Raw genomic sequence first — 115343 nt, 5'->3', positions numbered from 1 at the left:
CTCGACGACCTCGCGGCGCAGGTCGAGAGCGCCTGGGAGGCGGACCCGTCCACCGCCGGGACGCCGATCACGTCGCTGGTGCTCGACTCCTCCCTCTACTCGGGCGAGACCTGGCAGCCGAGCTGGAACCGCAAGGAGCAGGTCGACGGCTACATGCCCGAGATCACGGCGCTCCAGGTGGACGGCGATCGCGAGGACCCCACGGCCTCGACCTCCGAGCGCGGCACGGATCCGGTCGGCCGGGCCGGAGAGGCGTTCGCCGACGAGCTGGACGGCTCGCCCGTGGTCTCCACCGGGACGGCTCCCGCGGGCGCGGCGGTTCTCGGCACGGTGGAGTCGGCCCCGGTCGGCACGCTCGTGCAGCAGATGCTGCTCGTCTCCGACAATGCGATCGCCGAGATGCTCGCGCGACTCGTCGCGATCCGCACCGGCGCGGGCAGCGACTTCGCTGCCGAGCAGGCCGGTGTGCTGCAGGGGCTCGCCGGTTACGGCGTCGACACGTCCGGGATCGCGATCGTCGACGGCTCCGGCCTGAGCGACGACAACGCGGTCGCGCCGGCGTACTTCACCGAGCTGCTCCGGAAGGTGCAGGCCCGCGAGGGGCAGCTGGGGATCCTCCTGGACGGCCTGCCGGTGTCGGGCCGGACGGGCTCGCTCTCCTACTCCGACCGCTTCGCCGGCGACAACGCCGCGGCCGACGGCGCGGTGCGCGCGAAGACGGGCTGGATCGACACCGGCTACACCCTGGCCGGCGTGGTCACCGCGGCGGACGGCACCGAGCTGACCTTCGCGGTCTACGCTCTCGGCGACGTCTCCGACTCGGCGAAGACCGCGATCGACACCCTCGTGACGGGCGTCTACCGCTGCGGATCCTCGCTCTCCGACTCCTGACCCGGACGGGTCGACCTCCCGCTCCTCCTCTCCACCTCCTCCCGGAAGGCCCACGATGACCACCGCACTCCTGATCGTCGACGTGCAGAACGACTTCACCGAGGGCGGCGCGCTCGCCGTCACAGGCGGCGCGGCCGTCGCCCAGGGCATCACCGCGCATCTGGCGGCGCACGCCGACCGGTACTCCGCGGTGCTGGCCTCCCGCGACTGGCACGAGGGCGACTCCGACAACGGCGGCCACTTCGCGGTGGAGCCGGACTTCGTCGACAGCTGGCCCGTCCACTGCGTCGCCGGCACGGACGGCGCGCGGTTCCACCCGGCCCTGGACACCGCTCGGATCGACGTGGAGATCCTCAAGGGGCAGGGCCGCCCCTCCTACTCGGCCTTCGAGGGCACGACGGAGGCGGGCGAGGAGCTCGGCGCCGTGCTCGCGGAGCGGGGCGTCACCGCGCTCGACGTCGTGGGACTCGCGACCGACCACTGTGTGCGCGCCTCGGCACTCGACGCGCGACGGGCGGGGCTCGAGGTCCGCGTGCTCGAGGACCTGGTCGCGGGCGTCTCCGAGGAGGCGAGTGCCGCGGCGTTGCGCGAGCTCACGGAGGCGGGAATCCGCGTCGAGCGGTCCGTCTGAGGGCTCGTCCCTCCACAGGGCTCAGGGAGGCGCAGGTCCTCGCGGCTCCCGGCGACACCGCCCCCGGAGCGATCGACCGTCCTACACTGGGAGGACGAGAAGCTCCTCCTGGCGCGGTCTGCGCGCTCCGATCCGAAGAAGTGGTTCCCTCCTGTGACTGATTCCGTCGCGTCCCGCGCCGCCGAGACCGCTCTGCTCGCCCGCATCCCCACGCAGCTGCTGATCGGCGGTGAGTGGGTGGACGCCTCAGGCGGCGGCTCGATCGACGTCGAGGACCCGGCCACCGGAGCGGTCCTGGTCTCGATCGCCGACGCGACTCCGGAGGACGGGGTCCGGGCGCTCGACGCCGCCGTCGCCGCCGGTCCGTCGTGGGCCGCGACGGCGCCGCGGAAGCGGGGCGAGATCCTCCGGCGGGCGTTCGACCTCCTGCAGGAGCGCACCGAGGAGTTCGCGCTCCTGATGGCGCTCGAGATGGGCAAGCCGGTCGCGGAGGCGAGGGGCGAGGTCGTGTACGGCGGCGAATTCCTCCGCTGGTTCAGCGAGGAGGCGGTGCGCATCAGCGGACGCTACGGAGTCTCGCCCGAGGGCAGCGGCCGGATGATCGTCTCGCAGCACCCGGTGGGCACCTGCTACCTCATCACGCCCTGGAACTTCCCGCTCGCGATGGCGACGCGGAAGATCGCTCCGGCGCTGGCGGCGGGCTGCACCGTCGTCGTGAAGCCGGCCGAGCTCACTCCGCTCACCACGCTCGCCTTCGCGGCGCTGCTCGCCGAGGCGGGGCTCCCCGACGGCGTGCTCAACGTGGTCACCACGTCCTCGGCGGGAGCCGTGTCGGCTCCGATCCTGTCGGATCCCCGCCTGCGGAAGGTGTCCTTCACCGGCTCCACGCCCGTCGGGCGCACGCTGCTGAAGCAGGCCTCCGAGAACGTGCTGCGGACCTCGATGGAGCTGGGCGGCAACGCGCCCTTCGTCGTGTTCGAGGACGCCGACCTCGACCGGGCGGTCGAGGGCGCGATGCTCGCGAAGTTCCGCAACATCGGCCAGGCCTGCACGGCCGCCAACCGCTTCTTCGTGCACGAGTCGATCGCCGAGGAGTTCGCGGCGCGGATCGTGGGGCGCGTGCGCGCTCTGCGCGTCGGCCGCGGCACCGAGGACGGAGTGACCATCGGCCCGCTGATCGACGAGCGCGCGGTCGAGAAGGCGTCCGCGCTGGTGGAGGACGCCGTCTCCCGCGGCGCGCGCCTGCTCACCGGCGGCGATCGGATCGAGGGGGCCGGCCACTTCTACCGGCCGACCGTGCTCGCGGGGGTCGACCGGGAGAGCGAGATCCTGCGCACCGAGATCTTCGGTCCGGTCCTCGCGATCGTGCCGTTCACCGACGAGGACGACGCCGTCGCGCTCGCCAACGACACCGAGTACGGACTGGTGTCCTACGTCTTCACTCGCGACCTCGCCCGCGGTCAGCGGATGATCGAGCGGCTCGCCACCGGGATGATGGGCCTCAACGTCGGCGTGGTGTCGAACGCGGCGGCGCCCTTCGGCGGGGTGAAGCAGTCGGGCCTCGGCCGCGAGGGCGGACTCGAGGGGATCCACGAGTACCTCAGCACCAAGTACACGCTCACCCCCGACCCCTTCGCCTGATCCGGTGGAGCGGATCGAGGTCGCCGCGCTCGACGATCCGCGGCTGCGCGACTACGCGCACGCGACCGACGTCGCGCTGAAGAACGCCCGCGGCCCGCACGGCCTGTACATCGCGGAGTCGGCGCTCGTGCTCGAGCGCGCGATCGCCGCCGGGCACCGGCCGCGCTCGGTGCTCGCCCTCGGCGGGTCGGCGGCGGAGGCCGAGCGCCTGGTCGGCCGCTTCGACGTCCCCGTCTTCACAGGCCCGGGTGAGCTCCTGGCCGAGCTCACCGGCTACACCCTGCACCGCGGCCTGATCGCGGCGATGGACCGGCCCGTGCTGCCCGACCCGGCCGGCCTGCTCGCGGGAGCGCGCCGCGTCGTCGTGCTCGAGGGCGTGGTCGACCCGACGAACGTCGGCGCGATCTTCCGCTCGGTCGGGGCCATCGGAGCCGATGCCGTGCTGGTGACGCCGCGCTGCTCCGATCCGTACTACCGCCGCGCCATCCGCGTGAGCATGGGAACGGTCCTCCAGGTGCCCTGGACGCGCGTCGGCGACTGGCCGTCGACGCAGCGGCTCCTGCACGGAGCGGGCTTCACGATCGCGGCGATGGCTCTGACCCCGGAGGCGGTGCCCCTGCGGAACTTCGCCGCCCGCGCTCCGGAGCGCGTCGCCCTCGTGCTCGGCACCGAGGGGCCGGGTCTCACCGCCGACGCGCTCGCCGCCGCCGATGTCGCCGTCCAGATCCCGATGCGGCACGGGATCGACTCGCTCAACGTCGCTGCGGCGTCGGCGGTCGCGATGTGGGCGCTCGCCGAGCCCTCCTGACAGGCGCGCCTGTGCCCCGTTGGGGGTGCCACTGGGGCGTGAGAGCGCGCCCAGCGCTCGCCGGAAGCATCGACTGCGCTACCGTGGCCGCACTCCTGCCCGCAGCCGTCACGAACGAGGTCGTCCATGCTCCTGCGCACGACGCTCCGCCCGCCCGTCGCGCTGCTCGTCGGAGTCGCGCTCGCACTGAGCCTCACCGCCTGCTCCGGTCCCGCCGCGGAGGTGCCGGACGGGTCCGTGCGCGACTCGGGCTCCGTCGCGACCGCCGCCCCGGCGCCCACCGGCACAGCCGATCCCGAGAGCGGCGCGCGCATGACCCGCCTGATCAGCGACTGCCTCGCCCGCTACGGCCTGAGCGACCGGCCGCCGCTCGCGAGCCCGCTCGCGGAGGAGGAGGTCCGCCTGGCGGCGCAGCGCGCCCGGGACGCCTACGACGCCACCCTGACCGACTGCTCGGCGCAGGCGCTCGCGTCCGGAGAGCCGAGCAGCGATCGGACGGGAGAGCCCGGCGGCGAGCCGACCGACGAGCCCGACGCCGACTCCACCCCCGCTCCGGCGGGCTGAACGTGCGACTCGAGGGGACGTCCGCGCTGATCGCGGGGGGAGCATCCGGACTGGGAGCCGCGACGGCGACGGCGCTCGACGCCGCAGGAGCGCACGTGGTCGTGCTCGACCTGCCGCACGCGGTGGAGGCCGCGCGTCTGCCCGCCTCCGTGCAGCTGATCGCCGGGGACGTCCTCGATCCGGACGCCGTCTCGCGCGCCGTGGCGGCGGCGGGGGAGCTGCGCGTCGCCGTGAGCTGTGCGGGCGTGGCCACACCCGGGCGGCTGCTCGGACGCGACGGGCCGCTGCCGATCGAGCAGTTCGACCGGGTGCTGCGGATCAACACGACCGGGACGCTCAACGTGCTGCGCCTCGCCGCGGCGTCGATCGCCGAGCGGGAGCCGATCGATGGGGAGCGGGGAGTCCTGGTCACGACCGCCTCCGTCGCCGCCTTCGAGGGGCAGATCGGACAGGCGGCCTACGCCGCGTCGAAGGGAGCCGTGGCGGCGATGACCCTGCCGCTCGCGCGCGAGCTCGCGGCCCGGCTCGTGCGCGTGGTGTCGATCGCACCGGGCACGTTCGACACGCCCCTGCTCGCCGGGCTGCCGGACAGGGCCCGCGAGGCGCTCGGCTCGGCGACGCCGCATCCGGCTCGCCTCGGACGCCCCGAGGAGTTCGCGGCCCTGGTGCGGCACATCGTCGAGAACCCCATGATCAACGGCGAGACCATCCGGCTCGACGGGGCTCTGCGGCTGCCGCCGCGCTGAGGGACGAGCGGGCGCAGGCTGCCGGTCGAGACGTGCGGGCGTCTCGACACGCCGCTGCGCGGCTGGTCGACCGGCATGAGGCGGCGGCGGTCGCGAGACGCCGCTGCGGCGTCCGTCAGACGAGCAGCTGGTGCTTGGCGAGGTCCCGGTAGAGCGGCGTCGATTCGACGAGCTCGGAGTGGGTGCCGACTCCCACGACCTCGCCCTTCTGCAGCACGACGATGCGGTCGGAATCGACCACCGTCGACAGGCGGTGCGCGATCACCAGCAGGGTCCGGTTCTCGGCGACCGCGTCGATCGCCAGGCGCAGGCGCTGCTCGTTGAGTCCGTCGAGGCTCGACGTGGACTCGTCCAGCAGCAGGATCGGCGGGGCCGCCAGGAGCGCGCGGCCGATCGCAAGGCGCTGACGCTCACCGCCCGAGAGCATCACTCCGCTCTCGCCCACCGGCGCGTGCAGGCCGAGCGGGTTGCGCTCGAGCACGTCGGTCAGGTTCACCGCCTCGAGCACCCGGAGGCAGTCGGCGTCGTCGGCGTCGGGGCGGCCGAGGACGAGGTTCTCGCGGATGGTGCCGGCCAGGACCGGGGCGTCCTGCTCGACGTAGCCGATCTGCGCGCGGAGCGCGTCGCGGTCGATGGCCGTGAGGTCGACACCGCCGAGTCGGACGACGCCGGCCTCCGGGTCGTAGAACCGCTCGATGAGGGCGAGGATCGTGCTCTTGCCCGCTCCCGACGGCCCGACCAGGGCGGTGCGCTTGCCGCGCGGCACGGTGAAGGAGACGCCGCGCAGGACGGTGCGGTCGCGCTCGTCCGCTACGGCCGCCGCGTCGGGCACGGCGCCCTCCTCGTAGGAGAACACCACGTCCTCGAAGGAGATGGCCTCCTCCGCCACGCCGGCGCCGAGGCCGCCCGCGGAGGCGTCGCCGTCGCCCTCGATCGGCAGGTCGATGATCTCCTGGATGCGGCCGAGGGCGCCCAGCGCCGAGTTCACCGAGGTGATGGCGCCGATGAAGTTGCCGAGCGGCATCACCATCATGAAGAGGAAGAGGATGAACGAGACCAGCTGGGCGATGTCGATCGCGCCGGACGCGACGCGGTAGCCGCCGACGCCGAGGACGGCGAGGAAGGCGACCTGCATGGCGATCCCCGCCACCGGCACCACGAGGGCCGAGACGTGCGCGACGCGGATCCCGAGGCGGTACGCCTCCGTCGCGTGCTGGTCGACGACCGCGATCTCGCGATCGGTGGCTCCGGCGGCACGGATCGTCCGGACGGCGCTGATGGCGCGCTCGACGGCCGCGGCCAGATCGCCGACCTTCTCCTGCGCCTTGCGGCTGGCGGTGCGGATGCCGCGGCCGAGGGTCAGCGCGAGCCCGAGGGCCACCGCCACCACCGCCACGATGATCAGCAGCAGCACCCAGTCGATGACGGCCATCGCGATGATCGCGCCGACGAAAACGAGGGAGCCCGCGATCGAGTCGACGAGCCCCTGGGTCAGCACCGCGCGCAGGAGCGTGGAGTCGGAGCCGACGCGCGAGACGAGGTCGCCGGTGCGGCGCGCGTCGAACTCCCGGATGGGGAGGCGCAGCAGCCGTGCGACGAGGCGGCGGCGGCTCGAGAGCACGATCCCCTCGCCGGTGCGCTGGAGCAGGTAGTGCGCGAAGCCCGAGATGAGCCCGGAGGCCACGACCAGGCCGACGAGGGCCCACACGAGCGGGCCGAGATCGAGACCGGACTGGACCCGGGTGATGACCTGGCCGACGAGCAGGGGCTGGCCGAGGCTCGCCGCCGCTCCGAACAGACTGAGGACCACGACGACCGAGAGGATGGCGCGGTGCTCGAGCAGGTAGGGCACGAGCTGCGAGAAGGAGGCGCGGGGTCCGTCGTCGCGGGAGGGTCGTCGTCCGCCGCGCCGGGAGGTGGTGGTGCTCATCGCCGTCCATTCTGCCCCGTCGTCGCTGCGAGCAGGCCGCCAGAGGGCGGGCCCGGTGCTCAGGGAGGGAGCGGAGACGCGGACGGCCCGCCGGGGGATCCCGTCGGGCCGTCCTCTGCAGGGAGTCCTACGAGACGTTGTCGTGGTACGACGCGTTCTTCGTCTCCTTGGAGAGCAGGAGCGCGATCAGCGTCAGCACGGCCGCGGCGCTGAGGTAGAGGCCGACCAGCACGGTGCTGCCGCCCGCCGCCCTCCACAGCGCGACCGCGATGATCGGCGCGAGGGCCGCTCCGAGGATCGATGCGAGGTTGTACGCCATCGCCGAGCCGGTGTAGCGGACGTTGGTCGGGAACAGCTCGGGGAGGACGGCGCCCATCGGGCCGAAGGTCAGGCCCATCAGCGTGAAGCCGAGGATCAGGACCGCCATGACGCCCGCGAAGCCGGCGCTGAACAGGGGCACGAAGAGCAGGCCGAAGACGAGGATCGCCGCGGTCACCACGAGCAGCGTGCGCCGGCGGCCGAAGCGCTCCGCGAGCGGGCCGGAGACGAGCGTGAAGATCCCGAAGAACACGACGCCGACGATCAGCATGACGAGGAAGTCGTTGCGCGTGTAGCCGAGGCCCGGAACCGCGCCGTCGACGGGCGAGGTGCCGTAGGTCAGCGTGAACGTGGTCATGAGGTAGAAGAGCACGTAGGTCGCCAGCATGATGAAGGTGCCCAGGATGAGCGGGCGCCAGCTGGTGACGAAGACGCGGGCGAGGGGCAGCTTGGCGACCTCGCCCTTCTCGACGACCTTCTGGAACGCGGGCGTCTCGACGAGCTTGAACCGCACGTAGAGCCCGATGATCACGAGCACGGCGCTCGCCAGGAACGGCACGCGCCAGCCCCAGGCCGCGAACGTCTCGTCGCTCATCGTGCTCGCGAGCACCAGGAACAGGACGTTGGCGACGATGAAGCCGATCGGTGCGCCCAGCTGCGGGAAGGTGCCGTAGATGGCGCGCTTGCCGGCCGGTGCGTTCTCGGTCGCGAGCAGCGCGGCTCCGGACCACTCGCCGCCGAGGCCGAGGCCCTGGCAGAAGCGCATCACGACGAGCAGGAACGGAGCGAGGAACTCCCAGCCGGGCGTGAGCGCGGTGGGCAGGCAGCCGATCAGGAAGGTCGCGACGCCCATGGTGAGCAGCGAGGCGACGAGGGTGCCCTTGCGGCCGACGCGGTCGCCGAAGTGGCCGAAGATGATCGACCCGATCGGGCGCGCGATGAACGCGACGCCGAAGACGGCGAAGGAGGCGAGGAGGGCCGTGGCCGGGTCCTCGTTGACGAAGAAGAGCGACGGGAAGACCAGGACGGCGGCGGTCGCGTAGGCGTAGAAGTCGTAGAACTCGATCGAGGTGCCGATGAGGCTGGCGAGGATGACGCGGCCGCGGGAGTTCTGCGGGGCGGCTGCTGGCGCGTCGGAGACGGCGGGAGAGGACATGAGGGAGGGGCTCCGTGTGGACGGCGACTCCCCCTGAGCCGGCGGGGCGGGGCGTCGATCGGGCGTCGCGGACCGCTGGGGCGAGGGGGAGGAGAGAGGGGTCGCTCGTGACGACCCGACCACTTTACTCCGTGTTCTCCCAGGTTCGTGTGCGGGCGGCCCCAGGACGGGGGCCGCCCGCAGTGGTTCAGCTGCGCAGCGAGCGGAGGAGCAGAGCGGTCGAGACCGCCGCCTCGGCCGCCTCGCGCCCCTTGTCCTCCTTCGAGCCGGGAAGGCCCGCGCGATCGATGCCCTGCTGCTCGGTGTCGAGGGTGAGCACGCCGAAGCCGACCGGCTTGCCCGTCAGGATCGAGACGGTGGTGAGCCCGGAGGTGGCGGCGTCCGAGACGTACTCGAAGTGCGGGGTGCCGCCGCGGATGATCACGCCGAGGGCGACGACCGCGTCGGCCCCCGCCTCCAGGGCCGCCTTCGAGGCGACGGGCAGCTCGAACGAGCCGGGCACGCGCACGAGCGACCAGGACGCTCCGGCCTCGTCGAGGGCTCGGCCCGCTCCGGCGATCAGACCGTCGCTGATCTGCTCGTGCCAGGTCCCCGCGATGACGACGACGCGCAGTCCCGCGCCGTCGAGAGGGGAGGTGGTGGGGGCGCCGCTACCGGCCATTGCTACTCCTTCGTGGTGGCGCCGGCGATCCCGGCGTCGAGGGCGAGGCCGGAGATCCCGGCGTCGAGGGGGTCGTGGTCGAGGACGCTGTCGAGGGTGTGGCCCATGCGGTCGCGCTTGGTCTCGAGGTAGCCCTCGTTGAAGGCGCCGACTCCGACGACGAGCGGCACGCGCTCGGCGACGACGATGCCGCGGTCGGTGAGCTGGCGGACCTTCTCGGGGTTGTTGGTGAGCAGGCGCACCTCGGTGAGGCCGAGGTCCTCGAGGATCCCGACCGCCGCTCCGTAGTCCCGCGCGTCGGCGGGGAGCCCGAGGGCGAGGTTCGCGTCGAGGGTGTCGAGTCCGTCCTCCTGCAGGCGGTAAGCGCGCAGCTTGTTGATCAGGCCGATGCCCCGGCCCTCGTGCCCGCGGAGGTAGACGACGACGCCGCCGTCCCGCTGGATCGTGTCGAGGGCGGCGTCGAGCTGGGGTCCGCACTCGCACTTCAGCGAGCCGAACGCCTCGCCGGTCAGGCACTCGGAGTGCACGCGCACCAGTGCGGGCCGCCCCGCGGCGACCTCTCCCGCGAGGATCGCGACGTGATCCGCTCCGGTCTGCCGGTCGCGGTAGGCGCGGATCCGGAACGGGCCGTGGGTGGTCGGCACCGTGGTCTCGACCTCGAAGCTCACCCGCGCGCTCTCCGGGACCGCGACCGTGACGGGCACCTCCGCGTCGCAGTGGAACTCCTGCAGGTACGCGATGAGGGCCGCGACCGTGGTCACCGGCACGCCCTCGCGCTCGCCGAGAGCGATCAGCCCGGGCAGCCGCATCATCTCGCCGTCCTCGGCGACGATCTCGGAGATCGCGCCCACGGGGTACAGGCCGGCGAGCTTCATCAGGTCGACCGCCGCCTCCGTGTGCCCGTCGCGCTCGCGCACGCCGCCGTCGACGGCGCGCAGCGGCAGGATGTGGCCGGGGCGGTTCAGGCGGGAGGGGGTCGCCTCGGGGTCGGCCAGCACGCGGAGGGTGTGCGCGCGGTCGGAGGCGCTGATGCCGGTGGAGAGCCGGTCGGCCGCGTCGACGGACAGCGTGTAGGCGGTGCCGCGCGGGTCCTCGTTCTCGACCACCATCAGCGGCAGGGCGAGGCGGTCGGCGATCTCGTTGGTCATCGGCGCGCAGATGAACCCGGAGGAGTGGCGGACCATCCAGGCGATCGTCTCCTGGCTGGCGAGCTGGGCCGAGACGATGACGTCGCCCTCGTTCTCGCGGCCCTCGTCGTCCGCGACGATGATCGGGCGCCCGGCGCGCAGCGCCTCGACGGCCTCGGGGATGGTGGCGAGGCTCATGAGCGGGCCTCCGCGATCGAGCGCAGTGCGAGCATCCGCTCGACGTGGCGGGCCAGGACGTCGGTCTCGATGTTGACCCGATCGCCGATCGCGCGCGCGCCCAGCGTGGTGACGGCGAGCGTCTCGGGGATCAGCGAGACCTCGAACCACTGCTCCGGCTCGGCGGCGGGGCTGATCGCCGAGACGGTCAGCGAGACGCCGTCGACCGCGATCGAGCCCTTGTCGACGACGAGCGGAGCGATCTCCGCCGGCAGCGAGAACCGCAGCACCCGCCAGGCCTCGCCCGGTGCGATCGCGAGCAGCGTCGCCGTGCCGTCGATGTGGCCCTGGACGATGTGGCCGCCGAGCCGGTCGCCGACCAGCGCGGCGCGCTCGAGGTTCACGGGGTCGCCGACGCCCACGGTGTCGAGGGTCGACATCCGCAGGGTCTGCGCCATGACGTCGGCGGTGAAGCCCTGGTCGGTGTGCTCGACCACGGTGAGGCAGACGCCCGAGACCGCGATCGAGTCGCCGTGCCGCACGCCCTCGACGGCGAGGGGCCCGCGGATGCTGAGGCGGATCGCGTCGGCGCCCGCCTCGACAGCGGTCACGACGCCCTTCTCCTCGATGATTCCGGTGAACATCAGTGGGTCTCCATCTGCAGGGCGTGGGGGAGGCGGGCCGGGGTGCCGGCACCGCCCGCGGGGAGGACGTCGGGGCGCGCGGTCACGAAGAGGTCGTCGCCGAGGATCTCGACCGAGCGGAGGGAGAGGCGCCGGGCCCCGCCGATGCTCTCCACGCCGAGGTCGCCGAGCGCGAGGCGGGGGCCGCCGAGGAGCGCGGGCGCGAGGAACACGAGGTACTCGTCGACCAGTCCGGCGGCGACGAGCGCGGAGGCGAGGGTCGGTCCGGCCTCGACGTAGACGCTGCGGATCTCGGCGGAGTAGAGGTGCGCGAGGACCGCGGCGAGGTCGCGGGTGCGCTCGACCACGACGGCGCGGGGGTGCTCGTGCAGGCGGGCGCCCGGCGGCACGGGGCGCGTGCCGACGACGACGGGCACCGGCTGGTGGGCGAGGAGTTCGCCTCCGTCGCCGCGGGCGGTGAGGGCGGGATCGTCGGCGAGGACGGTCCCGGTGCCGACGAGGATCGCGTCGTGCGCGGCACGCTGCTCGTGCACGCGCTGACGGGCCGCCGCTCCGGTGATCCAGCGGCTGCTGCCGTCCGCCGCCGCGGTGCGGCCGTCGAGGGTCGAGGCCCACTTGAGCGTGACGAAGGGGCGGTGCAGGCGGGTCGCGGTGAGCCACGGGTGGAGGAACTGCTCTCCCTCCTCGGCGAGCACGCCCTCGATCACCTCGACGCCGGCCTCGCGGAGGGTGCGACCGCCGCCGGCCGAGCGCTCGCCCGGGTCCGGCACGGCGTAGACGACGCGGGAGACGCCCGCCTCGATCAGGGCGCGGCTGCAGGGACCCGTGCGCCCGGTGTGGTCGCACGGCTCGAGCGAGACGACGGCCGTCGCGCCCTCGGCGGCGCCCGGCGCGACGTGCGACAGGGCGTCGACCTCGGCGTGCGCGGTGCCGGCTCCGTGGTGCCAGCCCTCGCCGAGGACGGTGCCGTCGGGCGCGAGGATCACGCAGCCCACGCGCGGGTTGGGTCCGCGGGCGGGCCCGCGCTCGGCGAGCGCCAGCGCCCGGCGCATCGCGTGCTCGTAGTCGATCGTCATTCCCGGTTCTTCCGTTCGTCGCCGAACTCCGGGGTCTCGATCGACGGTGCGCGGGCACCGTCGCTCAGCATCGCGCGGTGATGCGCGACGCTCGTGCTGCCTCTCCTCCGGACTTTCACCGTCGGTCCTGGAGTTCCACCAGGTCAACCGCCGCCCCTCTCGAGGGGCTGCGGCTCGCGGACTGTGACCGCCGGTTCGGAATTCCCACCGACCCCGGAGCACGTGCTGTCCGGTCAGCCTACCCACCCGCCGCCCGGCGGGAGCCTCCGCGCGTCACACTCCCGGCGCACGGTCGGCTGGCGCGGGGCGGGCGGCGCTCGGACGCAGGGGCCGGGTCGCGCTCGTCGAGTCCCGCGCGGCAAAGGACGCCCGGCTCAGTGCCGGTGCTCGTCCACCCAGCGCGGGAAGGGGTCCGCGTACTCCGCCCAGGCGGCGGGGCCGGCCAGCAGCTCCTCGGGGGTGAGCAGGCAGCTCTGCAGGACGGCGGTCAGCCTCCCGGTGTCCAGGCCCGTCCCGAAGAAGGCGAGCTCCTGGCCGAGAGGCGCGTCCTCGTCCCAGCTGAGCAGGCTGGTCGGGTCCAGCGTCAGCACGTCGCCGGCGACCGACCACGAGCCGACCCGGTCGGCGCGCGTCGCCAGGCGCACCAGGCCGCGGGAGCGGAGGATGCGGCCCACCTTCTCCGCCACCAGCTCCCCGTGGACCGCCGTGCTCAGGCGGCCGGGGTGGAAGGGCAGCGGATCGCGGAACACGAACTCCTCGACGGTCGTGCCCGAGGCGCGGCGCCGCGAGGTCCCGTTGAGGGCGCACTGCCAGCCCATCGAGGAGGCGATCGCGTGCGCGCGCCGGGGGTGGAGCCTCCGTGGCGCCGCCGGGAGCTCACCGGCGGGGAGGAGATCGGCGGTGGGGGCGAGTGCTCGCAGGAGGTCGCGGACGAGTGCGGTCCGCTCGGGGTCGCTCTCGGAGAGGGGCTCGGCGAGGGCGATGAGGCTCGAGAACTCCAGGCGGGCGGCGAGGCGCTCCGCCGAGTCGAAGGAGGGGCCCGCGCCGCCGCAGAGCACGCGCAGGATCTCCTCCGTCGACGTCACGGCGACCACGTCGAGGATCGCGATGCGGGTGTCGGCGGGATGCCGCTGCGCGCAGAGGTGCTCGAGCACGAGTCCGATCTCGAGCGGGTCGGCCTGGCCATCGAGGGCGACGACCGTGTGACCGCGGTGGCCGTCGTCGGCGTCGGCCGCGAGGCGCCGGTGGAGCTCCTCGGCGAGAGCGGGACCGTCGGCGCCGGGCGGATCGACCTCGAAGGCGATCCGGGACTCGGGCCTGCCGGCGAGGAGCGCGGCGGTCCGCCCGGCGTCCTGGGGGTCGGTCGCGCTGACGAGGGTGACGGCGAGGACGGGGGGTGCGGGGTGGTGGGGCTCCATGGACCGCTACTCTATCGATAACAGTTCTCATTAACGACAGGAGCATCCGTGAAGGTCCGCAACTCCCTCAGGTCGATGAAGGCGCAGCCCGGCTCGCAGGTGGTCCGCCGCCGGGGCCGCGTCTTCGTGATCAACAAGCTGAACCCGCGCTTCAAGGCCCGTCAGGGCTGAGCGCCGACGGGAGGGTGCGAGCCCTCCCGTCGCGCACGGCCTCAGTGCTCGTCGTAGTGGCCGGCGTGAGCGGCGTGCTTGTGGCCGTCGTGGACGAAGTCCACGTGGTCGTCGTGCTGCACGGTCTCGTGGCCGCAGGCGTCGCCGTGCTCGTGGTCGGCGGTCGAGTGCTCGGCCTCCGACTCGTGCTCGTCGTAGTGGTCGCCGTGCAGGGCGTGGTGGTGCGTGCCGTGGACGTAGTCGACGTGGTCCTCGTGCTGCACGGCCGGGTGGCCGCAGCCCTCGCCGTGCTCGTGCTCGGTGACGGGGTGCTCGGCGTGGAGATCGGTGGTGCTCATGGTGCTGCCTTTCCGGATGCGGGGGCCGCGGACGCGACGGGCTCCAGTCGACCAGATCCATAAACGCATTGCAATGGATGCGCCTAATCGAGAGCGATCATCGTTCCCGACAGGGACGGAGGTCACCCCTCCAGGGCGTGCCGGACAGCGTCGTCGACGATGTGCGTGACGTGGGTGTCGGCGACGGAGTAGTGCGCCTCGCGGCCCACGCGCTCGACCGCGACCAGCCCGGCGGTGCGGAGCATCCGCAGGTGCTGCGAGACCAGCGGCTGCGAGAGCCCGGTCACCTCGGCCAGCCGCCCGACCGTCGACGTCTCCTCGGCGAGGGCCCGGAGCAGGCGCAGCCGGGAGGAGGAGGACAGCACCTTGAAGAGCTCGGCGGCGCGTTCGAGGTCCTCGGTCATCTGCTCATGTAAGCAGAGGTGCATGCGCCGTGTCCGCGCGGCGCCCCGCGCGCCTCCGGCTACCCTCGGTGCGATGGACGAGGACAGGTACGGGCAGGACGTGCTCGCCGGCGACTGGCGCGCCCGCGGCAGGGTCGAGGTGGCGGTGGTCGAGGCCGAGCGCGATCTGGTGGTCGAGGAGGTCGCCTCCGGCTTCGTGGGTGCCGTGCTCGGCGTGGAGCTGCGGATGGTGCGGCTGGAGGACCGGTTCGGCAAGGTCCGCGTGTTCCCGCTGGGGCCCGGGTTCCTCCTCGAGGGGAAGCCCGTGTCGCTCAAGGCGCCCGGGCTGAAGCGCGACGCCGGCCTCGGTCGCGCGCGCTCCGCCTCCGGCTCCTTCCACGTCGCCGACGCGAAGGCGCGGGTCGCCCTGCCCAGCCGCATCTACGTCGAGGGCCGGCACGACGCCGAGCTGGTCGAGAAGGTCTGGGGCCACGACCTGCGGGTCGAGGGCGTCGTCGTCGAGTACATCGAGGGCGTCGACAACCTCGACGAGCTGGTGCGCGAGTTCCGGCCCGGTCCGGGGCGCCGCATCGGCGTGCTCGTCGACCACCTGGTGCGCGGCTCGAAGGAGTCGCGGATCGCCGAGCAGGTCGCCGCCGGTCCGCACGGCGCCCACGTCCTCGTCATCGGCCACCCCTACATCGACGTCTGGCAGGCCGTGAAGCCCGGCCGGATCGGCCTGGAGCGCTGGCCCGAGATCCCTCGCGGAACCGAGTGGAAGCACGGGATCTGCGAGGCGCTCGGCTGGCCGCACGAGGAGCAGGCCGACATCGCGCGCGCCTGGCAGCGCATCCTCGGCCGGGTGCGCACCTTCCAGGACCTGGAGCCGGCGCTGCTGGGCCGGGTCGAGCAGCTCATCGACTTCGTGACGGAGCCCGCATGACCCGGCACGCGGGGCTCGGCCTCGGCCTCGACGCCGTGCTCGTCCTGGTCTTCGTGCTGATCGGCCGCGGGAGCCACGACGAGGGGTCGGCGCCGATCGGCCTGCTCACCACGCTCTGGCCGTTCCTGGCGGCGCTCCTGCTCGGCTGGGTCGTCACGCGCTCGTGGCGCTCCCCGGACCGGATCGTGCCCGCCGGGCTCGTCGTCTGGGCGGTGACCGTCGCGGGCGGGATGCTCCTGCGGATCGCCTCCGGGCAGGGCGTGCAGTGGAGCTTCGTGATCGTGACGGCCGTCGTGCTGGCCGTGTTCCTCCTCGGCCGCCGCGCTCTGACGCGGCTGATCGCCCGCCGGCGCTAGGCGGACCGGCGGCTCAGCCCACCCGCACCCCGAAGTGCTCCGCGAACAGCGGCAGCAGGAGGCTGAGCTGCAGCTCGGAGAGGGTGGCGCCGCGGAGGCCGTCCAGCCCGGTGAGCACGTGCAGCTCGGCGCCGCGCAGATCGAGGTGCTCGATCCGGGCCCGGGAGAGATCGAGGGAGCGGACGTCGCAGTCGACCAGGCGCAGCCGCGTGCCGGTCGCACCCGCCAGGTCGAGCTCGTCGATCGTGCAGCGCTCGAGCAGCACGTCGCGCACCGCGGCTCCGCGGAGGTTCAGGTAGCCGAGCTTGCAGTCGGCCACGCGCACCTGCTCCCAGGTGCTCTCGTAGAGCTCGGCCGAGCCCAGCCGCGAGGCGAGCAGCTCGACGGACCGGAGCCGGCTCCGCGGCGCCGAGAGCCCGGGGACGTCCAGCCGCTCGAGCCGCGACTCCGCGATCGACGCGGCCCGCAGCTGGGCGCCGTCCAGGACCACTCCCTCCAGCACGCACTCGCTGAAGGAGGCCGCGGTGAGATCGGCGCCGGTGAGGTCGGTGCCGGCGAAGCGCAGTCCTTCGGCGTGCTCCCGGGCGCCCGTGTCCCCGGCGTACCCCTCGGCGAGGCCGTCGAGGAGGAGGGGGTCGAGCCGGGGAGGAGCGGTCGCGTCGCGCACGCGGCGAGCCTAGTGCTGGCACCATGGCGGCATGCCCCGCCTGCTCGCCGTGTGCCGCGTCGCCCGCCTCCTGCCCGACTCCGGCACGGTCGGCGTGACCGCGATCGACAAGCGGCCGGTCGAGGGTCCCGTCGGAGTGCGCGACCTGGGCCTCTACGGCGACGTGCAGGCCGATCGCGCGCACCACGGCGGCCCCGACAAGGCGCTCTACGCCTACTCCGACGAGGACGCGGTCTGGTGGGCGGAGCGCCTGGGGCGGCCGGTGGCCGCGGGGATGTTCGGCGAGAACCTGCGGATCGCGGGCCTCGACGTGAGCGGAGCCGTGATCGGCGAGCGCTGGCGGATCGGCGAGGCGGTCGAGGTCGAGGTGACGATGCCGCGGACGCCGTGTGCGACGTTCCAGCGGGCCCTCGGAGAGCCCCAGTGGGTGAAGCGCTTCGCCGACGAGGGGCGTACCGGCGCGTACCTGCGGGTGCTGCACCGCGGATCGGTGGAGGCGGGCGACGCCGTCGAGGTGCTGAGCCGGCCCGGGCACGGCGTCCCGGTCGACCGCTGGTACCGCGAGCACAGCCCGGCGGACGCGCAGGCGCTCCTCGAAGCGGAGGAGGCGGGTGCGCTCCGGCCGGCTCCGGCGCTGCGGGCGTCGATCGAGCGGGCGCTCGCCTGACCCGGTCTACTCCCCGCGCGCCTCGCGCTTGAGGCGGCGCTTGACCGCTCGCTCCGTCAGCACCGTCAGGTAGTCCTGCACGGGCCGGTCCTGCAGGTCCGCGAGCTCCTCGCGCACGAGCGGCGCGACCTGCTCCTCGGAGTGGTCGGGGAACTTCTTGCGCACGTTCGCGGTCACGTCGCGCACCACCTGGTCGAGATCGAAGTCGGTCGTCATGCGGAGATCCTGGCCCCTCCAGGTGAACAGGAGGGGCGCGGAGCCCACGGCCCCGCGCCCCTCGTCCGTGCCGATGGTCAGCTCGCGGCGACGGCGATCTCGTTCGGCGTGACGTCGAGCTCGCCGGTGGCGAGGACCTCTCCCGTGGTGAGGTCGACGGCGTGGATGCTGTCGGCGGCAGGGTCGGTCACGTAGGCGATGTCCCCGGCGACCGTGATCGCGGGGTGCGGGTCCTGCCACTCGACCGGGCTCTCCCAGGCGTCGACGACGGGGTAGGAGGCGGTCAGCTCGCCGGTCTCGGGGTCGAGGACGTGGATCGCGCCGTCCGAGGCGATCATGTACGCCAGGTCGTCGGGGCCGCGGGCGACGCCGCGGAAGGTGTACTCGACGCCCTCGGGCAGGTCGACGACGTCGAGGGACTTCGCCTCGGTGTCGATCAGCGCCACGCGGTGCAGGAGGTAGCCCTCGGCGTCGCGGTCGTCCTTGTAGTCGCCGACGATGATCGGGCTGGTCTCGCTGACCCAGGCGTTGCCCATGCGGCCGTACGGCTGGTCCGGCGCCTCGAGCTTCGTGATCTCGCCGCCGTCGTAGACCAGGGCGCCGTTCTCGCAGCCGAAGACGACGACCTCGTTCTCGGCCGTGCCCTCTCCGTGGACACCGGGGCACTGGTCGTTCGTGGCCGTCACGGCGCCGGAGGCGTCGCGCACCTCGATGCCCTTGCGCCCGTCGGCGTCACCGACCGTGGTGAGGAAGGTGCCGTCCTCGAGGACGATCGAGACGCCGTGGTGCGCCTCGACGCCCGGGATGGTCTCGGTCTCGGGCATCCCGTCCGAGGACGCCAGGTCGGCGGTCTCGAGGACGGTCGTGTCGCTCGTGCCGTCGGCGTAGAGGACGGTCTTCCCGGCGTGCCGGACGACGTGGCCCGGGGTGTCCGCGGGGAAGACGATGTCCGTCAGCTCCGGCTCGCCGCTGGTGCCGGCGGCGGTGTCGAGGAGCTGGAACCCCTCGCTCATGGTGACCATGACGTGGCGGTCGTCGCCGGCGGGGTTGAGGCGGGTGAACTCCTCGGAGTCCATGTCCGCGACGGTCTCGAGGGTCTCGCCGTCGAGGACGAGGATGCCGCCCTCGTAGGCGACGGCGACGCGGGCGCCGGCGGCCGCCGGCGCCTCGGTGGCCGGTGCGGTGGACGCCGAGGACTCGGCGGCCGGGGTCGAGCTCGACGAGCAGGCCGCGAGGACCGTGATCGAGCAGGCGGCGATCAGGCCGAGGCCCGCCCGCCGGACGTGGGGATTCTGCATGGGTGCTTCTTCTTCCTGGTGGTGGATCGGAGGGCTCACGGGGAGAGCCCGGTGGCGATGCGCTGTGTGTTGACGCGCATCATGGCGAGGTAGTCGGGAGCGCCGCCCTCGGGCCCCGTCAGGGACTCCGTGAACAGCTCGGCCACCTCCACGCGGATGTCGGCCTCGCTCGCCAGCGCCTGGACCAGGCGGTCGGGAGACGAGGACTCCGCGAAGATCGTGGGGACGCCGGTCTGCTCGACCGCGTCGACGAGATCGGCGAGGTCGGAGGCGGACGGCGCCGCGAGGGTCGTGCCTCCCGGGATGACGGCGCCGACGACGTCGAAGTCGAAGCGGTCGGCGAGGTACCCGAAGACGTGATGGTTGGTGACGAGGGCGCGGCGCTCGGCCGGGATCGCGGCGAACGCCGCGGCCATCTCGGAGTCGAGCCGCTCGAGCTCGGCGCGGTAGCCGTCCGTCCGGTCCCGGACCGCGGTCGGATCGACGCCGTCGAGCGCGGCGAGCACGGGCCCGAGGGAGTCGACGACGTCGATCATCCGGCCGGGGTCCGTCCAGAAGTGCGAGTCCGGGCTCCCCTCCGCGTCGCCCTCGCTGTAGTCGAGGACGTCGACGGCGTCGCCGGCGACGAACGCGGGGACGTCCTCAGCGGAGGCCTCGTCGAGGTGCTGCTGCAGGCCCTCCTCGAGTCCGAGCCCGTTCGAGACGACGAGGTCGGCGGAGCGCAGGCGCGCCGCCTCCTGTGCCGAGATCTCGAAGGAGTGCGGGTCGGCGTCGGGCTTCATCAGCGTGACGACCTGCGCCTCGTCGCCGACGAGCTCGCCCACGACGTCGCCGAGGATGTTGGTGGAGACGATGACGAGGGGCCTCTCGTCCTCCTCCGCCAACGTGCAGCCCGACAGGAGCAGGACCGCCGCGGCCGACGCGAGGGCCCACCGGCGCCTCATCGGCCCGTCTCCGCCGTGAAGGCCGGCTCGGTGGCGGTCTCGAAGGTGCGGGCGAGGCGCGCGCCGTCCGCGTAGTCGATCTCGTGCAGCTTCCGCTCGGCGGGCGCGCTGAGGTAGGCCCGCTGCTGGTCGGCGATCAGGACGGGCCGCGAGCCGTCCGCGGTCATGTCCGCGACGAGGGGCGCGGTCTCGGCGAGGACCGCACCGTCGGAGCCGTCGAGCACCAGCACGCGGCCGTCGGCGGCGAGGGCGAGGACGGTCTCGTCCGCGTCGTCCACCGCGGTGACCTGCGCCAGCGGGGCGGGAGAGGGGAGGAGGCTCCAGGAGCGCTCCCGGGTGTCGAGGAGCCAGATGCACGCGTCCCCGGCGAGGCCGGCGACCGTGGGGCGGCCCTCGCGGTTGTCGAAGGAGGCGGCGGGTGGCGCGGTGGTGCCGGCGGGGTAGGGGATCCGCTGGACGATGAGCTCCTCGTCCTCGATCGACGCCAGGAGTGCGCCGTCGGAGCAGCCGATGACGGCGCCGACGCGGGTGGTGATCGTCCCGGCGGGGTCGGGGCAGGCCTCGCGGAGGCCCGTCGGCTCGCCGTCCGAGTCGTAGCCGGCGACGGCCGCTCCGGATCCGGACCCCTCGGTCACCAGAGCGGACGAGCCGACGGGCACGACCATCCCGGGTCCGGGCTCGACGTCCTTCCGGAACCGCTCGACGATCGCCCCCTTCGACAGCGCCTCGGTGTCGAGGAGGACCGCCTCGCCGGAGTCGGGGAAGAAGAGTCCGGTTCCGCCGGTGGTCGAGAGGTTCGTCGTGGCGACGACGGCCGTCCCGGAGCCCTCGACCGTGCCGATCAGGCGGGGGTCCGCGCGGTAGTAGTGGAAGTGGTCCACGTGGTCCCAGGTCCACACGCCGCTGTCGACGATCTCGACGCCCGCATCGGTCTGGGCGAAGAGGTAGCGGCCGTCGGTCGTCATCGCGCTCGGTGCGCCGATGGTGCCGAGGCCGGTGACCGTCTCGTCGAGGAGGTCGAGGTGCGACACGGCGCCCGACGGGTCGATCGACGTCAGCCCCAGGCGCGGCTCGGCGAGCTCGGCGGCGTTCGCGACGGCGCCGTGGCCGGAGCCCGTGTCGTCCGCGGCCGGCGCGGAGGCATCGGTCGAGCAGGCGGCCAGGCCCAGCGCGAGAGCGCCCAGGAGGACGGTGGAGGCGGTGGTTCGGGAGTGCACGGAGTCCTTTCGAGGGTGAGCGGGGGAGGAGCGGTGCCGGCAGGGCCTCATGCGGCGACCGGCTGAGGGCCCGACCGGGACGCGAGGGCCGACGCGGCCGAGCGGACCGCCCAGGACACCGCGGCGACCGCGATGGCCGTGCCGGCGACCGAGGCGCCCGCGGCCGTGGCCGCGTGCCAGGAGACGAGCAGGCCGACGAGCACGGAGGCCGCGCCGAGGATCGACGCGAGCAGCATCCGGGTCGGGATGCGCGTGGTCCAGTGACCGGCGGCCACCGCGGGAGCCAGCAGGAGCCCGACGACGAGGAGCGAGCCGACCGCCTGGTAGGAGGCGACGACGGCGAGGGTCACCAGGCCGACCAGCGCGGCCTGAGCCGAGCGCGGACCGAGGCCGAGCACCGCGGCGATGCGCGGATCCAGCGCCAGGGCGACGAGCGGGCGGTGGAAGGCCGCTGCGACGAGGAGGCCGACTCCGGCGGCGGCGGCGAGCAGCCCGATGTCGACGGGAGTGATCGCGAGAATGTCGCCGAAGAGGATCGAGGTCGCGTCCGTGGCGAAGCTGCCCGAGTGCGAGATCACGATGACCCCCAGCGCCAGCATGGCGACGAAGAGCAGGCCGATGCTGGTGTCGTAGGACAGTCGTCCGCGCCGCTGCAGGGCCGCGATGCCGAGGCTCATCAGCACCGCGCTGGCTGCGCCGCCCACGAGGACGGGCGCGCCGAGCACCGTCGCGAGGGCGACGCCGGGGAGCATCCCGTGGGCGAGCGCCTCGCCGAGGAAGGCCATCCCGCGGAGGACCACCCAGGTGCCGACGACGCCGCAGAGGACCGCGACGAGGACGCCGCCGAGGAGGGCGCGCTGGAGGAAGTCGAGAGCGAACGGCTCGAGGATTCCGGCGAGGAGGCTGAGCATGGTGCCCGACCGTACACGATAATGAGAACAGTTATCACTGCTGTACGCTCGTCGGGATGGACGTCTCACCCCCGCCCGAGCCCCCGGTCCGCCTCCGAGGCGCTCACGTCGACTTCGGCTCCCGCCGCGCTCTCGCGGGGGTCGATCTCGACGTCGCCGCGCGCTCGCTGACCGTGATCGCCGGGCCGAACGGCGCCGGCAAGTCGACGCTCCTGGAGGTGATCGCGGGAGTGCGTCCACTGACGTCCGGCACGCGGGACGTCACCGGAGCGATCGCCTTCGTGCCGCAGCGGGCGTCGATCCCGGACCGCCTCCCGGTGACGGTGCGCGACGTGGTCGCGGTGGGCACCTGGGGTCGGCTCGGCCGCCTCCGCCGCAGCGACGCGCGCGCGGCGGACGCGATCGCCACCGCGCTCGAGCGGATGGAGATCGCCGCGCTCGCCCGGGAGCCCTTCGCGGTGCTCTCCGGCGGTCAGCGGCAGCGGGCGCTCCTCGCCCAGGGGCTCGCCCGCGGGGCCGGCCTGCTGCTCCTGGACGAGCCCACCACCGGCCTCGACTCGGCGAGTGCGGAGCGGATCCGGTCGGTCCTGCGCGCGGAGGCGGACCGCGGCGCGACGGTGGTCTGCGTCTCGCACGACCCCGCCGTGCGGGCCGACGCCGACCGCGTCGTCGGACTCGTCGACGGGGCCCTCGCTCCGGCGGACCGATCCGTCACCCGCGGCCCGTGAGGCGGGGGCGCACGGGCCGTCCGTGACGGATCGCACCCGAGCGACGGGCCGCGGGCTGGGAGGATGGGGGGATGACCTCGACGCTGCTCGACCGCATGCCGACGCCCGACGCGGACGGGCGCGTCGACGACGACGCGGTCTACCTGGCCTTCACCGAGTGGGCGGAGTCGCGCGGCCTCCCGCTCTACCCGGCGCAGGACGAGTCCATGCTCGAGATCGCCTCCGGCTCCAACCTGATCCTCTCGACGCCCACCGGCACCGGGAAGTCGCTCGTCGCGATCGGCGCGCACGCCGCGGCGCTCGCCTCCGGACGCCGCAGCTTCTACACGGCGCCGATCAAGGCGCTCGTCTCCGAGAAGTTCTTCGCGCTGGTCGACGTCTTCGGCGCCTCCAACGTCGGGATGGTCACCGGCGACTCCTCGGTGAACGCCGACGCGCCGATCATCTGCTGCACGGCCGAGATCCTCGCGAACCTCGCGCTCCGGCACGGCGAGGACACCCCGGTCGACCAGGTCGTGATGGACGAGTTCCACTTCTACGCGGACCCGGCGCGCGGCTGGGCCTGGCAGGTGCCGCTGCTCACCCTCCCGCACGTGCAGTTCGTGCTGATGTCGGCCACCCTCGGCGACGTGACGGCGCTCGCCGCCGACCTCAGCCGCCGTACGGGCCGGGAGACCGCCCGGGTCACCGGCGTGGAGCGCCCGGTGCCGCTGCACTACTTCTACGAGATCGCGCCGATCCACGACTCCATCGAGGAGCTGCTCTCGACGAACCAGTCGCCGGTCTACGTCGTGCACTTCTCGCAGGCGGCCGCTCTCGAGCGCGCGCAGGCGCTCACCAGCGCGAACATCGCCACCCGCGAGCACCGCGACCGCATCGCCGAGGTGATCGGCGGCTTCCGCTTCACCACCGCGTTCGGCAAGACCCTCTCCCGGCTGCTCCGGCTGGGGATCGGCGTCCACCACGCGGGCATGCTGCCGAAGTACCGCCGCCTGGTCGAGCAGCTCGCCCAGCAGGGCATGCTGCGCGTGATCTGCGGCACGGACACCCTCGGCGTCGGCATCAACGTCCCCATCCGCACCGTGCTGCTCACCGCGCTGACCAAGTACGACGGCACCCGGACCCGCCAGCTCTCGGCCCGCGAGTTCCACCAGATCGCCGGCCGCGCCGGTCGCGCGGGGTACGACACCGCCGGGACCGTGGTCGTGCAGGCCCCCGAGCACGAGTCCGAGAACCGGAAGGCTCTCGACAAGATGGGCGACGACCCGAAGAAGCGGAGGAAGTGGGTCGCCAAGCGCGCGCCGCAGGGCTTCGTCAGCTGGGGCGAGCCGAGCTTCCGCAAGCTCGTCGACGCCGAGCCCGAGACGCTGACCTCGCACATGACGATCACCTCGGCGATGCTGCTGAACGTGATCGCCCGCGGCGGCGACGCCTACGCGAACGTGCACGCCCTGATCTTCGACAACCACGAGCCGTGGAAGCGGCAGCTGCAGCTCGCCCGCCGGGCGCTCGGTATCTACCGGACGCTGCGGGAGGCAGGAGTGGTCGAGCAGAGCGTCGGCGCCGACGGCGTGACCCGCATCCGCCTGACCGTCGATCTGCAGCCGAACTTCGCGCTCAACCAGCCGCTCTCGCCGTTCGCGCTGGCCGTGTTCGACGTTCTCGACCCGGAGTCGCCGAGCTTCGCGCTCGACGTGATCTCGGTGCTCGAGGCGACCCTCGACGACCCGCGCCCGATCCTGGGGGCCCAGCAGTTCCAGGCCCGCGGCGAGGCCGTCGCCGCGATGAAGGCCGAGGGGATCGAGTACGAGGAGCGGATGGAGCTGCTCGAGTCCGTCACGCACCCCAAGCCGCTCGAGGAGCTCCTCGAGGCGACCTTCGAGACCTACACCGCGGCGCAGCCGTGGGTGAAGGACTTCGAGCTCTCGCCGAAGTCGGTCGTGCGCGACATGTACGAGCGGGCGATGTCCTTCGGCGAGTACACCGCCTTCTACAAGCTCTCCCGCTCGGAGGGACTGGTGCTGCGCTACCTGTCCGACGCGTTCCGCGCGGCCCGGCAGACCATCCCCGACGAGCTGAAGAACGAGGAGCTGCACGACCTGATCGAGTGGCTGGGCGAGCTCGTGCGCCAGGTCGACTCCTCGCTGGTCGACGAGTGGGAGGAGCTGGTCAATCCGGCGCTCCACGCGGCGGACCAGATGATCGTGCCGCCCGCTCCGCGCCGCCTCACCGCGAACCACCGCGCCTTCCGCGTGCTGGTGCGCAACGAGATGTTCCGCCGGGTGACCCTCGCCGCCCTCGACGACCACGAGGCGCTCGGCGAGCTCGACGCCGCCGCCGGCTTCGACGCCGACGCGTGGGGCGCCGCGCTGGACGACTACTACGACGAGCACGACAGCATCGGCATCGGGCCCGACGCCCGGGGGCCGAAGATGCTGCTCGTCACGGAGGAGCCGACGCAGTGGCTCGTGCGGCAGATCCTCGACGATCCGGCCGGCGACCACGACTGGGGGATCTCGGCGACCGTCGACCTCGCCGAGTCGGACGAGCAGGGTGCGGCCGTCGTCCGCGTCACCTCGGTCGGCCGCCTGGACTGATCAGCGGCCGCGCTTCTCCCGGCGCTGCATTTCGGCGGCGATGTCCGCCTCGGTGATCTCCTTGCGGGCGGGACCCCAGATCGACGCGGCCTGGCCGACGACGCCGATCCCGATCCCGATCATCGGCCAGATCGGCCAGAAGTAGCCGTCGGCCCCTGTGCCGACCCAGACGGCGGTCGTGATCGCCGAGACGCTCGCCCATCCGCCGAGCGATCCCAGGAAGTCGCGGCGCCGCTTGACCTCGCGCACGGCGAGCGCGCGCTCGGCGTCCTCGACGCGGGCGGTCTCCACCTCCTCGCCGGAGGCGGCCGCCGGGACGACCTCCGCGGACCGGTCTCGCCGGGCGGACGGATCCGGAGTTCCCCACTCGTTCGTCATGCGGCCAGCCTACGCACGGGCCGTCGGCAGCGGTACGCGGGCTTCAGGCGGCGGTCGCCTGCTCCGGCTGGCAGTGCGGGCACCACCAGGTGCGGCGCTGCTCGGGGTCGTCGCGGACCTCGTCGCGGACGAGCACCGTCGTGCCGCAGCGCAGGCACGGGCGCCCGGCGCGCCCCGCGACCCAGTGCCGCTCGCCGCGGCGGGTGTCACCGGTGGTGGTCTGGAACATCCCCGGGATCGTGACGGAGGCGCGGAGGCCTCTCGCCGCGGTCGTCACGAGGGCGCGGACGTCGAGGGAGCCGATCGGCCGCCAGGGCCAGACCCCGCGGAGGAAGCAGACCTCGTTGGCCCAGAGGTTGCCGAGACCCGCGAGGCAGCGCTGGTCGAGGAGTGCGGCGACGACGGGCCGGTCCGGGAGGCGGGAGAGGCGCCGGACGGCCTCGTCGGCGTCCCAGTCCGCGCGGAGCGGGTCGGGCCCGAGGTGCCCGACGGCGCGCGGCTCGTCGCGGGTGGCGAGGAGCTCGACGACCGGGAGGTCGATGCCCCACACGGTCGAGTCGTCGTCGAGGCGGAGGCGGACGCGGACGTCCTTCTGCACCGAGCGGGGGACCGCTCGGCCGGGAGCGGTCACGGTCCAGGAGCCCTGCATCCGCAGGTGGGTGTGCAGGGTCGTTCCGCCGGAGAAGCGGGTGAGGAGGTGCTTGCCGTGGGTGTCGTGCTCGAGGATCCTCAGCCCGGCGAGGGAAGTGCCGGCCGCGTCCCCGGAGCGCAGCTCGCCCTCGAGGACGGTGCGACCGTCCGCCGCCCGCCTGAGGCGGGCGGCGAGACGGTGCACACTGTCTCCCTCGGGCATCCCCGAACTCTAGGAGCCGGAGCTCGCCGAGATCAGGGGTCGCGCGGGATCAGGCGCCGCGGTACGCCTGCTTGTAGACGCGCTCGGTGCCGTCGGGCGCGGTGACCTCGATGGTCGCCGTGCCGGCCTTGATGGGCTTGAAGACGGTCACGGTCTTCACCGTGAACGACTGGCCGGGCTTGACCGTCTTCTTCGTCTTGCTGCCGTACGCCGTCGTGATCTCGATCGAGACCGTCTCGTCGCCGTTGTTCACCGCCGACACCGTCAGCGTCCGCACGACGGCGAGGCGCTTGGTGGAGGCGGTGGTCGCGACGTCGATGACCGTGACGGGCTCGGGCTCCGGGTCCGTCTGGGTCTCGGGCAGGTCGAGGCCGACGACGACCGGGTCGTGGTCGCTGGAGCGGTACGCCGAGGTGTCGTAGAAGATCGTCGCGTTGTAGTCGTAGCGGCTGTACTCCAGTGCCACGGACTCGCCGCTGTTGATGTTCCAGGTGTCGACCCCGGTGACCGTCCTGTCGGCCGCGGGCGAGGCGAAGACGTGGTCCAGCGAGCCGACCGCGCCGTCGAACGAGTACGAGTACTTGCCGTCCTTCGCACCCTGGTCGGTGTAGCCGGCGTCGGTGATCACCTTCACCGGGTCCTCCTTCGAGTAGGCGTTGAAGTCGCCCAGCAGGTAGACGAGCTCGGTGGCCTTCTCGGTGCGGAGGCGGTCGGCGAAGGCGACGAGGGCGGTCGCCTGCTTCACGCGCGAGGCGTTCGAGGCGCCCTGGCCGTCGCCCTGGTCGGCGTCGGCGCCGGATCCGGAGCCCTTCGACTTGAAGTGGTTCACGATCGCGACGAACTCGCTGGCGCTGTCGCCGAGGAGGCGGAACTCCTGGGCGAGGGGCTTGCGGGCGTTCGAGAAGTTCACCGTGTCGTTGAGCACGACGGACTCGCCGACCGGCTCGATGACTGCCTTCTTGTAGATGAAGGCGGTGCGGATGACGTCCTCGTCCGCGAGCGCGGGGAGCGCTGCGGGGGAGGGGACGTAGGCCCAGACCTCGGAGCCGGCCGCCGTGTTCAGCGCGGCGGTCAGGGTGGCGAGGGCCTCGTCGCGCGGCTTGCCGAACTTGGCCGAGTTCTCGATCTCCTCGAGCGAGACGACGCCCGCGCCGAGGGTGTTGATCGCGGTCACGATCTTGGCCTGCTGGCGCTCGAGGTCGTCGGCGTTCGCCGCTCCGCGGGCGTCGCAGCCGCTGTTGACCGTGACCGGGTCGCCGTCGCGGTCGGTGTAGAAGGTGCAGCCGGTGATCGAGTCGCCGGTGGTGGAGAAGTAGTTGAGCACGTTGAAGGACGCGATCGACAGGTCGCCGCCGACGGCCTCGGGCTTCGCGGTCCGGGTGTTCGCGAAGGTCGCGGGCTGCACGTCGCCGGCGTTCTCGACGGTCAGCTGCGTGGTGGGCTGGAAGGCCCAGCCGCCGTTGCGGTAGTCGAGGACGACGGGGCGGGTGAAGGTCGCCGGAGCACCCACGCGGATCGGCGCGGTCAGGGTGAGGTAGGGCAGCGGGATCGCCTTGTTCGCGGCGGCGCCGAGGAAGTTGATCGAGGCGCCGTCGTCGAGCACGATCGCGCGCGCGGCGTTGTCGGCGACGACCGCGGCCAGCTCCGGCGTTCCAGGGCGGGCGACCTCGGTCGGGGTCAGCAGCGGCGAGTCGCCGGCGGTGAGGCCGACGGAGCCGAAGCTGTTGAGGTCGAAGGTGTCGGTCACGGTGAACGCGCCCTGCGGGGCGATCAGCATGCTCTCGAGCGTCTCGCGCTCCTCGACGGTGCGGGGGAGGCCGACGGCGGCCGCGATCGGCGCGACGGCCGGGGTGCCGAGCTTCTCGACGGTCGCGGCCGAGGTCGGGGTGAGCTCGGTGAGGCCGTTGAACTCGCTGACGGCGCCGGTGATGCGCAGGTTGTCGCCGATCGCGACCGCGCCGACCGAGGCGGAGGAGTAGACGAAGACGGCGTCGGAGGCGGTGCGGCCGGTGGTCTGCGCGCCGGTGCCGGCGGTCTGGATCACGTAGCCGTTGTAGCCGCCGGTGGCGTAGCGCGCGGTGACGACGCCGGTGGTGGTGACGGTCTGCCCGACGAGCGGGGACGCGGCTCCGGTGCCCTGGATCTCGGCGATCGAGACGGTCGGCGCGGTGGTCGGCGGGGCGGTCGGGGTCGCCGTGGGGGTCGCCGTCCCGGTCGGCGCCGGCGTCGGCTCCGGGGTGCTGCCGCCGGCGGACTCGGGGGTCATCGCGCCGACGGTGAAGTCGGCGGCGTTGGAGTCGGTATCGCCGGTCGCGGAGTCGGCGCGCGCGATCGACTCGGTCAGCGTCGGCGCGGTGGCGGCCGCCGACTCGAAGGTGTTGGAGGTGCCGTAGCCGAGCAGGTCGAGGACCGCGTCGGGCTGCTCGGCGGTGCCGGTCGGCGGGGCGACGAGGGTCGCGGTGCCCTCGACCAGGAAGAGCGTGCCGCCGGCGGCCGCGATGTTGAGGCCGTTCGCGGTCTGGTCGGCGGCGGGGAGCGGCGCGCCGTTGCTGCCGTTGCTCGCACCGGCGATCAGGAAGTGGCCCTCGGCGGGGACGGTGCCGGTGAGCGCGACGGTCGTCGTCGGGTTCGCCGTGCCGGTGGCCGAGCGGTACTGCAGCGAGAGGCCCGAGAGCGCGACGTCGGCGCCGGTCGGGTTGTAGAGCTCGACGAAGCGGTTGCTGTAGGTCGCGCCGGCCGAGCCGCCGCGGGCGAAGATCTCGCTGATGACCAGCTCGTCACCGCTCGGAGCCGCGGTGGCGGGGGTCGCGACCAGCGGCGTGGCGACCAGGGCGAGACCGGCGAGGGCCGCGAGGGCGAGGCGCCTCCTCGGTGTGCGGGCGCGAGGCCTGTCCGCGAGGGGTGCGGGGGAGTCGGGCATGGTGGTCCTCTCGATCGCCTCTCCGGAGAGCGGTGGTGCGTCACCGCACGGCGACGGCGACCCTTCGCCCCTGAAAGGGGCACAGTGAGCCACGCTATGCAGTGCGGGTGCCCGGCCTGTGAACCGGACGTTTCATGAACGTAAACTCACCCACCGACATCGGGGCCGCGGTCCCGTCTTCGCGGCCTCCGTCCGGGAACGCGGGCCATGATCGGGAGATGATCTCCTTCGAATTGGCCAGGGCGCTGCGGACCGCGGGTCTGCGCTGGGCACCGGTCACCGGCGACCGCTTCCGCATCGAGCGCGAGGGGTTCGACGGCGACGTCTTCACCGTGAGCGACATGACGATCGAAGCGCACGAGTACGAGACCGGCACGGTGCTCGGCTTCAACGGCACGACCGAGTGGGCGCTCGACTCCGTGGCGCTCGACGACTCGCTCTGGCTGCCGCGCGAGGACCAGCTGCGCGAGCTGCTCCGCGGTACGTTCCGCTCGCTGCGCCGCGTCGCGGCCGGCGGGCCGGTGCGCTTCGCCGTGACCGTCGAGCTCGCCGGCGAGCAGCGCGACTTCGAGGACGAGATCGCCGAGAACGCCTACGCGGAGGCGCTGCTCGCGCTGGTCAGCTCGGTCGCGGTCGACCTCGACGACGTGGACGAGCTCGCCTGAGCCGACGGGCACCTCTGCCCGTGGGGAGACGTCCCCATTCTTCGCGGCCCGCCCGCTCTCCACGATCGGTCTCGTCGGAACAGACGCTTCCGAGTCGAGGAGAACCCCATGCGAGACCTGCAGCAGCGACCGTCGTCCGGCACCACCGGGCGGACCACCGGACTGATCGCCTCGGGCGGCGTCCCCGTCCCAGGGGCCGAGGAGGCCTACCGCCGCTTCCTCGAGCTGCGGCGCGAGATCTACGTCGACGAGGCCGGCTTCCTCTCCGCCGAGCACGGGAGCGACGGCCGGGAGACCGACGAGGACGATGCTCGCTCGCTCGCCTTCGCGGTCGTCGAGGAGTGTGCGGGCGAGCTGCGGATCCGCGCCGCTCTCCGCCTGATCGTCAAGGGTCGCGCGACCCGCGCGGTGACCGACGACCGCCTCCCCGTCGAGCGGTACTGGCCGGAGGTCTTCGGCTCGAGCCCCGCACCGGAGCCCTCCGTCGAGGTCTCGCGCCTCGTCGCGCGGCACGAGAACCGGGCCGCGCAGCACGCGTGCGTGCTGGAGCTGTACGCCGCAGTCCTCGCCTTCCTCGACGAGGCCGGGATGCGCTCCGCCTACGGGCTGATCGATCCGGTGCTCGAGCGGTTGCTGCGCCTCTCGCTCACCGCCACGAGGATCGGCGAGCGGCGGTGGATCGGCGCGTACCGGAGTCACAACGTCGCGATCGCGATCGAGGTGCCGCCGATCAGGCGGCTCAGCCGCTGGCTGCCCGGCCGCCTCCTCACGGCGCGCGACATCCTGGTCGGGATCGACGACGAGCAGGAGCTGGCGGCGTGAGCACCGACGTGACGGCCCCCCGGTTCGCCAGGAACCTCGGCTTCTGGAGCGAGGCGGAGCAGGAGGCGCTGTGCTCGGCGCGGATCGCGCTCGCGGGCGTCGGCGGGGACGGGTTCCAGCTCGGGCTGAAGCTCGCGCAGATGGGCGTGCGCTCGTTCGCGGTCGCCGACCCGGAGGTCTTCGAGCCGGAGAACGCGAACCGGGTGCCCGGGGCGACGCTGGCGGCGGTGGGCCGGAACAAGGCCGAGGTGTTCCGCGAGTCGGTGCTCGCGCTCGACGCCGACGCGACGGTCGACGTCTTCCCCGCTGGTGTGCTCCCGGAGACGGCGCTCGGCTTCGCGCGCGGCGCGGACCTGGTCGTCGACGAGACGGAGGTGACGACCCCGGAGGTGGGCGTGCTGCTGGCGCGGACCGCCCGCGCGCTCGATCTGCCGGTGCTCTGGGTGATGAACGTCGGCTGGGCCGCGCAGGCGACGTCGTTCCACCCGAGGTCGCGGCACACCGTGGAGCGCATGCTCGGCTTCACGGAGGATCTGCCGCTCGAGGAGATCGCGCGGCGCCCGGCGGTGCTGGGAAGGACGCTGCCCGTGATCCCGCCCTACACCGACCTCCGGGTGCTGCGGGCCGTCACGTCGGCCGCTCCGGCGCCGCTGCCCTCGATCGCCCCGGGGGTCGACGCGGCCTCGGCGCTCGGCTCCGCACAGGCGTTCCTGCATCTCACGGCCACCATCGGCAACCGCCGGCCCCGCCCGACCTGGGCGCCGGCGTTCGCGCACGTCGACGTCTACGGGCGCACCGCCGGCACGGTCCGCAGGCCCCGGCTTTCGGCGGCGATCACCCTCGCGCGCGCGGCGGCCCGGGACGCGCTCGCGCTCAACCCGCGGGTGCAGTACTCGGACGAGGACCGCGAGCGGCGTGCCGCCTAGCGGACCTCGAGGTGCAGGCCCGGCTCGGTATCGGCGACGACGGTCGCGACCGCGCCCCGGCCGGGCGGCAGCAGCCTCACGGTGACGCGCCCGAAGCCGATCTGCTCGAAGGCGCGCGCGGCGGTCGCGGCCACGCGGTCGAGGGTGGACTCGTCGAGGTCGCCGTCGGAGTCGTCGAGGAGCACCACCTGGACCCCGCGCAGCCGCGCGGCGCGGACGCTCGCGACCAGCGGGTCGCGCACGAGGCCGAAGGCGCGGAGCCCGTCGCGGATGCCGGCCTCGACGTTGGCCGCGTCTCGTGCGAGGGCGGGGGAGTAGGGCTCGCCGGCGGCCGCTCGCGCGAGGAGCGGCTCCGCGAGGTCCGCGACCAGCCGCACGCGCTTCTCCCGCTCGGCGAAGCGGCCGTCGGCCTCCGCCGTCTCGGTGGCGAGGCGCTCGCGCTCGGCCCGCACCTCGCCCATCCGGCCGATGGCGTAGCGCAGGCCGAGGCGGAACAGGACGCCGCAGACGAGCAGGATCGCGTAGCGCGACATCGCCTCGAGGGCGAAGAGCGCGCTGTGGCCGCTGCCGAGGAGGCAGGCGAGCGTCACGGCTCCGACCGCGAGGTGGCCCGCGACCGCCGCGAGGATCCGCCCGCGGAGGCAGAGGGCGAAGAGCGGGAACGCGGTGCCGCCGAGGAACCAGGTGGCGAAGCTCCCCTCCCAGCCGGTGGGCTCGAGGGCCCACCAGCCCAGGGCCGAGGCGACCGGTGCGCCGGCCGCGACCAGGAGGGTGCCGGGGAGCGGGAGCGGATCGCGGGGGCGCCGGACGACCAGGGCGACGAGGAGGGCGACGATCAGCACCGACGCCGCCGTGAGCGCGGGGCGGCGGGACCAGTCGAGGTTCAGCGTTGCGAGGAGGACGTTGGCGCCGACGAAGAGGAGCCCGATCACCCGGACGTGGCCGCCGCCGAAGCCGAGCAGGTCGGAGACGTCGGCGCTCTGCTCGAGACGGCGCGGGCGGGTCACCGGCGCCACTCCAACCGCACCACGGTGCCCGCCTCGGAGGCGATCTGCGCGGTCGCCCCGGCGATCTGGGTCACCCGGCCGAGGATGCTCGTGGTCAGTCCCATCCGGTTCTGCGGCACGGCGGCGGCGACGAACCCGCCGCCGTCGTCGCCGACCTCGATCGAGAGCCCGCGCTCGTCGACGGCGAGGGACGCGCGGACGGCGGCGGGGGCGCCGTCCGTCGAGCGGGCGTGCTGCACGGCGTTCCGCGCGGCCTGCACGGTCGCGTCGATGAGCGCGTCGGCGACGGGGGAGGGGACGGCCACGGCGCCCGCCGCGATCCGGGTGCTGAGGACGGCGAGCGGCGCGGCCTCGGTGATCCGGACGGAGGCGGCGCGCACGAACTCGCCCGCGGTCAGCATCGCCCGGCTCGGGGTCGGGCCCGTCGGATCCGTCCGCCGGAGCTCCGCGAGGTGCGCGAGGGCGATCCGCGCCGCGGCTCGGGAGCGCTCGGCGGAGTGGCTGATCTGCTCCACGTTGAGCAGGAAGGAGAGGATCTCGTCGTGCACGAGCGCGCCGACCCGGATGCGCTCGCTCCGCCGCCCCGCTCGGCCGGCGGCACGGGCGGCCGCGAGCACCGACTCGCGCGTCGCGCGCTCGAGCGACCGGCCGGCGCCGAGGACCGCCTGGGCGAGCCCCGCGAAGACCGTGCCGATCATCGCCATGTCGACCGCCTCCTCGATCGCCACGACGGGCGATCCCGAGGTGGCGGCGCGGACGGCGAAGAGCAGGAGGCAGACGCCGGCCACGGCGAGCGGCACGAGGCGCGCGGGGAAGGCGACGGCCGCGGCGGTCATCGCCACGGGCACGGCGTCGATCAGCCAGGAGGTGGCGGCGGGGCCGCTCCCGGGCGGCACGGCCGGGATCAGCGCGAGAGCGAGGACGGCGAACAGGACGACGTGCGCGCGGAGCACGGTCCGCACCGCGTCGAGGCTGCCGCGCATCGCGACGAGCAGGGTGACCAGCGGGGCGGGCAGCACCAGAACGGATGCGGCGACGGCCCAGAGCGGGGAGATCCCGAGAGCGGTGGCCGCATAGCCGAGCGCCGCGACGGCGTGGAACGCGATGCCGCCGATGCTGAATGCGACGACGAAGATCCGCTCGAACCGGTCGCCGATGCCGAAGCTCGGCTCCTCCGCCGCCGCGGCTCCGGATCTCACATCGGGCCTTCGAGCAGGCCGTCCTCGATCGCGCGGATGTAGAGCTCGACCTTGGTCCCCGCATGGCGGCCGACCCGCGCGTACTTGGCGCGGATCCGCCCGACGTAGTGGGTGACGGTGTCGCGGGACAGACCGGTGAGGGAGGCGACGCGCTGCGCCTTCTCGCCCGCGGCGTAGAGTGCCAGCACCTCGCGCTCGCGGGCGCTGAGTCCGGCGTCGGCGAGCTCGACGTCCGCGTCGAGGGCCGCGGCCCAGTCGGTCGAGGCGACCGCGACGCCGTGCGCCGCCGAGCGGATCGTCTCGAGGAGCACGGAGTCCTCCTCGGACTTGCGCACCATGCCGAGCGCGCCGGCCCTGGCCGCAGCGCGGACGGAGTCGGGGTCGTCGCCGGCCGAGAAGATCAGGACGCGGGTGCCGCGGCGCATCAGCCGGGAGACGTTCTCGCCGGCGTCGCTGCCGTCGCCGAGTCGCAGATCGAGGATGACGAGGTCGAAGTCCGCGGCGTCCTCCTCGATCTCGGCGACGGTGGCGGCGACGGCGTCGGCACGCAGGTCGTCGGTCCCGCGCAGCAGCTCGGCGATGCCGGACCGGACGATGGCGTGGTCGTCGATCACGCAGATCGAGCGCACGGGGTCGACGGCGAGGGGAGCGGCCGGCTCGAGGGGAGCGAGGGGCTCGGGAGAAGCGAGGGGCTCGAGGGGAGGTGCTGACTCGAGGGGTCGGGAAAGGGTGCTCACGGCGGCGGGCATCGGCGTCCTGGATCGTCAGGGGAGAGGCGAGCCGTCGGGTGGTCGGCATCGATGGCTGAAGTGTGCGATGCGCGCCGGGACGTCGCAAGGCGAAGCGACACCGCGTCCCAATCCGTGGTCTCGCGGTCCTGGAGTGCTAAGGATCGGCGCGATTCCGCGGGACCCGGCCCGGCGGTGCCGTCGGCGGACGCTCGCCACCGGTCCTCGGCGGGCACCCGCCGTGACCCCCGGACGGGTGCCGCGACAACTGACGGCTGGTGGCCGGAGTGGACGGCGGACACGATGGGCACGTTCCGCCGGACGGCCCGCCGTCGACCGGACGACCCCGCCCCCCACTCCCGAGAGGAACGGTCCGAGCGTGTTCTCACGGCTGTCCCGCCGCACCCGTTCCGCCGCCTCCGTCGCGTCGGTGACCGCCGCCGCGCTCGTCGTCTCGACGATGGCCGTGCTCTACCAGGGGGTGACCACCCAGGACGTGGATCTCAACGACGCCGGGGTCTGGGTGACCAAGCCGACCGCGCTGCTCGCGGGCCGGCTCAACTATCCCTCCGAGGTCCTCGACGCGGCCCTGCGCACCCAGGGGACGAGCTTCGACGTCGCGCAGGAGGCGGGCGCCGTCGTCGTCCACGACCAGAGCAACGCGACCGTCTCGCTCGTGGACACCTCGTCGGTCGCGCTCGGCGAGGCGGTCGCCGTGCCCGCCGACTCCTCGGTCGTGCTCGGCGGCGGCGTGCTGGCGATCCTCGACGCCGCCACCGGCGCGCTCTGGGTGCGGGCCGTCGACGCGCTCGCCTCGTTCAGCGTCGAGGCCGACGAGCCCACGGCCGAGCTCGGCGCGGATGCGGCGGCCACCGTCGCGGCCGACGGCACGGTCTTCGCCTACTCGCCCGGCGAGCAGGAGCTCGTCACGGTCCGCACCGGCGGCGCCCCCTCGACCTCCGCCGTCTCCGGCTTCGCCGAGGGAGCGACGCCGGCGATCACCGCCGTCGGCTCCACCCCGGTCCTCCTCGACGCGGGGAGCGGCGCGGTGTCGATCGACGGGGACGACCCGGTGCAGCTCGGAGTCGCGGACGAGCTGACGCTGCAGCAGCCGAGCACGGGCGGCGAGGACGTCGCGATCTCGACCGGTGCCGCCCTGCTCCTGCAGCCGCTGGACGGCTCGGCCGCACGGACGGTGGACTCCGGCGGGACCGGAACCGCCGTCGCGCCGGTCCGGGTCAACGGCTGCACCTACGCCGCCTGGTCCGGCTCGGGGCGGTACCTGCGCGACTGCGGCGGAACCGCGGACGACGTCGCGAAGGAGGTGCCGGACCTCGGCGCCGACCGGCAGGCGGTCTTCCGCGTCAATCGCAGCGCGGTCGTGCTGAACGAGCTGACCGTGGGCTCCGTCTGGCTGGTGAACCAGGACATGAAGGAGGTCTCCGACTGGGAGGACGTCACGCCGCCGGAGGACGACGCCACCAAGGACGACGACAACACCAGCACCCAGCAGCAGGTGCAGGACACGATCCCGGAGCGGTCGGAGGAGAACACTCCGCCGGTCGCCGTGGACGACGAGTTCGGCGTGCGCGCCGGGCGCAGCGTCATCCTGCCGGTGCTCGACAACGACAGCGACCCGGACGGGGACGTGCTCACCGCGTCCGTGACCGGGGCGCAGCCCGCACTGGGCGCGGTGTCGCCGATCTACGGCGGCAGCGCCCTGCAGATCACCCTGCCCCCGGAGGCGAGCGGGTCTGCGACGTTCGCGTACACCGCCGACGACGGACGCGGGCAGACCGCGGACGCCGTCGTCATGCTGACCGTGACGCCGGCGGGCAGCAACACGCCTCCCGAGCAGAAGCGCGAGGGGCGGATCCTCCTGGAGCAGGGCGCCTCGGTCTCCTACAACGTGCTGCCGGACTGGATCGACCCGGACGGCGACGAGCTCTTCCTCCTCGCTGCGACGTCGACCAGCGACGACCAGGTGCGCTCGACCGCCGATGGACTCGTCACCTTCGACGCGATCGGCGCCGAGCTCGGCCGGAAGGATGTCGACCTGCTCGTCTCGGACGGCACCGACGAGATCGCGGGGGTGCTGCACGTGGACGTCCGCGCGCCCGGCTCGACCGTCCCCGTGACCAATCCGGACCACGTGACGACCCTTGCGGATCAGACCGCGACGGTCGCGCCGCTCGGCAACGACCTCAGCCCGTCCGGCGCGCCCCTGCTGCTCGCCGAGGTCGAGCAGCCCGCCGGTGCGACCGTCACCCCCGACTACACGGCGGGGACCTTCACCTTCACGTCGCCGACACCCGGCAGCTACTACCTGCAGTACCGCGCGAGCGACGGACCGGACTCGACCCCGGGACTCGTCCGCGTCGACGTCCTCCCGGCGACCAGCGAGGCGAAGAACCCGGTCGCCGTGCGCGACGTCGCGCTGCTGCCCTCGGGCGGCACCGCGCTCGTCGACGTGCTGCAGAACGATTCCGATCCCAACGGCGGGCTGCTCGTCGTCTCCTCGGTGGAGGTGGACGCCGGCGCCGGTGTCGCGGTGGCGATCCTCGAGCACGAGGTGCTCCGCGTCACGGATCAGCCGGGGATCACCGAGCCGGTGACCTTCCGCTACGTCGTCTCGAACGGCACCGGGATGACGACCGGCGAGGTGCTGGTGGTGCCGACACCCGCTCCGGCGACCCTCGAGCCGCCGATCGCGACCGACGACTCGGCAGCCGTGCGCGTCGGCGACACCGTCACGATCGACGTGCTCGCCAACGACGTCTCGCCCGGCGGCGGCCTGCTGACGGTGGTGCCCGACCTCGTGGCACCGCTGCCCGACGCCGCCGACGGCGTCGCGTTCGTCTCGGAGGACCGCGTGCGGTTCCGGGCGGGCGACACCGCGAAGACGGTCTACGTCACCTACGAGGCGATCGACGCCTCGGGCCAGAAGGACGCCGGCTACGTCAGCATCCAGATCCTGCCGATGAACCGCGAGGCGAACTCCCCGCCGCGGCCCGAGAACCTCGAAGCGCGCACGCTCTCGGGGACGACCGTCTCGATCCCGATCCCGCTGGACGGCATCGATCCGGACGGCGACAGCGTGACGCTCGTCGGCCAGGCGAGCGCTCCCGGCAAGGGGCGGATCGACGAGGTCGGGGCGGATCACCTCACCTACACGGCCTTCGAGGACTCGGTCGGCACCGACACCTTCCGCTACGAGGTGAGCGACGCTCTCGGCAAGCGGGGCACGGCGACGATCCAGGTCGGCATCGCGCCTGCGTCGACGGAGAACCAGGCACCGGACGCCGTCAAGGACGTCGTGACCGCGCAGCCTGCGCGCAGCATCGCCGTCGACGTGCTCGCGAACGACACCGACCCCGACGGCGACACGCTCTCGCTGGTCGCGGACGGCCTCACCGCACCGGAGGGAATGACGGCACGGCTGTCGGCCGGCCGCGTGCTGGTGACGACTCCCGAGGCGGAGGGCGACTACGCCGTCCAGTACACGGTCGGCGATCCGCGCGGCGCGACCGCCGTCGGCAGCCTGCTCGTGACGGTGGCGGAGGAGGCGGCGCTGCTGCCGCCGATCGCCCGCGACGACACGGTCACGACCGCGCAGATCACGACGGCACAGACCGTCGAGGTGCCCGTGCTGAAGAACGACGAGGATCCGGACGGCGTCGCGAGCGAGCTCCGGGTGGCGCTGCCCGGCGAGCCGGCGGGAGCCGTGGTCGGGGCCGGCGGAGTCGTGACCGTGACCCCCGGTGAGGAGGCGCAGCTCCTCACGTACACGGCGACCGATGCCGACTCGCAGGTGGCGACCGCCTTCATCCGGGTGCCGGCGCTCAGCTCGACCGGCCCCTCGCTCAAGCCCGGTGTCGAGCCGCTCGAGGTGAAGGCCGGCGAGCAGGCGACGATCCCGCTGACCGACTGGGTCGTGGCTCCCGAGGGGAAGACCGTGCGGCTGACGCAGGCCGACCGGGTGTCGGCGCTGCACTCGGCCGACGGGGTGCTCGTCCGGGACGAGTCGACCCTGCTCTACACCGCGGCCCCCGACTACTTCGGCTCGGACGCCCTGACCTTCGAGGTCACCGACGGCACGGGGCCCGACGACCCCGCCGGGGTGAAGGCGACGCTGAGCATCCCGATCACGGTGCTGCCGCCGGAGAACCAGCCGCCGACGTTCGCCGGGGGAGCGATGGAGGTCGCGGCCGGCGAGGACGCGTCGACGCTGGATCTGCGGGCGCTCTCGAGCGACCCGGACAAGGGCGACCTGGCGAAGCTGAGCTACAGCGTCTCGGGCGCGCCCACCGGGATGACCGCCTCCGTGTCGGGCTCGGTGCTCTCCGTCGCGGCCGACGAGTCGGTCGCGAAGGGGACGCAGGAGACGCTGGCGATCACCGTGACCGACGGCACCACGCAGCCCGTGCAGGGCTCGGTGGTCGTGCGGGTGACCGCGTCGACCCGGCCGCTGACGGTCGCGAACGACGACGTCGTCGCCAAGGCACCCCAGGGCCGGCCGACCACGGTCGACGTGCTCTCGAACGACGTGAACCCGTTCCCCGAGACGCCGCTGACTCTGGTCGACGATCCGATCGTGGACTCCGGGGCCGACACCGGCACGGCGAGCGCCCAGGGCGGCTCCGTCGTCGTCACGCCGAACGCGGACTTCGTGGGCACGATGACGGTGCGCTACCAGGTGGCGGACGCCACCGGCGACGCCGAGCGCCGGGTGTTCGGCACGATCCGCGTCACGGTGCAGGGCAAGCCCGCCGCGCCGGGGACGCCGTCGGTCAGCTCGGTGCAGGACCGGACGGTCGTGCTCAGCTGGTCCGACGGCACCAGCAACGGCGCCGAGATCACCACGCACACGGTGAAGTGGTCGGGGGGCGGCCAGGACTGCGCGGCGACCACCTGCACGATCGCGAACCTCACCAACGACCGCGAGTACACCTTCACGGTCACCGCGACCAACGAGATCGGCGAGTCCGACCCGTCGCCCGCGTCGGCCGTGGCACGTCCGGACGCCCGCCCGGGCGCCCCGACGATCACGAGCCTCGACTACGGCGACGGCTCGCTCACGGTGACCTGGGCCGACGGGGCGAACCCGGGGTCCGCGGTGACGGGGTACGAGGTGCAGCTCAGCGGGGCCGGCAACGACCTGTTCGAGGTGCCCGGCGGTACCCGGACCACGCAGCTCACCAGGCTGACGAACGGCTCGAACTACACGGTCGCCGTGCGGGCGTCGAACCGCTCCCCGGAGCCCTCCGACTGGTCGGGCCCGATGTCGATGAGCCCCGCGGGCTCGCCGAGTGCGCCGGCGGCGCCGCAGGTCGGTGCCTCGGTGCAACTGGGCACTCAGACGCAGCTCCCCGTGAGCTGGAGCCCGCCGACGACGGTGAACGCGGAAGCGCTGACCGGCTACACCCTCGTGGTGAAGAAGGGCGGTGCCGAGACCAAAAGGATCGAGCTCGCGGCCGGAATCACCACTCAGAACATCACGGTCGACAACTCGGAGTCGGGCTACACGTTCTCGGTAGCCGCGAAGAACAAGTCGACGGATGCGAAGAAGACGGATCCACTGTTCAGCACCGACTCCGCGACCCGACGCGCCTTCGGTACACCGGGAACGGTCCGCAACCTGGTCGGAACGCCGGGGGACGAGACGGTGTCCATCACCTTCGACCCGCCGACGGAGCTCAACGGTGCGTCGCCGTCCGAGATCAAGTACGACCTGAAGATCCCGACGATGGGGTACTGGGGAGAAGCCGTTCCCGGGCAGGTCATCAGCGTGCAGGCGAACGGCAATCCCGAGACGCTCGAAGTGCGTGCCTACTCGGAGATCGCCGGCGAGCTCAGCGAACTGGGTGAGGTCCAATCGGTGACGGTCGTTCCGTTCGGCCCGGTCTTCGCGCCGAAGACCAACGCGGTCCCGAACGCCAGGAGCGTGACTCTGAGTTGGACGACACCCCCGTCGAACGGACGCGCGATCACTCGCGTCGAGATCCGGACGGATGGCGGCAACTGGCGAGACGGCGGGTTGAACGGCGGAACCGAGACGATCGGCGACGCGTACAACGAGAACCACTCGATCACGGCGCGGGCATTCGACGCCGAGGGCCAGGTCAGCGGGGAATCGACGTCGCAGGCCTCCAGCGGGCCTCCGCCGGCCCCGACGAGCTGGGTGATCAACGTCCCCAGCGACTCGTGCGCCGAGGACAGCGACTCGTCCCCGCTGCACTTCAACTCCAGCTCGAAGACCTGCAGCAGTTACTGGGTCAGGGGCGACGTGACCGTCTACTGCTACTCCGACTGGTCCCGGAAGCAGGTCGTCGGCAATTACCGCTGGTACCGCATGGGTGACGGCTGGTACGTCTCCGCCGCTTCTACCGACACCGGCGTACCGGGAATCAAGCCGTGCTGACCCCGCGTCGGCACCGAGAAGAGGGATCGCACTGATGACCATGACACCCGACCAGGCCGCCTGGTTCGCCGCCACGTTCGAGAAGCTCGTGCAGAACGTCGGGCAGGCCGTGCTCGGCAAGTCCGAGGTGGTCTCGCTCGTGCTCACGGCGATGCTCGCCGAGGGGCACGTGCTGCTCGAGGACGCGCCGGGGACCGGCAAGACCAGCCTCGCGAAGGCGATCGCGGCGACGGTGCAGGGCACCAGCAACCGGATCCAGTTCACGCCCGACCTGCTGCCGAGCGACGTCACCGGCGTGACGATCTACGACCAGAAGTCGGGGCGCTTCGACTTCCACCGCGGCCCGATCTTCGCGTCGATCGTGCTCGCCGACGAGATCAACCGCGCCTCGCCGAAGACGCAGTCGGCGCTGCTCGAGGTGATGGAGGAGTCGCGGGTCACGGTCGACGGCGTCGGCCACGAGGTCGGGCGGCCCTTCCTCGTCATCGCCACGCAGAACCCGATCGAGCAGGCCGGCACCTACCGCCTGCCCGAGGCGCAGCTGGACCGCTTCCTGATCAAGACCTCGATCGGCTACCCCGACGCGGCGTCCGCCGAGCGGATCCTGGCGGGTGCGGGGGAGCGCAACCCCTCCGCCGGGCTGCGCGCGATCATCACGACCCAGGCCGTCGCCGACATGGCCGACCTCGCGGCGACCGTGCACGTCGACGGCGCCGTGCTGCGCTACGTCGTGCAGCTCGCCGAGGCCACCCGCTCGGCGCCGGAGACCCGGATCGGCGTCTCGGTCCGCGGCTCGATGGCGCTGATCCGCGCCTGCAAGGTCTGGGCGGCGGCGAACGGCCGGCACTACGTGCTTCCGGACGACGTCAAGCAGCTGGTCGCCTCGGTCTGGCTGCACCGCTTCGTCCTCGATCCCGAGGCCGAGTTCGCCGGCGCCACGGCCGACGGCGTGCTCGGGCGCGTGCTCGCCGAGGTCGCCGCGCCGCAGGAGCGTCAAGCGGCATGACCGGGATCGGAGTGCTCCGGAGGGAGGGGCTCGCGCGACGCGCGGGCGCCGCCGTCGAGCGGTCGCGCCACGTGGTCGAGACGGCCGGCGTCTTGCTCGCGCCCGTGCGTTCCCGCGCCGTGCCCGTGGTCGCGGTGGCGACCTCGTTCGCCTGGGTCCTCCTCGCGCTGGCCGGCCTCGCCTGGATCGTCGGCGCGGTGCAGGGCTGGAGCGAGCTGGTCCTGCTCGCGGTCCTGGCGCTGGCGGTGCTGATCGCCGCCGCTCCGTTCATGATCGGGCGCTCCGCCTACTCCGTCGACCTCGATCTCGCGACCACCCGGGTGGTCGCGGGGGAGCGGGCGGTCGGCCGCGTCGAGGTGCGCAACGCCTCGGCCCGCTCGCTCCTGCCCGCGCGGGTCGAGCTGCCGGTCGGCGGCGGGCTGGCGGTGTTCCCGCTCCCGCGGCTGGAGGCGGCGGCCGTGCACGAGGAGCTCTTCACCATCCCGACGGCGCGGCGCGGTGTGATCCGCGTCGGACCCGTCCGCTCGGTCCGCGGCGACGGCCTCGGGCTCTTCCGCCGCGTCGTGCCGCACACCGTGCCCGGCGACCTCTTCGTGCACCCGCGCACCGTCGCCGTCGGCGGCTCGTCGTCCGGCTTCCTCAAGGACCTCGAGGGCCGGCCGGCCCCGGAGCTCTCCAACAACGACGTCTCCTTCCACGCCCTCCGCGCCTACGCGCCCGGCGACGACCGCCGCTACGTGCACTGGAAGACCACGGCGCGCACCGGCACGCTGATGGTGCGCCAGTTCGAGGAGACGCGGCGCTCGCACCTCGCGATCGGCCTGTCGCTCGATCCCGCCGACTACCGCGACGACGAGCAGTTCGAGCTCGCCGTCTCCAGCTGCGCCTCCCTCGGCCTCCAGGCGCTGCGCGACGGGCAGCAGCTCAGCGTGCTCGTGCAGGGCCGGTCGCTGCACGCGGGCATAGGCAAGCGCCTGCTCGACGACCTCTCCGGGGTGGAGCTCGGGCAGAGCAGGGGCGACCTCGTCGGCCTGTCGCGCTCCCTCGCCCGCTCGGTGCCGCAGGCGTCGGTCGTGATCCTCGTCGTCGGCTCGGAGGTGACGGCACCGCGGTTCCGCTCGGCGGCCCGGCAGCTGCCCCCCGACGCCCGCGTCCTCGGCGTGAGCTGCGACGAGGATCGGCCCGCCGCCCGCCGCAGCATCGGGGAGCTCGCGCTGCTCAGCGTCCCGGCTCTCGAGGAGCTGCCGGCGGCCGTGCGGCGAGGTGCCGCGTGAGGGGCCGGGCACCGGCGGCCGTCGCCGTCGATCTGGTCGCCCTCGCGGTGCTGCTCGCCGTCGGCGCGATCGGCTTCGGCCGGGTCTTCGCCGGCGCGGACCACCTCGTCGCGGGCGGCCTCGGGATCGTCGCCGGTCTCGCGGTCGGCGCCCTCGCGGCGCGAGCCCGCTGGGGCCTGCTGACGACGACCGCGGTGACCGCCGCCGCCTACTCCCTCGTCGGCACCGCGGCGGCGTTCCGCTCCGCGGGCCTCCTCGGCGTCATCCCGAGCCCGGAGAGCCTCCTGGGCCTCGCGACCGCGCTGGTCACCTCGTGGAAGAGCCTGCTCACCGTCGAGCCGCCGGCGAACGGCTTCCCGGAGCTGCTCGTCGTGCCGTTCTGCGCCGCGCTGGTCTGCGCCGTCGTCGCGGCGACGATCGCCCTGCGCGCCCCGCGCCCGGTCTGGGCGCTCGTGCCGGCCGCGGCTCTGGTGCTCGTCTCGATCCTCTTCGGCACCGCGGACGCCGTCGCGCCCCTCGCCCAGGCGATCGCCTTCGGCGTCGTCGGGCTGGCCTGGGCGGCCTGGCGCCGCCAGTCGGCGCAGACCTCCGCCGCCGGCGGCGACGGGGCGGTCGACCCCTCCGCGGTCCGTCAGCTGCGGCTGCGCCGGATCGGCTCCGGCGCCCTCGTCCTGGCGCTCGCGGCCGCAGTCGTCGGCGTCTCCGCCGGCGCCGTCGCCCCGGCCGGGTCGCGCTCGACTCTCCGCGAGGACATCGTGCCGCCGTTCGACCTCGACGACTACCCGACGCCGCTCGCCTCCTTCCGCAAGACCGTCCGCGATCAGAAGGACGCGACCCTGTTCACGGTGTCGGGCCTGCAGGAGGGCGTGCGGGTGCGCCTCGCGACCATGGACGCGTACACCGGGACCGTCTTCGACGTGACCGGCGGCGGGGGCGGCTCCGGCAGCTTCGCCCGCGTCGGCAGCACCATCGCCGGCGAGCACGAGGGCACGCCGGCCGTGCTCCGCTTCACCGCGGCGGACCTCGGCGGAGTCTGGCTGCCAGACGCGGGCTACCCGTCGTCGATCGAGTTCGCCGGGCCGCGGGCCGAGGCGCTGAGCGGATCGCTGCACTACAACGACGAGACCGGCGTCGCGGTCGTGACCTCGCGGCTCGCGGCCGGCGACTCCTACACGCTGACCACGACCCTCCCCCCGGTGCCGAGCGACGAGGACCTCGCCGACGCCGTCGCGGCACCCGTCACCGTGCCGACGCCGGTCGACGTCCCGGAGGCGCTCACCGACGCGACGCTCGCCTCGGTGGGTGAGGCGACCACCGCGCTCAGCCAGGTGCGGGCGATCGCGACCACGCTCTCGACGCAGGGCTACTTCAGCCACGGCCTCGAGGGCGAGGCGGAGTCCCGCCCCGGTCACGGCTCGGAGCGGCTGCAGCTGCTGCTCACGGACGAGAGGGGGATGGTCGGCGACGACGAGCACTACGCGACCACGATGGCGCTGATGGTCGACGAGCTCGGTCTCCCGGCCCGCGTGGTGATGGGCTACTACCCGGCGGCCGGGTCGGATCTCTCCGGCGACGTCGCGCTCACCGGCGACGACCTGCACGCGTGGGTCGAGGTCGCGTTCGCGGAGCACGGCTGGGTGGCCTTCGATCCCACGCCGCCGAAGGAGCAGATCCTGCAGGATCAGCAGCCCGAGCCGGCGGCCCAGCCGAAGGCCCAGGTCCTCCAGCCGCCGCCGCCCCCGCAGGAGCCGGCCGTCGTGCCGCCGGACGTGGTCCAGGAGGACGAGACCGAGGACGACCGGGGCCCGGACCTGGGCTGGATCGGCGTCGTGCTCGCGGTCGCCGGCGGAGTCGTCGGCCTGGCGGCGCTGCTCTTCGGCCCCGCGCTGCTCATCGCGGCCCTCAAGCGCCGACGCCGCCGGGCGCGGGTGGGCGCCGAGCATGCGGCCGACCGGATCAGCGGCGGCTGGGACGAGGTGCTCGACCGCGCCGCCGACCTGGGGACCGTCGTCCCGGCCGGGGCCACCCGCCTCGAGGACGCGGCTCTGCTGCACTCCGAGTACCCGAGCGCAGGGGTGGCGGTCCTGGCCCGGCGGGCCGATGCCGCGGTCTTCGGGCCGCTGGATCCGGTCGACGCCGAGGTCGCCGCCTTCTGGGAGCAGACCGACGCGCTCGTCGCGGAGCTGCACGCCACCGTCTCGCCCTGGCGGCGGCTCCGGGCGCGCCTGTCCCTGCGCTCCCTGCGGCCGGCCTGGCTGACCCGCGCCACCACCGCCGCCCGCGGCGCCCGGACGAACACGACGGGGCGACCCGCGAGGAACGAGGATCTCCATGGCTGACACGACGACGTCCGGCTGGGTGTGCTCGCGCTGCTCGACGACGATGGACGCGAGCGCGGCGTTCTGCCGCGGCTGCGGGGCGGCTGCCCTCAGCGCCGGGACTCCGCGCCGGACAGCGGCCGTGCCGTTCGGCGTTCCGGCCGCGCTCGGCCCCCGGGTCGGGGCCTACCTGCTGGACAGTGTCATCGTCGGCGTCTGGTTCTTCCTCTCCTACGTGATCGTCTGGCTCCTCACCTGGGCGCTCTGGCAGACGGCCTCCACGACCGGCGCCTACAGTGCGATCGCGTACTTCGGAGCGTTCGGGCCGACCGTTCTGATCCTCGCCTTCGGCCTCTTCTACACGAAGGCGCAGGGCGGGCGGGGCACCCCGGGGATGCGGATGCTCGGTCTGCGCCTCGTGCGCTACGACAGCGGGGAACCGCTCGGATTCTGGAAGGCGGCCGGCCGGAACGTCGTCTTCAACCTCTGCGCCGCGATCATCGTCGGCTACTTCTCGCCGCTGTTCGACACCTCGGGGGAGAACCGCGGCTGGCACGACCAGGCCACGGGCACCTGGATGATCGACACCCGCTCGGCGGGCGCGTCGCGTCCCGTCTCGTCCCTGCGGGAGGCGCCGGTGCCGACCTCGTCGGTGGCCGTGGTCGCCGACCTCGACGAGCCGGTCGTTCCGCGTGCGACAGCGGAGTCGTCGGTCGCCGCTGCCGTGCCCGCTGCGTACTCCGCGCCCCTCGCCTCCGCGCCCGCGACCGCCGCGCCCGCCGTGTACTCCGCGCCGGCCGCCGCGCCGGCGAGCTTCGCGGGACCGCCCGCAGGCGGCGTGATCTCCGCCGTGCCCGGCTCCGCCGCCCCGGCTCCGGCCCGGCCGAGCGCCCCCGCGCACGAGCCGGAGGACCTCGAGCTCACCCGGATGAGCGCCGGCGCCCCCGCGCAACCGCGCCCGCGCGCGGTCCGGCTCCGCTTCGACGACGGGACCGTCGTGGTCGTCTCCGACTCCGCGCTCGTCGGCCGCAACCCCGCGCCGCGCACCGGCGAGGCGGCGGGCGAGCTGGTGGCGCTCGCCGACACGACCCGCTCGATCTCGAAGACGCACGCGCGGCTCGAGCTCCTCGGCGACGAGCTCTCGGTGATCGACCGGCACTCGACCAACGGGACCGGGGTCGTGATCGACGGCACGGCGACCCCGGTGCCGCCCGGCGGTCGCGCCGCGGTGCCCGTCGGCGCCACGCTGACCTTCGGCGACCGCACGGCGGCGGTGGAGTGGGCATGAGCGCTGCGGGCAGCCCGATCGCCGTGCAGTGGGGCAGCGCCACCGACCGCGGGATGAAGCGGGCGATCAACGAGGACTCGCACGTCGCGGAACCCCCGGTCTTCGTCGTCGCCGACGGCATGGGCGGGCACGACGCCGGAGAGGTCGCCAGCGCGATCGCCGTCGACGAGTTCCGCAGCCTGGTCGGCCACGACACGGTCCGCGTCTCCGAGATCGAGGAGTGCTTCGCCGGCGCCCAGGTCCGCATCGCGGAGCTGGCCCTCAGCACCGAGCGCAGCGCCGGGACGACCGTCAGCGGACTGGCCATCGCCGAGATCGAGGACCTGGGCTACTGGCTCGTGTTCAACCTCGGCGACTCCCGCACCTACCGCATGGCGCACGGCGCCCTCGAGCAGGTCAGCGTCGACCACTCGGTGGTGCAGGAGCTCGTGGAGGCGGGCGAGCTCGACGCCTCCGGGATGCAGACCCACCCGCAGCGCAACGTGATCACCCGGGCGCTGGGTGCGGGCAGCGCCGGTGCGCCCGACTTCTGGCTGCTCCCCGCCGCGACGGGCGACCGGATGCTGGTCTGCTCCGACGGGCTCACCACCGAGCTCGACGACGCCCGCATCGCTCTCGTCCTGCGCGACGAGGCCGACCCGCAGGCCGCGGCCACCCGGCTGCTGCACGAGTCGCTCCTCCACGGCGGCCGCGACAACCTGACCGTGCTGGTCATCGACGCGACGGCCGTCAGCGCCGGCGACGACCTCGATCGCACCGTGCCGAGCGACCGGCTGCCGCTCGCCACCGCCGTCAGCGACGACACCGTGCCGCGCGCGATCGTCACGCGCGAGATCGTCGCGGCACCGTTCGTCGCCGGCACTCCCGACACCGAGGGGGCTCGCCCGTGACCGAGATCCGCTATCGACCCGGCCGCTGGTTCGGCGTCGTCTCCGACCGCGGGATGGCGCTGCTGCCCGACGTGCTGGGCGAGGAGGGCGTCAAGCAGGTCTCCGAGGCCTTCGCGGCGGGCCGCGGCCTCGCGGGCGTGCTCGAGTCGCTCACCGGAGTCTTCGGGGCCGGCCTGCTGGCGCTCCCGCCGTTCGCCGTCGTCTCCCTCGAGGACGACCTGTCGCGGGTCGCGGTCCGCGGCGATCTGCTCGTCGAGGTGATCGAGGAGCTCGGCGACGACGCGCCCGTCGTCGCACTCTCCGGCGAGGGGGTGACCACCTGGAACGAGCGGATGATCGCCGCTCCGGTCTCGATCAGCCTGCGCGTCAAGGCGGGCCGGCGCGGGGCGGCGCTGAGCCTGCCGATCGGCAGCGGGGTCGTGCTCTGCTCGCGGCTGACGGCGACGTTCCGGGGCGCGACCCTCGAAGCCCGGCCGGTCGGCGCGGAGGTGGGCGACGTGGCGGATCCGACCGAGGAGGAGCCGGTCGTCGAGGTCGTGCCGGTCGTCGACACGGCGATCGTCGAGCCGCAGGTCGTCGGGGTCGCTGCCGTCGAGGCTCCCGCCGCGCCGCCGCCGGCCGAGGAGGCCGTCCCGGTCGTGGTGGCGCCGGTGGTCGCGGTGCCGGTCACCGTCGAGCCGGTGCTCGTCGAGCCGGTCGTCGTCGATCCGGTGGTCGTCGAGCCGCAGGACGCGGACCCGGCGTCGGTCGGGCGGATCCCCGCCGCCGAGCCCGCGGCCGAGACCGGCGAGCTCGACGAGTGGGGCTACTCCGCCCCGCCCGCCGCCGCGCCCCCTGCGGCTCCGGCGCCGCCCGCCGTCTCCGCGCCGGCCGCCGCGCCCGAGCCCGCCGCCGCCCCCCTCGGCCACGACGAGACCCGCGTGCCCGTCTCCGACACGGTCCGCGCCGCCGACGACGAGTACGACCACCTCTTCGGCGAGACCGTCGCCCGGGTCGTCGAGGACGCCGCGATCCGCGAGCCGGAGGACGAGCACGGGCTGATCGACCTCGTCCCGGCCGCGTCGCCGTCTCCGGAGGTCGGAGACGGGGACCACGACGGGCACACGATCTCGATCGCCGAGCTGCGCGCCCTCGCGCCCGCCCCGGCGACGCCGACGCCGACGAGCGCGATCGCCCGCCTCGAGCTCTCCACCGGCGACGTCGTCGAGCTCGACCGTCCCGTCGTGATCGGCCGGCGCCCCTCCGCGGGCCGCGTGGCCGCGCACGAGCTGCCGCGGCTGATCACCGTGCCGAGCCCGCTCCAGGACATCTCGCGCAGCCACGTCGAGGTCCGCGCGGAGGGCCGGTTCGTCGTCGTCCGCGACCTGGCGTCGGTGAACGGCACGCTCCTGCTCCGCTCGGGGCAGGTGCCCGTGCGGCTCACCGGGTCGGAGTCGATGGTGCTCGCCGGCGGCGACGTCCTCGACCTCGGCGACGGCGTCACCGTGACGATCCGAGAGCAGGCATGAGCGCGCCGCGGTCGTCCCCGCCCCCCGCGATCCAGGGCTTCGAGTTCCAGCGGCCGCTGGGCTCCGGCGGCTTCGCCGACGTCTTCCTCTACGAGCAGGCCCGCCCCCGGCGCACCGTCGCGATCAAGGTGCTCCGCGCAGGCCTGACGACGGATCGCGAGCGCGACGCGTTCGAGGCCGAGGCGAACCTGATGGCCTCCCTCTCGACGCACCCGTCGATCGTCACCATCTACCAGGCCGACATCGCCGCCGACGGCCGGCCCTACCTGGCGATGGAGTACTGCCCGAACCCCAACCTCGCCGTCCGGCTGAAGAGCGGCCGGCTGGCCGTCGCCGACGCGCTGCGCATCGGCATCCAGGTGGCCGGCGCGGTCGAGACCGTGCACCGCGCGGGCATCCTGCACCGCGACATCAAGCCCGCCAACGTGCTCGTGACCGCCTACGACCGGCCGGCCCTCACCGACTTCGGCATCGCCGGAGCGCTCCTGGACGGCTCCGCCGACCTCGCAGGACTGTCGATCCCATGGTCGCCCCCCGAGGCGTTCGGCGCCGAGATCCCGAACGAGGTCGCCCTCGACGTCTACGCCCTCGGCGCGACCGTCTACTCCTTGCTGGCCGGGCGCTCGCCGTTCGAGCTGCCGGGGCGCTCGATCAATTCGCACGAGCTGATCGAGCGGATCCGCTCGGCGCCGCTGCCGCCGCTCGGGCGCGCCGACGCGCCGGCCTCGCTCGACCGGGTGCTCGCCATCAGCATGGCGAAGGCGCCGCAGGGCCGTTTCACCACCGCCCTCGAGTTCGGCCGCGCCCTGCAGCGGATCCAGGTCGAGCTCTCCCTCGCCGTCACCACGGCCGACGTGCTCGACGACGCCCTGCCGCAGGAGCGGGTGGAGGAGGAGGACGACGGCAACACCCGCATCCGCGGCATCGTCAGCATCGATCCGGTGCCGCGACCCGTCGCTCCTCGCGCGGCCGCGCCGGCGCTCGCCGAGATCTCCGGCGTCCCGGCGTTCGACCTGGAGCGGACGATGGCGCGCGGGTCCGCCGCCTCCTTCGTCGCCCCGGCTCCGCTGTCGGAGCCCCGCGCGCCGGTCCAGGAGCCGCCGCGGAGCGCACCGGCGCCCGCGCGCCGTCGCCGGCCGCTCGTGATCACCGGGATCGCGGTACTCGCGGCCGCCTCCGTCGCGGGCGGGGCCGCACTGGTCGCGGCGATGCCGACCTCGACCGCGGACCCCCGCCGCACCACGGCGCCCGAGGCGCCCGCCGATCCGGTCGGCCGGGTCGACGTCCCCGCCGTCACCGGACTCGCCGGCGCGGTCGGTGCCGACGGCGTCGTCTTCACCTGGACCAACCCGCAGCCGGAGGACGGCGACCGCTTCCTCTGGGCTCCGGCCGGCACCGGCTCGATCCCCGATCCCCGCACGCAGGAGGAGAGCACCGTGACGGTCCCCGCCGACGCCTCAGGACAGACCTGCCTCGAGGTGACGCTGCTCCGCCAGAGCGGCCGCGCCTCGGCCCCGACGACGGCGTGCGCGCCGTGAGCGGCACCGTGCCGATGCCGGTCGTCGCCGACGCCGAGCTGAGCGTCGAGTTCTGCGGCGAGTGGTTCCCGCTCGGCGACGAGCCCTTCGAGATCGGCCGGGAGGGCGCCCTCGACCTCGACGACAATCCGTTCCTGCACCGGCGGTTCCTGCAGATCGTCCGCGCCGAGGGTCTCTGGTGGCTCTGCAACGTCGGGAGCCGGCTGTCGGCGACCGTCACCGACGGCTCGGGCGGCATCCAGGCCTGGCTCTCACCCGGCAGCCGCCTGCCGATCGTGTTCGGCACGACGATGGTGGTGTTCACGGCCGGTCCGACCACCTACGAGCTGACGCTGTACTCGAGCAGGCCGACCTTCGACTCCGTGCTCGCACCGCGCGCCCTCACCGGGGCGACGACGATCGGCGTGACCCCGTTCACGGCGTCGCAGCGGCTGCTGATCGTCGCCCTCTGCGAGCCGATGCTGCGCCGGGAGGGCACCGGCACGAGCGTGATCCCGAGCTCGGCCAAGGCGGCGGCGCGGCTCGGCTGGACGCAGACCCGGTTCAACCGCAAGCTCGACAACGTCTGCGAGAAGCTCGCCCGCGTCGGCGTGCAGGGCGTGCGCGGCGAGACCGGCTCGCTGGCCACCCACCGCCGCACCCGCCTGGTCGAGTACGCGGTCACCAGCCGGCTGGTCACCCGCGCCGATCTCCCGCTCCTGGACGCGCCGCAGGACGAGCCGGACGAGGACGGGACCGACTGATGCGCCTGAAGCTGACACTCCGACGCGCGTCCGGCACGAGCACGGACGTCGTCGTCACCGTCGATGCGACCGTCTCGGTCGGCGCGGTGGCCGCGGCCCTGCTCGAGGCAGACCCGCTGCGGACCGACCGCGAGCACGCGGGATCCGGCGGCGCCGGACCGGTCACCCTCGACGTCCTCGGCGCGAGCGGCCTCGACCGCCCGCGCTCGATCCACCCCGATCTCGCGATTGTGGAGGCCGGCATCCGCTCCGGGGGGACCGTGCAGATCTCGCGGGCCGCCGCCGCGGACGGCGCCGACCGGGACCGCGGCCCGGCGGTCGCCGTGCTGCGCGTGCTCTCGGGCCCCGACGCGGGCCGCGAGTTTCCGCTCCCTGCCGGCACCAGCCGTCTCGGCCGGGAGCGCGGGGTCGACGTGCGGCTCTCCGACCCGCTGATCTCCAAGCGGCACGCGAGGGTGAGCATCGGCGAGACGGTGGAGATCATCGACACCAACTCCGCGAACGGCCTCAGCATGGGCGGGCGGCTCGTGCAGAGGGCGATGCTCACCCCGGCCGACGTCGTCGTGATCGGCGACAGCGCCATGAGCGTCGTTCCGCTCGCCCGCCTCGGCGGCGCCCCGCCCACCACTCCGGTGATCGACTTCACGCGCTCACCGCGGGTCGTCGTGCGGTTCGAGGAGCGCGTGCTCCCCGCTCCGACGCCGCCGTCCCGGCCGACGCCCCAGCGGTTCCCGCTGCTCGCGCTCGTCGCCCCGCTGATCATGGGCGCCGTGCTCTACGTGCTCACGCAGCAGCTGCTGAGCGTGATCTTCGTCGCCCTCAGCCCGCTGCTCGCGATCGGCACCTGGATCGACCACACCGTCACCGAGCGGCGGACCCGGAAGGCGCAGGTCGCCGCGTTCTCCCGCTCGCTCGAGGCCCTCGAGGAGGACGTCCGGGCCGCGCAGGCCGTCGAGCGGGCCGTGCGCCTCGCCGAGCAGCCGTCGGCCGCCGACGCGGTCACCGCGATCGCCCAGCGCGGCGAGGACCTCTGGACCCACCGCCCCGAGCACCGCGGCTTCCTCGCGGTGCGGCTCGGCGTCGGCTCGCTCCCCTCCCGCTGCCGGATCGAGCAGACCGCGGGCAACGACACCGAGCCGGAGTTCCTCCGCGAGCTGGCCGCGACCGTCGAGCGTCACCGCCTCGTGCACGGCGTTCCCGTCGTCGCCGAGCTCCGCAGCAGCGGTGCGCTCGGGATCGCCGGGCCGGCCGCCGTCCGCGCCGACGTCGCCCGCGCGATCGCCGTGCAGCTGGTCGGCACGCACTCGCCGGCCGAGCTCGCCGTCGCGGCGCTCACCTCGCCCGCCTCGCGCTCGACCTGGTCGTGGCTGGAGTGGCTGCCGCACACCGGCTCGGTGCACTCGCCCCTCGCGGGGGAGCACCTCGCCGACAACCCCGGGTCCGGCGCGTCGCTGCTGTCCCGGCTCGAGGAGCTCGTCGAGGAGCGGCGCGAGGAGGGGCCCGCCCTGCGCGGCTCGGTCGGCCCCGAGGAGGCCGACCACCTGCCCGATCCCGTGACGCCCGCGGTGATCGTGGTCGTCGAGGACGACGCTCCCGTCGACCGGGCTCGGCTGATCCGGCTGGCCGAGCGCGGGCCGGACGCGGGCGTCCACGTGCTGTGGTGCTCCGCGAGCATCGCCGAGCTCCCCGCCGCCGCCCGCAGCTTCCTGCTCGTCGCCGACCCGGGCTCGCCCGCGACGACCGGGCAGGTCCGCCTCGGCGAGCACTCGCACCCGGTGGTCTTCGAGACCGTCGACGCGAGCACGGCCCTCGCGCTCGCGCGCTCCCTCTCGCCCGTCGTCGACGGCGGGGTCCCGGTCGAGGACTCGTCCGATCTGCCGCGCGAGGTCGCCTACGCCGCACTGGCGGGTCCCGAGCTGATCGCCGCGTCCGGCGCGGTCATCGACCGCTGGCGCGAGAGCAAGTCGATCACCGTGCGCGACGGGTCCGCCCCCGTGCGGCGCCGCTCGGCCGGCTCGCTGCGGGCGCTCGTCGGCTCGGCCGGCACCGAGCCGTTCTACCTCGACCTGCGCAGCCAGGGACCGCACGCTCTCGTCGGCGGGACCACGGGAGCCGGCAAATCGGAGTTCCTGCAGTCCTGGGTGCTCGGCCTCGCGTCCGCCTACAGCCCCGACCGCGTCGCCCTCCTCTTCGTCGACTACAAGGGCGGCGCGGCCTTCGCCGACTGCGTGCAGCTGCCGCACACCGTCGGCCTGGTCACCGACCTCTCGCCGCACCTCGTCCGCCGCGCGCTGACCAGCCTCCGGGCCGAGCTGCGCTACCGGGAGCACCTGCTCAACCGCAAGAAGATGAAGGACCTCGTCTCAATGGAGAAGACGGGCGACCCGGAGACCCCGCCGAGCCTGCTGATCATCGTCGACGAGTTCGCCGCGCTGGTGAATGAGGTGCCGGAGTTCGTGGACGGCGTGGTCGACGTCGCCCAGCGGGGCCGCTCGCTCGGTCTGCACCTGATCCTCGCCACGCAGCGGCCGGCCGGCGTCATCAAGGACAACCTCCGCGCGAACACCAACCTGCGCATCGCCCTGCGGATGGCGGACGCCGACGACTCGACCGACATCCTGGGCACGCCGATGGCGGCCTCCTTCGACCCCGGCATCCCCGGGCGCGGGGCCGCCAAGACGGGACCGGGCCGGATCGCCGGCTTCCAGACCGGCTACGCCGGCGGGCGGACCACCGGTGAGGCGCCGCCGCCCCGGATCGACATCGAGGAGATGGCCTTCGGCTCCGGCGCCGCCTGGGAGCAGAGCACGGTCGAGGCGGAGGAGACCGGGGACCCCGGTCCGACGGACATCGCCCGCATGGTGGCGACGATCGGCCGGGCGGCCGCCGAGGCGCGCGTCCCCGCACCGCGGAAGCCCTGGCTCGACGAGCTCGCCCCCGCCTACGACTTCTCGAAGCTGCCGCACCCGCGCACCGACGACCGCCTGCTGCTGGGGGTCGTCGACAGCCCCGAGACGCAGAGCCAGCCGACTGTCTTCTACGAGCCCGACCGCGACGGCAACATGGCCGTCTTCGGCACCGGCGGCTCGGGGAAGTCGACGACCCTGCGCTCGATCGCGGTCGCGGCGGCCGTGACGCCGCGCGGAGGCCCCGTGCAGGTCTACGGCCTCGACTTCGGCGCCAACGGCCTGCAGATGCTCAACGACCTGCCGCACGTCGGCGCGATCGTCCGCGGCGACGACGACGAGCGGGTCGTGCGCCTGCTCCGGATGCTCCGCGACCTCGTCGCCGACCGCGCCGAACGCTTCGGCGCCGTCGACGCCTCGACGATCGGGGAGTACCGCCGGCTCGCGGATCGCCCCGACGAACCGCGGATCCTGCTGCTCGTCGACGGCATCGGCGCCTTCCGGGAGGCCTACGAGTACGCCGGCACCAGTGCCTGGTTCAGCGTCTTCACGCAGATCGCGACCGACGGGCGGCAGCTCGGGATCCACATCGTCGTCGCGGGCGACCGTCCCAACTCGGTGCCCACCTCCCTCAACTCGACCATCCAGCGCCGCGTCGTGCTCCGGCTCGCCGCCGAGGACGACTACCTGCTGCTCGGCGTGCCCAAGGACGTGCTCTCCGCCACCTCGCCTCCGGGACGCGGCGTGAGCGAGGGCAGCGAGGTGCAGATCGCCGTGCTCGGCGGCGAGTCGAACGTGGCCATCCAGGCCCGCAAGATCGCCAGCCTGGCCGACGCGATGCGCCGGCAGGGCGCTGTGGCTGCTTCGCCCGTCGAGCGCCTCCCGGAGGTCGTACCTCTTGCCGGCCTGCCGGCCGTCGCATCGTCCGGCGTCTGCATCGGACTCGCCGACGAGGATCTCGCCCCGATCGGAGTGGACGCCTCCGGTGCGTTCCTGGTCGCAGGGTCGCCGGGGGGAGGACGGACGACCGCGCTCGCCTCGCTCGCTGCGGCACTGCGGCGAGGCGGGCGCGGAGCGCGCGTCGTCCACCTCGCCTCTCGGCGGTCCGGTCTCGGGGCCAGGCCCGCCTGGAGTGCCAGCGTCGTCGGGGTCCCCGAGGTCGCGGCGGCGGCCGATTCGCTCACCAGCGAGATCGAGCTCGGACGCTTCGGGCCGGCGGGCAGCGCCCTCGTGATCGAGGGGCTCACCGACTTCACCGGGACCGAGGCCGAGATGGCGCTCGACCGGCTCGTGCGAGCCGGTGTCCGGGCCGGCGTCTTCGTGGTCGGCGAAGGGGAGTCGTCGACATGGAGCCAGTCCTACACGCTCGCGCAGCCCTTCAAGGCGGGCAGGCGAGGCCTCCTGGTCGTTCCCGGCGAGACGGACGGCGACACGCTTCTCGGCACTCCACTCGGCAGGATCCGCCGCGCGGATCTTCCGCCCGGCCGGGGGTTCCTCATCGGTCGCGGCCGGTCGGTGAAGCTGCAGATCGCCACGGACTCGGGCTGAAGCACCCGGGGGGAGGCATGGGCACCCGTGCCCATCGACCCCCCGTCCAGCCCTCGATAACTTCTCCACAGGTCGACCGGGAACCCGCCAGCGGGAGCCGGACGGCCGGAGAACCAAGCCTCCGGATGCTCCGGAGCAACGACGAAAGGACGAACACCATGGCCGTTTGGGGACTCGACGTCGAGCAGGTCCGCCAGCTCTCGAGCAAGCTCAACCAGGAGGCGAGCACGATCCAGCAGGTGCTCTCGACCCTCACGAACCAGCTCGGCAACACGCAGTGGACGGGACCGGACGCGGAGCAGTTCCGCAACGACTGGTCGAGCACGCACGTGGCGGCACTCAACCGCGTCATCAACGCGCTGCAGGACGCTTCGCAGCGCGCCTCGCAGAACGCGTCGGCGCAGGAGAGCGTCTCGAACGGATGACCCGACGGGGGCGGGTTCCGACAGGATCCCGCCCCTCCGGTCGTCCGAGAGCGTCGAGGAGGAGAAGTGATGAGCAGTGGAATGTACGGCGCCGATGTGGCGCAGCTGCGCGACCTGGCGCGGCGGCTCCAGTCCGCCAGCGACCAGCTGAACGGCTCGCGCCAGCGCATCGGGAGCGGCATCCGCATCGCCGCCTGGATGGGCCCGGTGGCCGTGCGGTTCCGGATGCTGTGGGACAGCGAGTACAGCCGCCAGGTGCAGAGCGCCTCGGACGCCCTCGAGCGCATCTCGCGGGACGTCCTGAAGCAGGCTGAGCAGCAGGAACGCGCGAGCGCTCGCGACGGCGGTACTCGACTCGGTGGAGGCCGCCCGGACGGGACCACGGTCGGGCAGATCTCGCTGGAGGACTTCTCCGAGGCGATCAGGGCGCTCCTCGGAGTTCACGGACTCGCTTCGGACGGCGCCGCCTATCTCAAGGCCCTGCAGAAGATCGTCGACGCCGGCGGGACCGGGATGAACTCCATCGACGATGTGCTCAAGGAGTTCAAGTCGCTCGGCGGTGTCGCCAGTGCCATCGGATTCCTCTTCAACGGTTGGGACCTCTACTCCGCGGTACGAGACGGGGATACGGGGGGACAGGTGGAAGCGGCTCTGGACACCCTTGCGGGAGTCGCCGGACTCTTCATCCCGGGCGCGGGCCTCGCGTGGGAAGGCGGCAAGCTCATCGGCACCGGCATCTACCAGGGCGTGAACACCTTCTACGACAGCCCAGGAGGTGCCCTCGATCAGGGCGCACGGTTCATGTTCGGTGACAGCGCATCGTTCGACACTCTGACCCCTGAGCAGCACATCCGACTCGCCGAGCGCTACGAGGGCCTCGGCGGCTTCGGTCTGTCGATCGTCGACGGAGTAGCGGGCACGACGAACGACTTCTTCTACTGGATGGGGACGAAGCTGTGAAGACGATCAGCACCTTGTTCTCGGCTGAGCTGCTGTTCCTGGCTCAGGCCGAGGACCGTCGCGAGGTTCTCGCTTCGGCGCTCACGAGCGGGCTCTTCGGCGGCGATCTGCTCTCGGCGGACGCGGTCGCGGATGTGGGAGGGGCGACACTCGCTGCCCGCAGCGCGCTGGGCGCGACGGTGGAGGAGGCGGCGCTGGAGGAGGTGCGATCGGCGCTCCGACGGCTTCCCGAAAGCCCCGATCGGCTCCGGGTCGCCCGGGTGCTGATGAGGAGCGGGGAGCGGACGACCATCCTGGTCTGCCTCTCCTCGCGTGACGCGCCGGGCTGCCTCCTCCTCTTCTCTTTCCGGCCGGACGGCTCCGTCGACGTCGTGCTCCCTGAGCCAGGCGCGGTCATCGCCTGGTCGACGATCTTCAGTCGCGTCGAGGCCCCTGACATCGCCATGCTCGAGCGAGCTGCAGGTGGGAGCGCCGACGCGTTCGGATGGGCGAACGGCGTGGTCGGGCAGCGCCGAGCCGGCCGGCACTGGGAGGAGAAAGGGCGGGACGTCACTTTCGAGGCCTACGCGCAGAATGCGATGTCGCTGCTCGGGGAGACCCGTGCCTGAGCGGACGCGGCTCGCGCTGTCCGGCTCGACGGTCTGACATGGCCGGCCGCTCCGTCTCCGTCGCGGTCACCGCGACCGTCGCCGCGCTCGTCGTCGCCGCCGGCGCATGGGCGGCGCTCGCGACGCCGTGGGGGAGCGGCGTCGTCCGCGACGTCGCCTCCGGAGTCGTGCCCGCGAGCCCCGCCGCCCTCACCGGCGACGAGACGTACCTCGCGTCCGAGCTCGAGGCGCTCGTCGTCGGCGGGAGCGTCCTCGGCGAGCTGACCGGAGTGGACCCCGGCGACGGTGAGCTCGGCGTCGAGCGGGTCACCGACTTCCTCGGTGGAGGGATCGAGCCGGAGAGCTGCCGGGCGATCCTCGACGCCGACGCTCTCCACCCCGCCGGGTACCGCTCGCGCACGGGCGCCGGCTTCGAGAGCGAGCTGCTCCTGCTGCCCAGCGTGACTGCTGCCGCGGACCGCTACGGCGATCTGCTGCGTGCGTCGGGGCGCTGCCACCGCATCGAGGAGCGATCGCAGGACTACGACCTGCTCCGGACGACGACCTGGATCGAGAGCGGGACCGGGTCCGCGCCCTCGGACGGGCCCGACGATGCGGTGCACTGGTTCGCCGGCGTCCGCAGCGACGACGTCGGAGTCACGACGGCCGTGGTCACGGCGACCACGGGGAACGTGCTCCAGGTCTTCCGGCTCGTGCAGTCGCCGGACTCCTCCGGGCTCGGCAAGGCGGTCGCCGAGCGGCTCGCCCGATCCGCGTTGCTGGCTCTGCAGAACCGAGCGGACGGGGCGTCCGCGGTCGGCTACGCCTCCGGCACGCCCGTAACGCCGGACCCCGAGCCGACCGGCCTGTGGGCGCTCTCGCAGGACGGCCTGCCGGAGGCGCCGGCGACGGCGCTCTCGCCCGCCTTCTTCTCCTCCGCTCCTGTGCCGGCGCTCTGCGAGTTCGACGCGGGGACCCTCGTCGACGGCGTCCTGCCGACTCCCGCGGACGAGCCGGGCGGCGTGTACCTGCACGACGAGGGCGTCTCGACGGGGGCGCACCTCGCCGTCCTCGCAGCACCGACCACCGCGGACGCCGCTGGCGTCTCGGTGATCGGCTGCAGCCACGGCGGAGTCAACTGGCCCGACTCACTCGTCTTCTACGCTGCCGACGGACGCGTCCTCGATGCGATCGGACTTCCCGAGATCGTCCCTGGCGGCTATCGCGACCAGGTGCTCGACCTGACTGCCGACGCTGATGGAGGCTTCCGAGTCTCCTGGTACTGGGAGGACCTCGGCGGCTCGCAGCCCACCCGCCCGGTCACCGCGACGATGCGCTGGGACGGCACGCGTCTCGTGATCGCCGACGTGCTGATCGGCGAGCGCTCCACATGACGCCGACGTCTTCTTCTTCGCCACCCGCTCCGACTCCGAGGACGACACGATGACCCCACGCTCCTCCGGCTCCCCGCGCCCCGCAGGCAGCAGGGCCTGGATCCTGCCGACCGCCGCCGGCGCGCTCGTGCTGCTGACGCTCGTGACGGGCGCCGTGCTGACGGTGCCGACGCTCCTCGGTGGCGGCTCCGGCCTGCCCTTCCCCGGCGCTGCGGTGGAGCCCTCGACGAACGCCGCGGTCGACCCGGAGCCGGTCGACGCCGTCCCGAGCGCCGCCGGAATCCCGGCCGCCGACGCCCCCGCCGCGGCCCCGGACCCGGACCCGGGCGGCGTCCCGACGATGCTCATCCTCGACGCCTCCGGCTCGATGGTCCGCGACGTCCCGACGGGCGGCACCCGCATGGACGCCGCCCGGGCCGCCGCGACGACCCTCGTCCAGGGACTCGATCCGGCGAGCGAGCTCGGGCTGACGGTCTTCGGCACCGGCACCGGCAACTCGGACGCCGAGCGGGCGGCCGGCTGCTCCGACGTGACCGTCCTCCAGCCGGTCCAGCCCGTCGACACCGTCGGCTTCACGGCGGCGATCGCCGGCATCGTCGAGTCGGGCTTCACCCCGATCGGCCCGGCGCTGCGCTCGGCGGCGGAGCAGCTGCCCACCGACGAGCCGGCGACGATCGTCCTCGTCAGCGACGGCGTCGACACCTGCTCGCCGCCGTCCTCCTGCGAGGTCGCGGGCGAGGTGCTGAAGGCGCATCCGCTGCTCTCGATCGAGGTCATCGGCTTCGCGGTCGACGCCGACGAGCAGGCGCAGTCGCAGCTGCAGTGCATCGCGACCCTCGGCTCCGGCAGCTACGTCGACGCGGCCGACGCTGACCAGCTCGCAGCACGGCTGCGGGCGGCGACCGCGACCGGCGACCTCGTGACGGCCGAGGGCTACGGCAGGGCCCGCCTCGGGATGACCCTCGAGCAGGCGCGCTTCGCGCTCGACGGCTTCTCGGTGACGAGCGAGACCGTCGAGGTCGTCCTGGTCGAGTGCTCCTTCGCGACGCTCGAGTTCCGCGGTGGCGTGCTCACCGCCATCACCCCGAGGACCGGAGCATCGACCGCGGACGGGGTCGCGGTCGGCGCCGATGTCGCCGCCGCGCAGGCGATCTACGGCGCTCCGTCCGCGCCGGTCGCCGTCGACGACGGCTGGTCGGCCGACTTCGCCGCCGCCCCGGGCAGCGCGAGCGGCTACCGGATCGTCTACGACGGCTCCAGCGGCGGAGCGGTCGCGGGGACGATCCGCCGCATCGTCGTCTGCACCTGCGGACCCGACGCCTCGGCGGCCAGCCTCACGACGTCGCTCGTCTCGTCCTGGGAGGTGACGCTCGACGCCGTGGGGCCGATCGGGCTCGGCGAGTCGTTCGACGACGTGGAGGTCGACGTGCCGCTCGTCAGCGAGGGGCTGCCCGAGTACTGCACGTGGGCCCGGTACATCGACACCGGGAGCGACGCCGTCTCCGTGGACGTCGTGGCCCGGGCGGACAGCGACGAGCACCGGGTCCTGATGGTCGTGGTCCAGGGCTCGTCGGCCTTCGCGCCGGCCCCGCGGAGCTGGCGCGACATCGGCTTCGGCTCGTCCCTCGCGGAGCTGCTGGCCGCGCACCCCGATACGGCGGTGATGCGCGACGAGATGTACGGCGACTACGCCGTGGTCAGCGGGGCGTCCGGCAGCTCGCTCTTCTTCCACCTCGAGCGGGACTACGTGGACGGCATCACCCTCGCCGAGGGCTCGGTCCCGCCCTACGAGTGGTGTGCGTGAGTCGCGCGGCGGTCCGCCTCGGCTGAGGTCGAGGGGGAGCGGGGGCTCAGGAAGCCGCCTTCTCCTCCTCCGCTTCGGCCGTCGAGGCCGCCTTCTTCGCGGCGGGCTTCTTCTTCGGGGTGATCTTCTCCGGAGCGGCCTTCTCGTCGTCGGTCTTCGCGGCGCTCTTCTTCGCCGGCGGCTTCTTGGCGGCGGTCTTCCTCGGCGCCGAGTCCTCGTCGGCCGAGGCGTCCTCGTCGGCCTTCTTCCTCGTCGTCCGCTTCTTCGCCGGCGCCTTCTCCTCGGGGTCCGCCTTCGCCCCCGCCTTCGCCCCGCGGCTGCGCTCGACCGAGCGCTTCAGCGCCTCCATCAGGTCGAGCACCTCGCCGCCGCCCTCCTCCTCGGGCTTCTCGCCGAAGGTCGCGGAGGTGTCGAGGGCGTCGCCCTGCTCGATCTTCGCGTCGATGAGGGTGCGCAGCTCGGCCTGGTAGGAGTCCTGGAACTTCGACGCGTCGAAGTCCTCCGAGTAGGAGTCGACCAGGTGCGAGGACATCTCCAGCTCGCGGGCGGCGATCCGGGTGGTGCCCTCGAGCGACGGGAACGCGACCTCGCGCACCTCGTCGGCCCAGAGCAGCGTCTGCAACATCAGCAGCTTGCCGCGCACCCGCAGCGCCGCGAGCCGGGTCTTCTGCCGGAGCGCGAACTCGACGATGGCGGTGCGGTCGGTCTGCTCGAGGGTGCGGCGCAGCAGGACGTAGGCCTTGGGGGAGGAGGAGTCGGGCTCCAGGATGTAGGCGCGGTCGAACATGATCGGGTCGACCTGCTCGCTGGGCACGAACTGCACGACGTCGATCTCACGGTCGCGCTCCTCCGGCAGCGCCTTGAGCTCGTCCTTGGACAGGACCACGGTGCGCTCGCCGTCGTCGTAGGCCTTGTCGATGTGGTCGAAGGTGACGACCTCGCCGCAGATCTCGCACTTGCGCTGATACCGGATCCGTCCGCCGTCCTTGTCGTGGACCTGATGCAGCGGGATGTCGTGGTCCTCGGTCGCGCTGTAGATCTTCACCGGCACGTTGACCAGGCCGAAGGTGATCGCGCCCTTCCAGATGGCTCGCATGCGCCCAGTGAACACCGTGTCCCCCGGCCGCCGGAAGCCCTGTCGGACGTGAGGGAGCCCCCGACCGTCGAAGGGACCCGCCGCAGCGGGCGGTCTCGACGATCCGGGGTCCCCTCAGGGCGGAACGACGGAGCCGTCCGGTCGTCGCGCGGGGCGACGGCCGGACGGCTCCGGGGCGGTGGCGGCTAGCCGCGCTCGGCGCGCCGGCGGCGCAGCGCGGCGAGCAGGAGCCCGCCGACGCCGCCGGCGATCAGCAGTCCGCCGAGGCCCAGCGGCAGGCCGACGTCGGCTCCCGTCGAGGCCAGGGGCGGGCGGCCGCCGGGGTGCGGCGCCACGGCGGTCGGCGTGCTGCTCGGGGTGGGAGCGGCCGTCGGCGCGGTGGTGGGCGCGGTCGTCGGGGCGACGGTCGGCTGCGCGGTCGGAGCGACGGTCGGAGCGACGGTCGGCTCGGCGGTCGGGGCCACGGTGGGCTCCGGCGTCGGGGTCGGCGTGGTCGGGTCCTTCTCGGCGTCGATCGCGGAGGTGTCCGCGGCGAACGAGGCGGTCACGAAGGCGATGGCCTTCGACGTGATGCCGAGCGCCTCCTGGTTGATGTTGTCGATGTCATCGGCGGCGGAGTGATAGTTCGGGTCGTGCGTGATGCCGGCGGTGCCGCCGAACAGCGCGACCTCCTCCTCCGTCTTGACGTCGTCGGCGCCGGTGAAGACGCCCGAGGACGGGATGCCGACCGAGATGAAGCCGTCGTAGTCGCTGCGTCCGTCGAACGCGGTGTCGATCCAGGGCTGGTCGACCGAGTCGAAGTAGTCGGTGAACGCCTTCTCGGTCGCGATCGAGCCGGCGGGCACGTCCACGGGGGCCTCGTAGGTGGACTGGTCCGCGTCGTAGACGGAGACCACGTAGTTCGGCGAGGCGACCATGTCGAAGTTCATGTAGGTCGCGATCTTCGAGGCGTCCTCCTCCGTCAGGGAGTCGACGTAGGTGTAGGAGCCGACCAGGCCCACCTCCTCGGCGCCCCACCAGGCGAAGCGGACCGCGTTGGTCGTGTCGCCCGCGGCGGCCAGCTGCACGGCCGTCTCGAGCAGCGTCGCGGATCCGGAGCCGTTGTCGTTGATGCCGGGGCCGGCGGGCACGCTGTCGAGGTGCGCGCCGAGCATGACCACGTTGTCGTGGTCGCCGCCCGGAGTCTCCGTGACGATGTTGAAGGTCTCCACCTCGGTCGTCGTCTGGTCGATGAGGACCGAGACGCTCGCGGGGAGCGACGCCAGCAGCGCCTGCCCCTCGGCCTGCGTGACGCCGACGCCGGGGACGGCGGCCTCGTCCTGTCCGCCGAACGTCCCGTTGAGGGCGTCGCTCGGCGCGTTGTCGTAGATGATGATCGCGGCGGCGCCGGCGGCACCGGCGGCGACCGACTTCTCGAGGAAGCTGCAGGAGCCGCGGCTGACGAGCGCGACCTTCCCGGTGGCGTCGAGGCCGGTCCAGGCGTCCGTGGTGCAGCCGAGCGGATCGACGGGGGCGATGAGCTCGCCGGTCACGCCGCCCTCGGGCGTCGACGGAGTGAATTCCATCGGGGTGCCGACGGCGCCGGTCCCGGTGGTCAGCGTGAACGCGTCGATCGTCTGCGTCGCGGTGGTGAAGTCCTGGCGCTGCGTCGTGTAGCCGGCGTCCGCGAGGACCTTCTCGACGTACGCGCCGCTCAGCTCGTAGCCCGGGGTGCCGATCGCGCGGGTGCCGCCGTTGGCGTCCGCGATCGCCTGGAGCGCCTCCAGGTGGGTCATGATGCCGTCGACCGTGACGGTGTCGGCGAAGTCGACCGGCTCGACGGCGCTCGCCGTCGGCGCGAAGGCGAAGCCGACGACGAGGGCGCCCGCTCCGATCATCGCGCTCGAGCCGATCAGCGAGCGGCGTCGGCGGCCGCTCGGGGTGTTCGTGGTGGTTCGCGCCACTGGGGCTCCCTCTCCTCGAGAACGGGCCGCCGCGTCGGCGGCCCCGACGCGCACCTCCCGAAGACTGGGAGGGGATCGCGTCCTCTGCGAGGGTATTCACAGGAAACGGTGCGGCCCAGTCCCCCCTGCCAGATTTCATCCGGACGAAACACGGACCGGGCCGGCGGGTCGGTCAGGCCGTCGCCGGGCTCTCGGCCCACTCGCGGAGCATCGCGAGCGTCTCCTCCGGACGGTCGCGGTGGGGGCTGTGACCTGCGCCCGCCACGACCGCGTACCGGATGCGCGGATTCGCGCGCAGCACCAGGGCGGCGAGGGAGGGAGGGAGCAACGTCTCGACATGCGGGTCGCCGGCCAGCACGAGGACCGGCGGGCGGAGGCCCGGCAGGTCCGCCAGCAGGTCCCACGGATCGTTGTCGTCGATCGTCGCCGCCACCGCGGACGGGTCGGCGTCCCGCACCGCGGCGAGCTTCTCGGCCCGGTCCCGCTCGTCCCAGAGCGGCTGCGCGACAGCGAGCTCCTCGGCCGAGACCGCGAGACCGGCGAGCTCGCCCGCGCGGACGGCGGCCCGCTGCTCCGGGGCGAGCCGGAGCACCGGGTCCAGCAGCGCCAGGCGCCCCGCCCAGCCGGACTCGCGGGCGGCGGCGCGCACCGCGACCGCTCCGCCGAGCGAGTGCCCGACGACGAGGTCGAACCGTCCCCGCGCGAGGGCGTCGTCGGCGTAGGCGTCGTGGCGGGCGGAGCCGCCGCGCGGCCCGTCGCCGTGTCCGCGCAGGTCGGGAGCGGAGACGCTCCAGCCCGCCGCGGTCAGCTCGCGGCTCAGCCGCCACCAGGTGCGGCCCGAACCGCCCAGGCCGTGCAGGAGCAGGACCCTGCCCGCCGTCATCGCCGGAGCCTCAGTCGAAGCGCGGGTCGCGGCCGGTGCGCTCACCGGTCGCGAGCCCGGCGATCGCGGCGAGGTCCTCGTCGTCCAGGGCGAAGCCGAAGACGTCCAGGTTCTCGCGGATCCGCTCCGGCGTCACCGACTTCGGGATCACGACGACGCCGAGCTGCACATGCCAGCGCAGCACCGCCTGCGCCGGCGAGACGCCGTGCTTCGCGGCGACGCGGGCCAGGGCCGGCTCGTCGAGGAGGCGCCCGCGGGCCAGCGGCGACCACGCCTCGGTGACGATCCCGTGGGCGGCGTCGAAGGCGCGCAGCTCCTCCTGGGGCAGCCGCGGGTGCAGCTCGACCTGGTTGATCGCGGGCACCACTCCCGTCTCGTCGAGCAGGCGCTGCACGTGCTCCTCGGCGAAGTTCGAGACGCCGATCGAGCGGGCCCGCCCCTCGCTCTGCAGGCGCTCGAGGGCACGGTAGGTGTCGACGTAGCGGTCGCGCGAGGGAATCGGCCAGTGCACGAGGTAGAGGTCGACGTAGTCGGTGCCGAGCAGCTCGAGGCTCCGGTCGAAGGCGGCGAGCGTCTCGTCGAAGCCGTGGTCGTCGTTCCACACCTTGGTCGTCACGAAGACCTGCTCGCGGGGGAGGCCGCTCGCGCGGATCCCCTCGCCGACTCCGCGCTCGTTGCCGTAGAGGGTGGCGGTGTCGACGTGCCGGTAGCCGGCCTCCAGGGCGACGGCGACCGTGCGGGCCGCCTCCTCGTCGCCGATCTTGTAGACGCCGAGCCCGAGCTGGGGGATCGCGCGGCCGTCGTTGAGGGGGATCAGGGGGACGCTCATGCCTCCCATGCTGTCATGCGCCTCAGACGCTCCAGTCGAGCTCGCCGTGCGGTCCCACGTGCACGTCGTCCTCGATCAGCGCCGCGACACCGGCCACCCCGAAGAGGAGGCGCCGCTCGGCGCGCTCCGCGTCGCTGCGCTCGTCGATGCCGCGCACGGCGAAGTGCACGTCGTGGCCCGCCTGCAGGCCCTCGACGCCGAGCCGGCCGCGGAGCGCGCGCACGGGGCGCCGGCCGATGCCGAGTCCGCGCCAGAGGGAGCCCGTCTCGAGGACCACCGCCGTCTCGGAGGCGACGACCCCGTGCTGCTCGCGGTGCGCGGTGAGCTGCCACCCGTAGCCGAGGTGGTGCAGGCGGGTCGAGTGCGGGCCGCGCCAGGCGTGCGAGGACTCCTCGCGGCGGAAGTAGACGGGACTCGGGCGGAAGGACCCCTGCCAGAGCGCGGCGGCGAGCTCCGTGCACCACTCCGGGGTCTCCGGATCGGACCAGGGGTCGAGGAGGTCGGTCCGGGCGGCGGCGCGCCGGTGCTCGCGCACCAGCTCCTCCGCGTCCTCCCGCAGTCCCATGCCGTCCCCTCGTCGTCGTGGGCCTTCACCCTAGGGTGCCCGACAGGCGCCGGACAACCGGGGTGGCGGCCTAGGAGGGCAGCGTGACCGGCTCGGTGTCGGGCAGCGGGCTGGCGTCGCGCCCGCGGAGATCCGGGTGGTACCGGCGGCCGAGCAGGGGCACCAGGAAGCCGACCAGGGCGAAGGCAGCGGCGACGACGATGGCGGCGGTCGGCCCGGCCTGGTCGATCTGCACGCCGGCGATCGCGGAGCCCAGCGCCGCGCCGATCAGCTGACCGGTGCCGACCCAGCCGTAGGCCTCCGCCGTGTCCGAGAAGCGCACGCTCGAGGCGGTGATCGCGAACAGCGCCGCGAGAGCGGGGGCGATGCCGATGCCGGCGAGGAACAGCGTGACGCACAGCCACCAGAAGTCGGTCGAGACCGCCGCCAGGCCCATGCCGACCGTGACGATCAGCATCCGCCGCGCGGTCGCCCACCGGCTGATCGGGATGTGGCCGAGGGCGAGGCCGCCGACCAGGGACCCCGCCGCGAACACGGCGAGCACGACGCCCGACTCGACTCCGCCCTCGCCGAACACCGCGACCACGCCCGCCTCGACCGCCGAGCAGGCGCCGATCAGGAGGAAGCCGACGACCGTGGCCAGCAGCACCGGGGGCTTCGTGAGCACCACGCCGAGGCGGCGCTTCGAGCGCGGGATGCGGACGCGGCCCACCTCGGGCGAGGCGATGAACCAGATCCCGCCGCCGATCAGGAACGCGGCGGCCGTAAGGATGCCCGCGACCGTCGACACCTGGATCGACACGAGCGTCGCCAGCACCGGGCCGAGCACCCAGATGATCTCCTGAGCGGAGGCGTCGAGCGAGAAGAGCGGGGTCAGCTGCGAGCTGGTGACCATCTTGGGGTAGATGGTCCGCACGGCGGGCTGCACCGGCGGCATGCTCAGGCCGGCGACGAACCCGATCACGACGAACTGCCACACCTCGAGCGGGAGCACGGCCATCGCGATGATCGCGCCCGCGCAGACCACGAGGGTGATCGTCAGCACGCGGCGCATTCCGAGCCGCCCCATCAGGCGGCTGGTCAGCGGCCCGGCGATGGCCTGCCCGATCGACATCGAGCCGAGCACCAGGCCGGCGGCGGCGTAGGAGTGGTGCACCCGCTCCACGTGCAGGAGGAACGCCAGCGAGAGCATGCCGAACGGGAAGCGCGCGGTCAGCTGCGCGAGGATGATGCGCCCCACCCCGGGGGTCTTCAGGAGATCGGTGTAGCTGCCCACCGGACGACACTAGCGCTCCGGAGGGGACTGCGGTTCGTCGAGGGAGACCGCTGCCCGAGGGCCCCTCGACGGGTCGCGGTTCCCTCGGCGGAGGGGCGCGTCAGCCGGCCAGCACCTTGCGGATCCGCTGCAGCGACACGCTCTCGGCGGTGCCGAGCGACTGCGCGAAGAAGCTCACCCGCAGCTCCTCGATCATCCAGCGGGCGCGCGCGATCCGCTCCGGGGCGTGCGCGGGCAGCGGCACGACGCCGCCTGCCGAGCGGTAGAGCTCCTGGGCCGCCTGCACCTCGTTCAGCCAGACGCGGTCGCGCCCGACGTTCTCGGCGATCTTTCCGAAGCGCTCGGTGATCCCGCCGAGGTAGCGCGGGAGGTGCCGCAGGCGCTCCACTCCGGTCGCCGAGACGAAGCCCGGGTAGACCAGGCCCGAGAGCTGCTCCCGCGCATCCGTGAGGGCGGGCAGGAGCGCCATGCTCGTCGAGGCCTTGAGCGCCTTCTCGACGCCCCGGGCGGTGGTGAGGATCGTCGTGACCGTCTTCACGGTCTCGAACATCGCGTCCATGACGCTCGCCGAGACCCGGTCGCGCACGGCGTCGAACTCGGCGCGGAGGAAGAGCATCCCGTCGGGCTTCATCCGCCAGAGGACCGCGTCGACGCAGGCGAGCAGGCAGTCGGTGAAGAGCGCGGTCGTGTTCTGGTACGGGCTCTGCGCGAGCACGAGCTTCTCGTTCGAGGTGAGGTGCTGCTGCACGTAGGCGACGGGGCTCGGCGTCGCGAGCAGGAGGAGGCGGCGGACGCCTCTCGGGTGCTCGCGCGCCTGGTCCTCGGCCGTGGCGAGCAGGCGGATCGAGACCGAGTCGCCGTCGTCGATCAGGGCGGGGTAGGCGCGGATGGTGTTCCCGCCCTGCCGGGTGTCGGTGATGCGGGGCAGCTCCGGCATGTCCCAGGTCCTCAGACCCCGGCGCTCGAGCGCGTCGGGGACCCGGGCCTCGACCACGCGGGCGACCTCGTCGCGGACCCGGCCGCGCAGGCGCTCGGCCAGCGGGGCGAGCTCCTTGCCGGCGGCGACCGTGCGCCCCCGCTCGTCGGCGACGGCGAAGGTGACCCGCAGGTGCGAGGGGATGCGCTCGAGGTCGAAGTCCTCGGGCTGCACCACCACGCCGGCCTCGCGGCGGATCGCTCCGGCCAGGGTCGCCGCGAACGACTCCGTCGGCGGGTTCGGCACGTCGTGCGGCAGGGACGCGGTGAGCTTGCGCGCCCAGTCGTTCGCGGGCACCACGTTCCGGCGCAGGTGCTTGGGCAGCGCCTTGATCATCGCGGTGACCAGCTCGGCCCGGAGCCCCGGCACCAGCCAGTCGAAGCCGAGGGGCGTCACGCGGGGCAGGAGCGCGAGCGGCACGTGCACCGTCACTCCGTCCTCCTCCGTCCCCGGCTCGAACCGGTACGAGAGGCGGAAGCGCTGGTCGGCCTGGCGCCACTGCGTGGGGAACGCGGTCTCGTCGATCTGCTCCGCGTCCTCGGGGAGGAGCGTCTCCTGCGTCATCGTCAGCAGGTCGGGCTCGTCGTGCTGGGTCGTCCGCCACCAGGAGTCGAACGAGCGCACCGAGGTGATGTCGCGGGGGAGTCGGCGGTCGTAGAAGTCGAACACGGCCTCGTCGTCGACGAGCAGGTCGCGACGGCGCGTGCGCTCCTCCAGCCGCTCGAGCTCGGCCCGCAGGGCCCGGTTCTTGCGGTCGAAGGCGTGGCGCGACTCCCACTCGCCCTCGACGAGGGCGTGCCGGATGAACAGCTCGCGGGCGTACGAGGCGTCGATCCGCGAGAACTGGACGCGGCGGCGGGCGATGATCGGCACGCCGTAGAGCGTGACCTTCTCGTAGGCGACGGCCGCGCCCTGCGACTTCTCCCAGTGCGGCTCGCTGAACTGCCGCTTCACGAGGTCGCCCGCGATCGCCTCGGCCCAGGCCGGATCGATCGCGGCGTTCGAGCGGGCGAAGAGGCGGCTGGTCTCGACCAGCTCGGCGCTCATCACCGCATCGGGGAGCTTCTTGGCCAGGGCGCTGCCGGGGAAGATCGAGAACTTCGCGTTGCGGGCGCCGATGTACTGCACGTTCTGGCGCTCGCGGCTCTTCGCCGCGCGCTGCGCCTGCTGCGAGGTGGTGTCCTTGATGCCCAGGTGCGAGAGCAGGCCGGCCAGGAGGCTCCGGTGGATCCCGTCGGGGTCGACCTTCGGCTCGCCCAGCTCGAGCTTGAGGGGGCGCGCGAGCTGGCGCAGCTGGCGGAACACGTCCTGCCACTCGCGCACGCGCAGGTAGTTGAGGTACTCGGCCTTGCACAGGCGCCGGAAGGCGCTCGAGGAGAGCTCCTCCTGCTTCTCCTCGACGTAGTTCCAGAGGTTCAGCAGGGTGAGGAAGTCGCTGGTGGGATCGACGAAGCGCGCGTGCTGCTGGTCGGCCTGCGCGCGGCGCTCGAGAGGGCGCTCGCGGACGTCCTGGATCGTGAGGCCCGCGACGATCGCCATCACCTCGCGGCTGACGCCGTGGCGGCGCGACTCGATCACCATCCGGCCGAAGCGCGGATCGATGGGGAGCCGCGCGAGGTCGCGCCCGATGCGCGTGAGCTGCGGCGCGGCCTCCGCCCCCTTGCGCGGGACGCCGCTCGAGTGCGCGTTCGGCGGCGTGCCGCGCACCGGAGCGGCGTCTCGCGGCGCGGCGGAGGCGGCGGAGGGGGAGCCGGGGACGCGGAGGGCGCCGAGCTCCGTGAGCAGGTCGAGGCCGTCCTTGATGCCGCGGGAGTCGGGCGGAGTGAGGAACGGGAACGAGGCGATGTCGCCCAGTCCGAGCGAGATCATCTGCAGGATGACCGCGGCCAGGCCCGTGCGCAGGATCTCGGGATCGGTGTACTCGGGGCGGCGGAGGTAGTCCTCCTCGGAGTAGAGGCGGATCGCGATGCCCGCGCTGGTGCGGCCCGAGCGGCCGGAGCGCTGGTTCGCGGAGGCCTGCGACACCGCCTCGATCGGCAGCCGCTGCACCTTCGAGCGCGCGCTGTAGCGCGAGATGCGGGCCGTGCCGCCGTCGATCACGTAGCGGATCCCGGGGACGGTGAGGCTCGTCTCCGCCACGTTGGTCGCGAGCACGACACGACGGCGGACGCCGGGGGTGCGCCCCTTCTCGAAGACGCGGTGCTGATCGGCCGCCGACAGGCGCCCGTAGAGGGGGAGCACCTCGGTGCCCGGCAGGTTCCGGCCCCGGATGGCGTCCTCGGCGTCGCGGATCTCGTTCTCGCCCGAGAGGAACACCAGGACGTCGCCCGGATCCTCGCGCGCCAGCTCGGCCAGGGCGTCGGCGATGCCGGTCATCAGGTCGCGGCTGCCGCTCGTCGCGTCGGGGACGTCGGTGTCGTCGTCCTCCTCCGGCTCCTCGGCGACCAGCGGGCGGTAGCGGATCTCGACCGGGTAGGTGCGGCCGGAGACCTCGATGATCGGCGCGGGCTCGCCGGCGGCGTCGGCGAAGTGGGCCGCGAAGCTCTGCGGATCGATCGTCGCCGAGGTGATGATCACCTTCAGGTCGGGACGCTGCGGCAGCAGGCGGTGCAGGTAGCCCAGGAGGAAGTCGATGTTGAGGCTGCGCTCGTGCGCCTCGTCGATGATGATCGTGTCGTACCGGCTGAGCATCCGGTCGTGGTTCATCTCGTTGAGCAGGATGCCGTCGGTCATCAGCTTGATCCGCGTCGAGGCGGACGCCTTGTCGGTGAACCGGACCTGGTAGCCGACCAGCCCGCCGACCTCGTCGTCGAGCTCCTCCGCGATGCGCTCGGCGATGGTGCGCGCGGCGATGCGCCGGGGCTGCGTGTGCGCGATGCTCTCGCGGCCGAGCTCCAGGCAGATCTTCGGCAGCTGGGTCGTCTTGCCCGATCCGGTCGCGCCGGCGACGATGACCACCTGGTGGTCGCGGATCGCGGCGGCGATGTCGTCGCGCCGCGCCGACACGGGGAGTTCGGGCGGGTAGCGGATGCTGAGCACGTCTGACATGAGCCCTCCATCCTACGCCGCGTGCGACAATGCCCTGTCTCGTGAAACATCGCGGGCCACCCTGCCCGGTCGGGCGCTCCGGCGCCGGTCGACCGCGGCGCACGATCCCGTGGAGCACCCCGATGAATCCGCAGTCCCTGCTGGTCGTGCTGAACATCGTGCTGCTGCTCTTCGCGATCCGGGGCGTGCTGTCGAACCCGAGGCTCTCGAAGGTCGCGAAGGTCTCCTGGGTGGCGTTCATCGTGATCGCGCCGTTCATCGGCAGCCTCGCCTACCTTGCGGTGGGCCGTCGCGGTGGGAGCGGCGGAAGCGGCACGGTCGTGCGCGGCACGGAGCGGCCGTCGGGCTGGTTCTTCGAGCGCTGAGCGGTCGGGTGGCCCTACGGCGGGGGAGACCCGCGGACGTCGGCGCTCCGCGGACCTCCTGACCCTCCGACCCGCGGCAACCCCCTCACCGCAGGCTCCGCCCGCGTCTAGCGTGGAGCGCATGGCCGATCGTCTGCGCTCCAGTGTCAGCCCCTACCTCCGCTCGCACGCGGACAATCCGGTCGACTGGTTCCCCTGGGGCGAGGAGGCGTTCGCCGAGGCGGTGCGCCGCGACGTCCCGGTGATGGTGTCGATCGGCTACTCCACCTGCCACTGGTGCCACGTGATGGCGCGAGAGTCGTTCTCGGATCCGGTGCTCGCCGCGCGGCTGAACGCGGACTTCGTCGCGGTGAAGGTCGACCGCGAGGAGCACCCGGACGTCGACACAGCCTACCTGACGGCCGCGAGCGCGTTCACCCGACAGCTCGGCTGGCCGCTGACGGCCTTCGCCACCCCCGCCGGCGAGACCTTCTTCGCCGGCACCTACTTCCCGCCGCGCGCCGTCGGCGGCGTGCCCGCCTTCTCGGACGTCCTCGACGCGGTCTCGGAGGCGTGGCGGCTGCGGCGCGACGAGGTGCAGGCGACGGCGGGCGGCCTGGCCGCGGCCCTGCGCGAGGCGACCGCGGCGCTGCCCGTCGACTCCGCGCTGCCCGGCGACGCCGAGCTCGACGGCGCCGTCCGCGCACTCGAGGACGAGGAGGACCGGGTGCACGGCGGTTTCGGCGGCGCCCCGAAGTTCCCGGTGGCCCCCGTGCTCGGGTTCCTGGCCTCGCGGCCCTCGGGAGCGGCGCTCGCCGAGCGCACGCTGCTCGCGCTGGCCGCGTCCCCGCTCCGCGACCGCGACGGGGGCTTCTTCCGCTACGCGACGCAGGCCGACTGGAGCGATCCGCACTACGAGCGGATGCTGTACGACAACGCGCAGCTGCTCGACGTCGCGGCCGTCCTGCTCGGGCACGACGGCGCCAGGGTGGAGGAGCTGACCGGGATCGCGGAGGGCGTCGCCGCGTTCCTCCTGACCACTCTCGAGCGGCCGGGCGGCGGCTTCGCATCGGCGCAGGACTCGGAGAGCACCGTCGACGGTCAGCGCTCGGAGGGCGGCTACTACCTCGCCGAGGACCGGTCCCGCCTCGCGCCTCCCGCTCTCGACGAGAAGGTCGTCACCGGCTGGAACGGCCTGGCGATCCGCGCGCTCGCCCGCGCCGGACGCGTGCTCGGACGGGAGGAGTGGATCGACGCCGCCCGGCGCGCGGCGGACGCGGTGCTGCAGCGGCACCTCGTCGACGGCCGCGTCGCGGTGCGCGCCTCCCTCGACGGTGCCGTCTCCGCGGCCCGCCCGGCGCTGGAGGACCTCGGGATGCTGGCCGGCGGGCTCCTCGAGCTCGCCCTGGCGGAGGGACGTCCGCGCTACGCGGTCGCGGCGCGCACCCTGATCGACGGCGCGCTCGACGCGGCCGACGGCCCGCTGCCGTTCGCGCTGCCCGGGGGAGGGGACCCGGCGCTGACCGCGCGGGGACTCCTGCTCGCGGCCGATCCCTCCGAGGGCGCCTACCCCTCCGGCCTGTCGGCGACGGCGGACGCGGCGCACGAGCTGTACCTGCTCACCGGATCGCAGCGCTACCGGGAGGCGGCCGAGGCGGTCGTCGCCTCGATCGCTCCGGGCGCGGTCCGGCAGCCGATGGGCTTCGGCGCCGTGCTCGGGCTCGCTTCGCGGCTGGCTCGCCCGGTGCGGCAGCTGGTCGTCGTGGGCCCCGGCGCGGCGGAGGCGGTGCAGGGCGCGCGGTCCGCCGGGATCGGCGTGCTGGTCGGCGTGTCCGACGAGGGCGCCCGGGACTGGGCGGACGCGGGCTTCGAGCTGTTCGAGGGGCGGATCTCGCGGGAGGGGCTGCCGACCGCCTACTCCTGCGAGGCCTTCGTCTGCGCCCTGCCGACGACCCGCCTCCCGGAGGAGCTGCTCACGCGGCCGTGACCACCAGTGGCGCCGCGGGGTCGGCGGCCCACTCGTTGAGCGAGCCGTCGTAGACGACCGCCGTGTGGACTCCGAGCACCGCCAGTGCGAGTGCATCGGCCGTCGCGGCGATCCCGCCCCCGCAGTAGAGGACGATCCGCTCGGCCTGGAGAGCGTCTCCGAACAGCGACCGCAGCCGCTCCGGCGGCAGGAGCGTGTTGTCGGCGCGGTCGACGAGCCGCCCGGCGGGGACGCTCCGCGAGCCCGGCAGGTGTCCGAGGCGGGGTCGGCGCCCCTCCTCCCCGGTGAACTCCTTCGGCGGGACCGCGCAGACCAGCGCCCCGGGAGCCTCGCCGCGCACGACGCTCTCGACGCCGGCCTTGTCGATCCAGAGCGGCCGCTCCTCGCGCACGCTGATGCCACCGCTCACGGCGGGCTCGACATGCCCCGTCTCGATCGGGCGCTCCTCCCGCCGCCAGGCCGGGAGCCCGCCGTCGAGCACCGCGACGGCGTCGTGCCCGGCCGAGCGCAGCAGCCACCACAGGCGCGAGGCCCACTGGCCGACCGCGGAGTCGTACACGACGACCACCGAGTCGTCGTCGATGCCGAGCGCGGCGGTCGCGGCGGCGAAGCGCTCCGGGTCGAGCCGGGTGAAGGGCAGGGGAGCCGCCGGATCCGACAGCTGCTCGAGCAGGTCGCCGAACACGGCGCCGGGGACATGCCCCTCGAGGAGGTACTGCTCGTCGCCGCTGAGGTAGCCGGGCCGCCCGTCGAAGCCGGGCACGAGCAGCACGCTGGCGTCGACGACGACGAGGTGCTCGCGGCCGAGCTGGTCGGCGAGCCACTGGGTCGAGACGATCGGCCGGGCGAGGTACGGGGCGGAGGAGGTGCTCACCCGCCCCACGGTAGGCGCGACCGCCGACAGGCGCGCCCCCGTGCGTCACGCACGGTCACGGACGCCGCCGGGCGCTCAGCACTCGATGACGTTGACCGCGAGGCCGCCCTCGCTCGTCTCCTTGTACTTCGACGACATGTCGATGCCGGTCTGGCGCATCGTCTCGATGACCGCGTCGAGCGAGACGCGGTGGTCGCCGTCGCCGTGCAGCGCGAGGCGGGCCGCGCTCACCGCGGTGGAGGAGGCGATCGCGTTCCGCTCGATGCAGGGGATCTGCACGAGCCCGCCGACCGGGTCGCAGGTCAGTCCGAGGTGGTGCTCCATCGCGATCTCGGCCGCGTTCTCGACCTGGCGCGGAGTGCCGCCGAGCACCGCGCAGAGCGCTCCGGCGGCCATCGCGCAGGCCGAGCCGACCTCGCCCTGGCAGCCCGCCTCCGCACCGGAGATCGAGGCGTTCGTCTTGCAGAGCGAGCCGATCGCGGTGGCGGTGAGGAGGAAGCGGCGCAGTCCCGCGCGATCGGCGCCCGGGACGAAGCGGAGGTAGTAGTGCCCGACGGCGGGGATGATGCCCGCCGCTCCGTTCGTCGGAGCCGTCACGACGCGCCCGCCTGCGGCGTTCTCCTCGTTCACCGCGAGGGCGAAGGCGTGGAGCCACTCCACCGAGGTCGCGCGGGCGCGGTCGAGCGGATCCTCCTCGAAGGCCTCGAGCCGCTCGCGGAGCACCGAGGCGCGGCGGCGGACGCCCAGGCCGCCCGGCAGCACGCCGTCGGTCGCCAGGCCGTGCTCGACGCAGGCGGCCATGGCGTCCCAGATCGCGTCGAGGCGGGCGTCGATGTCGACCCCGGGGTGCAGAGCGCGCTCGTTCGCGGCGGCGATCTCGGCGATGCCGGAGCGGGTCCGATCGCAGGTCGCCAGCAGGTCGAGCCCGGAGACGAAGGGGTAGGGGTGCGGGGCCAGCGCAGCCAGCTCGGCGCGCTCGCCCGCGCGCCGGATGAAGCCGCCGCCGATCGAGTAGTAGGTCTCCTCCCACACCGGCAGCGCGTCGTCGCCGACCCAGACGCTGAAGGTGAGGGCGTTCGGGTGCTCCGGCAGCCTCGTGCGCGGCTCGAAGACGACGTCGTCGCGCGTCATCGCGAGGCGCTGCTCGCCGGCCAGCAGGATCGTCCCCTCCGCGTCGAGGCGCTGCCAGGCCCCGCGCACCAGCGCCGGGTCGCACGTCTCGGGGTCCAGGCCGGCGAGACCGGCGACCACTGCGTCGGGGGTGCCGTGGCCGATCCCGGTGGAGCCGAGCGAGCCGTAGAGGGTGCATCCCACCCGGCTCACGCGGCCGAGGAGCCCGGCGTCGCGGATCCGCTCGGCGAGGGCGAGGGCGGCGCGCATCGGTCCGACGGTGTGCGAGCTGGACGGGCCGATCCCCACGCTGAACAGGTCGAGGACGGAGACGTAGGCGCTCATCCACCGAGACTACGCCGGGGCCGGCGGAGTGCGCCGCCCGAGCCGCGCCCGCGACGAGGAGCCACGGAGATCCGGCGTCGACGAGGGTCTGCGGCGGGTCAGCGCAGCGTCTTGCGCGCCGAGATCTGGCCGGTGTCGAAGCCGAGCAGGTGCAGGCCGCCGTGGAAGCGGGCGTGCTCGACCTTGATGCAGCGATCCATCACGACGGTCAGGCCCTTCGACTCGCCGTACTCGGCCGCCTCCTGGTTCCAGATCCCCAGCTGCACCCAGACCGTGGGCGCGCCGACGGCGAGGACGTCGTCGATCACGGCGGGGATGTCGCTCGCCTTGCGGAACACGTCGACGATGTCGGGCACGACCGGGAGCTCGGCGAGACTGCGGTAGACCGGCTGCCCCAGGATCTCGGTGGCGTTCGGGTTCACGAAGTAGAGCTCGTAGTCGCTCGACTGCTGCAGGTAGGTGGCGACGAAGTAGGAGGAGCGGGCCGGGTTCGGCGAGGCGCCGACGATCGCCACGGTCCTCGCGCGGCGGAGGATGTCGAGTCGCCTGCGGGCGTCGGGGCCCACCCAGGTGCGCTGCGAGCGCAGCATCCTCGCCAGCGGCGAGTTCGCCGGGACCGAGCAGCTCAGCCCGTTGGACAGCTGGACGACCGTGTCGGCGGTGTCGGTGGTGCTCATGCTCAGACCTCCACGGCCGGGGTGTGCAGGGTGGTGGTCGTGTCCTCGGGGAGCTCGGTCGGAGCGTCGGGGGTGCCGTGCTCCTCGACCGCGCGGGCGAGCGCCTGGTCGAGATCGTAGATGATGTCGTCCGCGTCCTCGATGCCGACGGAGAGGCGGACGAGTCCGGGGAGGACGCCCGCGTGGAGGAGCTGGTCCTCGGTGAGCTGGGCGTGGGTGGTCGAGGCGGGGTGGATCACCAGCGTCTTGGCGTCGCCGATATTGGCGAGGTGGCTGGCGAGGTCGACCGACTCGATGAAGGTCTGGCCGACGGCGCGGCCGCCCTTGACCACGAAGCTGAAGACCGAGCCCGGTCCCTTCGGCAGGTACTTCTGCGCGCGGTCGTGGTGCGGGTGCGCGGGGAGCCCGGCCCAGTAGACCGCCTCGATGCGGGGGTCGGCGTCGAGCCACTCGGCGACGCGGCGCGCGTTGTCGACGTGCGCCTGGATCCGGTACGGCAGCGTCTCGACGCCCTGGGCGAGCAGGAACGCGGAGTGCGGAGCGAGGACCGGCCCGATGTCGCGCAGCTGCTCCGCGCGCAGGCGCGTGAGGAAGCCGTACTCCCCGAAGTTGCCGTCCCACGACAGGTCTCCGTAGGAGGCGACCGGGTCGTGCAGCAGCGGGAACTTCTCGGGGGAGTAGTGGAAGCGCCCCGACTCGACGACGACGCCGCCGAGCGTGGTGCCGTGTCCGCCGAGGAACTTGGTGGCCGAGTGGATGACGATGTCGGCGCCCCACTCGATCGGGCGGACGAGGTAGGGCGTGGCGACCGTGGAGTCGATGATCAGCGGGATGCCGGCGGCGTGCGCGACCGCGGCGAGGCCCTCGATGTCGGCGATCTCGCCGGAGGGGTTCGCGATCGTCTCGGCGTAGAGCACCTTGGTCTTCTCGGTGATCGCCGCCGCGTAGTCGGCCGGGTCGCTCGAGCGGACGAAGGTGGTGTCCACTCCGAATCGGCGGAGCGTGACGTCGAGCTGGGTGATCGATCCGCCGTAGAGGTTGGCGGAGGACACCACGTGGTCGCCCGCGCCGACGAGCGCCGCGAAGGTGATGAACTGCGCCGAGAGCCCGGAGGCCGTGGCGACGGCGCCGAGGCCGCCCTCGAGGCTCGCGACGCGCTCCTCGAAGGAGGCGACCGTGGGGTTCGACAGGCGCGAGTAGACGTTGCCGTACTTCTGCAGCGCGAAGCGGGCCGCGGCGTCGGAGGTGTCGTCGAAGACGAAGGCGCTGGTCTGGTAGATCGGCAGAGCGCGGGCACCCGTCACCGCGTCGGGGATGTTGCCCGCGTGGATCGCACGCGTCTTGAAGCCGTACTCACGATCTGCCATGCGATCGACGCTAGCGGGAGCCGCCGACACCGCCGCGCCGGAGCGACGCATCGCGTAACAGAGCGGCCCCGCAGTGCAGAGCGACCGTGCGCGACAGAGCGGTCGAGCGGATCGGAGCGCCGATCAGAGCGCCAGCTGCACCGCGGCCAGTCCCATCGCCGCGATCGCCGCCCACGACACCAGGGCGACGAGGAGAGCACGCCACCCCGTCGTCACGAGCGCGCGCACCCGGACGGCGCTGCCGAGCGCGAAGAGGGCCGCGGCGAGGAGCCAGGTCTGCGCGGTGTCGGCGGCGGCGAGCAGTCCCTCCGGCAGGGGGAGGAGCGTGCGCAGCAGCACCGCGGCGAGGAACCCGACCACGAACAGCGGCACGATCGCCGGGCGCGTCCCGCCGGTCCCGCCTCGGCGCCTCGTGACCGCCGCCGCCACCGCGACCATCGGCGCCAGCATGACCACTCGGGTGAGCTTCACCACGACCGCCACGGCCAGCGCCGACGCTCCGGCCACCTGGGCCGTCGCCACGACCTGGCCCACGTCGTGGACCGAGGCGCCGACCCAGTGCCCGAACTGCACGTCGGAGAGCCCGAGCGGCTGCTGCAGGGCGGGGAGCACTGCGATCGCGAGCGTGCCGCAGAGCGTCACCAGCGCGACCGGCGTCGCCTGCTCCTGCTCCTTCGCCCGGGTCGCTCCGGCCATCGCGCCGATCGCCGAGGCCCCGCAGATCGAGAAGCCCGCCGCGAGCAGCAGCGGCTCCTGCCCGGGCAGCCGGAGCGCCCGGCCCAGCGCCCAGGTCAGGCCGAAGGTGGCCAGGACGATCCCGACGACGACCAGGATCGCGCCCCAGCCCAGCGCAGCGATGTCGATCAGAGAGAGCTTCAGCCCGAGCAGGACGATGCCGGCGCGCATCAGCGAGCGGGACGAGAACTTCAGGCCCGGCGCCAGCGCCCCGCTCAGCAGGGGGCGCGCCGCGGGCAGCTGCGCCACGAGGATCCCGAGCGCGACCGCCGCGGTCAGCATCGGCACTGCCGGCACCGTCGCGTGCAGCAGGGCCGCGATCACCGCCGCGACGGCGCAGGCCGCGACTCCCGGGCCCAGCCGCCGGATCATACCCACGAGGGCAGCCACATGTGGGCCTGCCAGAAGGTGAAGGACGTCTGCGCGCCGATCCAGAGCGGCAGGAAGTAGGCCGTCAGCGCGGCCGCCGCCACCGCGAAGACGAGCACCACGAGGACGCCCCGGGTGCGCCGCCTCCGCTCGTCGCCCGGACTCCCGATCACGATCCCGGCCGTCAGCGCCAGCGCCAGCATCATGTAGGGCTCGAAGACGACGCAGTAGAACTGGAACACCGTGCGGTCGAGGTAGAGCAGCCACGGCAGGTAGCCCGCGACGATCCCCATCAGCACGAAGCCGGCGCGCCACTCCCGGTACCGCGCGAGCCGGTAGAGGAGGTACACCAGCGCCAGGACTCCGGCGTACCAGATGAGCGGATTGGCGACCGAGGTGATCGCCTCGTCGCAGCGTGCGGCGGTGCAGCCGTCGACGCCCGTCGCCTGGTCGACGAAGTACATGCTGGTCGGTCGGAGCATGAGCAGCCAGGTGAGCGGGTTCGCCTCGTAGGGGTGCGAGGCCCGCAGGTTGATCGAGTAGTCGTACATCTGCACGTGGTAGTGCCAGAGGCTCTGCGCCCAGTCCGGCACCCACGCCAGAGCCCCGGTCCAGGCGTTGCCGGGGGCCTCCGACGCCCACTGCCGGGCCCATCCGCCGGAGGTGCGCAGCCAGCCCGTCCAGGTGACGAGGTAGGCGATCAGGGCGATCGGCACGACCAGGAGGAAGGTGACCGGACCCTGCTTGAGGATCGCGCCGCTGCCCCAGAACGGCACGCCCGCGCGGCGCCGCATCAGCGCGTCGACGACCACCGCGTACACGCCGTACGCCGCGAGGAAGTAGACGCCCGTCCACTTCACGCCCGCGGCCAGGCCGAAGAGCACGCCGGCCGCGAGCAGCCAGGGCCGCCACCACAGGACCGGCCCCCAGCTCGGCAGCGCTCCCGCCGCCACCTTCCGCGCCAGCTGCAGCTCGGCCCAGCGCCGGTCCAGCAGCACCCCCGCGACCCCGCAGAGCGCGACGAACATCAGGATCCCGTCCAGGAGCGACACCCGCGACATCACGATCGCGTGGCCGTCGAGCGCGAGCATCAGCCCCGCGAAGGAGGAGAGGAGGGTGGAGCGGAACAGGAGGCGGCCGATCACGATCACCAGCGCGACGGCGAGGATCCCCACGACGGCGGTCGCGACGCGCCAGCCGACGCTGTCGTCCGCGCCGAACACGCCCATCCCGAGCCCGATGATCCACTTGCCCAGCGGCGGATGCACCACGAAGGACGGCGCCCCCGTGAAGGTGTCCACGTCGCCGGCCGCGAAGCCGGGGTCCGGGTTCTCGGGCCAGGCGCCCTCGAACCCGAGGTTCCAGAGGGTCCAGGCGTCCTTCACGTAGAAGGTCTCGTCGAACACGAGCGAGCGCGGGTGGCCGAGGTTCCACAGCCGCAGCACCGCGGCCAGGGCGACCACCAGCAGCGGCAGTCCGAGCTCGTACAGCCGGCGGCGCGCGGGGGAGGCGACGAGCCGGGCGTGCAGGTCGTCGAACCAGGAGCCGCGCGGCACGTCCGGGAGCGGGGTGCGCTCCCGCGGTGCGGACGCCTCGGCGGGCTCCACCGGGACCGAGCGCGCCGATCCCGCCGCGTCCAGGAGCAGGTCGTCGAAGTCGCGCTGCGGTCGGTCCGTCACCCGGCCATGCTAACGGGGCGCCTCCTCCCGGGACGGCGGCGATCCGCGGCGGGAGGCCCCGGACCCGGCCTGGGAGACTGGCGGCATGATCATCCTCGCCGGCACTCCCATCGGAAACCTCGGCGACGCCTCCCGCCGGCTCGTGGAGGCGCTGGGCTCCGCCCGCCACGTCGCCGCCGAGGACACGCGCGTGACCATCCAGCTGATGCGCGCCCTGGGCGTCGAGAACCGGCCCGCCCTCTACGCCCTGCACGACCACAACGAGCGCGAGCGCGCCGCCGAGCTGGTGGAGCTGGCCCGCGAGGAGGACCTGCTCGTGCTGAGCGACGCGGGCATGCCCACGGTCTCGGACCCGGGCTACCACCTGGTCGAGGCGGCGGTGGCGGCGGGAGTCGCGGTCACCGCGCTGCCCGGTCCCTCGGCGGTGCTCATGGCGCTCGCCGTGTCCGGGCTCCCGACGGACCGCTTCAGCTTCGAGGGGTTCCTGCCCCGCCGGCACGGCGAGCGGGTCTCGACCTTCCGGGCGCTCGTCGACGAGCGGCGCACCATGGTCTTCTTCGAGTCCCCGCACCGGATCGGCGACGCGCTCGCCGACCTGGTCGAGGCGATGGGCCCGGAGCGGCGCGTCGTCGTCTGCCGCGAGCTCACCAAGATGTTCGAGGAGGTCCGGCGCGGCACGGCGGCCGAGCTGGCCGAGTGGGCGGCCGACGGCCTGCGCGGCGAGATCTGCCTGGTCGTCGAGGGAGCCCCCGCGAGGGAGGCGTCGCTCGAGGACGCGCTGGCCGACGTGCTGGCCCGCGTCGAGGCCGGATCGCGGCTCAAGGAGGCGTCGGCCGAGGTCGCCGAGATCACGGGGCTCTCGCGCCGCGCTCTCTACGAGGCGGCGCTCGCCTCCCGCCGCGGCTGAGAGCTCCCTCCCAGACGGCGCCCGCGGCCGGTCGTCCACGGCCTCCGTCACACGCCGGGAGCGGTGCCGCGCGGTGAATAGGATGGTCGCCATGTCCGACGGCGCCTCCTTCTACCTCACGACCCCGATCTTCTACGTGAACGACGTCCCGCACATCGGGCACGCGTACACCGAGGTCGCCGCCGACGTGCTCACCCGCTGGCACCGCCAGGCGGGCGACGACACCTGGCTGCTGACCGGCACCGACGAGCACGGCCAGAAGATCCTCCGCACCGCCACCGCCAACGGCACGACCCCCCAGGAGTGGGCCGACCGCCTCGTGAGGACCGCCTGGCAGCCGCTGCTCGAGACCATCGACATCGCCAACGACGACTTCATCCGCACCACGGACGCGCGGCACGAGGTCAACGTCCAGAAGTTCCTGCAGAAGCTGTACGACGAGGACGCGATCTACACCGGCGAGTACGAGGGCTACTACTGCGTGGGCTGCGAGGAGTACAAGCAGCTGTCCGACCTCGAGGAGGGCACCGGCGACTACGCCGGCCAGCACGTCTGCAAGATCCACTCGAAGCCGGTCGAGCTGCTGAAGGAGAAGAACTACTTCTTCAAGATGAGCGAGTACACCGAGCGGCTGCTCGCGCTCTACGAGGAGCGTCCCGACTTCGTCCAGCCCGAGTCGGCGCGCAACGAGGTCGTCAGCTTCGTCCGCCAGGGCCTGGCCGACCTGTCGATCTCGCGCTCCAGCTTCGACTGGGGAGTGAAGGTCCCGTGGGACGACTCGCACGTGGTGTACGTCTGGTTCGACGCGCTGCTCAACTACATCACCGCGGTCGGCTACGGCCAGGACGAGGCGGAGTTCGAGCGCCGCTGGCCCGCGACCCACATCGTCGGCAAGGACATCCTGCGCTTCCACGCGGTGATCTGGCCCGCCATGCTCATGGCCGCGGGCCTCGAGGTCCCCCGGCAGGTGTTCGGCCACGGCTGGCTGCTGGTCGGCGGCGAGAAGATGTCGAAGTCGAAGCTCACCGGCATCGCGCCCGAGCAGATCACCGACACCTTCGGCTCCGACGCCTTCCGCTACTACTTCCTCCGGGCCATCACCTTCGGCCAGGACGGCTCGTTCTCATGGGAGGACCTGTCGGCGCGCTACCAGTCCGAGCTCGCGAACGGCTTCGGCAACCTCGCCTCGCGGGTCGTCGCGATGCTGCACCGCTACTACGACGGCGTCGTGCCTGCGCCGGGCGAGCCGATTGAGGCGGAGGAGCGCGTGCAGCGCATCGTCGCCGAGGCCGCCGCGTCGGCCGACCGGTCGATCGACGCGCTCGCGATCCACGACGCGATCACCGCCGTGTGGAGCATCGTCGAGGAGCTCAACGGCTACATCACCGAGCAGGAGCCGTGGGCACTCGCCAAGCGCGAGGAGCGCGAGCGCCTCGGCACGGTGCTCTACACCGCGACGGAGGGGCTCCGCGCCCTGGCCGTGCTGCTCTCGCCGGTCGTGCCGCGCGCGACGGCGTCCCTCTGGGAGGCGCTCGGCGTGACGGAGTCGCTCGGCGCCCTCACCGCGCAGCCGATCCGCGAGGCGGGCCGGTGGGGGGTCCTCCCCGTCGGCACGACCGTCGGGACGCTCGCCGCGCTCTTCCCGCGCATCGAGGCTCCCGCGTCCTGACGGCCGCGCCTCGACCCATGGACCGAGCAGTCGCGCGGCCTGGAGTCGCCGACGGAGGATCCGCAGGGGAGTGCACGATGACCGCGATCCGAACGCGAGGGGCCGGGTGCGAGCGGTCCTCCGCTCCGGGGACGGCGGGGCGCTGATGACGCGCGAGGTCCTCGACGCTCTCGAGCAGGCGGCCGAGCTCACCCGGCGCCACGTCGGGCACCCCGAGCGCGCCGCCGCGCTCGCCCTGCGCCTGCACCGGGTGACCGCTCCGACCGAGCTCGTCTACACCCGGTTCCCGCCGACCCTCAGCCTGGTGCTGGCCGGCCGGAAGCGCTCGGTGGTCGGCGACTCCGACGAGCGGTGGGGCGCCGGCCGCTTCCTGATCACCCCCGTCGATCTGCCGGTGGTGGCGGCCGTCGTGGAGACCGGCGACCGCGGCGACTTCCTGTCGGCCAACTGGCGTCTCGACCCGCTCGTGGTGGCCGAGATCGCGGCGCTCGCCCCCCGGACGGCCCCGCGGGCTCCCGCCCCGCGGATCGGCACGGTCACGGAGGAGATGGCCGACTCGCTGCGCCGACTCTTCCGTCTGCTCGACGCCCCCGCCGACATCCCGGTGCTCGCCCCCGCGATCACGCGCGAGCTCGTGCTGAGGCTGCTGCAGACGGACCAGGCGCCCCGGCTGCTGGCCGCGTCCAGCACCGTCCGCTCGGAGGCCGTCTCCCGTGCGGTCGAGGCGATGAGCGCGTCGCTCTCGCGCGGCTGGACCCTCGGCGCGCTCGCCGCGGAGGCGGGCACCAGCGTGCCCACGCTCACCCGCCGCTTCCGCGAGCTGACCGGGATGTCGCCGTTGGGCTACCTGCGGCGGCTCCGCCTGGGGGAGGCCAGGAGGCTGCTCCTGGTCCGGGGCGACACCGCCGCGCAGGCCGCGGCCGCGGTCGGCTACGCGAGCGCGTCGCACTTCGGGCGCGACTACCGCCGCGCCTACGAGACGACCCCCGCGGCCGACGCTGCGCTCCACCCCGGGCCGCTCGTCCAGATCCACTGAGCGGCGGGCGCTGTCGCGGGGACTCCGAGCGGCGTGTACCGCGGCGTCAGACGCGGGCGCCGACGATGCCTCCGTCGACGTCGAGCGTCGTGCCGTGGACGTACGAGGCCTCGTCCGAGACGAGCCAGCGCACGGCCAGGGCGATCTCGTCCGGACGTCCGGGCCGGCCGGCGGGGGCGGACGCGGTCATCTGCTCCAGGATCGCCGCGGCGTGCTCGTTGCCGGGCGTGAGGGTCGCGCCGGGCGCGACGGCGACGACGCGCACGCCGCTCGGGCCGTACTCGGCCGCCCACGCCCGCGTGAGGTGCTCCAGCGCCGCCTTGGTCGCGGGGTAGAGCGCGGTTCCCGGCGTTCCCACCCGTCCCATCCACGAGGTGATGTTGACGACCACTCCGCTCCCGCGCTCGGCCATGGCCGGGGCGATCGCCGCGACGAGCTGGTGCGGCACGCGGATGTTCGTGGTGAGGAGGGACTCGACATCGGCGTCGCTGAGGTCGGCGGTCGGCCCCACCGGGAACACTCCGGCGTTGTTGACGAGGACGTCGATCCGCCCGTCGAGGAGGGTCAGCGCCCGCTCGGCGACGGCGCGGGTCTCCTCCGGCGTGCCCGCGAGGTCGGCGACGAGCGCGGAGGCGGTGCCCCCGTCGGCGCGGATGCCGCGGACGACGGACCCGACCCGCTCGGGGTCGCGTCCGTGCACGAGGACGTGAGCGCCGGCCCCGGCGAGCCGGCGGGCGATGGCTGCGCCGATCCCGCTCGAGGATCCGGTGACGAGGGCGTGGCGCCCGGCGAGGGAGCCGGGTGCGGAGTGGGCGAGGAGCTCGGTGTCTGTCATGGCTCCAGCCTCCCGGCGGCGCGGGAGGCGGGCTGTCCCGATCCGATCGGGTGCTGACCCGATCCGCTCAGGGCGCCTCAGCGGCCGCCTCTCGGCCCTCGTCCACCCGGGACTCCGGTCCGCGCGAGCCCTCCCGGTAGCCTGGAGCGCATGACCGACAGCCAGCACGTCCGCTCCCGCGAGGCCTCGTCCGGCCGCGACCTGACGTACCCGCCGCTGCCCGAGGCGCTCGTCGTCCCCGTCTACGACAACCACACGCACCTCGAGATCGCCGACGGCCTCGAGCCGCTCGACCACCGCGAGCAGCTCGACCGGGCCTCCACCGTCGGGGTCCGCGGCGTCGTCCAGGTCGGCACGGACGTCGAGACGAGCCGCTGGTCGGCCGAGCAGGCGGCGAGCGAGCCGCGCATGCTGGCCGCCGTCGCGATCCACCCCAACGAGGCGCCCGAGCTGGAGCAGCGCGGCGAGCTCGACGCCGCCCTCGCCGTGATCGCCGAGCTGGCGGAGCAGCCGCGGGTGCGCGCCATCGGCGAGACCGGGCTCGACTTCTTCCGCACCGGCGAGAGCGGCCGCGCCGCGCAGTTCCGCTCCTTCGAGGAGCACATCCGCATCGCGAAGGAGCACGACCTCGCGCTGCAGATCCACGACCGCGACGCGCACCGCGAGGTCATCGAGACCCTGCGCCGCGTCGGCGCCCCCGAGCGCACCGTCTTCCACTGCTTCTCCGGGGACGCGGAGATGGCGCGGATGTGCACGGACGAGGGCTGGTACCTCTCCTTCGCTGGCACCGTGACGTTCAAGAACGCCGAGCCGCTGCGGGAGGCGCTCGTCGCGACCCCGCGGCACCTCATCCTGGTCGAGACCGACGCGCCCTACCTCACTCCGTCGCCCTTCCGGGGCCGCCCGAACGCGCCCTACCTCCTCCCGCACACCCTGCGCTCGATGGCCGCGACCCTCGAGACCGACGTCGGCCACCTGGCCGCGACGATCGCCTCGAACACGGAGGCCGTGTACGGCGAGTGGGGCGGCGAGGTCGGCTCCGAGCCGACGGAGCCGGTCGGACCCCTCGCATGAGCGGCCGCCACGCCGCCGAGCCGACGGCCGCCGCGATCCCGCGCCTGCTGGGCCCGGCCGAGATCCGCGACCTCGCCGGCTTGCTCGACGTCACGCCGACCAAGAAGCTCGGCCAGAACTTCGTGCACGACGCCAACACGGTCCGCCGCATCGTCAAGCTCGCTCGGGTGCGCCCGGGGGAGACCGTCGTCGAGATCGGCCCCGGCCTCGGATCGTTGACCCTCGGCCTGCTCGAGGCGGGCGCGCAGGTCGTGGCCGTCGAGATCGACGGGCGCCTCGCCGAGCAGCTGCCGCGCACCGTCGAGCTGATGGCGCCGGGCGCCGATCTCGCGGTCGTGCACGCCGACGCGATGAAGGTGCTCGACCTGCCGGGGGATCCGGTCCGGCTCGTCGCCAACCTCCCGTACAACATCTCGGTGCCGGTGCTCCTGCACTTCCTCGAGCACTTCGCCAGCATCCGGTCCGGAGTGGTGATGGTGCAGTCCGAGGTCGGGCACCGGCTCGCCGCCGGTCCCGGCTCCAAGGTCTACGGCGGCCCGAGCGTCAAGGCGGCGTGGTTCGGCTCCTGGACGACGGGCGGCGCGGTCTCGCGTCAGATCTTCTGGCCGGTGCCGAACGTCGACAGCGTGCTCGTCGCGTTCGACCGCGGCGAGGAGCCGGGCGACGAGACCCTGCGCCGCGCCGTCTTCGCGGTCGTCGACGCGGCGTTCGCGCAGCGGAGGAAGATGCTCCGCCAGTCGCTCGCGACCCTCTTCGGCGACAGCGCCGCGGCGATCGTCGCGCTCGAGCGGGCCGGCGTCCCGCAGACCGCGCGCGGCGAGGAGCTGGACGTCGCCGCCTTCGTCCGCCTGGGCCGCGAGCTCGATCCGGCGCGGGTCCCCGTGCGCGGCGCGGCGGTGCCCGACGGGTCGCCGGCGGAGACCGACGGGGACGACACGGACGGCGACGGGGAGCCCGCCCCGGGTGCGGACGAGGGCGCCTCCGCCACCCTGTAGCGTGGATGCATGGCCCACCGCGCGACGTCGAACCGGGTCCACGCGCGGGCGCCCGGCAAGATCAACGTGTTCCTCAAGGTCGGCGCCGTGCGCGACGACGGGTACCACGAGCTGGCCACCGCGTTCCAGTCGCTCTCGCTCTACGAGGACGTGTTCGCGGAGGAGGCGGCCGACTTCTCGGTCTCCTTCTCGGGCTCGATCGACACCTCCCGCCTGGCCGTCGACGGCTCCAACCTCGCGATCAAGGCGGCTCGGGCGCTCGCCCGGGCGACCGGCTACCGCGGCGGCGTGCACCTCGAGATCGAGAAGAACGTCCCCATCGCCGGCGGCATGGGCGGCGGCTCGGCCGACGCGGCCGCGACCCTGCTCGCCTGCGACGCGCTCTGGGGTACGGCGTGCACGAGGGAGCAGCTGCTCGGCATCGCCGCGAGCCTCGGCGCCGACGTCCCCTTCTCCTTCACCGGCGGCACCGCGATCGGGGTCGGCCGAGGCGACGAGCTGAGCCCGGCGCTCGCCAAGGGCCGCTTCGAGTGGGTGCTGGTCCTCTCGGAGGAGGGCCTGTCGACCCCCGAGGTCTACAGCGAGCTCGACCGGCACCGCGAGCGCCACCTGCACGACTTCCGCCCGATCTCGGCGACCCCCGCCATCGATCCCAACGTGCTGCAGGCCCTCCGCGCCGGCGACGCCGCCATGCTCGCCGACGCGATGCACAACGACCTCCAGGCGCCGGCGCTGCACCTGCAGCCCGGGCTCGCCCGCATCCTCGAGCTCGGCGAGGGCCGCGGGGCGCTCGGCGGCCTCGTCTCGGGGTCCGGCCCGACCGTCGCGTTCCTCGCTCCGGACGCCGATGCGGCGGCCGACCTGCAGCGCGAGCTGAGCTCCGCGCGGCTGAGCGCCGTGCGGGTGTCCGGCCCGGTCCACGGGGCTCGCCTGCTCTCGACCTAGTCGCGGAGGCGGTGCCTCCGGAGCGGGGCTCGCGAGCCTCGCGCCCGGCGCCCTCCACAGACGGTCCGCAGAGAAGTTCCGACCTCGTGGCTTAGAGTGCCGCTCATGTCCCGCCGAGCCACCCTCTTCGCGATCCTCTCCGGGATCGTGGCCGCCGTCGTCGCCCTCGCGGCCGCCGAGGTCGTCGCGGTCTTCACCGGAGCGGGCGGCAGTCCGCTGGTCGCGGTCGGCGGCTTCGTCATCGACATCGTGCCCCCGGGCGTGAAGGACACGGTCATCGCGCTCTTCGGCACCGGCGACAAGCTCGTGCTGCTGGTCTCGATCGGCCTCGCGATCGCGCTGCTGGCCGTCGGCGCGGGAGTCCTCGAGTACCGCCGCCCGCCGTTCGGCGTGCTGCTGCTGGCCGTCGTCGCGGGCGCCGGTGCGCTCGCCGCCGTCAGCCGCGAGGGCGCGTCCGGGATCGACGCGGCGCCGAGCGTCGTGGGCATGGTGGCCGGTGCCGCGGTGCTCCGCTCGGCCTCCGTCCGCCTCCGCGGCTGGCAGGAGGAGCGCGAGAGCGACTCCCCGGACCGCCGGTCGTTCCTCCGCCTGGTCGGGATCGCCGGAGTCGCCGCGGTCGCCGCCGGCATCGGCGCCCGCTTCCTCACGTCCGCCTCCGCCGCCGTCACCGCCGTGCGCGAGGCCGTGTCCCTGCCGGCTCCCGCCTCGGCCGCCGCGCCCGTCCCGGCCGGCGCCGTGCTCGACGACATCGACGGCATCAGCTCCTACGTCACTTCCAACGCCTCGTTCTACCGGATCGACACCGCGCTCTCGGTGCCGTCGGTCGAGCCCGCCGACTGGTCGCTCAAGATCACCGGCATGGTGGAGGAGGAGATCGAGATCACCTGGGACGAGCTGCTCGCACTGCCGCTCGAGGAGCACCTGGTCACCCTGTCGTGCGTGTCCAACGAGGTCGGCGGCGACCTGATCGGCACCGCCCTCTGGCTGGGCTACCCGATCCGCGAGCTGCTGGCCCGGGCCCGGCCGACCGCCGGCGCCGACATGGTGCTCTCGCGGAGCATCGACGGCTTCACCGCCTCCAGCCCGCTCGACGTGCTGCAGGACGAGGACCGCGCGAGCCTGCTCGCCGTCGGGATGAACGGCGAGCCGCTCCCGGTCGAGCACGGCTTCCCCGTCCGGATGGTCGTCCCCGGCCTGTACGGCTACGTCTCGGCGACGAAGTGGGTCGTCGAGCTGAAGGTCACGACCTTCGCGGAGGACCTGGCGTACTGGTCGACGCGCGGCTGGACCGAGCGCGGTCCGATCAAGATCGAGTCGCGGATCGATGTGCCGCGCCAGGGCCAGCCCGTCGAGGCGGGGACGGTCGCCGTGGCGGGAGTCGCCTGGGCGCCGCACACCGGCATCGCGAAGGTGGAGGTGCAGATCGACGGCGGCGCCTGGCAGGAGGCGCGCCTCGCCGAGCAGGTCACCGCGGACACGTGGATCCAGTGGGTCCTCGAGTGGGACGCGACGGTCGGCGACCACGTCGTGACCGTGCGCGCCACCGACGCGGACGGCACGGTGCAGACCACGGTCGAGCGCCCGCCCGCTCCCGACGGTGCCACTGGTCTGCACCGCCGCTCGGTGTCCGTCTCGGAGCCGGCACCCGCGGGCTGAGGTCCGGGGGCCGCCACCCGGCAGTGCTGCGACAGCCCCGCGGCGGACCGCTCAGGCGGCACCGCCTAGGCTGGATCCCTATGGCACATCTGCTGGGCGCCGAGGCGCTGCGACTCGAGTACCCCACACGCGTGATCTTCGACGACGTCTCCCTGGGGATCGAGGAGGGCGACCGCATCGGGATCGTCGGACGCAACGGCGACGGCAAGTCGACCCTCCTGCGCCTGCTCGCGCAGCGCATCGAGCCCGACAGCGGCCGCGTCACGCACCGCCGCGGCGTCACGCTCGGGATGCTCGACCAGGCCGACACGGTCGACGAGGACCTCACCGTCGCCCAGGCCGTCGTCGGCGGGCTCCAGGAGCACGAGTGGGCCGGAGACGCGCGCACCCGCGACGTGATCGCCGGCCTGCTGCGCGACGTCCCCTGGGACGGCGTGGTCGGCTCCCTCTCGGGCGGCCAGCGGCGCCGGGTCGCCCTCGCGAAGCTGCTCGTCGGCGACTGGGACGTCGTCTTCCTCGACGAGCCCACCAACCACCTCGACGTCGAGGGCATCGCCTGGCTCGCCGAGCACCTCAAGCGCCGCTGGGCGGCGTCGTCGGGCGGGCTCGCGGTCGTCACCCACGACCGGTGGTTCCTCGACGAGATCTGCACCGCCACCTGGGAGGTGCACGACCGCCTCGTCGAGCCGTTCGAGGGCGGGTACGCGGCGTACATCCTGCAGCGCGTGGAGCGCGACCGGATGGCGTCGACCATGGAGGCCAAGCGACAGAACCTGATGAAGAAGGAGCTCGCCTGGCTCCGGCGCGGCGCCCCCGCCCGCACGGCCAAGCCCAAGTTCCGGATCGACGCCGCGAACCAGCTGATCGAGGACGAGCCCCCGGTCCGCGACTCGGTCTCGCTCTCGCAGCTCGCCGTCTCGCGCCTGGGCAAGGACGTCGTCGACCTGCTCGACGTCACCGTCCGCTACGGCGAGCGGACCGTCCTCAACCGCATCGAGTGGCGGATCGCGCCCGGCGAGCGCACCGGCATCCTCGGCGTGAACGGCGCCGGCAAGTCGACCCTCCTCGGCCTGGTCGCGGGCAGCGTGGAGCCGACGAGCGGCCGGGTGAAGCGCGGCACCACCGTGCGCGTCGCGATCCTCGACCAGCAGCTGCGCGAGCTGACCGGTGTCCAGCACCGGCCCGTCCGCGAGATCATCGCGGAGCAGCGCACCAGCTACTCCATCGGCGGCAAGGAGATGACCCCGGGCCAGCTGCTCGAGCGGCTCGGCTTCTCGAGCGCGCAGCTCTCGACGCCGGTGAAGGACCTCTCGGGCGGTCAGCGCCGGAGGCTCCAGCTCCTGCTCATCCTGCTCAGCGAGCCCAACGTGCTGATCCTCGACGAGCCGACCAACGACCTCGACACCGACATGCTCGCCGCGATCGAGGACCTGCTCGACTCCTGGCCGGGCACCCTCCTCGTCGTCTCGCACGACCGGTACCTGCTCGAGCGCGTCACCGACCAGCAGTACGCCGTGATGGACGGCGCGTTCCGCCACCTGCCCGGCGGCGTCGAGCAGTACCTCGACCTGCGCCGCGCGCTCGAGAAGGGCGCGCCCGCGGCGGCCTCGTCGGGCTCCTCCTCCGGCGCGCCGGCGTCGAGCGGACTCGCGGGGGCCGAGCGCCGCACCGCGGAGAAGGAGCTGTCGGCGATCGACCGGCGCCTGCACAAGCTCACGCAGCTGACGAAGACCGTGCACGAGAAGATGGCGACGCACGACCAGGACGACTACGACGGGATCCTCGCGCTCAACGCCTCGCTCCGCGCCTACGAGGACGAGGCGGCAGAGCTCGAGATGCGCTGGCTGGAGCTCTCGGAGCAGCTCGAGGGCTGACGCCGCTTTTCTCCGCGGCACCGGCAGCTGTCCCGTACCGCGTGGGCGGGCCGCCGTCGCGGGCCCGGGGCGACCGGCTCAGCCGAAGTCGAGGGAGAGCTTTCTGAGGAGCTGCGCCAGCCGCTCCTGCTGCGCGTGGGTGAGCGCGCCGAGCAGCTCCTGCTCCGCGTCGACCAGGCGGGTGATCGCCGCGTCGACCCGGGCGAGCCCCGACGGCGTCATCTGCACCAGCACGCCGCGCCCGTCGTTCGGGTCGTCGAGGCGCTCGACCAGGTCGCGCTCGACCAGCCGGTCGATGCGGTTGGTCATGGTGCCGCTGGTGACCATGGTCGCCTGGAGGAGCTGCTTGGGGCTCATCCGGTACGGCGCGCCCGCGCGCCGCAGGGCCGAGAGCACGTCGAACTCCCACGTCTCGAGCTCCGACCGGCCGAAGGCGCTGCCGCGCGCGCGCTCGAGCTGCTTGGCCAGCCGGCGCATCCGCGAGAAGACCTGGAGCGGCGTGAAATCGAGATCGGGCCGCTCCCGGACCCAGGCGTCGACGATCCCGTCGACCTCGTCATTCGCACTCACCCGTCCATTGTGGCGGCTGCGCGGCTCGGGCGACGCCGGGAGGCGGACGGGCCCGGGAGGCGGACGGGCCGGGAGGCGGACGGGCCGGGAGGCGGGGGCCTCCCGGGCCGCCGTCGCCCGCCCGAGCGGCGGCCGCCCGCGCCCGAGGCGGGGCCGGGGGCGCGGGGATGGCAGGATGGACGGCGCGCGATCGCGCGGTCCGCCATGGTGTAACGGCAGCACGGCAGCCTTTGGAGCTGTCCGGTCCAGGTTCGAATCCTGGTGGCGGAGCGGCACCAGGACGGTGCGCTCACGGAGGAGAACGCGAAGAACATGGCAGACAGCACGCTCGCCGTCGTGATCCTGGCGGCAGGCCAGGGCACCCGCATGAAGTCCCGCACCCCGAAGGTCCTGCACCGCCTCGCCGGGAGGCCGCTGCTCGGGCACGTGCTCGACACGGCCGCCTCGCTCGACGCGGCGCACGTCGTCACCGTGGTGCGCCACGAGCGCGACCGGGTCGCCGAGGCCGTCCTCGAGCACACCCCCTCCGCGCTGGTGGTGGACCAGGACGAGACGCCCGGCACCGGCCGCGCGGTCGAGCAGGGCCTCGCGGCGCTCCCGGAGTCCTTCGCCGGCACGGTCGTCGTGCTGAGCGCCGACGTCCCGCTGCTGGACGCGCCGACCCTCCGCCGCCTGCTCGACGAGCACCTCGCCGCGGCGAACGCGCTCACCATGCTCTCCTGCGTGCTCGAGGACCCGACCGGCTTCGGCCGGATCGTCCGCGGCGGCGACGGCGCCTTCGCCTCCATCGTCGAGCAGAAGGACGCGAGCCCCGACGAGCTCGACCTCAGCGAGATCAACGCCGGCGTCTACGCCTTCGACGCCGCCGCGCTCCGCTCGGTCATCGGCGCGATCGGCACCGAGAACGCCCAGCGGGAGAAGTACCTCACCGACGCCGCCGCCGCGCTCAAGGCCGCCGGCCGCGCGATCGAGGCCGTCCCCGTGCAGGACCGCTGGCTTGTGGCCGGGATCAACGACCGCGCCCAGCTCGCCGACGCGGCGCTCGAGCTCAACGCGCGCATCGTGCGCCGCTGGCAGCTCGAGGGCGTCACGATCCAGGATCCGGCGACGACCTGGATCGACGTGGACGCGGTCCTCGCCCCGGACGTCGAGATCCTCCCGGGCACGCAGATCAAGGGCCCGACCGTCATCGCCACCGGTGCGGTCATCGGCCCGGACACCACGCTCGACTCCTGCGAGGTCGGCGAGGACGCGGTCGTGAAGCGCTCCGACGCGACGCTCGCCGTCATCGGCGCGAAGGCCCAGGTCGGCCCGTTCTCGTTCCTCCGCCCCGGCACCGTGCTCGGCGCCCGCGGCAAGATCGGCACCTACGTCGAGACCAAGAACGCCGTCATCGGGGAGGGATCGAAGGTCCCGCACCTCTCCTACGTCGGCGACGCGGTCATCGGCGAGGAGTCGAACATCGGCGCCGGCTCGATCTTCGCCAACTACGACGGGGTGAGCAAGGCGTCCTCCGTGGTGGGCTCGCACGTGCGTGCGGGGTCGCACAACGTCTTCGTCGCCCCCGTTAGAATCGGTGACGGAGCGTACACGGGCGCCGGCACGGTCATCCGCAAGGACATCCCCGCCGGAGCCCTCGGGATCACCGTCGCTCCGCAGCGCAACATGGCCGGGTGGGTGCAGACCCACCGTCCGGGCACCGCAGCGGCCGACGCCGCCGAGGCGGCCCTGGCGTCGGATCCCACCGGATCCGACCAGGCGCCCACCGGAGGAAGCGGAGCACAGTGACCGGCATCACCGCCAGCAACAAGAAGAGCCTGGTCCTCGTCTCGGGGAGGGCGCATCCGGCACTGGCGGAGGCGGTCGCCGCCGAGCTCGGGACCGAGCTCGTCACGACCGAGGGGCGCACCTTCGCCAACGGCGAGCTCTACGTCCGCTACGGCGAGTCGGTCCGCGGAGGCGACGTGTTCGTCCTCCAGTCGCACACGTCCCCGATCAACGAGTGGCTGATGGAGCAGCTGATCATGGTCGACGCGCTCAAGCGCGCCTCCGCCAAGCGGATCACCGTGGTCGCCCCCTTCTACCCCTACGCGCGCCAGGACAAGAAGGGCCGCGGCCGCGAGCCGATCTCGGCCCGCCTCGTCGCGGACCTCTTCAAGGCGGCGGGAGCCGACCGGATCATGTCGGTCGACCTGCACGCGGCGCAGATCCAGGGCTTCTTCGACGGCCCCGTCGACCACCTCTTCGCGATGCCGGTGCTGCTCGAGCACTTCCGCGAGAAGCTCGACCCCTCGACCCTCACCATCGTCTCGCCCGACATGGGCCGCGTCCGCGTCGCCGACATCTGGAGCGACAAGCTCGGCGTCCCGCTGGCGATCATCCACAAGCGCCGCGACCCGAAGGTCGCCAACCAGGTCTCCGTCCACGAGATCGTCGGCGAGGTGAAGGGCCGCGTCTGCCTCCTCGTCGACGACCTCATCGACACCGGGCGCACCATCGCGAAGGCGGCCGAGGCGCTGAAGAAGGCGGGCGCGATCGGCGTGGTCGTCGCGGCCACCCACGCCGTCTTCTCGGATCCGGCGGTCGAGCTCCTGAGCTCCGAGTTCATCGACTCGGTGGTCGTCACCGACACCCTGCCGCTGCCGGCGGAGAAGACGTGGGACCGCCTGACGATCCTGCCCATCGCTCCGCTGCTGGCCCGCGCCATCCACGAGGTCTTCGACGACGGCTCCGTGACGTCGATGTTCGACGGCGACGCGTAGGACCCCGCGCCCCGGGTGCGCCCTGCACAGCGCACCCGGGTCCCGCCCCGGCTCCACCGCCTAGGGTGAGGCCGTGCCCCAGCGTTCGGATGCGACCCTCGCCCTGGCGGCGGTCTTCCTGGTCTGGTCGCCGGCCGCCGCCGCAGCGGGCTGGTGGCTGCTCCTCGGGCTCGCCGTCGCTGCGACCGCCGCGGCCCTGAGCGCCGTCGCCGACGCCGGGCGCACCGTCCACGACGGCCCCTCCTCCGAGTGGCTCGGGATCGTCGGGCGCGCCTTCGCCTCGGCCGCGCTGGCCCTGACCGCGGCCCAGTCGGTCCTCGGGGGAGCGGCCCGGCCCCTGGCCGTCCTGCTGCTCGTGGCCGTCGCGCTCTTCGGCCTGCGCGGCGGGCGCCTCCCCGCTCGCCCGGTCCTGCTCCTCGTCAGCGCGGTCGTCGTCCTGCTGGCCGCCGCCGCCGTGATCGTGCTGGCGTCCCCTCCGGACCCCGCGCCGCTCGACCCGCTGCGCGACGGAGGGCCGCTGGGAGCCGGCACCGCCGCGGCGCTGCTCCTGATCCTCCTGCCGACGTCCCGCTCCGGCGCGGTGACGGCTCTCCGCCCCGCCCTGCTGCGCATCGGGATCGCCACGGCGGCCGCCGCCGCGCTCGGCACCGGTCTGCTCCTGGCGGCCGGTCCCGAGGTCATCGCGTCCTCGGAGACCCCCCTGAGCGCTGTCACCCGGGGCACGCCCGCCACCGGGCTCGTCGGGGCCGCCGCTGTGATCGCGGTCCTGCTCGCGCTCCTCGACCTCGGGAGGAGGGATGCGCGCGCCCTCGTGCGTCTCGCCGACGCAGGGGAGATGCCGGCGGTGCTCGCCGCCAGGAACCGCAGGACCGGCGTGCCCGCGGCGGCCCAGCTGGTCCTCTGCCTGGTCGCCGTGCTCGCGGTCGTGATCCTCGACGCCGACGCGCTGCTCGCCTTCGCCGTGGCCGCCCTGCTGGTGGCGACCATCGTGCGGCGCCTCGACCACGGAGCTGCCGGGGCGAGCGGCCCGGCCCTCGCGTCGGCCGCGGTCTCGCTGCTGCTCCTGCTCGCCCTCCCGGCTGCCACGGCGGCCGCCGCAGCGGTGCTCCTGGCGGCGCTCCTGATCGCGCGGGCGTTCCGGAGCTGAGGGGTCAGCCGGCCCGGGCGTCGAGCGCCCGCTCGGGGAGCCGGACGCCACCGCCCGGCTCCGCTGACGACGGGGGAGCTCCCTCCGCGACGAGCAAGGCGCCCCCGCCCGAGGATCCGAGGATCCTGCGGGCGGGGGCGCCTTCCCGTGCGACGCGGGTCAGTGCGTGGAGGGGTCCTGCTCGACCTCGGTGCGGTCGCCCGACCACAGTGTGTGGAAGGTGCCCTCCTTGTCGACGCGCTTGTAGGTGTGCGCTCCGAAGAAATCGCGCTGGCCCTGCACGAGAGCGGCCGGGAGGCGCTTGGAGGCGAGCGAGTCGTAGTACGACAGCGCGGCGCCGAAGCCGGGGATCGGCACGCCCGAGAGCGCGGCGGTCGAGACGATGCGGCGCCAGGCGGCCTCGCCGTTGGCGACGGCCTCGGCGAAGTACGGGTCCTCGAGGAGGGTCGTGATGCCGGCGTTCTCGTCGTAGGCGTCGACGATGCGGTTGAGGAACTGGGCGCGGATGATGCAGCCCGCGCGCCAGATCTTGGCGACCGCTCCCTTGTCGATCTCCCAGCCGTACTTCTCGGCCCCGGCGATGATCGCGTCGAAGCCTTGCGAGTAGGCGACGACCTTGGAGGCGTAGAGCGCGGCGCGCACGTCGTCCTCGAAGCCCTCGTACTTCTCGACCGGGGTCGGGCGCGAGGTGACGCGGGCCTGCACGGCCCCGCGCTGCTCGGGGTGGGAGGACACGGCACGGGCGAAGACGGCCTCGGCGATGCCGCCGACGGGGACGCCGAGGTCGAGCGCGTTCTGCACGGTCCAGACGCCGGTGCCCTTCGAGCCGGCCTGGTCGAGGACGACGTCGATGAAGGGCTTGCCGGTGTCGGCGTCGACCTGGCGGAGCACCTCGGCGGTGATCTCGATGAGGTACGACTCGAGGTCGCCCTTGTTCCAGGCGTCGAAGACCTCGGCGATGGCGGCGGGCTCGTGTCCGCCGACGGTGCGGAGCAGGTCGTACGCCTCGGCGATGAGCTGCATGTCGGCGTACTCGATGCCGTTGTGGATCATCTTGACGAAGTGGCCGGCGCCGTCGGTGCCGATGTGGGTGACGCAGGGCTCGCCCTCGGCGACCGCGGCGATCGACGAGAGGATCGGGCCGAGCGTCCTGTAGGACTCGACCGAGCCGCCGGGCATGATCGACGGGCCCTTGAGCGCGCCCTCCTCGCCGCCGGAGATGCCGGTGCCGACGAAGTGGATGCCGGTCTCGCGGACGGCCTTCTCGCGGCGGATGGTGTCGGTGAAGAGCGCGTTGCCGCCGTCGACGATGATGTCGCCGGGCTCGAAGACCTTCGTCAGCTGCTCGATCACGGCGTCGGTGCCGCGGCCGGCCTGGACCATGATGATCGCGGTGCGCGGGGTGGCGAGCGAGGCGGCGAAGTCCTCGATGGTCTCGGACGCGACGAAGCCCGCCTCCGGGTGCTCCGTGATGAGGGTCTCGGTGCGGCCGTAGGAGCGGTTGAACACCGCGACCGTGTTGCCCTCGCGGCTGGCGAGGTTGCGGGCGAGGTTCGAGCCCATCACCGCCAGACCGACGACTCCGATGTTGGCTGTGGCGGTGGGCTTGTCAGACACGGTTCTCCTCGACGTTCGCGTTCAGGGGCGAGCCCAGGCTAGCCCCGGGTCGCTCCGGGGAGCCCGGGTCCGAGCCGTCTCCCGGCTGCACATCGGTCGTGCGGCGCGCGCACGGTCTTGCGCGCGCCGCGACGACCGCGACCGGAGCCGGTCAGGCGCCGTGGCCGAGGGGGACGCGCTCCGACGGGATCGGCGGCGGCGGGGGAGTGCCGTCGCCGAACGGGCGGCCGCCGAGCTCCTCGCGGCGCGAGGGGACGAGCCAGCCGGAGAGGTCCGGGCCCTTGGGGACGACGCCGGTCGGATTGATGTCCCGCTGCACCTCGTAGTAGTGCGACTTGATGTGGGTGAAGTCGATCGTGTCGCCGAACCCCGGAGTGGCGAAGAGGTCGCGGGCGTAGCCCCAGAGCGCGGGCATCGCCGACAGCAGGTTCCGGTTGGCCTTGAAGTGGCTGTAGTAGACGGCGTCGAAGCGGGCGAGCGTCGTGAAGAGCCGCACGTCCGCCTCGGTGATGGTGTCGCCGACCAGGTAGCGGCGGGTGCTCAGCCGCTCCTCCAGCCAGTCCAGCCGCGCCCAGAGGCGGTCGTAGGCCCGCTCGTAGGAGCGCTGCGACCCGGCGAAGCCGCACTTGTAGACGCCGTTGTTCACGTCGTGGAAGACCAGCTCGGCGATCTCGTCGATCTCCTCGCGGTGCTCCTCGGGGTAGAGGTCGGGGGCGCCGTCGCGGTGGAACGCGGTCCACTCGGTGGAGAAGTCGAGCGTCATCACCGGGTAGTCGTTGGTGACGACCTGGCCGCTCGGGATGTCCACGAGGGCCGGGACGGTGATCCCGCGCGGGTAGTCGGGGAAGCGGGCGAAGAACGCGTCCTGGAGGCGGGGGATGCCCAGCACCGGGTCGACGCCGCCCGGATCGAGGTCGAAGGTCCAGCTGCGCTTGTCGTGCGTCGGCCCGCAGATGCCCATCGAGAGGGCGTCCTCGAGACCGAGCAGGCGCCGCACGATCACGGCGCGGTTCGCCCACGGGCAGGCACGGGAGACCACGAGGCGGTAGCGTCCCGCCTCCACCGGGTACCCGTCGCGGCCGTCGGCGGTGATCCGCGTCGGGATGTAGTTCGTGTCGCGGTGGAAGCCGTTCTTCTCGACGTAGGAGCCGAAGTCGTCGCTCGTCATACCCGCACGGTAGGCGGTCCGCCTGGACGTCCGGCTCCGAGTCCGGCGGCGCGACCGCTCTGCTGGCGGGCGGCCGCGATGCCGGGTAGGATCGGCAGCTGAACTTCGGCGAGGGATGCACGTGCATCCGTGATCGACGCGGTGGAAGCAGGCGAGGCCCCCACGGGGCGCCACGGACTTCTCCTCACGCTGACATGCGTTCGAGTCGACAAACCGTCCGTGGCCGCAGGCCACGACCCGATCCGGTGGCGTGCGCGCCGCCCAAGGAGAACATCATGGCTGAACTGACCAACAAGGTCGTCGTCGAGGTCCGCACCTCGTTCGGCAAGGGCGCCGCCCGCAAGATCCGCGCGCAGGACAAGATCCCCGCGGTCCTCTACGGCCACGGCACCGAGCCCCAGCACCTCACCCTCCCGGGCCACCAGGTGCTCCTGCTCACCCGCAAGGCGAACGCGATCCTCGAGCTCGACATCGAGGGCGCTGCGCAGACCACCCTGGTGAAGGACATCCAGCGCGACCCGGTGCGCCAGATCATCGAGCACATCGACCTCGTCGTCATCAACAAGGGCGAGAAGGTCGAGGTGGACATCCCCGTGCACGTCGAGGGCGACGCCGCTCCCGGCACCCTCGTCTCGATCGAGTCGAACACCCTCTCGCTCGAGGTCGACGCCACGCGCATCCCGCAGAACATCGTCGTCTCCGTCGAGGGCCTCGAGGCCGGCACGCAGATCACCGCCGCCGATGTCACGCTCCCCGAGGGCGCCACGCTGGTCACCGACGCCGAGGTGCTCATCGTCAACGTCACCGCCGAGGTCGAGCAGGACCTGGGCGAGGACGACGAGACCCCGGCCTCGGGCGACGTCGTCGCCGAGACCGCGGAGTAGTCCGCACCACCCCGGGAACGGGCCCGCTCGCAGCCGCGGCGGGCCCGTTCCGCGTCCGGCGGGGACCCCCCCGCCGCCCCCGAGGAAGAGGAACGACATGGGTGACACCTGGCTGGTCGTCGGACTGGGCAACCCGGGCGCGCAGTACGCGCGCAACCGGCACAACGTCGGCCAGATGGTGCTCGACGAGCTCGCGACGCGGATCGGCGGCTCGTTCCGCCGGCACAACCGCGCCAACGCCGTGGTCGCCGAGGGCTTCCTCCGCCCGGGCGGACCGAAGCTCGTGCTGGGCAAGCCCAACAGCTTCATGAACCTCTCCGGCGGGCCGACGGCGCAGCTGCTCGACTTCTACTCGGTCGACCCGGCGCACCTGATCGTCGTGCACGACGAGCTCGACATCCCCTTCGACACCCTGCGCCTCAAGCAGGGCGGCGGTCACGGAGGGCACAACGGCATCCGCGACATCCTCGCGGCGACCGGAGGAGCCGAGTTCCTGCGCGTGCGGGTCGGCATCGGCCGCCCGCCGGGCCGCCAGCAGGCCGCCGACTTCGTGCTGAAGGACTTCGCCGGCCCGGAGCGCGAGGCGCTCCCGATCCTGGTCTCGGACGCCGCCGACGCCGTCGAGCTCATCGCCGACTCCGGCCTCTCCGCCGCCCAGCTGAAGTTCCACACCAGCGCCTGACCCGCCCTTCGCCGAGGGGACCCCGGACGGCGAGGGAGATCGCAGCCCCGGGCTCCCTCGACGGTTCGGGGCTCCCTCGGCGGTCGGCCCGCGGGGCGGCCGTAAACTGGACCCGTGCCCCTCAACGAGATCATCTCGGCGCTGTCGCGCGCCTCCACGTTCGACGATGCTCTCGCGTACGCGGTGCGGGACGCCGACTTCTCGGTGGCCGACGGCCTCCGGGTCCCCCTGCTCGCGGGCCTGATCGAGAGGCGCGCGGAGGCGGGACGCCCGCAGGCGGCGCTGGTGGTCACGGCCACGGGCCGCGACTCCGAGAACGTGCGCGCCTCCCTCGGCTGCATGCTGCCGGACGCGGACGTCGTCGAGTTCCCCGCGTGGGAGACGCTGCCGCACGAGCGCCTCAGCCCGAGCGCCGAGATCGTGGGGCGGCGCCTGGACGCGCTGCGGCGGATGAAGCAGTGGTCGGGCGAGCGGCCCCTCGTGGTGGTCGCCTCCGTGCGCGCGGCGCTGCAGCCGGTCGCCGACAACCTCGCCGACATCGAGCCGATCCGACTCGTGAAGGGCGCCCGCGGCTACGACCTCGGCCGCATCTCGGCCGAGCTGGTCGACCTGGCCTACGCCCGGGTCGACATGGTCACGCGCCGCGGCGAGTTCGCCGTGCGCGGCGGCATCCTCGACGTCTTCCCCGCGGTGGCCGAGCATCCGAGCCGAGTGGACTTCTTCGGCGACGAGGTCGACTCCATCCGCGGCTTCTCCGTGGCGGATCAGCGCTCGCTCCCGGGCGAGGTCGACTCGGTGGTCCTCCCGCCGAGCCGCGAGCTGCTGCTGGTGCCGGCGGTGCGGCAGCGGGCCCGCGAGATGCTGCACGAGTTCCCGAGCCTGTCGGCGATGCTCGCCAAGATCGCCGAGGGCATCCCGGTCGAGGGGATGGAGTCGCTCGCCCCCGCGCTGCTGGAGCGGCTGGTCCCGATCTCGCACTACCTGCCCGAGGGGGCGGCCGTCGCGGTCCTCGCCCCCGAGCGCGTGGCGACGCGGGCGATCAGCCTCGCCGAGACGAACCGCGAGTTCCTGCAGGCGGCCTGGAGCGCGGCGACCGCCGGCGCCGAGGCCCCCATCGACCTCGCCTCGGGCGAGTTCATCTCGCTCGGCGCGCTCCGCGACTCCGTGAAGCTCAGCGCCCCGGGCGCCGACGCTCCCGACCACCCGTGGTGGACGATGAGCACGTTCCGCCAGGGCCCCGCCGCGGGCGAGGCCGAGGTGCTGCCGGAGGAGCTCGGGATCGACGAGATCCTCGCCGTCCGCGTCGAGGGCGAGCCGGTCCCCGGCTTCGGAGCGAGCGTCGAGGGCGCCCTCGCCCACGTCCGCGCGCGCCTGGCCGACGGCTGGACCGTGGTCCTGACCGCGCCCGGCACCGGCACGGTCGAGCGCACCGACCAGGTCCTCGCCGAGCACGAGGTCGCCGCCCGCATCGTCGCCGACCTCCCCGCAGGGCTCGAGACGGGTCTGGCCTACGTGGTCCAGGCCTCCGTCGATCACGGCTTCGAGGTGGAGGAGGCGAAGCTCGCCCTGGTCACCGACACGGAGTTCTACGGCCGCACCGTCGGCTACGACTCCCGCGCGGTGAAGAAGCTCGCGTCGCGCCGCAAGAACGTCGTCGACCCGCTGCAGCTCACCCCCGGCGACTTCGTGGTGCACGCCACCCACGGCATCGGCCGGTTCGTGGAGCTCTCGCAGCGCGAGGTCTCCAGCGGGGGCCGCAACGCGATCAAGACGCGCCGCGAGTACCTGGTGCTCGAGTACGCCCCCAGCAAGCGCGGCTTCCCCGGCGACAAGCTGCTCGTCCCCACGGACCAGCTCGACCTGCTCTCCCGCTACGTCGGCGGCGAGGCTCCGGCGCTGAGCAAGATGGGCGGGAGCGACTGGGCGCAGGCCAAGAGCAAGGCCCGCCGCGCGGTCCGCGACATCGCGGTCGAGCTCGTGAAGCTCTACTCCGCCCGGATGGCCTCCCGCGGGCACGCGTTCCCGCCGGACACCCCCTGGCAGCGCGAGCTGGAGGAGGCGTTCCCGTTCGCCGAGACCCCCGACCAGCTCACCGTCATCGACGAGGTCAAGGCCGACATGGAGCGGCCGATCCCGATGGACCGCCTGCTCTCGGGCGACGTCGGCTTCGGCAAGACCGAGGTCGCCGTGCGCGCCGCGTTCAAGGCGATCCAGGACGGGAAGCAGGTCGCGATGCTCGTGCCGACCACGCTGCTCGTCCGCCAGCACCTCGAGACGTTCCAGGAGCGCTTCGCCGGCTTCCCCGTCCACCTGCGGGCGCTCAGCCGGTTCCAGAGCGCGAAGGAGTCGAAGGAGACGATCGAGGGCCTGGCCGACGGCACCGTCGACATGGTCATCGCGACCCACCGGCTCCTCAGCGACAACATCGTCTTCAAGGACCTCGGCCTGCTCGTGATCGACGAGGAGCAGCGCTTCGGCGTCGAGCACAAGGACAAGCTCAAGGCGCTGAAGAAGAACGTCGACATCCTCTCGATGAGCGCCACGCCCATCCCGCGGACGCTCGAGATGGCGGTGACCGGCATCCGCGAGATGTCGACCCTCGCGACCCCGCCGGAGGAGCGCCACCCGATCCTCACCTTCGTCGGCCCCTACTCCGAGAAGCAGGTGTCGGCCGCGATCCGCCGGGAGCTCCTGCGCGAGGGCCAGGTGTTCTTCGTGCACAACCGCGTCTCGACGATCAACCGCGTCGCCTCGCAGCTCGCCGAGCTGGTTCCCGAGGCGCGGATCGCGGTCGCGCACGGCAAGCTCAGCGAGTCGCAGCTCGAGCGGATCATCGTCGACTTCTGGGAGCGCAAGTTCGACGTCCTGGTGTCGACGACGATCGTCGAGACCGGCCTCGACATCCCGAACGCCAACACGCTGATCGTCGACCGCGCCGACAAGTACGGTCTCTCGCAGCTGCACCAGCTGCGCGGGCGGGTCGGCCGCGGCCGCGAGCGCGCCTACGCGTACCTCCTCTACGACGAGACGAAGCCGCTGAGCGAGACCGCGCACGACCGGCTGCAGACGCTGGCCGCCAACTCGGATCTCGGCGGCGGCATGCAGATCGCGCTGAAGGACCTCGAGATCCGCGGTGCGGGCAACCTCCTCGGCGGCGAGCAGTCCGGGCACATCCAGGGCGTGGGCTTCGACCTCTACCTGCGGATGATCGGCGAGGCCGTCGACACCTTCCGCGGCGAGGTCGCCGAGGGGCAGACCGAGCTGCGGCTCGAGCTGCCCGTCGACGCGCGCATCCCGGAGGAGTACGTCGACAGCGAGCGGCTGCGCCTGGAGGCGTACCAGAAGCTGTCGGCCGCGTCGTCGCCGACGGCGAAGGAGGGGAGCATCGACCTCGTGGTCGAGGAGCTGACCGACCGCTACGGCGAGCTGCCCGAGGCGGTCGAGAACCTCATCCTGGTGTCGCGGCTGCGCATGCGCGCGCAGAAGGCGGGCCTCAGCGACGTGGTCGCGATGGGCTCGAACGTCCGCGTGGCTCCCGCTCACCTGCCCGACTCGATCCAGGTGCGCCTGCGCCGGATGTACCCGACCGCGAAGTACCTGCAGCAGGCCGACGCGGTCGTCGTGCCGATGCCCGTGCTCGACGGCGTCCCGCTCGGCGACCGGGCGCTCATCCAGTGGGTGGCGTCGCTCCTGGACGCGCTGTTCCCGGAGCCGGTCACCGTCTGAGGTCCTCGGGGCGGCGCTCCCCGGTGGCGCGCCGCCCTGCTCCGGAGGCCGTCACCGCTGCGGGAGGGCCCGCTGGCAGGATGGAGGGCATGCCGCTCCTCGCCGCCCGACGTCCCCGAGAGCCGGAGCCGCTCGCCGGCCCGCTGGTCGCCGTCCGCGGGGTCGCGGTGCGCGCCTCGGGGGTCGAGCTGCTCGCCCCGTGCTCGCTCGAGGTGGAGGCGGGGGAGCGCGTCGCGGTGACGGGCCGCAACGGCACCGGCAAGACCACGCTCCTGCGGGTGATCGCCGGCCTCACCGCTCCGAGCGAGGGAGTCGTGGCGGTGGCCGGGCGCGCCCCGGAGGAGCGCTCCGCCGCCCACCGCCGCGCCGTCGCCGCCCTGATCGGCACTCCGCCCTTCGAGCGGGACCTGACCCTCGAGGAGCACCTCGCGATGGTCGCCGTCTCGTGGGGCGAGCCGGTCGCCGACGCCCGCCGCGAGGCCGCAGCTGGTCTCGACGCGCTCGCGCTCGCTCCGCTCGCCCGCCGCTTCCCGCACGAGCTCTCCTCCGGGCAGACGCAGCTGTTCTCCCTCGCGCTCGTGCTGGCCCGTCCCTCCGCGGTGCTGCTGCTCGACGAGCCGGAGCAGCGGCTCGACGTCGAGCGGGTGCCGCTGGTCGCGGAGGTCCTGCGGCGCGCAGCCGCGTCCCGGGCGCTCGTCGTCGCGACCCACAGCCCTGTGCTGATCGAGGGTCTGGGCGCGCGGGTCGTCGAGCTGGAGCGGGCGTGACGCGCGCGGAGGGGGCCCGCGTCGCCGAGGTGCGGGCTCTGCACCGGCACCGCGCCGCGGCTCCGCCGAGTCCGCGCGCCTACGCGGGCTACCTCGCCGCGATGACCGTCCTCGTCGTCGTCCTCCCCGTCGCCCGGGCCCTCGCGCTCCTCGCCGCCGAGGCGGGAGCCGCGCCGGAGCCGCTGGTCGCCCTCGCCGCGGGTCTCGCCCTGCCCGCCGCCGTGCTCCTGGGCCGGGTGCGCGGACCCGCGGTGGGCGAGCCGCACACCACGCCCGTGCTGCTCGCGACCGATCTGCGCCGCTGGGCGGTGCTCCGCCGACCCGTGGTCCGGGCGTCGGCCGGTCTCGTGGCGTGCTGCTCCGCCGTCGCGTCGCTCCTCGCCGTCGCCGCCTCCGCGCCGCTCCTCGCGGCCGTCGTCGGCGGCGCCGCGTTCGCCGGCCTCCTCGCCGTCGCCTGGCTCGCCGGTCAGTGCCTGCCCTCGCGCCTCCCCGCGCTCGCGGCGGGCCTCCTCGCCTCCCTCGCGGTCCTCGGGGCCCTCGTGCCCGGTGCGCCCACGCCGGGCGGCCTCCTCGCCTCAGCCGTGAGCGGAGCGGAGGAGGTGCGCGCCGCGACCGTGCTGCTCGCGTCGGCCGCGGTCCTCCTGGCCGCGGCGCCCCGCCTGCTCGACGCCGCGCGCGGACCTCGGCTCCTCGCCCAGGCCCGGCAGTGGTCGGCGACCGCCCGGCTCGGAGCGACGGGCGACCTCGCCGAGTCGCTCGACGGGTACCGCGCCCTCCCGGCGATCGGGCGGGGGCTCCGAGCGGTCCGCCTCTCCCCGCTCGCCCTCGCGGTGCCGGTGCGCGACGCGATCGGCGCGCTGCGCACTCCCGGCCGCTCGGCGGTCGCGGTCGTCGCGCTGGCCGCCGCCGGCGCCGCCGCCGTGCTCGCCGCGGTCGTGCCGTCCTCCCTCCTCGCGCTCCCGGCCGCCGCGGCGGGCGTGCTCGCCTACCTCGGCGCCGGCGTCTGGAGCGACGGCTTCCGCCACGCCGCCGCGACCGCGGGACAGCCGGCGCTCCTCGCCCCCGGCCCGTTCGAGCTGCTCCTCCTGCACGCCGTCCTCCCGCTGGTGCTCGCGGTCGGAGTCGCGGTGCTTGGCGCCCTCGCCGCCTCGCTGCTGCTCCCGGGCGCGGCGGTGCCGGTGGCCGCCGCGACCGCCGTCGCCGCCGTCGCCGCGCGGGCGATGGATGCGACCCGGGGTCCGCTGCCGCCGCAGCTGCTCAGCCCGGTGCCGCTCCCGATCGGGGACGGCGCGGGAGTCGCGGTGGTCCTCTGGAACCTGGCGGGTGCACTGGTCAGCGCCTCGACCGCGGTCTCCGTCGCGGCGTCACCCGGGCTCCTCGCCGCGGTGCCGCTCGTCGCCGGCGGCTGCCTCCTCGTCGCGCGGCGGCGTCTCGCGCGGGCCTGAGGCTCCCGGGCGCCCGCGCCGCCCGGATGTCCGCGGAGGCGGCCGGACCGGATGCGAGGATGGCGGGGTGACCGCGCATCCCCGGCTCGACGAGCTCATCCGCACCGTCCACGTCCTCCGCGCCCCGGGCGGCTGCCCGTGGGACGCCGAGCAGACCCACGAGTCGCTCGTGCGCTACCTGATCGAGGAGTCGCACGAGCTCGTCGACGCGATCGAGGCGGGGGACCGGGCCGACCTGATCGAGGAGCTCGGCGACGTCCTCTACCAGGTGCTCTTCCACGCCGACCTGGCGGCCGAGAGCGCCGAGCCCTTCACCATCGAGGACGTCGCGGCGCACATGAACGCCAAGATGATCGGCCGCCACCCGCACGTGTTCGGCGACGCCACGGCCGAGACGGCCGACGATGTCATCGCGGTGTGGGACGAGCTCAAGCGCACCGAGAAGCCGCACCGCACGAGCGTGCTCGACGGGATCCCGCAGGGCATGCCGGCTCTCGCGCTCGCCGACAAGGTGATCGGCAAGGCGACCTCGCTGGGCGTCGTGGACGCCGGCCAGGGCCCCCTGCCCATCGAGTCGGAGGAGGACCTCGGCCCGCTGCTGCTGGCCATCGTCGCCTCCGCCCGCGCCCAGGGGCTCGACGCCGAGCGTGCGCTCCGCACCGCGACGCGCGACCTGCAGGACGAGATCCGCGCGGTGGAGCAGGAGCGGCGCGCGGACTGAGGCGCCCGCCGGCCCGCCCCGGCCGATCTGGGAGAATCGCCGTCATGGCCTCCCCGATCACCCCGCCCCGCGGCATGCGCGACTTCCTCCCCGCCGACAAGGCGAAGCGCGAGCACGCGCTCGGCGTCATCCGCCGCGTGTACGCCTCCCACGGGTTCGACGAGATCGAGACGCCCGTGGTCGAGGACTTCGACCGCCTCCACTCCGGGCTCGGCGGCGACAACGAGAAGCTCGCCTTCAGCGTCCTGCGCCGCGGGCTCACCCGCGACGACCTGGCGGCGGTCGACGACGCGTCCGCCCTCGCCGACCTCGGCCTGCGCTTCGACCTCACGGTGCCGCTCGCCCGCTTCTACGCCTCGCACCGCGCCGAGCTGCCGGCTGTCTTCCGCTCGGTGCAGATCGCGCCGGTGTGGCGCGCCGAGCGCCCGCAGAAGGGGCGGTACCGCCAGTTCGTGCAGTGCGACATCGACATCATCGGCGAGCCCGGGCAGCTGGCCGAGGTCGAGCTCATCACGGCGACCGCGGCGGCGCTCGACGCACTGGGCCTCGAGGACTGCACCATCCGGATCAACGACCGCCGCATCCTCACAGGAATCCTCGAGCACTGCGGCTTCGCCCCCGAGCGCTTCGGCCCGGCGCTGATCTCGATCGACAAGCTCGACAAGATCGGCGCCACCGGGGTCGTCGCCGAGCTCGAGGCCGACGGGCCGGACGCGGCCGCGGTCCTCGGGGGCTACCTCGCGCGGATCGAGGAGGCGGTCGCCGCCGGGGGAGTGGCGCTCGAGCAGTCCGCGATCCTCGACGTGCTGCCCGAGGGCATCGACCCGGAGGCGGTGGTCGCGCTCGAGACCCTGGCCCGGTCGCTGCGCTCGCTGCCCGCCGGCGTCTCGCTCCGCTTCGACCCGACGCTCGTGCGGGGCATGGGCTACTACACCGGCACGATCTTCGAGATCGCGCACCCGTCCTCGGGCTCCTCGGTCGGCGGAGGCGGGCGGTACGACGGGATGATCGGCCGCTTCCTCGGTCAGGACGTGCCGGCCTGCGGCTTCTCGATCGGCTTCGAGCGGATCGTCGAGCTGATCGGCGGTGCCGTCGTCGAGCGTCCCGACGCCGTCGTCCTCGTCCACGAGCGGGACGCGGCGCCCGAGCTGCTGCTCGCGCTCAAGCAGGAGCTGATCGCCCGGGGCTCGCGCGTGCGCCTCGAGCGCCGGGCGAAGAACCTCACCCCGCTGCTGGACCGCGCGGCCGCCGCGGGCTTCACCCGCTTCGCGCTCGTCCCGCGGGACGCCGCCTCCGCCGCCGACCTCTCCTTCAAGGACCTCGGCTGAGCCGCGCCGGCTGTTCCGGATGAGCGTCGCCGGCTGCCTGCGCTGAGCCGCGCCCGCGGGAGGGGCCGGGGCCGTCCTGTCGGGCCTGAACAGGGTCTCAGCCGATCCGTCAGAGGATCATGTCGATCTGGTCGGATCCTTGTCGGATCCGTGAGAGCCTTAATACCCGCGAAATCTGCGGACACACCCGAGAAATCTCCCCCGGATAGCGTCGAGGCACCCGATCGGCGCGGCTTGGCGCGCCCGCACGGGCACCCCGTCGCGACCCCGCGCACCCCACCGCAGCAGCCCTGACGATCCCCACCCGAGGAGTCCCCTTGACCCTGTCGCCCCTCCGCTCCCTCCCGGCCTTCGACCGCCGCAGCCTCCTCCGCCTGGCGGGTGTCGCCGGCCTCGCGATCGGCGGCGCCTCCGTCCTCGCCTCCTGCGCCTCCGACTCCTCCGGCGCGTCCGCCGCGGACGGCGGCGACCTCGGCACCCTCAAGGTCCAGCTCTCCTGGATCAAGAACGAGGAGTTCGCGGGCGAGTTCTTCGCCGACTCGAAGGGCTACTTCACCGAGGCCGGCCTCGCGGGAGTGACGCTCACCCCCGGCCCCTCGACGGGCGTGGCCGAGCTCCTCTCGGGCAGCGCGGACGTCGCGCTCAGCGACGCCGTCTCGATCGGCACCGCGATCGCCCAGCAGGAGGCCCCGCTCAAGATCATCGGCGCGACCTACCAGAAGAACCCCTTCACGGTCCTCTCGATCAAGACCGCCGGCAACATCGCCACTCCGGCCGACCTCGCCGGGAAGAAGATCGGCGTCCAGGCCTCGAACACCTCCCTGTTCCAGGCGCTGCTCGCCGCGAACGGCCTCTCCGAGTCCGACCTCACGGTCGTCCCCGTCGAGTACGACCCCTCCGTCCTCGTCAACGGCACCGTCGACGGCTTCATCGCCTACCTGACGAACGAGGCCATCACGGTCGCGGCCGAGGGCTACGAGGTCGTCAACCTGCCCTTCGCCGACAACGGCCTCCCCTTCGTCGCCGAGACCTTCTCGGTGTCGGAGCAGGCGATCGCCGAGAAGCGCGACGCTCTGAAGGCGTTCCTCGTCGCCGAGATCAAGGGCTGGACCGACGCGGTCAACGACCCGGAGGCGGGCGCGATGCTCGCCGTCGAGAACTACGGCAAGGACCTCGGCCTCAACGAGGAGTCCTCCAAGAAGGGCGCCACCATCCAGGCCGAGGAGCTGGTCGTCTCGGACGAGACGGTCTCGAACGGCCTCTTCACCATCTCCGAGACGCTGCAGTCCGAGACCATCGCGTCCCTCGCGGGCGCCGGGATCGACGTCACGGCCGAGGACCTCTTCGATCTGACCCTCCTCGACGAGGTCTACGAGGAGAATCCCGAGCTGATGAAGTACGCGGCCTGATCCTGATCCACGAAGGGCACCACTCGTGACCGACACGACCGACGCCGGCACCCTGCGCGACCAGGGTGCCGGCGGCACCGGCATCCAGATCCACGGCCTGTCGAAGACGTTCCGGATGGGCTCGCGCAGCGTCGCGGCGCTGCAGGACACCGACCTCCACACCGACCAGGGCAGCTTCCTCGCCCTGCTCGGCCCGTCGGGGTGCGGCAAGTCGACCATCCTGCGCATCCTCGCGGGGCTGGAGGAGCCGACGTCCGGCTCCATCCGGGTCGACGGCCGCACTCCCCAGGAGCTGCGCCGCGACAACAAGCTCGGCATCGCCTTCCAGGACCACGCGCTCCTGCCGTGGCGCAGCGTCATGGCGAACATCCGCCTGCCGTTCGAGATCGCGGGCAAGAGCGTCGACCAGTCCTACATCGACGAGCTGATCGACCTCGTCGGCCTCCGCGGCTTCGAGAAGGCCAAGCCGGCCCAGCTCTCGGGCGGCATGCGCCAGCGCGTGTCGATCGCGCGGTGCCTGATCCTCAAGCCCGAGGTCCTGCTGCTCGACGAGCCGTTCGGCGCCCTCGACGACATGACGCGGCAGAAGCTCAACCTCGAGCTGCTGCGGATCTGGACCGAGAAGCCCGCCACGACGCTCCTCGTCACGCACGGCATCTCGGAGGCGATCTTCCTCTCGGACCGCGTCGCGGTGATGAGCCCGCGCCCGGGACGGGTGAAGGAGATCATCGACATCGACCTCCCCCGCCCGCGCACCCCCGAGATGCAGCGCACCCCCGAGTTCCACGCCTACGTCGACCAGGCCTCCGAGCTGCTGTTCGGCGACGGCGGCGCGGCCGCGGACGACCGCGTCTAGGAGGCACCGTGGCCACCACGCTCCCCGCGGCCCCGCGCCGCGCCCTGTCCCTGCCTCCGTGGCTCACCGGGCTGATCGGCGTCGCCGCGATCGTCGCCGTCTGGTGGATCGTGGCGCTCGTCACCGCGCCCACCGGCGCCGCGACCTACGCGCCCGTCCCCACTCCCGTGCAGGTCGTGCAGACCGCGATGGAGGACGGCGCCGGCTTCTACTGGCGCAACTTCTCCGTCACGATCGGCGAGGCGGCCGTCGGCTACTTCTGGGGCAACCTCCTTGCGCTGGTGCTCTCGGCGCTCGTGCTGGTCCTGCCCTGGCTGGAGGGGGTCGTCTCGCAGCTCGCGGTCATCACCTACTGCGTGCCGATCGTCGCCATCGGAGCGATCGTGCTGCTGATCCTCGGCGGTGCGGACGCTCCCGGGAAGGCGAGCGCGACGGCGATCTTCCTGGCCGGCCTCTCGGTGTTCTTCACCACGGTCGTCGGCAGCCTCCTCGGGCTGAAGGCGGCCGACAAGGCGGCGCTCGACGTCGTCACGGTCTACGGGGGCTCGCGCTTCACCCAGCTGCGCAAGGTCCGCCTGATCGCGGCGCTGCCCAACATCCTGTCGGCGCTGCAGATCGCGGTGCCCGCGGCCTTCCTCGGCGCGATCCTCGGCGAGTACTTCGGCAAGATCGAGACGGGCGTGGGCCCGATCCTGGTCGCGGCGCAGGTCTCGCTGAACTCGCCCCGCGTCTGGGCGCTCTTCCTCCTCTGCGCGGGCGTCGCGCTCCTCGGCTACGGCATCGTCGGACTGATCGGGCGCCTCATCGCGCCCTGGTCCTCCGGAAAGCGGGCATGACCATGACGACCACCGTTCCCGACCGCACGGAGCAGTCCACGGCCACGTCGATCCTCGCGGTCGACGAGCTGCGCCGCCAGCTGCGCACGGCCGCCCTCGGCGCGACTCTCAAGAGCCTGCGCAAGAGCCTGCTCGTCGCCCTGTCGACGATCGTGATCGTGCTGGCGATCTGGATCGGCGTGGTCCTCTTCAGCGGGGTCTCGCCCTACGTGGTCAAGGGCCCGTGGGACGTCTGGCAGCACCTGGTGACCGATGCGAAGGCCGCGGAGCACCGCGCCGAGCTGGGCGGCCTCTTCGCCGTGACCATGGGCGACGCACTGATCGGCTTCGCGGCCGGCCTGGTCGTGGCGATCCTCGGCGCGATCCTGTTCCGCCTGTCGAAGGGCATCGAGCACGCGCTGATGCCGTTCGCGATGCTGCTGCGCTCGGTGCCGCTGATCGCGATGGCGCCGCTGATCATCCTCGTCTTCGGGACCGGCTCGATCGCCTCGGTCGCGGTGATCGGCGGGATCGTCGTCCTGTTCCCCGCGCTGGTGACGATCGCCTTCGGCCTCAACAACGCCTCCCCGCAGATGCTCGACGTGGTCGCGGTCTACGGCGGCAGCACCCTCACCGCGATCCGCAAGGTCGCCATCCCCGGCTCGCTGCCCTCGCTCTTCGCCGCGATCCGCATCTCGGTGCCCGGAGCGATCACGGGCGCGCTGCTCGCCGAGTGGCTCTCCACCGGTGCGGGCATCGGCGGGGCGATCAACGCCTGGTCCGCCCAGGCCCGGTTCGCGGACGTCTGGTCGGCGGTCGTGCTCGTGACCGGCGTCTCGCTCGTGCTCTACATGCTCGTGCAGGTGCTCGAGACCTTCGTCCTCTCCCGGATGTCCCTCTCCCTCACCTGACCCCGTCGCTTCCCCCTTCCGCGGGACGCCACTCGAGTGCGGCTCGCCCGGTGGGTCGCAGACCCCGGTGGTGTCTCGCGGGAAGGGGGAGGGCAGGGGGAGCGGAGCGACGGGGCCCGGTCAGACGGTGACGATCGCGTCGACGCGGTGGCCGGCCAGCACCTCGCGGCCGCCGAGCCCGTCGAGCTCCATGACCACCGCGATCCCCTCGAGGCTCCACCCTGCGCGCTCGATCAGGCGGCGGCTCGCGTCGAGCGTGCCCCCGGTCGCCAGCACGTCGTCGACCAGCAGCAGCCGCGAGCCGCGGGGCGCCGCGTCCTCGTGCACCTCCAGCATCGTCTCGCCGTACTCGAGGGTCGCCTGCTCGCGCAGCACGGCCCGCGGGAGCTTGCCGGGCTTGCGGATGGTGACGACGCCGAGACCCGCCGAGTAGGCGGCCGCCGCGGCGAGCAGGAAGCCGCGCGCCTCCACGCCCGCGATCGCGTCGATCCGGCCGCGGTAGGGCTCGATCAGCGCGTCGGCCACCGCCCGCAGGGCCTCGCCGTCGCCGAAGACCGGCGTGAGGTCGCGGAACAGGATGCCCGGGCTCGGGAAGTCCGGGACGACGGCGGTGAGACGGTCGACGTGGTCGGCGGCGGTCGTGGTCACGGGGAACCTCCGGGTCGGCGGGTGCGCCCGGGCCGTCCGGCGATCGGGCCCTGGGAGTCTACGACCGGCCGCGGTCTCCTGCGCTTCGGAGGCGGTCAGTAGACTCCTTCCCGACCGCTCCCGTCTCCGGGAGCCCACCCGTCAAGAGGAGATAGTTGTGGCCCTTATCGAGGCAGTCGTCGCCCGAGAAATTCTGGACTCCCGTGGCAACCCCACGGTCGAGGTCGAGGTCCTGCTCGAGGACGGCGCGTCCTCGCGAGCGGCCGTCCCGTCCGGCGCCTCCACCGGCGCGTTCGAGGCGTACGAGCTCCGCGACGGCGACTCCGACCGCTACCTCGGCAAGGGCGTGCAGAAGGCCGTCGACGCCGTCATCGACGAGATCGGCCCGGCCATCGAGGGCTTCGACGCCACCGACCAGCGCCTCGTCGACGCCGAGCTGATCGAGCTCGACGGCACCGAGAACAAGTCCCGCCTGGGCGCGAACGCGATCCTCGGCGTCAGCCTCGCCGTGGCCAAGGCCGCCGCGCAGTCGTCGGACCTCGACCTGTTCCGCTACGTCGGCGGCCCGAACGCGCACACCCTGCCCGTGCCGCTGATGAACATCATCAACGGAGGCGCGCACGCCGACACCGGCGTCGACATCCAGGAGTTCATGGCCGTCCCGCTGGGCGCCGAGTCCTTCTCCGAGGGCCTGCGCTGGGGCGTCGAGATCTACCACGCGCTCAAGGCGCAGCTGAAGAAGGCCGGCTTCGCCACCGGCCTCGGCGACGAGGGCGGCTTCGCCCCCGACCTGCCCACCAACCGCGAGGCGCTCGACTTCATCCTCAAGGCCGTCGAGGCCGCCGGCTTCACCCCCGGCAAGGACATCGGGCTCGCGCTCGACGTCGCCTCCTCGGAGTTCTACGAGGACGGCGCCTACACGTTCGAGGGCAAGAAGCTCTCGGCCGAGGAGCTCTCCTCCTACTACGCCGACCTCGTCGCCAACTACCCGCTGGTCTCGATCGAGGACCCGCTGGACGAGGACGACTGGGCCGGCTGGACTCACCTCACCGCGGCCATCGGCGACAAGGTGCAGCTCGTCGGAGACGACCTGTACGTCACCAACCCGGTGCGCCTCGCCCGCGGCATCGCCGAGAAGGCCGGCAACTCGATCCTGGTCAAGGTGAACCAGATCGGCACGCTCACCGAGACGCTCGACGCCGTGGCCCTGGCCCAGCGCAACGGCATGACCGCGATCCTCTCGCACCGCTCCGGCGAGACCGAGGACACCACCATCGCCGACCTCGCGGTCGCGGTGGACGGCGGCCAGATCAAGACCGGCGCCCCGGCCCGCTCGGACCGCGTCGCGAAGTACAACCAGCTGCTGCGCATCGAGGAGATCCTGGGAGGTGCGGCGACCTACGCGGGTCGCCGCACCTCCCAGGATCTCCTCGATGCGCAGCAGCTGGTTGTACTTCGCGA

94 protein-coding genes, 1 tRNA gene and 1 riboswitch (1 of these 96 running past the window's edge) are annotated in these 115343 nt (G+C 73.4%); of the genes, 56 read left to right on the top strand and 39 right to left on the bottom strand.

Annotation, left to right across the window (positions count from 1 at the left end):
• The 6 genes from dacB to C5C29_RS05930 all read left to right on the top strand — a co-directional run.
• A protein-coding gene (dacB, locus tag C5C29_RS05955) for a D-alanyl-D-alanine carboxypeptidase/D-alanyl-D-alanine-endopeptidase (protein WP_104222207.1) crosses the window boundary here: on the top strand, window positions 1-891 show its 3' portion. Its footprint begins 531 nt before the window's first position; only the last 891 of its 1422 coding nucleotides appear in the window; its start codon lies beyond the left edge, outside the window; the stop codon is at window positions 889-891.
• 55 nt (window positions 892-946) lie between these two features.
• A complete protein-coding gene (locus C5C29_RS05950) occupies window positions 947-1522 on the top strand; it encodes a nicotinamidase (RefSeq protein WP_104222209.1) in 576 nt (191 codons plus the stop codon).
• A gap of 153 nt (window positions 1523-1675) precedes the next feature.
• On the top strand, window positions 1676-3163 hold the full coding sequence (locus C5C29_RS05945; protein WP_104222211.1) for an NAD-dependent succinate-semialdehyde dehydrogenase: 1488 nt from the start codon (window positions 1676-1678) through the stop codon (window positions 3161-3163).
• Between the two features lie 4 nt (window positions 3164-3167).
• On the top strand, window positions 3168-3971 hold the full coding sequence (locus C5C29_RS05940) for an RNA methyltransferase (RefSeq protein WP_104222213.1): 804 nt from the start codon (window positions 3168-3170) through the stop codon (window positions 3969-3971).
• Window positions 3972-4097: 126 nt separating this feature from the next.
• Window positions 4098-4535 carry a hypothetical protein gene (locus tag C5C29_RS05935; protein ID WP_104222215.1) on the top strand — a complete coding sequence of 146 codons (438 nt, stop codon included), beginning with the start codon at window positions 4098-4100 and terminating at the stop codon, window positions 4533-4535.
• Window positions 4536-4537: 2 nt separating this feature from the next.
• The gene (locus C5C29_RS05930) at window positions 4538-5281 is read left to right on the top strand and encodes an SDR family NAD(P)-dependent oxidoreductase (protein ID WP_104222217.1); all 744 of its coding nucleotides are present in this window, start codon (window positions 4538-4540) and stop codon (window positions 5279-5281) included.
• Between the two features lie 115 nt (window positions 5282-5396).
• Here the strand turns inward: C5C29_RS05930 and C5C29_RS05925 are convergent, their stop codons facing one another.
• From C5C29_RS05925 to C5C29_RS05895, 7 genes are all read right to left on the bottom strand, one after another.
• On the bottom strand, window positions 5397-7211 hold the full coding sequence (locus tag C5C29_RS05925) for an ABC transporter ATP-binding protein (protein ID WP_104308106.1): 1815 nt from the start codon (window positions 7209-7211) through the stop codon (window positions 5397-5399).
• A 127-nt stretch (window positions 7212-7338) separates the two neighbouring features.
• Window positions 7339-8685 (bottom strand): MFS transporter, encoded by a 1347-nt coding sequence (locus tag C5C29_RS05920; protein WP_104222221.1) that lies wholly within the window; start codon window positions 8683-8685, stop codon window positions 7339-7341.
• A gap of 187 nt (window positions 8686-8872) precedes the next feature.
• On the bottom strand, window positions 8873-9346 hold the full coding sequence (gene ribH, locus C5C29_RS05915; RefSeq protein ID WP_104222223.1) for a 6,7-dimethyl-8-ribityllumazine synthase: 474 nt from the start codon (window positions 9344-9346) through the stop codon (window positions 8873-8875).
• Between the two features lie 2 nt (window positions 9347-9348).
• Window positions 9349-10671 carry a GTP cyclohydrolase II gene (gene ribA, locus C5C29_RS05910; protein WP_104222225.1) on the bottom strand — a complete coding sequence of 441 codons (1323 nt, stop codon included), beginning with the start codon at window positions 10669-10671 and terminating at the stop codon, window positions 9349-9351.
• Window positions 10668-11294 (bottom strand): riboflavin synthase, encoded by a 627-nt coding sequence (locus C5C29_RS05905; protein ID WP_104288192.1) that lies wholly within the window; start codon window positions 11292-11294, stop codon window positions 10668-10670. The genes ribA and C5C29_RS05905 overlap by 4 nt, the downstream gene beginning before the upstream one ends.
• A complete protein-coding gene (gene ribD / locus C5C29_RS05900; protein ID WP_258063281.1) occupies window positions 11294-12370 on the bottom strand; it encodes a bifunctional diaminohydroxyphosphoribosylaminopyrimidine deaminase/5-amino-6-(5-phosphoribosylamino)uracil reductase RibD in 1077 nt (358 codons plus the stop codon). Before ribD ends, C5C29_RS05905 begins: the two co-directional genes overlap by 1 nt.
• Before the next feature lie 91 nt (window positions 12371-12461).
• A riboswitch (FMN riboswitch) is annotated at window positions 12462-12594 on the bottom strand.
• Window positions 12595-12744: 150 nt separating this feature from the next.
• Window positions 12745-13788, bottom strand: coding sequence for a GTP-binding protein (locus C5C29_RS05895; protein WP_104308105.1), 1044 nt, complete (start codon window positions 13786-13788; stop codon window positions 12745-12747).
• A 48-nt stretch (window positions 13789-13836) separates the two neighbouring features.
• On the opposite strand from C5C29_RS05895, the gene ykgO reads away from it, so the two are divergent.
• Window positions 13837-13959, top strand: coding sequence for a type B 50S ribosomal protein L36 (ykgO, locus tag C5C29_RS05890; RefSeq protein WP_104226896.1), 123 nt, complete (start codon window positions 13837-13839; stop codon window positions 13957-13959).
• 41 nt (window positions 13960-14000) lie between these two features.
• Here ykgO and C5C29_RS17415 read toward each other — a convergent pair whose 3' ends face one another.
• Together C5C29_RS17415 and C5C29_RS05880 are read right to left on the bottom strand one after the other, a co-directional pair.
• On the bottom strand, window positions 14001-14297 hold the full coding sequence (locus C5C29_RS17415; RefSeq protein ID WP_104222233.1) for a hypothetical protein: 297 nt from the start codon (window positions 14295-14297) through the stop codon (window positions 14001-14003).
• Window positions 14298-14419: 122 nt separating this feature from the next.
• Window positions 14420-14701: a helix-turn-helix transcriptional regulator gene (locus C5C29_RS05880; RefSeq protein ID WP_104308104.1), complete on the bottom strand. Its 282-nt coding sequence runs from the start codon at window positions 14699-14701 to the stop codon at window positions 14420-14422.
• Window positions 14702-14774: 73 nt separating this feature from the next.
• On the opposite strand from C5C29_RS05880, the gene C5C29_RS05875 reads away from it, so the two are divergent.
• Together C5C29_RS05875 and C5C29_RS05870 are read left to right on the top strand one after the other, a co-directional pair.
• Window positions 14775-15623: a DUF3097 domain-containing protein gene (locus C5C29_RS05875; protein ID WP_104308103.1), complete on the top strand. Its 849-nt coding sequence runs from the start codon at window positions 14775-14777 to the stop codon at window positions 15621-15623.
• On the top strand, window positions 15620-15979 hold the full coding sequence (locus C5C29_RS05870) for a DUF3054 domain-containing protein (protein WP_104308102.1): 360 nt from the start codon (window positions 15620-15622) through the stop codon (window positions 15977-15979). The genes C5C29_RS05875 and C5C29_RS05870 overlap by 4 nt, the downstream gene beginning before the upstream one ends.
• Window positions 15980-15992: 13 nt before the next feature.
• On the opposite strand, the gene C5C29_RS05865 is transcribed toward C5C29_RS05870, so the two are convergent.
• Window positions 15993-16646 (bottom strand): pentapeptide repeat-containing protein, encoded by a 654-nt coding sequence (locus C5C29_RS05865; protein WP_104233714.1) that lies wholly within the window; start codon window positions 16644-16646, stop codon window positions 15993-15995.
• Between the two features lie 31 nt (window positions 16647-16677).
• Here C5C29_RS05865 and C5C29_RS05860 point away from each other — a divergent pair, with 31 nt between their 5' ends.
• On the top strand, window positions 16678-17313 hold the full coding sequence (locus tag C5C29_RS05860) for an MOSC domain-containing protein (protein ID WP_104308101.1): 636 nt from the start codon (window positions 16678-16680) through the stop codon (window positions 17311-17313).
• A gap of 6 nt (window positions 17314-17319) precedes the next feature.
• Here C5C29_RS05860 and C5C29_RS05855 read toward each other — a convergent pair whose 3' ends face one another.
• The 5 genes from C5C29_RS05855 to aztB form a co-directional block, all read right to left on the bottom strand.
• Window positions 17320-17529 (bottom strand): three-helix bundle dimerization domain-containing protein, encoded by a 210-nt coding sequence (locus C5C29_RS05855; protein WP_104262881.1) that lies wholly within the window; start codon window positions 17527-17529, stop codon window positions 17320-17322.
• A gap of 77 nt (window positions 17530-17606) precedes the next feature.
• Window positions 17607-18827, bottom strand: coding sequence for a zinc metallochaperone AztD (gene aztD / locus C5C29_RS05850; protein WP_104308100.1), 1221 nt, complete (start codon window positions 18825-18827; stop codon window positions 17607-17609).
• Window positions 18828-18862: 35 nt separating this feature from the next.
• Window positions 18863-19771, bottom strand: a complete 909-nt coding sequence (aztC, locus tag C5C29_RS05845) for a zinc ABC transporter substrate-binding protein AztC (RefSeq protein WP_104308099.1) — start codon at window positions 19769-19771, stop codon at window positions 18863-18865.
• Window positions 19768-20988, bottom strand: coding sequence for an ABC transporter (locus C5C29_RS05840; RefSeq protein ID WP_104308098.1), 1221 nt, complete (start codon window positions 20986-20988; stop codon window positions 19768-19770). The genes aztC and C5C29_RS05840 overlap by 4 nt, the downstream gene beginning before the upstream one ends.
• 47 nt (window positions 20989-21035) lie before the next feature.
• Window positions 21036-21899: a zinc ABC transporter permease AztB gene (gene aztB, locus C5C29_RS05835; RefSeq protein ID WP_104233709.1), complete on the bottom strand. Its 864-nt coding sequence runs from the start codon at window positions 21897-21899 to the stop codon at window positions 21036-21038.
• 56 nt (window positions 21900-21955) lie between these two features.
• On the opposite strand from aztB, the gene aztA reads away from it, so the two are divergent.
• Window positions 21956-22627, top strand: a complete 672-nt coding sequence (gene aztA / locus C5C29_RS05830; RefSeq protein ID WP_104308097.1) for a zinc ABC transporter ATP-binding protein AztA — start codon at window positions 21956-21958, stop codon at window positions 22625-22627.
• Window positions 22628-22698: 71 nt separating this feature from the next.
• Entirely contained in the window at window positions 22699-25224 is a 2526-nt protein-coding gene (locus tag C5C29_RS05825; protein WP_104308096.1) for an RNA helicase, read from the top strand.
• Here the strand turns inward: C5C29_RS05825 and C5C29_RS05820 are convergent, their stop codons facing one another.
• The 3 genes from C5C29_RS05820 to C5C29_RS05810 are packed head-to-tail and all read right to left on the bottom strand — an operon-like array spanning window position 25225 to window position 29375.
• Entirely contained in the window at window positions 25225-25602 is a 378-nt protein-coding gene (locus C5C29_RS05820; protein WP_104272851.1) for a 2TM domain-containing protein, read from the bottom strand. It abuts the gene before it with no gap.
• Window positions 25603-25645: 43 nt separating this feature from the next.
• Window positions 25646-26455 carry a DNA-formamidopyrimidine glycosylase family protein gene (locus C5C29_RS05815; protein ID WP_104308095.1) on the bottom strand — a complete coding sequence of 270 codons (810 nt, stop codon included), beginning with the start codon at window positions 26453-26455 and terminating at the stop codon, window positions 25646-25648.
• Window positions 26456-26504: 49 nt separating this feature from the next.
• A complete protein-coding gene (locus C5C29_RS05810) occupies window positions 26505-29375 on the bottom strand; it encodes an ExeM/NucH family extracellular endonuclease (protein WP_104267527.1) in 2871 nt (956 codons plus the stop codon).
• A 218-nt stretch (window positions 29376-29593) separates the two neighbouring features.
• Here C5C29_RS05810 and C5C29_RS05805 point away from each other — a divergent pair, with 218 nt between their 5' ends.
• From C5C29_RS05805 to C5C29_RS05795, 3 genes are all read left to right on the top strand, one after another.
• Window positions 29594-30040 (top strand): hypothetical protein, encoded by a 447-nt coding sequence (locus C5C29_RS05805; RefSeq protein ID WP_104222265.1) that lies wholly within the window; start codon window positions 29594-29596, stop codon window positions 30038-30040.
• Between the two features lie 108 nt (window positions 30041-30148).
• Window positions 30149-30862 (top strand): hypothetical protein, encoded by a 714-nt coding sequence (locus C5C29_RS05800; protein ID WP_104262874.1) that lies wholly within the window; start codon window positions 30149-30151, stop codon window positions 30860-30862.
• Window positions 30859-31788 carry a ThiF family adenylyltransferase gene (locus tag C5C29_RS05795; RefSeq protein ID WP_104267529.1) on the top strand — a complete coding sequence of 310 codons (930 nt, stop codon included), beginning with the start codon at window positions 30859-30861 and terminating at the stop codon, window positions 31786-31788. Before C5C29_RS05800 ends, C5C29_RS05795 begins: the two co-directional genes overlap by 4 nt.
• On the opposite strand, the gene C5C29_RS05790 is transcribed toward C5C29_RS05795, so the two are convergent.
• The 3 genes from C5C29_RS05790 to C5C29_RS05780 are packed head-to-tail and all read right to left on the bottom strand — an operon-like array spanning window position 31785 to window position 34731.
• Entirely contained in the window at window positions 31785-32795 is a 1011-nt protein-coding gene (locus C5C29_RS05790; RefSeq protein WP_104308094.1) for a hypothetical protein, read from the bottom strand. The two genes, C5C29_RS05795 and C5C29_RS05790, sit on opposite strands and share 4 nt — an antisense overlap.
• A complete protein-coding gene (locus C5C29_RS05785) occupies window positions 32792-33994 on the bottom strand; it encodes a hypothetical protein (RefSeq protein ID WP_104262873.1) in 1203 nt (400 codons plus the stop codon). Before C5C29_RS05785 ends, C5C29_RS05790 begins: the two co-directional genes overlap by 4 nt.
• Complete coding sequence (locus C5C29_RS05780) at window positions 33991-34731, bottom strand: response regulator transcription factor (RefSeq protein WP_104317710.1); 741 nt, start codon at window positions 34729-34731, stop codon at window positions 33991-33993. The genes C5C29_RS05785 and C5C29_RS05780 overlap by 4 nt, the downstream gene beginning before the upstream one ends.
• 370 nt (window positions 34732-35101) lie before the next feature.
• Here C5C29_RS05780 and C5C29_RS05775 point away from each other — a divergent pair, with 370 nt between their 5' ends.
• The 15 genes from C5C29_RS05775 (at window position 35102) to C5C29_RS05705 (ending at window position 61332) form a co-directional block, all read left to right on the top strand.
• Window positions 35102-41143: an Ig-like domain-containing protein gene (locus C5C29_RS05775; RefSeq protein ID WP_104308093.1), complete on the top strand. Its 6042-nt coding sequence runs from the start codon at window positions 35102-35104 to the stop codon at window positions 41141-41143.
• 34 nt (window positions 41144-41177) lie between these two features.
• Entirely contained in the window at window positions 41178-42149 is a 972-nt protein-coding gene (locus tag C5C29_RS05770) for a MoxR family ATPase (RefSeq protein WP_181068034.1), read from the top strand.
• A complete protein-coding gene (locus tag C5C29_RS05765) occupies window positions 42146-43423 on the top strand; it encodes a DUF58 domain-containing protein (protein ID WP_104222279.1) in 1278 nt (425 codons plus the stop codon). The genes C5C29_RS05770 and C5C29_RS05765 overlap by 4 nt, the downstream gene beginning before the upstream one ends.
• On the top strand, window positions 43420-45762 hold the full coding sequence (locus C5C29_RS05760) for a transglutaminase-like domain-containing protein (RefSeq protein ID WP_104267532.1): 2343 nt from the start codon (window positions 43420-43422) through the stop codon (window positions 45760-45762). The genes C5C29_RS05765 and C5C29_RS05760 overlap by 4 nt, the downstream gene beginning before the upstream one ends.
• Window positions 45755-47029: an RDD family protein gene (locus tag C5C29_RS05755; RefSeq protein WP_104267533.1), complete on the top strand. Its 1275-nt coding sequence runs from the start codon at window positions 45755-45757 to the stop codon at window positions 47027-47029. Before C5C29_RS05760 ends, C5C29_RS05755 begins: the two co-directional genes overlap by 8 nt.
• On the top strand, window positions 47026-47919 hold the full coding sequence (locus tag C5C29_RS05750; protein ID WP_104267534.1) for a PP2C family serine/threonine-protein phosphatase: 894 nt from the start codon (window positions 47026-47028) through the stop codon (window positions 47917-47919). The genes C5C29_RS05755 and C5C29_RS05750 overlap by 4 nt, the downstream gene beginning before the upstream one ends.
• Entirely contained in the window at window positions 47916-49427 is a 1512-nt protein-coding gene (locus tag C5C29_RS05745; RefSeq protein WP_104222287.1) for an FHA domain-containing protein, read from the top strand. The genes C5C29_RS05750 and C5C29_RS05745 overlap by 4 nt, the downstream gene beginning before the upstream one ends.
• Window positions 49424-50965, top strand: a complete 1542-nt coding sequence (locus tag C5C29_RS05740; protein WP_104308092.1) for a serine/threonine-protein kinase — start codon at window positions 49424-49426, stop codon at window positions 50963-50965. Before C5C29_RS05745 ends, C5C29_RS05740 begins: the two co-directional genes overlap by 4 nt.
• A gap of 14 nt (window positions 50966-50979) precedes the next feature.
• Entirely contained in the window at window positions 50980-51708 is a 729-nt protein-coding gene (locus C5C29_RS05735; RefSeq protein ID WP_104308122.1) for a hypothetical protein, read from the top strand.
• Window positions 51708-56162, top strand: coding sequence for an FtsK/SpoIIIE domain-containing protein (locus C5C29_RS05730; protein ID WP_104308091.1), 4455 nt, complete (start codon window positions 51708-51710; stop codon window positions 56160-56162). Before C5C29_RS05735 ends, C5C29_RS05730 begins: the two co-directional genes overlap by 1 nt.
• A gap of 158 nt (window positions 56163-56320) precedes the next feature.
• Window positions 56321-56587: a WXG100 family type VII secretion target gene (locus C5C29_RS05725; protein ID WP_104222293.1), complete on the top strand. Its 267-nt coding sequence runs from the start codon at window positions 56321-56323 to the stop codon at window positions 56585-56587.
• A 69-nt stretch (window positions 56588-56656) separates the two neighbouring features.
• Window positions 56657-57547, top strand: coding sequence for a WXG100 family type VII secretion target (locus tag C5C29_RS05720; RefSeq protein ID WP_146082207.1), 891 nt, complete (start codon window positions 56657-56659; stop codon window positions 57545-57547).
• Complete coding sequence (locus C5C29_RS05715) at window positions 57544-58155, top strand: hypothetical protein (protein WP_104222297.1); 612 nt, start codon at window positions 57544-57546, stop codon at window positions 58153-58155. The genes C5C29_RS05720 and C5C29_RS05715 overlap by 4 nt, the downstream gene beginning before the upstream one ends.
• 38 nt (window positions 58156-58193) lie before the next feature.
• Complete coding sequence (locus C5C29_RS05710; RefSeq protein WP_104222299.1) at window positions 58194-59528, top strand: hypothetical protein; 1335 nt, start codon at window positions 58194-58196, stop codon at window positions 59526-59528.
• A 49-nt stretch (window positions 59529-59577) separates the two neighbouring features.
• A complete protein-coding gene (locus C5C29_RS05705; RefSeq protein WP_104222301.1) occupies window positions 59578-61332 on the top strand; it encodes a VWA domain-containing protein in 1755 nt (584 codons plus the stop codon).
• Window positions 61333-61378: 46 nt separating this feature from the next.
• Here the strand turns inward: C5C29_RS05705 and C5C29_RS05700 are convergent, their stop codons facing one another.
• The 7 genes from C5C29_RS05700 to hrpA form a co-directional block, all read right to left on the bottom strand.
• On the bottom strand, window positions 61379-62428 hold the full coding sequence (locus C5C29_RS05700) for a Ku protein (protein ID WP_104222303.1): 1050 nt from the start codon (window positions 62426-62428) through the stop codon (window positions 61379-61381).
• Window positions 62429-62613: 185 nt separating this feature from the next.
• Complete coding sequence (locus C5C29_RS05695; protein ID WP_104308090.1) at window positions 62614-64371, bottom strand: M28 family peptidase; 1758 nt, start codon at window positions 64369-64371, stop codon at window positions 62614-62616.
• A 172-nt stretch (window positions 64372-64543) separates the two neighbouring features.
• A complete protein-coding gene (locus C5C29_RS05690; RefSeq protein WP_104222367.1) occupies window positions 64544-65254 on the bottom strand; it encodes an alpha/beta fold hydrolase in 711 nt (236 codons plus the stop codon).
• Between the two features lie 10 nt (window positions 65255-65264).
• The gene (locus C5C29_RS05685) at window positions 65265-66083 is read right to left on the bottom strand and encodes an aldo/keto reductase (protein WP_104222368.1); all 819 of its coding nucleotides are present in this window, start codon (window positions 66081-66083) and stop codon (window positions 65265-65267) included.
• Window positions 66084-66105: 22 nt separating this feature from the next.
• Window positions 66106-66648: a hypothetical protein gene (locus tag C5C29_RS05680; RefSeq protein ID WP_104222306.1), complete on the bottom strand. Its 543-nt coding sequence runs from the start codon at window positions 66646-66648 to the stop codon at window positions 66106-66108.
• 70 nt (window positions 66649-66718) lie between these two features.
• A complete protein-coding gene (locus C5C29_RS05675; RefSeq protein ID WP_104222308.1) occupies window positions 66719-67924 on the bottom strand; it encodes an MFS transporter in 1206 nt (401 codons plus the stop codon).
• 100 nt (window positions 67925-68024) lie between these two features.
• Window positions 68025-71948 (bottom strand): ATP-dependent RNA helicase HrpA, encoded by a 3924-nt coding sequence (hrpA, locus tag C5C29_RS05670; RefSeq protein ID WP_104222310.1) that lies wholly within the window; start codon window positions 71946-71948, stop codon window positions 68025-68027.
• Between the two features lie 122 nt (window positions 71949-72070).
• Here hrpA and C5C29_RS05665 point away from each other — a divergent pair, with 122 nt between their 5' ends.
• The gene (locus C5C29_RS05665; protein ID WP_159939582.1) at window positions 72071-72313 is read left to right on the top strand and encodes a PLDc N-terminal domain-containing protein; all 243 of its coding nucleotides are present in this window, start codon (window positions 72071-72073) and stop codon (window positions 72311-72313) included.
• A 121-nt stretch (window positions 72314-72434) separates the two neighbouring features.
• On the top strand, window positions 72435-74279 hold the full coding sequence (locus C5C29_RS05660) for a thioredoxin domain-containing protein (protein ID WP_104222314.1): 1845 nt from the start codon (window positions 72435-72437) through the stop codon (window positions 74277-74279).
• Here the strand turns inward: C5C29_RS05660 and C5C29_RS05655 are convergent.
• The 6 genes from C5C29_RS05655 to C5C29_RS05630 all read right to left on the bottom strand — a co-directional run bounded on the left by C5C29_RS05655 (window position 74266) and on the right by C5C29_RS05630 (window position 81435).
• A complete protein-coding gene (locus C5C29_RS05655) occupies window positions 74266-75153 on the bottom strand; it encodes a sulfurtransferase (protein WP_146081508.1) in 888 nt (295 codons plus the stop codon). The two genes, C5C29_RS05660 and C5C29_RS05655, sit on opposite strands and share 14 nt — an antisense overlap.
• 75 nt (window positions 75154-75228) lie before the next feature.
• A complete protein-coding gene (locus C5C29_RS05650) occupies window positions 75229-76608 on the bottom strand; it encodes an L-serine ammonia-lyase (protein WP_104222318.1) in 1380 nt (459 codons plus the stop codon).
• 98 nt (window positions 76609-76706) lie between these two features.
• On the bottom strand, window positions 76707-77285 hold the full coding sequence (locus C5C29_RS05645; RefSeq protein ID WP_104222320.1) for a CoA-binding protein: 579 nt from the start codon (window positions 77283-77285) through the stop codon (window positions 76707-76709).
• A 2-nt stretch (window positions 77286-77287) separates the two neighbouring features.
• On the bottom strand, window positions 77288-78652 hold the full coding sequence (locus C5C29_RS05640; protein ID WP_104226921.1) for an O-acetylhomoserine aminocarboxypropyltransferase/cysteine synthase family protein: 1365 nt from the start codon (window positions 78650-78652) through the stop codon (window positions 77288-77290).
• Window positions 78653-78775: 123 nt separating this feature from the next.
• A complete protein-coding gene (locus C5C29_RS05635; protein ID WP_104226922.1) occupies window positions 78776-79759 on the bottom strand; it encodes a YeiH family protein in 984 nt (327 codons plus the stop codon).
• Complete coding sequence (locus C5C29_RS05630; RefSeq protein WP_258069464.1) at window positions 79756-81435, bottom strand: dolichyl-phosphate-mannose--protein mannosyltransferase; 1680 nt, start codon at window positions 81433-81435, stop codon at window positions 79756-79758. The genes C5C29_RS05635 and C5C29_RS05630 overlap by 4 nt, the downstream gene beginning before the upstream one ends.
• A gap of 85 nt (window positions 81436-81520) precedes the next feature.
• Here C5C29_RS05630 and rsmI point away from each other — a divergent pair, with 85 nt between their 5' ends.
• From rsmI to C5C29_RS05615, 3 genes are all read left to right on the top strand, one after another.
• The gene (gene rsmI, locus C5C29_RS05625) at window positions 81521-82342 is read left to right on the top strand and encodes a 16S rRNA (cytidine(1402)-2'-O)-methyltransferase (RefSeq protein ID WP_104226923.1); all 822 of its coding nucleotides are present in this window, start codon (window positions 81521-81523) and stop codon (window positions 82340-82342) included.
• A 91-nt stretch (window positions 82343-82433) separates the two neighbouring features.
• On the top strand, window positions 82434-84011 hold the full coding sequence (gene metG, locus C5C29_RS05620; RefSeq protein WP_104308089.1) for a methionine--tRNA ligase: 1578 nt from the start codon (window positions 82434-82436) through the stop codon (window positions 84009-84011).
• 70 nt (window positions 84012-84081) lie between these two features.
• Complete coding sequence (locus C5C29_RS05615) at window positions 84082-85047, top strand: AraC family transcriptional regulator (RefSeq protein ID WP_258059474.1); 966 nt, start codon at window positions 84082-84084, stop codon at window positions 85045-85047.
• Between the two features lie 46 nt (window positions 85048-85093).
• Here the strand turns inward: C5C29_RS05615 and C5C29_RS05610 are convergent, their stop codons facing one another.
• Window positions 85094-85882, bottom strand: coding sequence for an SDR family NAD(P)-dependent oxidoreductase (locus C5C29_RS05610; RefSeq protein WP_104222330.1), 789 nt, complete (start codon window positions 85880-85882; stop codon window positions 85094-85096).
• Window positions 85883-86032: 150 nt separating this feature from the next.
• On the opposite strand from C5C29_RS05610, the gene C5C29_RS05605 reads away from it, so the two are divergent.
• The 5 genes from C5C29_RS05605 to C5C29_RS05585 all read left to right on the top strand — a co-directional run bounded on the left by C5C29_RS05605 (window position 86033) and on the right by C5C29_RS05585 (window position 92426).
• The gene (locus tag C5C29_RS05605; RefSeq protein ID WP_104222332.1) at window positions 86033-86956 is read left to right on the top strand and encodes a TatD family hydrolase; all 924 of its coding nucleotides are present in this window, start codon (window positions 86033-86035) and stop codon (window positions 86954-86956) included.
• Window positions 86953-87951, top strand: coding sequence for a 16S rRNA (adenine(1518)-N(6)/adenine(1519)-N(6))-dimethyltransferase RsmA (rsmA, locus tag C5C29_RS05600; RefSeq protein WP_181065522.1), 999 nt, complete (start codon window positions 86953-86955; stop codon window positions 87949-87951). Before C5C29_RS05605 ends, rsmA begins: the two co-directional genes overlap by 4 nt.
• A 9-nt stretch (window positions 87952-87960) precedes the next feature.
• Window positions 87961-88896: a 4-(cytidine 5'-diphospho)-2-C-methyl-D-erythritol kinase gene (locus C5C29_RS05595; RefSeq protein WP_104222334.1), complete on the top strand. Its 936-nt coding sequence runs from the start codon at window positions 87961-87963 to the stop codon at window positions 88894-88896.
• Between the two features lie 105 nt (window positions 88897-89001).
• Entirely contained in the window at window positions 89002-90552 is a 1551-nt protein-coding gene (locus tag C5C29_RS05590; protein ID WP_104308088.1) for a molybdopterin-dependent oxidoreductase, read from the top strand.
• A gap of 80 nt (window positions 90553-90632) precedes the next feature.
• A complete protein-coding gene (locus tag C5C29_RS05585) occupies window positions 90633-92426 on the top strand; it encodes an ABC-F family ATP-binding cassette domain-containing protein (RefSeq protein ID WP_104308087.1) in 1794 nt (597 codons plus the stop codon).
• Between the two features lie 78 nt (window positions 92427-92504).
• Here the strand turns inward: C5C29_RS05585 and C5C29_RS05580 are convergent, their stop codons facing one another.
• Window positions 92505-92996, bottom strand: a complete 492-nt coding sequence (locus C5C29_RS05580) for a MarR family winged helix-turn-helix transcriptional regulator (RefSeq protein WP_104222340.1) — start codon at window positions 92994-92996, stop codon at window positions 92505-92507.
• 198 nt (window positions 92997-93194) lie between these two features.
• Here C5C29_RS05580 and C5C29_RS05575 point away from each other — a divergent pair.
• The 4 genes from C5C29_RS05575 to C5C29_RS05560 all read left to right on the top strand — a co-directional run bounded on the left by C5C29_RS05575 (window position 93195) and on the right by C5C29_RS05560 (window position 96905).
• Window positions 93195-93266, top strand: a tRNA-Gln gene (locus C5C29_RS05575).
• 42 nt (window positions 93267-93308) lie between these two features.
• On the top strand, window positions 93309-94784 hold the full coding sequence (glmU, locus tag C5C29_RS05570) for a bifunctional UDP-N-acetylglucosamine diphosphorylase/glucosamine-1-phosphate N-acetyltransferase GlmU (RefSeq protein WP_104308120.1): 1476 nt from the start codon (window positions 93309-93311) through the stop codon (window positions 94782-94784).
• On the top strand, window positions 94781-95758 hold the full coding sequence (locus C5C29_RS05565; RefSeq protein ID WP_104250639.1) for a ribose-phosphate diphosphokinase: 978 nt from the start codon (window positions 94781-94783) through the stop codon (window positions 95756-95758). The genes glmU and C5C29_RS05565 overlap by 4 nt, the downstream gene beginning before the upstream one ends.
• 73 nt (window positions 95759-95831) lie before the next feature.
• On the top strand, window positions 95832-96905 hold the full coding sequence (locus C5C29_RS05560; protein ID WP_104308086.1) for a hypothetical protein: 1074 nt from the start codon (window positions 95832-95834) through the stop codon (window positions 96903-96905).
• 159 nt (window positions 96906-97064) lie between these two features.
• On the opposite strand, the gene gndA is transcribed toward C5C29_RS05560, so the two are convergent.
• Together gndA and C5C29_RS05550 are read right to left on the bottom strand one after the other, a co-directional pair.
• Window positions 97065-98468 (bottom strand): NADP-dependent phosphogluconate dehydrogenase, encoded by a 1404-nt coding sequence (gene gndA, locus C5C29_RS05555; RefSeq protein ID WP_374953987.1) that lies wholly within the window; start codon window positions 98466-98468, stop codon window positions 97065-97067.
• Between the two features lie 205 nt (window positions 98469-98673).
• Complete coding sequence (locus C5C29_RS05550; protein ID WP_104233683.1) at window positions 98674-99690, bottom strand: glutathione S-transferase family protein; 1017 nt, start codon at window positions 99688-99690, stop codon at window positions 98674-98676.
• Between the two features lie 275 nt (window positions 99691-99965).
• Between C5C29_RS05550 and C5C29_RS05545 the strand changes: the two genes are divergently transcribed.
• The 11 genes from C5C29_RS05545 to C5C29_RS05500 all read left to right on the top strand — a co-directional run bounded on the left by C5C29_RS05545 (window position 99966) and on the right by C5C29_RS05500 (window position 113234).
• Complete coding sequence (locus tag C5C29_RS05545) at window positions 99966-100574, top strand: 50S ribosomal protein L25/general stress protein Ctc (protein WP_104238997.1); 609 nt, start codon at window positions 99966-99968, stop codon at window positions 100572-100574.
• Between the two features lie 97 nt (window positions 100575-100671).
• Window positions 100672-101256: an aminoacyl-tRNA hydrolase gene (gene pth, locus C5C29_RS05540; protein WP_104233681.1), complete on the top strand. Its 585-nt coding sequence runs from the start codon at window positions 100672-100674 to the stop codon at window positions 101254-101256.
• 114 nt (window positions 101257-101370) lie between these two features.
• Window positions 101371-104982: a transcription-repair coupling factor gene (mfd, locus tag C5C29_RS05535; protein ID WP_104308084.1), complete on the top strand. Its 3612-nt coding sequence runs from the start codon at window positions 101371-101373 to the stop codon at window positions 104980-104982.
• Between the two features lie 89 nt (window positions 104983-105071).
• Window positions 105072-105749 (top strand): ATP-binding cassette domain-containing protein, encoded by a 678-nt coding sequence (locus C5C29_RS05530; protein ID WP_104308119.1) that lies wholly within the window; start codon window positions 105072-105074, stop codon window positions 105747-105749.
• The gene (locus tag C5C29_RS17410) at window positions 105746-107194 is read left to right on the top strand and encodes a hypothetical protein (protein WP_258069463.1); all 1449 of its coding nucleotides are present in this window, start codon (window positions 105746-105748) and stop codon (window positions 107192-107194) included. Before C5C29_RS05530 ends, C5C29_RS17410 begins: the two co-directional genes overlap by 4 nt.
• Before the next feature lie 67 nt (window positions 107195-107261).
• Complete coding sequence (locus C5C29_RS05525; protein ID WP_104222356.1) at window positions 107262-107915, top strand: MazG family protein; 654 nt, start codon at window positions 107262-107264, stop codon at window positions 107913-107915.
• A 44-nt stretch (window positions 107916-107959) separates the two neighbouring features.
• Window positions 107960-109243 carry a histidine--tRNA ligase gene (gene hisS / locus C5C29_RS05520; RefSeq protein WP_104308082.1) on the top strand — a complete coding sequence of 428 codons (1284 nt, stop codon included), beginning with the start codon at window positions 107960-107962 and terminating at the stop codon, window positions 109241-109243.
• A 317-nt stretch (window positions 109244-109560) separates the two neighbouring features.
• Window positions 109561-110652, top strand: coding sequence for an ABC transporter substrate-binding protein (locus C5C29_RS05515; protein ID WP_258059873.1), 1092 nt, complete (start codon window positions 109561-109563; stop codon window positions 110650-110652).
• Between the two features lie 115 nt (window positions 110653-110767).
• On the top strand, window positions 110768-111508 hold the full coding sequence (locus tag C5C29_RS05510) for an ABC transporter ATP-binding protein (RefSeq protein WP_104222373.1): 741 nt from the start codon (window positions 110768-110770) through the stop codon (window positions 111506-111508).
• Between the two features lie 8 nt (window positions 111509-111516).
• Window positions 111517-112344, top strand: coding sequence for an ABC transporter permease (locus C5C29_RS05505; protein ID WP_244229606.1), 828 nt, complete (start codon window positions 111517-111519; stop codon window positions 112342-112344).
• The gene (locus tag C5C29_RS05500) at window positions 112341-113234 is read left to right on the top strand and encodes an ABC transporter permease (protein ID WP_104222359.1); all 894 of its coding nucleotides are present in this window, start codon (window positions 112341-112343) and stop codon (window positions 113232-113234) included. The genes C5C29_RS05505 and C5C29_RS05500 overlap by 4 nt, the downstream gene beginning before the upstream one ends.
• 120 nt (window positions 113235-113354) lie before the next feature.
• Here C5C29_RS05500 and C5C29_RS05495 read toward each other — a convergent pair whose 3' ends face one another.
• Window positions 113355-113882, bottom strand: a complete 528-nt coding sequence (locus C5C29_RS05495) for an adenine phosphoribosyltransferase (protein ID WP_104222360.1) — start codon at window positions 113880-113882, stop codon at window positions 113355-113357.
• Between the two features lie 157 nt (window positions 113883-114039).
• Between C5C29_RS05495 and eno the strand changes: the two genes are divergently transcribed.
• Window positions 114040-115343 (top strand): phosphopyruvate hydratase (eno, locus tag C5C29_RS05490; protein WP_104308081.1); only part of this gene is annotated, 1304 nt, incomplete at its 3' end.

The organism is Rathayibacter sp. AY1H2, from assembly GCF_002931985.1.
Classification (GTDB): Bacteria; Actinomycetota; Actinomycetes; order Actinomycetales; family Microbacteriaceae; genus Rathayibacter.
This window is presented reverse-complemented; position numbering and strand designations above follow the sequence as displayed.

Bases quoted from the DNA above. Each gene is read 5' to 3' on its own strand.
- C5C29_RS05950 (WP_104222209.1), top strand. From the start codon at position 947: ATGACCACCGCACTCCTGATCGTCGACGTGCAGAACGACTTCACCGAG.
- C5C29_RS05935 (WP_104222215.1), top strand. From the start codon at position 4,098: ATGCTCCTGCGCACGACGCTCCGCCCGCCCGTCGCGCTGCTCGTCGGA.
- C5C29_RS05925 (WP_104308106.1), bottom strand. From the start codon at position 7,211: ATGAGCACCACCACCTCCCGGCGCGGCGGACGACGACCCTCCCGCGAC.
- C5C29_RS05920 (WP_104222221.1), bottom strand. From the start codon at position 8,685: ATGTCCTCTCCCGCCGTCTCCGACGCGCCAGCAGCCGCCCCGCAGAAC.
- ribH (WP_104222223.1), bottom strand. From the start codon at position 9,346: ATGGCCGGTAGCGGCGCCCCCACCACCTCCCCTCTCGACGGCGCGGGA.
- ribA (WP_104222225.1), bottom strand. From the start codon at position 10,671: ATGAGCCTCGCCACCATCCCCGAGGCCGTCGAGGCGCTGCGCGCCGGG.
- C5C29_RS05905 (WP_104288192.1), bottom strand. From the start codon at position 11,294: ATGTTCACCGGAATCATCGAGGAGAAGGGCGTCGTGACCGCTGTCGAG.
- ribD (WP_258063281.1), bottom strand. From the start codon at position 12,370: ATGACGATCGACTACGAGCACGCGATGCGCCGGGCGCTGGCGCTCGCC.
- C5C29_RS05895 (WP_104308105.1), bottom strand. From the start codon at position 13,788: ATGGAGCCCCACCACCCCGCACCCCCCGTCCTCGCCGTCACCCTCGTC.
- C5C29_RS17415 (WP_104222233.1), bottom strand. From the start codon at position 14,297: ATGAGCACCACCGATCTCCACGCCGAGCACCCCGTCACCGAGCACGAG.
- C5C29_RS05880 (WP_104308104.1), bottom strand. From the start codon at position 14,701: ATGACCGAGGACCTCGAACGCGCCGCCGAGCTCTTCAAGGTGCTGTCC.
- C5C29_RS05875 (WP_104308103.1), top strand. From the start codon at position 14,775: ATGGACGAGGACAGGTACGGGCAGGACGTGCTCGCCGGCGACTGGCGC.
- C5C29_RS05870 (WP_104308102.1), top strand. From the start codon at position 15,620: ATGACCCGGCACGCGGGGCTCGGCCTCGGCCTCGACGCCGTGCTCGTC.
- C5C29_RS05860 (WP_104308101.1), top strand. From the start codon at position 16,678: ATGCCCCGCCTGCTCGCCGTGTGCCGCGTCGCCCGCCTCCTGCCCGAC.
- C5C29_RS05855 (WP_104262881.1), bottom strand. From the start codon at position 17,529: ATGACGACCGACTTCGATCTCGACCAGGTGGTGCGCGACGTGACCGCG.
- aztD (WP_104308100.1), bottom strand. From the start codon at position 18,827: ATGCAGAATCCCCACGTCCGGCGGGCGGGCCTCGGCCTGATCGCCGCC.
- aztC (WP_104308099.1), bottom strand. From the start codon at position 19,771: ATGAGGCGCCGGTGGGCCCTCGCGTCGGCCGCGGCGGTCCTGCTCCTG.
- aztB (WP_104233709.1), bottom strand. From the start codon at position 21,899: ATGCTCAGCCTCCTCGCCGGAATCCTCGAGCCGTTCGCTCTCGACTTC.
- aztA (WP_104308097.1), top strand. From the start codon at position 21,956: ATGGACGTCTCACCCCCGCCCGAGCCCCCGGTCCGCCTCCGAGGCGCT.
- C5C29_RS05825 (WP_104308096.1), top strand. From the start codon at position 22,699: ATGACCTCGACGCTGCTCGACCGCATGCCGACGCCCGACGCGGACGGG.
- C5C29_RS05820 (WP_104272851.1), bottom strand. From the start codon at position 25,602: ATGACGAACGAGTGGGGAACTCCGGATCCGTCCGCCCGGCGAGACCGG.
- C5C29_RS05815 (WP_104308095.1), bottom strand. From the start codon at position 26,455: ATGCCCGAGGGAGACAGTGTGCACCGTCTCGCCGCCCGCCTCAGGCGG.
- C5C29_RS05810 (WP_104267527.1), bottom strand. From the start codon at position 29,375: ATGCCCGACTCCCCCGCACCCCTCGCGGACAGGCCTCGCGCCCGCACA.
- C5C29_RS05805 (WP_104222265.1), top strand. From the start codon at position 29,594: ATGATCTCCTTCGAATTGGCCAGGGCGCTGCGGACCGCGGGTCTGCGC.
- C5C29_RS05800 (WP_104262874.1), top strand. From the start codon at position 30,149: ATGCGAGACCTGCAGCAGCGACCGTCGTCCGGCACCACCGGGCGGACC.
- C5C29_RS05770 (WP_181068034.1), top strand. From the start codon at position 41,178: ATGACCATGACACCCGACCAGGCCGCCTGGTTCGCCGCCACGTTCGAG.
- C5C29_RS05765 (WP_104222279.1), top strand. From the start codon at position 42,146: ATGACCGGGATCGGAGTGCTCCGGAGGGAGGGGCTCGCGCGACGCGCG.
- C5C29_RS05755 (WP_104267533.1), top strand. From the start codon at position 45,755: ATGGCTGACACGACGACGTCCGGCTGGGTGTGCTCGCGCTGCTCGACG.
- C5C29_RS05750 (WP_104267534.1), top strand. From the start codon at position 47,026: ATGAGCGCTGCGGGCAGCCCGATCGCCGTGCAGTGGGGCAGCGCCACC.
- C5C29_RS05740 (WP_104308092.1), top strand. From the start codon at position 49,424: ATGAGCGCGCCGCGGTCGTCCCCGCCCCCCGCGATCCAGGGCTTCGAG.
- C5C29_RS05735 (WP_104308122.1), top strand. From the start codon at position 50,980: ATGCCGGTCGTCGCCGACGCCGAGCTGAGCGTCGAGTTCTGCGGCGAG.
- C5C29_RS05730 (WP_104308091.1), top strand. From the start codon at position 51,708: ATGCGCCTGAAGCTGACACTCCGACGCGCGTCCGGCACGAGCACGGAC.
- C5C29_RS05725 (WP_104222293.1), top strand. From the start codon at position 56,321: ATGGCCGTTTGGGGACTCGACGTCGAGCAGGTCCGCCAGCTCTCGAGC.
- C5C29_RS05720 (WP_146082207.1), top strand. From the start codon at position 56,657: ATGAGCAGTGGAATGTACGGCGCCGATGTGGCGCAGCTGCGCGACCTG.
- C5C29_RS05710 (WP_104222299.1), top strand. From the start codon at position 58,194: ATGGCCGGCCGCTCCGTCTCCGTCGCGGTCACCGCGACCGTCGCCGCG.
- C5C29_RS05705 (WP_104222301.1), top strand. From the start codon at position 59,578: ATGACCCCACGCTCCTCCGGCTCCCCGCGCCCCGCAGGCAGCAGGGCC.
- C5C29_RS05700 (WP_104222303.1), bottom strand. From the start codon at position 62,428: ATGCGAGCCATCTGGAAGGGCGCGATCACCTTCGGCCTGGTCAACGTG.
- C5C29_RS05690 (WP_104222367.1), bottom strand. From the start codon at position 65,254: ATGACGGCGGGCAGGGTCCTGCTCCTGCACGGCCTGGGCGGTTCGGGC.
- C5C29_RS05685 (WP_104222368.1), bottom strand. From the start codon at position 66,083: ATGAGCGTCCCCCTGATCCCCCTCAACGACGGCCGCGCGATCCCCCAG.
- C5C29_RS05680 (WP_104222306.1), bottom strand. From the start codon at position 66,648: ATGGGACTGCGGGAGGACGCGGAGGAGCTGGTGCGCGAGCACCGGCGC.
- hrpA (WP_104222310.1), bottom strand. From the start codon at position 71,948: ATGTCAGACGTGCTCAGCATCCGCTACCCGCCCGAACTCCCCGTGTCG.
- C5C29_RS05665 (WP_159939582.1), top strand. From the start codon at position 72,071: ATGAATCCGCAGTCCCTGCTGGTCGTGCTGAACATCGTGCTGCTGCTC.
- C5C29_RS05660 (WP_104222314.1), top strand. From the start codon at position 72,435: ATGGCCGATCGTCTGCGCTCCAGTGTCAGCCCCTACCTCCGCTCGCAC.
- C5C29_RS05650 (WP_104222318.1), bottom strand. From the start codon at position 76,608: ATGAGCGCCTACGTCTCCGTCCTCGACCTGTTCAGCGTGGGGATCGGC.
- C5C29_RS05645 (WP_104222320.1), bottom strand. From the start codon at position 77,285: ATGAGCACCACCGACACCGCCGACACGGTCGTCCAGCTGTCCAACGGG.
- C5C29_RS05640 (WP_104226921.1), bottom strand. From the start codon at position 78,652: ATGGCAGATCGTGAGTACGGCTTCAAGACGCGTGCGATCCACGCGGGC.
- C5C29_RS05635 (WP_104226922.1), bottom strand. From the start codon at position 79,759: ATGATCCGGCGGCTGGGCCCGGGAGTCGCGGCCTGCGCCGTCGCGGCG.
- rsmI (WP_104226923.1), top strand. From the start codon at position 81,521: ATGATCATCCTCGCCGGCACTCCCATCGGAAACCTCGGCGACGCCTCC.
- metG (WP_104308089.1), top strand. From the start codon at position 82,434: ATGTCCGACGGCGCCTCCTTCTACCTCACGACCCCGATCTTCTACGTG.
- C5C29_RS05610 (WP_104222330.1), bottom strand. From the start codon at position 85,882: ATGACAGACACCGAGCTCCTCGCCCACTCCGCACCCGGCTCCCTCGCC.
- C5C29_RS05605 (WP_104222332.1), top strand. From the start codon at position 86,033: ATGACCGACAGCCAGCACGTCCGCTCCCGCGAGGCCTCGTCCGGCCGC.
- rsmA (WP_181065522.1), top strand. From the start codon at position 86,953: ATGAGCGGCCGCCACGCCGCCGAGCCGACGGCCGCCGCGATCCCGCGC.
- C5C29_RS05595 (WP_104222334.1), top strand. From the start codon at position 87,961: ATGGCCCACCGCGCGACGTCGAACCGGGTCCACGCGCGGGCGCCCGGC.
- C5C29_RS05590 (WP_104308088.1), top strand. From the start codon at position 89,002: ATGTCCCGCCGAGCCACCCTCTTCGCGATCCTCTCCGGGATCGTGGCC.
- C5C29_RS05585 (WP_104308087.1), top strand. From the start codon at position 90,633: ATGGCACATCTGCTGGGCGCCGAGGCGCTGCGACTCGAGTACCCCACA.
- glmU (WP_104308120.1), top strand. From the start codon at position 93,309: ATGGCAGACAGCACGCTCGCCGTCGTGATCCTGGCGGCAGGCCAGGGC.
- gndA (WP_374953987.1), bottom strand. From the start codon at position 98,468: ATGGGCTCGAACCTCGCCCGCAACCTCGCCAGCCGCGAGGGCAACACG.
- C5C29_RS05550 (WP_104233683.1), bottom strand. From the start codon at position 99,690: ATGACGAGCGACGACTTCGGCTCCTACGTCGAGAAGAACGGCTTCCAC.
- C5C29_RS05545 (WP_104238997.1), top strand. From the start codon at position 99,966: ATGGCTGAACTGACCAACAAGGTCGTCGTCGAGGTCCGCACCTCGTTC.
- pth (WP_104233681.1), top strand. From the start codon at position 100,672: ATGGGTGACACCTGGCTGGTCGTCGGACTGGGCAACCCGGGCGCGCAG.
- C5C29_RS05530 (WP_104308119.1), top strand. From the start codon at position 105,072: ATGCCGCTCCTCGCCGCCCGACGTCCCCGAGAGCCGGAGCCGCTCGCC.
- hisS (WP_104308082.1), top strand. From the start codon at position 107,960: ATGGCCTCCCCGATCACCCCGCCCCGCGGCATGCGCGACTTCCTCCCC.
- C5C29_RS05510 (WP_104222373.1), top strand. From the start codon at position 110,768: ATGGGCTCGCGCAGCGTCGCGGCGCTGCAGGACACCGACCTCCACACC.
- C5C29_RS05500 (WP_104222359.1), top strand. From the start codon at position 112,341: ATGACCATGACGACCACCGTTCCCGACCGCACGGAGCAGTCCACGGCC.